Source organism: Burkholderia sp. Bp9012 (assembly GCF_003853825.1).
GTDB classification, from domain to species: Bacteria; Pseudomonadota; Gammaproteobacteria; order Burkholderiales; family Burkholderiaceae; genus Burkholderia; species Burkholderia diffusa.
On record NZ_QTQA01000003.1, the window covers coordinates 115344 to 230686 of the forward strand.

Here is a 115343-nt window from a genome sequence, read left to right on the forward strand (position 1 = left end):
GTGGTTCATGAACTACACGCCGTACGGGCGGATCCTGCGCGCCGGCAGCCGCGATCCGGAAATGGTCGGGCTGCTCGGCATCAACCTGCCGCGCGTGCTGACCGGCGCCTTCGCGCTCGGCGCACTGCTCGCGGGCGCCGCCGGCGTGCTCGCCGCGCCGCTCGTCACGGTCACGCCGGGGATGGCGACGACCGCCGTGATGCCCGCATTCGTGATCGTGACGATCGGCGGGCTCGGCTCGTTCGCCGGCGCCGTGGTCGCGGGCCTGCTGGTCGGCATCGTGACCGCGCTGGCCGTCCAGTTCTTTCCGGAGGGCTCGTCAGTCGCCATGTACGTGCTGATGGCACTCGTCCTTCTCGTCCGCCCTCGCGGGCTGTTTGGTGAACGCTGGGAGCGCTTCGAGTGAAACCCGACTATCTGACCCGCCACCCTGTCGCGGTGCTGACCACCGCACTCGTCCTCGTGTCGCTCGCGCTCACCGCGACCGGCACGCCGCTCGAGCGCGCGACCCAGATCGCGATCTACACGCTCTACGGAATGGGCGTGAACCTGCTGGTCGCGTACACGGGCCTCGTGCCGTTCGGCGCATCGGTGTTCTTCGGCACGGCCACGTACCTGGTCGCCGTGTCGCTGCTGCGCGTGCTCGGCAACGAGCTGCTCGCGCTCGCGGCCAGCGTGCTCGTGACGACCGTGCTGGCCGCGCTGATCGGCGCGATCGTGTTGCGCCGGCGCGGGCTGTACTTCTCTTTGCTCACCCTCGCCTGTTCGCAGATCGCATTCGAGATCGCGTTCAAGTGGACGGATGTGACCGGCGGCGAAAACGGCCTGCAGAACGTGCCGCGCCCGACTTTCCCGACGACCGTCGGCTTCCACGTGTTCGCGTGCGTGACGGTGATCGCCATCGCGTATCTGCTGTGGCGCCTCGTGCACGCGCCGTTCGGGCGGGCGCTGCAGGCGTTGCGCGACAACGAGCAACGCGCGGCGAGTCTCGGCTACGACACGTATCGGCTCAAGCTGCGTGCGTTCGTGATCTCGGCCGCCGTGATCGGCTACGCAGGCGGCCTGCTGTGCCTGATGCTGCAAGGCGCATACGCGAACAACCTGAGCTGGGAGCACGCGGGCGACAGCCTGTTGATGACTGTGCTCGGCGGCGTCCACCAGTTTCTCGGGCCGCTGTGGGGCGCGATCGCGTTCATCCTGCTCGAGGACAAGCTCAGCAGCCTGACCGAGCACTGGTGGCTGATCTTCGCGCCGATCATGATCGCGTTCGCGTTCTTCTCGCCCGAGGGCATCCACGGCATCGTGCAGCGGTTGCTGCGACGCCCGCGCTGGACCCTCGTGCGCGACACGATTCCCGCGCGTCCCGACACGATCGCGCCGTATCGCGCCGGCGGCATCGACACCGATTCCGACAAGCCCGTGCTGAGCGTGCGCGGGCTGTCGAAACATTTCGGCTCGCTCGTGACCGCCGAACAGATCGACCTCGACGTCCATCCGCGCCGGCTGCACAGCTTCATCGGCCCGAACGGCGCGGGCAAGACCACGTTCTTCAACATGCTGACGGGCGTGCTGTCGCCGACGGCCGGCACGATCACGTTCGACGGCCGGGACGTGACGAAGCTCGCGATGTTCCGCCGCGTGCGGCTCGGCATGAGCCGCTCGTTCCAGATCCTCAGCGTGTTCCGCAACCTCACCGTGTTCGAGAACGTGCGCGTGGCCGTACAGGCCGCGCAGCACGATCGCCTCGGCATGTGGCGCGACGCGCACACGCTCGGCGAACAGAATGCGCTGACCTGGTCGCTGCTCGCGGCGGTCGGGCTGGACGATCGCGCGGCGCACGGCTGCGAAAGCCTGTCGCATGGCGAGCAGCGCCTGCTCGAAATCGCGCTGTCGCTCGCGACCCGCGCGCGCCTGCTGCTGCTCGACGAACCGCTCGCGGGGCTTGCCGAGGCCGATCGCGTGCGCGTGGCGGCGATCATCCGCGAGCTGGCCAACCATCATGCGGTGCTGCTGATCGAGCACGACATCGATCGCGTGCTGACGATCTCCGATCGCGTCAGCGTGCTCCATCGCGGCCGGCTGATCGCGGACGGCTCGCCCGCCGAAGTCGCGCGCCATCCCGAGGTGGTCGAAGCCTATCTCGGCCACGCGAAGGGCGAGCGGCCGGTCGATGCGCGGCTGGCCGCACGACGCGGCGCGCAGCACGAAGAAGCCGCGCCGGCGCGACGCCCGCTGCTGCGCCTCGAAGGCGTGAAGGCCGGTTACACCGGCAACACGATCCTCGACGGCATCGATCTCACGCTCCACGAAGGCGAAGTCATCGCGATCCTCGGCCGCAACGGCGTTGGCAAGACGACGACGTTGCGCGCCGCGACCGGCGTCGCCGAAGTCACGGCCGGGCGCATCGTGTTCGACGGCCACGACATCACCGGGCGCCCCGCGCACGAGATCAATCGCCTCGGGCTCGCGATGGTGCCCGAAGGCCGCCGGCTGTTCCCCAACCTCACGGTTGCCGAGAACCTGCGGCTCGCCGCGCGCAAGGGCGGCGCGAGCGTCGACGAAATGTTCACGCTGTTCCCGCGCCTCGCGGCGCGCAAGGATGCGCGTGCCGAACACCTGTCCGGCGGCGAACGGCAGATGGTGGCGATCGCCCGCGCGCTGATGGCGCCGGCGAAGGCCATCCTGCTCGACGAGCCGTTCGAAGGGCTCGCGCCCGCCGTCGTGCAGGAAGTGCTCGACGCGGTCGTCAAGCTACGCGAGCGCGCGAGCGTCGTGATCGTCGAGCACCAGGCCGACATGGTGCTGCCGATCGCCGATCGCGCATACGTGCTCGTCAACGGTCACGTCGCGCACGAAAGCAGCGCGGTCGCGCTCGAACAGGACCCCGCCACCCAGGCGAAATTGCTCGGCATCGTACACAACGAAGCCGGTTCCACCCAGGAGATGAAAACAGCATGATTGCCCCCGTGACCCCGACCACCCCGGTTTCGCTCGACGAAGGCCTGAGCGGTGCGACCCGTGTCCACTTCATCGTCGGCGATCCGATCGCGCAGGTCCGTTCGCCCAAGGGCGTGACGGCCGCGCTGCGCGAGGCCGGACTCGACGCGCTGGTCGTCCCCGCGCACGTCGCGCCGGACGATCTCGCGGCGTTCTTCGCGGGCATCACGCCGATGCGCAACGTCGACGGCGTGATCATCACGGTGCCGCACAAGTTCAGCGCCGCCGGGTTCTGCACGAGCCTGTCCGACGAAGCCGCATTCCTCGGCGCGGCCAATACGCTGCGCCGCACCGCCGACGGTGGCTGGCACGGCGGCATGTTCGACGGCACCGGCTTCGTCGCCGCGCTCGGCGACGCAGGCTGCGACCTGCGCGGCAAGCGCGCGCTGCTGGTCGGCGCGGGCGGCGCAGGCTCGGCGATCGGCCATGCGCTGGTGATGGCGGGCGTCGCGTCGCTCGACGTGCGCGACAACGATGCCGCCCGCACCGCGTCGCTGGTCGACCGGCTGGCGACGCTGCAACGCGGCACGGTGCGCGTCGCCGCCGCGGACGTGGCGCCCGAATCGTTCGACGTGATCGTCAATGCGTCGCCGATGGGCATGCGGGCGGACGATCCGCCGCCCGTCGACGTATCGCGCGTGCCGGCCACCACCTTCGTCGGCGACGTCGTCACGAAGCCGCCGCTCACGCCGTTCATCGAAGCGGCGCGTGCCCGCGGCTGCCGAACCGTCACGGGCACGCAGATGTTCTCGCGGGTCTGTGACCGGATGGTCGCGTTCCTGATCGATACCGCCGCCTGAGCGCGTGCGGGCGGGGCGCGAGCGCCGTGCGCGGCGCGCCCCGCCGAATCCCGTTCGGCACCACGGGCAGCGGCCACATCATCGACGCGACCGCCACGCTCGGCGACGGCTTCAACTCGGCGCCGTCGTCCACGCGCAGCCAGTTCGCGGCCGGCGTCGGCATCGTGCACCGCTTCTGAACGTCGCCGCACGCAGCTTCGCCTATTTTTTGGAATCACGTTCCACTTTGTTATCTACTGGAATACTATTCCACAATTATCGGAGCATCTTCCGCCGCGCGTCGAATCCGGGCGCGCGACGGAACGACATGAAGGAGACGTGGACATGGGTGCGGTGCAACAGGACTGGGACGAGGAAGTGGACCTGCTGGTATTCGGCGCGGGGGCGGCGGGCATGACCGCCGCGCTCGTCGCGCATCACGAAGGGCTTGCGGTCCTCGTCTGCGAAAAAACAGCCGTGGTGGGCGGCATCACGTCCACGTCGGGCGGCACGACGTGGGTGCCGGGCACCCGCCTGAGCGTCGACGCGGGCGTGCCCGACAGCGTCGACGATGCGCGCCGCTTCCTGCAGTCGGTGGTCGGCGCACGCGGCGGCGACGACGCACGCGAAGCCTTCCTGCAGAGCGGCCCCGATGCGATCGACGAGCTCGCGCGCATCAGCGAAGTCAAGTTCGTGGCCGCCGCCGCGCATCCCGATTACGTGAACGGCCCCGGCGCGGCCTATGGCGGGCGGGCGCTCGTGCCCGCGCCGTTCGATGCGCGCGTGCTCGGCCGCGCATTCGCGCGCGTGCGCCCGCCTCGCAAGGAGTTCATGGGGCTCGGCGGGATGATGGTCGCGCGCGCCGACCTCAATGCGCTGCTCGCGCCGTTCGCATCGGCCGCGAACTTCAAACGCACGGTCGCGGTCGTCGGCCGCTATGCGATGGACCGCCTGCGTTTTCCGCGCGGCACGCAGCTCGTAATGGGCAACGCGCTCGCCGCGCGGCTCTATTACAGCCTGCTCAAGCGCCAGGTCGAGATTCGCTTCGACACGCCACTACTCGAACTGGTACGCGACGACGGCCGCGTCACCGGCGCCATCGTCACGACGCCGGACGGCGGCCGCAGGCGAATCGGCGCGCGGCGCGGCGTGGTGCTCGCGACCGGCGGCATCACGCGCCATCCGTCGCTGCGCCAGCAGTTCTTCCCCGCCGCGGCCCGGCCGCTGTCGCTGTCGCCGGCGACGCACACCGGCGACGGCGTCGACCGCGCGCAGCGCGTCGATGCGCGGGTCGAAAACGGCGGCGACAGCCCGGGGCTGTGGATGCCGTGCTCGATTCGCCGTGCCCCGGGCGGCGACGGCGACAGCGTCTGGCCGCACATCATTCTCGATCGCGCGAAACCCGGCCTCATCGCGGTCAACAGCCGCGGCGAGCGCTTCGTCAACGAGTCGGACTCGTATCACGACTTTGTGATGGGCATGCTGCGCGACAGCGGCAATGGGCCCAGCGTGCCGGCCCATCTGATCGTCGATGCGGCGTTCATCCGGACCTATGGCCTCGGCCTGCTGATGCCGGCGCGCAGCGCGGCGCGCATCGCGGCGTTCGAGCGTGCCGGCTATCTGGTCAAGGGCGCGACGCTGGCCGAGCTGGCAGCGAAATTGCAGGTGGATGCGAACGGCTTGGCGCGTACCGTCGCGACCTACAACCGCGACGCCGCCAACGGCGAGGATCCGGCGTTCCAGCGCGGCAGCAGCCCGATGAGCCGCTTCAATGGCGACCCGGCGCAACAGCCGAACCCGTGCATTCGCCCGATCGGCGCCGGGCCCTACTATGCCGTGACCGTATGGCCCGCCGACCTCGCGTGCAGCGCGGGGCTGAGCGGCACGGCGAACGGCGAGGTGGTCGACGTCGACGGGCGCGTGATTCCCGGCCTGTTCGCGTGCGGCAACGATCTCGCGTCGATCTTCCGCGGCACCTATCCGGGCCCCGGCACGACGCTCGGCCCGGCCATCGTATTCGGCTGGCGCATCGCGAAATTCGTCGCGCGACGCGACGCGGGGTCGACGGGCACATCGGCCGCGACCACCGCGCATCGCTCGACCTGCGACAGCGCCCACGGCTGACGAACGCGCCGGCACGGCACAGGCAAGCCGAGCCGGCTCAACCCATCGAGGAGGAATCGTTCATGCAATGTATCGTCAACCGCCACGCGTTGAACATGCCGAAACTGGGGCTCGGCACGTGGCCCATGCTCGGCGACGACTGCACGCGCGCGGTCGCGCTCGCGCTGGAGTCGGGTTATCGGCACCTCGATACCGCGGCCGCATACGAGAACGAAGCGGCGGTCGGCGAGGCCATCGCGGCGTCGAACGTCCCGCGCGAGCAGATTCACGTGACCAGCAAAGTGTGGTGGGACCAGTTGAGCCCCGAACGCATGCGGAAATCGCTCGACAACACGTTGCGCGCGCTGCGCTCCGACTACGTGGACCTGTTCCTGATCCACTGGCCGGCGCCCGACTGGAATCTTGCCGAGACGATCGACACGCTCGTGTCGTTCAAGGAGCAAGGACGCGCCCGGGCGATCGGCGTCGCGAACTTTCCGCTTCCGCTGTTGCGCGATGTCGTTGAAAACCGGCAGGCACCGCTGGCCGCGATACAGGTCGAGTACCACGTGCTGCTGGGTCAGGCGCGGCTGCTGCAATTCGCGCGCGAGCACGACATGGCGCTGATCGCGTACAGCCCGCTCGCGCGCAACCGCGTGTCGGAGATTCCGGAGCTGCAGCGGATCGCCGACAAGCATCGCGTGCTGCCGACCCAGGTCGCGCTGAAATGGCTGCTTGACCAGCCGAACGTGGCCGCCGTGCCGAAGGCGGCCGGACAACGCAATCAGCTCGCCAACCTGGCATCGCTCGACGTGGACCTGGACGACGCCGATCGTGCGCTGATCGGCGGCCTGCCGAAGAACCAGCGCCTCGTCAGCCCGGCTTTCGCGCCGCAGTGGGACCCGTCTGAATGAAGAACCGGGGTGGGGCATTGCGCACGCCCCGAGGTCCGGCGCTCAATGGATTCAGCAACCGGAGTGCGACTCCGTTTCCGAGATTACAGAGTCGCGCCCGTTGATAGGACAGATGCTTTTATCAGGTGAATGGCCAACAAACGGTATGCCGAACCTCCCGTTCTGCTGGCGACTCGAGAGTGATACGGTGAACGCCGAATGGCTGCACCGCGTGCGCTGCCTGCATTCGCAAAGGCACGCCGCTCCCGCGCTGTCCAAGCACCAGCCGCGCGACTTCCGCTGCCCACGCTCGCTCTATTCGAGCGAGATCATGTCAACGCGCCGCTCCCGCCCCCCCTCCAGACCACGCGCTTCCCGCGTGATCGCCGCCGCAGCGCTCCCCGATCCCGACTAGCGCCAGTTGCGAAATCCGACAACACACTTTCAACCATCCAGACAACAATCGAAGAAAAAAAGGGCGAGCAAAATCCGCGGCTCGCCCTTAAAATGCACCGCTTAGTTAATTTCTACAGCTAACCAGGCTGCACGATCAGGATCTGCGAAGCCCGCATCCGCGCATGCATGCAACGCGGCGCCGCCTCCATATGATCGAACAGGGCCACCCGCTGCGCCCTCTTCCTGCCTTCGATGCAGCCCAGGCGCAACCGGATAGAAGACACTCATGTCCAAGCAATCAACTGCAGGGCCGATTCATGCTTCGGCCCGAATCGGCCTGATCGCCGCGGGATTGGTCTCGCTGCTTCTCGGGCTCTATTTCATCATCGGCGGCGGCATGCTCGTCGCACGCGGCGGTAGCTGGTATTACCTGCTGGCAGGGCTCGCGCTGTGCGCGACCGGCGTCCAGCTCGCCCGCCGTCGCTCCAGCGCGGTCGCGATCTACCTCGTCATGCTGATCGCCACGGCGCTGTGGGCCGTCTGGGAAGTCGGCTTCGCGTTCTGGCCACTCAACGCGCGGATCTTCATGTTCTCGATGATCGGCATGCTGCTCGTGACGGTCTGGCCGCTGCTGCGCCGTGCCGAAGGCAAGGCGCCCGCACGAGGCGCGGCATGGGGCATCGCCGCCGTGCTGCTCGCCTGCAACGGGGTGTTCGTCTACGGGATGTTCGTGCCGCACGGCACGTTCGGCACCGAGACGCCCGCGCCGGCGGCGGGCATCGCAGGCACCGAGGACTGGACGGCCTACGGTCACTCGGCCGGCGGCGACCGCTTCGCGGGCTACACGCAGATCAACCGCGACACGGTGAAGAACCTGCAGGTTGCATGGACGTTCCACACCGGCGACACGCCGCTCAGCCCGGACGGCGGCGGCTCGGAAGACCAGGAAACGCCGCTGCAGGTCGGCAAGACGCTGTTCCTGTGCTCGCCGCACAACACGGTGATCGCCGTGGACGCCGCAACCGGCACCGAAAAATGGCGCCATGCGTTTCCGACCAAGACGACGGTCTGGGTGCGCTGCCGCGGCCTCGCCTACTTCGACGCGGACAAGCCGCTCGTGCAGCCGACCGTCGCCGGTTCGACGCCGGTCCTGCCGATCGCCGCGTCCGGCGATCCGGCCGTGTGCCGCCGCCGCATCTTCATGAACACGATCGATGCGAAGCTCGTCGCACTCGATGCCGACACCGGCAAGCTCTGCGACGCATTCGGCGATCACGGCATCGTCGACATGAAGGCCGGCCTCGGTAACGCGAAGAGCCCGCTGTACGAACTCACGTCGGCGCCGACGGTCGCTGGCACAACGGTGGTCACGGGTGGCCGCGTGGCCGACAACGTGTCGCTCGACATGCCCGGCGGCGTGATCCGCGGCTTCGACGTGATGACCGGCAAGATGAAGTGGGCGTTCGATCCGGGCAATCCGGACGATCACGCGGAGCCGGCACCGGGCAAGATCTTCACGCGCTCGACGCCGAACGTGTGGGCGCCGATGACCTATGACGCGACGTCGAACACGATCTACATGCCGGTGGGCAATGCGGCGATCGACCTGTGGGGCGTGAAGCGCACCGCGCTCGACGAGAAGTACGGTGCATCCATCCTCGCGCTCGACGCGACGACGGGCGCGGAAAAGTGGCACTTCCAGACCGTTCACCACGACCTGTGGGACTACGACGTGCCGATGCAGCCGACGCTGATCGACTTCCCGATGGAAGATGGCAAGCGCGTGCCGGCGCTGATCGTCGGCACCAAGATGGGCCAGCTGTTCGTGCTCGATCGCGCGACCGGCAAGCCGCTGACGAAGGTCGTCGAACATCCGGTCAAGACCGCGTCGATTGCGAACGAGCCGTATTCGAAGACGCAACCGCTGTCCGTCGGCATGCCTCAGATCGGCGCGGACGTGCTCAAGGATTCGGACATGTGGGGCGTCACGCCGATCGACCAGTTGATGTGCCGCGTGATCTTCCGCGGTATGCGCTACGACGGCCTTTTCACTGCACCGGACACCGATCGTTCGCTCAGCTTCCCGGGTTCGCTCGGCGGCATGAACTGGGGCGGCCTCTCGTATGATCCGAACGCGGACATGATCTACGTGAACGACATGCGCCTCGGCCTCTGGGTCCATCTGGAAAAGGAAAAGAACCGCAGCGGTACATCCAATGGCAACGAATCGGTGAACGCAGGCATGGGTGCGGTGCCGCTCGGCGGCACGCCATACTCGGTGCTGAAGGACCGCTTCTTCTCGCCGCTCGGCATCCCGTGCCAGAAGCCGCCGTTCGGCAGCCTCACCGCGGTCGACCTGAAAACACGTAGCATCGCATGGCAAGTCCCGCTCGGCACCGTGAAGGACACGCGCCTCTACGGCGTGCCGATGCACATGCCGTCGCCGATCGGCATGCCCACCATCGGCGGCTCGCTCACGACGGGCGGCGGCCTCGTGTTCTTCGCCGCGACGCAGGACTACTACCTGCGCGCGTTCGACAGCTCGACGGGCAAGGAAGTGTGGAAGGCGCGTTTGCCGGTGGGAAGCCAGGGCACGCCGATGAGCTATACCCTCAACGGCAAGCAGTACATCGTCATCTCGGCAGGCGGTGCGCGCCAGTCGCCCGATCGAGGCGACTACGTGGTTGCCTACGCATTGCCGGACAACAAGTAAGCGCCTGATTCGACCGGATTGCGTGCGGCATGGTGCGGCAACCCTCGCCGCACCACGCCGCACGCGACGCGTCGCCCCACTGCCGAGGCTGCCCGCCTCCCTTGCCCATGAGTCATTCCCTTCCCGCTTCCCGCCCCCGACGTCACGATGCCGCGTCGGAAAACGGCCGAGCGCGCCGGCCGGCGGCCGGCACACGTGTCGCGCTCCGCATTGGTGTCGCAGCGGCGGCCATTGCCGCACACGCATCCGTGGTCCATGCACAAAGCAGCGTGACGCTGTACGGTGCGATCGACACGAGCATCGAAATCACGAATCCGGGCTCCGGCTACGTCGCGCGGATGGATTCCGGTGCGTATCGCGGCTCGCGCATCGGCGTGCGCGGCGCCGAGGATATCGGCAACGGCGTAAAGATCCTGTTCGATCTCGAGAACGGCTTCGGCTCGACGGACGGCAGTCAGGCCGTCGCCGGCACGTTGTTCAACCGCCAGGCCTGGATCGGCGTGAGTTCGCGCTACGGCACCGTGCGGATCGGCCGCCAGTATTCGCCGATCTACATCCCGTTCAAGGGGCAGCTCGATGCGTTCGGTGCTGGCACGATCGCGTCGGGCCTCGACAATCTGTCGAAAATCACGCCGTACGAAAGCAACGCGATCACGTACCTTTCACCCGAGGTCCATGGCTTCTCGACCACGATCATGGCGTCGTTGCGCGCGCCAACCGACGGCGACGGCAATGGACTGGCAGGCCACATCGAGACGTTCTCGTGGCATGACGGCCCGCTCCGCATTTCATATGCGCACCAGCAAACCCACGGCAGCGGCGCATTGCGCGCCAACCTCGGCGGCGCCTCCTATGCATTCGGCCCGGTGACCGGCTTCCTGTCGTATTTCAATGGCGACGGCGGAACGCCCCACTACCACAACGACGGCGTGTCGGCCTCCGCGCGCTATGCGGTGAGCGCGCGTTTTCGCACGTCGCTGGGGTACACGTGGCTGCGTGACCGGTCGGGCGGCGACAACGACGCCGACCAGTTCAGCGCCGCGTGCGAATACGATCTGTCGAAGCGCGTCCTGCTCTATGCAAGCGCGGCCTGGCTGCATAACCGTGGCCAGGCCGCGTTCACGCTGAAAGGCGTGAACGTGATCGGCCTCACGCCGTCGTGGCCGGGGGCGTCGGTGCGCGGAATCCAGTTCGGGATGATCGACCGTTTCTAGAAGCCACCGCCAGTTGCCGCAAGCAAGGCGAGCAACTGATTCGCTGCCTGCAGCGCCTGCACGGACGTGAATCCCGCTAGACGCGTTCCCGGGTTCCCGGGTTCCCAAACGGATGCTGCGCGCGATCGCCTCGAGCGTGGCGATCGTATCGACCGACTCCGCTTCGGTGCTGCCGTTCCACTGCTCCCGGCCGGGCCGGACGGCGCGCACGAAGCGCTCGGTTTCCGCGAGAAGGCCGCTGTCGCCTGGCAGCACGATGGTTTCCCGCGGCGTCGTGGACGGAACGCCGCGGCGCAGATGAATCTCGGGCGGCCCGGCTTGCGGCGGGCTGTTGAGGAAGGTCGTCTCGAGGATGCCGTCGGTTCCCGTGATCCGCCGTGACGGGGAAACGCCGTGTTGAAGCTGCATGCGATCTGGCCCAGCACGCCGTTCGGCAACGCGAGGCAGGCAGTCACGGTGAGATCGACCTTCGTATCTGATCAGCGCGCAGCGGCACTGACGCACGTCGGCCTTTCGCTGGCCACCATACGGACGATGTTCACCGCATAACTGCCCGCGTCCAGCAGTGCGCCGCCGCTGCGCTCGGGATCGAGCGGACCTGATGCAACGTTTCGGCGCAAGCCAGCGGCATACCTGCGCGTTGTTGCAGCTGTCCCGCACGGTCTACCGTTACGAGTCGGTCGCGCGGGATCAAAGCGCACTGGAAATGCGCATCAAGGAGATCACGGAAGTGCGGGTGCATTACGGTGCGCCCCGCGTGTACGTGATGCTTCGCCGGGAAGGCTGGCGAGATAACCATAAACGCGTCGAACACGTGTATCGGGAACTGTGACTTTCGTTGCGCCACAAACGACCTCGACGGAACAAGTCTGCCCGGCGCAGGCAGCCAAAGCAGTCAGTGAGCGCAATCAAGGAAATCCGGAGTACGGACTTCGTCGCCGATGCGCTGTTTGATGGTCCACGCTTGCGCACGCTCACGATCGTCGACAACTACACGCGGGAATGCCTGGCGATTGAAGTCGACAGCTCGTTGCGTGGCGAGCACGTTGTCGCCGCGCTGACTCGGCTTGCGCAACATCGTCCGCTTCCACGCTATATCAAGGCAGACAATGGCAGCGAATTCATTTCGAAGGCGCTCGACAAATGGGCGTATGAGAACGGCGTGGAGATTGACTTCTCGCGCCCTGGCAAGCCGACCGACAACGCAAAGAATGAATCCTTCAACGGACGCTTTCGGGAGGAATGCCTCAATGCACATTGGTTCTTGTCGCTTGAAGACGCCAGACGCAAAATCGAGGTCTGGCGCGAGTACTATAACGAGGCGCGCCCTCACTCTGCGCTGCAGTGGATGACACCGGCGGAATTCGCCCGCCAGTGCACCGATCGGGCCGGTTCGGCCCGCTCCGAAGAGCCGGAATTTTCCAGCTAAGACTGGGACGGAAATTAGGCCAGCCTCAATCCACGACGAATCATGAATTATGGCTCGAAGATGTCTACGAAAGGCTGGCCGGTCCACTCCCAGGCTCACGCAGTAGGTGGCGCCGGCTTCTCGCGAACCGGTCGCACGCCCACACCACGCCTAGCACGGCGATCATGCTCATTACCGCCGTGAAGTAATTGCCCACTAGATCGAATTCGAGCACCGTCATCCCGCCTCCTTGTGCCGGTCGGCCCTAGCTGTCTCGACATCAAGAAAGCAGGAAGTTGATCGGATAATGTCCGTAGTTGAACTGCGGCACGTCGCGCGCGCCAAAATGCAACGCGCGAATCCGCGCGAGTAATGCTTCTTCGAGCTCCGGATCCCCGAAGCTGCTCGATACGAGTTGGCAGTGCGTAACCGAGCCATCGGGTGCGATGCTCAGACTCACGACCACCTTTCCGGCCGTGATTCCCGGATGCCGGCGCAAGGCGGCGTTAAACAGCGATGACATCATGCTTTTGTCGCGATCGAACACCCACTGGACCTCCTTCAGCGAGCGTTGCGCCACCGAGCTCTCCGTGTTCGCGCCAGCGCCGCCCCCCGCCTCCCGCCCGTTGCCTGCCTGATTGAGGTTACCGCCGACCAGTGCGGCGCGATGCGTCCCGAGATCAACGCCGTGGCCGCGGCTAGTCAAGTCTCGTCCGGCGCCAACCCCGCCGCTGCCGACGGCAGCACTGCGCGAAACGCTGCCTCCGCGGCCTGCATCGCCTCCGGTATCGCGCGGCGCGGCGACAAGGGCGCGGTCGCTCGTTATCAGTCCGGGCGAGGCGGCGCCGAACGCGGCGAGTTGCGCATGCAGCGACGCGAGCGCGGCCTCGCCGGCACTGCCCCGGGGCGCTGCGCGTCGAGCGGCCGCATGTCGGCTCGTTGCCTTCTCGAGCGGCGCAGAACGTACCTGGTGCGGATTGTCGACACGCGGCGGCACGAACGACTCCGTTATCGGCGTCCGGTGCACGGATGGCGGGATCAGTCGCACATACTGGCGCACCGGCGGCGCGGGCGGCACGTTCGGCGACGAAAGTCGATACAATCCTGCGACCAGACCGAATGCGACAATCGGCACGGCGATTTCCGCGCAGATGCGCCGGAACCGGCGCGTATCCTCTCGCTGCAGTTGATCGCCGTGAATAATGCTGTCGCCGAAGGTGATGACGGTATGCATCGTTTTCTCCTCAATGCTCATGCAGCAGCGCGAGACTCACGTGATCAAATCCGGTTCCGCTCACACAGCTCGCGATGACCTTGCGCAGCAACGCAAACGGCACGCGCTTGTCCGCGATGACGTCGATGTCGCCGCCGGAAGATGGAGGCGATGTAGTCGCATGCGCGGTGCTCACTGCGGCCTGCAACCTGCCGAGCACGGCGCCGCGATCGGCGAGCGCGGCATCGACGCTTTCGACAATCTCGGGGCCCACCCGAATGTCGCCCGTGCTGACAGTCACCTGAAGCGCAATCCGCGGCGCCTGCGAAGACGCCGAAACGGGCAACGACACGCGGTCCGCCGTTACGTTCGTCGCGACCCCGGCGGCCGTCATCAACAGAAAGAACACGAGTGTCGTCAGAATGTCGATCAGCGATACAAGGTTCAGTGACATCGCACCGGAGCACCCGGCTCGACGCCGGTTCGCGCGTGCGCGCAACGTTTGTCCGAATGACATCAGCGGGCCTCCTTCCCGCCCGGCGCGTCGCCGAGCGCGATATCCGTAAACAGCGCGGCGCTTCCGTCCCGGCGCACGCCGCGCACGACGTCGAGCACAGGCACCAGATCGCCATACGCGATGCCCGGCGCGGACAGCACGGTCGCACCGGTATGCCGGGGCGCATCGCGCTTGATCACCGTGAGCCATGCGTCGAGACCTGCGAGGTCGTATGCATTTCCACGCTTCGCGAATATGCGTGCAGGCCGTGCGCCGAGCGTCGCACGTACCGCAGTCGCATCGACCACGATTGTCAGCGGCGGGTCGGCGTTCGGCAGTGGCGGGGAGCCGTTGCCCGGCAGGTCGACATCGAAGCTTGTGATATCGAGCGTCTGCAGCAACAGGAAGAACACGAGGACGATCATCACGTCGATCAGCGATACGACGTTCAGTTCCCCGGATGTGCGACGGCGCGCATCGCGCAACGCGGCCCGGTTCGACAGCGCTCGCATGATCAGGCCCGTCCCGCGACGTCGTTGACGAACTTGACTGCCGCCACCTCGACGCGATCGCTGATCTCGTCGGTAAGCGACTGCAACCACGAATGAATCAGCATCATCGGAATCGCGACGACGAGGCCGAACGCCGTGCAGTTCATCGCTTGCGAAACAGCGGCCGACAACTGCCCCTGGCGATCGGCGGGCGACAGGTCGCCGATTGCCGAGAAACCGTGAATCATCCCGACGATCGTGCCGAGCAAACCGAGAAGCGTCGCGACGTTGGCGAACGTCGCGAGATAATGGGTTCGGCGTGACAGCGCCGGCATCATTTCGAGGAGGCTCTCGTCTACCGCCGCTTCCGTGCGCTCGCGCGACGCTCCGTTGTCGACCTGTATCAAGCCGTGGCCAACGATGCGGCCGATCGCGGTCTTTGATCGCTCGGAGAATTCGCGCGCTTCGTCGATGCGGCCTTCGCGGATCAGCGGCAACAGATAGAGCCATAACGAGCGGTTTTCGGCACGCGCACGTGTCAGATACCAGACGCGCTCGGCAGTGATCGACAGTCCGAGCGCGCCAACGATCAGGATCGGGTACATGAAGATGCCGCCGTTCTGAAACGAGCGTGCGATGAATTCGAACAGAGCCATGGTCATTCCTCTCGTGTGGGTGGGGCGAAAATTGATCTGTTTGGCAAACGCGGCCAATCTGGCTCAGCCGAGCGGAATCAGGCGGTAGAAGACCAGCCCGGATTTGTCATCGAGCGGATACGGCACCGCCAGATAGCGCGCACCGTCCTGATCTGAAGGAAGCGCACCCGAAGCCTTCGGGAGCGCCGTTACGGCGGCCGTCGTCGCCGATATTTCGTGCGCGGCGGCCGTTGCCCAGCCGAGCGCCAGCCCGCTGCGGCCGATCGTCACGATCTGCGCGCGGCCGTTTGCGAGGCGCGGCTCCTCCACGGACGACGCGAGCCGGCCACGCAATCGTTCGAAGCCGTTGCGGGCCGTCAGGCCAGCGATGGAAGTCGCAATCGCGGCGCATGTGATCCAGCCGATGCGGTCGGACATACCCGATATGAAATTCGAAAGGTCCATGGCAATCTCCTTGGGCGAGTGATCGGCAACTGCTAAGGATTCCCTTCGTTAGTTGTCGCCTGGGTCGTTCCCGGCAATCCGGCGCTGCCTGAGTTCATTGCGTCGGGTGTCCAGAACAATCAATGCGCGCAGCGCGGCTGCGTCGATCGGCCTGAGCGGCGCGTCGTACAGCCTCGGAGCGCGGTCGACGTCTCCGTCGGGGATCGTCTTCCACGGCGTCAGGATCAGTCCGACGGACGACGCATCGTCAGCGCCGAGCACGTTCGTGCCGGCGGTTCCCGCGTTACGGCTCTCGTCCGGCACCGCCCCACCACTCCCGCGTTCCCGCGTGGCATCGAACTTCGGCCCCGCGCGCATCGCGCGAACCGCGTCGGCTTGCTCGGCAGTCCCGGCTGCGATGGCGGGCACCGCCATCATTCCGGCCGTCGCGATCGTCAGCGCGATTGCTACGCCGGGCCACTTCCTGTCGGGCATCCCGTTCGCATTCCGCTTCGTCGTATCGTTCATTTCGCCTCCGCCGCGTACATTGGACCGGGTTGCGTGTCGCGCACCTGATGCAGCCACGCGAACACAATTGCCCGATCAGGTCTCAAGGTCAGATACGCGCGATATGCGTCTTCTGCTTGTGCGGGATCGTGCAGGTCGACGTCGCACAGAATCCCGAGATCCAGCCGTGCGGGCGCGTAATCAGGATGTGCGGCGATCGCGCGGTGATACGCCAGCAGCGCATCCTTCGGCCGCCCGGCGGCGCGATACAGGCTGCCGAGCCACGTCCATGCGATCGCGTTGGACGGGCTGGCCACCGTCGCGCGTTCGAAAGCGCGAATCGCATCGTCCCGCCTTCCCTGCCGTGCGGCGACAATCCCCTGGTTCGTCGCGACGCCGGACGATTGCGGATACGAGGCAGATAACGCGTCGAATGTTTCGCGCGCCTCGTCGTCGTTGCCCGCCCGCATCGCTCGCAGGCCTGCGGCGAAGCGCTCGCGTGCCGGCGAGTCGGGCCCGGCAGCGGCGATCGCGTCACTCCCGCTCGCCTGGATCGGCGCAGGCGTTGCCGTTCCAGGCGCGACCATCGGGGCACGCACGTCGTGTGCGGAGTCATTCGTGCTCGGCATCGGAAGCCGGCCGCGTGCCGGGTCGGCCTCGCTTGCCTGAGCTGCAGCGGCCAGCGCGGTTTCGCTGCAGGCAATACCCGACCACGCCAGCGCGCCCGCGACTGCCGCCGCGCTAGCGCCAATCCGTATCGTTCGCATCACGTTCATCGTTCTTCCCGTAAGTGTCCGGATCCATTGCTGCAAGCTGCCGTGCGCTGGCCCGGATTGAATCGTCCCAGGAACCGTCACGTGCCCGGGACAGATTGGCTTCGAATGCAGCCCGGGCCTTTGTGTAGAACGGCTGCGCCTCTTTCCCGAGCGTCGAACGCCACGCATCGAGAGCGATTGCAGAGAGTCGGCGCGGCGGCGCGATCTGCTCGATCGCGACCGCAAACGCCAGATATGCGGCGCCGGCCTCCAGCGTTGCGGTGGTGGTCGTATCCTCGAAACCGTACGCCACACACGCGTCGAAGTGCTTCAGTGCCGCCTCGAGCGCCGCCTTCCGCCGCGGCAGGACCGCATCGAGCGGCAGTCGCAGCACGATCCGGCTTGCGCGCGCCGCATCGAGGCGGGCCAGTTCGAGCGTTGCCTTGGCCGCTTCGAAATGGGTGTGGCGATCGGCACGTGGACCTGCAGACGCATCGGCCTGGATGATCGATTCAAGCCACCGCCGCTGTCCCGACGCATCGTTCGCATCGGCAGAGAGCGCCGCAAGCCGTTCCCTTGCGTCGATCGAACGCGTGAGGTTCGAATCGTTCTGCGCGAGATACGCGGTGTACGCCGCAACGGTCGCGATCCGATCACCGGCCTTGTCTTGGCTGCGCGCGACAAACCAGCCGGCCTCCGCTCGCACGTCCGCCGCTTCGCTTCGTCGGGCGGCGATCCGGGCGTAGGGGCCGATCGCCGCGCGGTACTGGTGATCGTTGAAGTACGCGTCCGCGAGCAGCTTGTCTGTATCAGCCGTGAGTCGGCTCGAAGCATACCGCTCGCGAAACGATCCAAGCACGCGCACGACCGACGGCCAGTCCTTTAGTGCCGCGTATGCATGCGCGGCGTCGTAGTTGGCCTGCGCCACGATGCCTGCGCCAGGCGCGACAATGCCGACCTGCTCGAAGCGCGCGGCCGCCGCCTTCAGGTCACCGCCGGCCCGTGCGGTCTCGCCCTGGCGATAGACCGACAGCGCGAGCTGCTCGACGATCGCCGGCCGCCCTTCAGCGGGCGCGCCGGAGAGCAGCGACGCATACGCGCTCTGCGCAGCCAGATAGTCGTGCCGCGCAAACTGCGCATCCGCGACGACCGCCCAGGCCTGGGCGCGAAGCGACGCATCCAGCGACCCCGTGCGCGGATCGGTCAGTGGCATCGCCAGTTCAATCGCGCGCGTATCTTCGCCCAGGCCGTGCAGATCCTGGGCGGCACGCACGAGCACCGCATCGCGTTGCGGATGCCGCGGAAACCGCAACGCCAGCGCAACGCTCGCGGCGACCGATTTCAGTAGTGCGTCACGATGCGCGTCGCCGGTCGCACGATCCGCGAGCACGCGATCGGTCTGCACCTCGGCGAGCGCCGCCCCACTGGCGATGTCGTCCACCGGATAGTCGTATGCGACGCGGTGATAGCGTACGGCTGCGTCCTCGGGCTTGCCACCGTCGAGCAACGCGTCGGCAAGCGACAGTTCGATCGTGTGCTTGTTCGGGTCGTCGGGAAAGTCGGCCAGCAGCTTCTCGTACATCGCCGCCGCCACCGCGAACGCGGCGTCGCGTTCCGCCCTGCGATCGGCCGGGATCGCCTGCACGCTCGCGTGCCGATAATGCGCGAGTTCGACCAGTTGGTCATGCACGTCGGCGAGTACCTCCGGCGAAGGGGGGTTGCCTTTCCAGTAAGTCGCGCCAGGCTCGAAGAGCATGACGAACCGGGCCTTCGCATCCGCCGCCTGATGGGTAAATCCGCCGCGCGCGAGCGCCGCAATCTGCTGCTTCCCGAAGCGAGGCGCGAGCGGATGATCCGGATGCGACGCGACGAACGCCGCATCGATCGCGGCCGCGTCGCCATAGCGTTGCCGGTCGAGCAGACGCTGCGACACGCTTGCATATAGCAGTGCGTCGAAACGCGGCCGATATCTCGCTGCGTCGAAATATGTGCCGACCGGATCACTGCCGCCGAGCGCGATGAACGACAAATCGGCCAGCCGTAGCGCATCCGAGGCCATTTCGGTATGCGACGACTCGACGCCATTCAACGCGGTCAACGGATCGGCGACGTCGCCGGGCGGCAGGGCCTTGTCAAGAATCGACAGTGCAAGTGGGAGCGCATCACGATACTTGCCGAGCTGATAATCGGACCACGCCAGCATGTACTCGGCGGGTAGCACATAGGTCTTGCCGCCCTCGACGAGCGCAACCGGATACAGTTTCGCCGCGTCGGCATAGCGCGACTGCGAATAGCGGATCTGGGCCGCACGAAACGCCGAATCGGCGATCAGCGACGAACGCGGGTACGTAGTGACGAGTGTCGTCAGCGCCGCCGCACATGCGTCGTCGTCGCCGAGCAGCTGATACATATGCGCAAGCCGGTACAGCGTGGTGTCGTTTTCGGGATCACCCGGCAATGACACCAGCAGCGCGCGGTATACCTCCGCCGCCTTGCCGATTTCGTCGTGCGCGAGATCAAGCCGACGGGCGGCCAGCTGCACGTGCAGCGCGGCTATCCGGTTCATCACGTCGTAACGTGTCGCGCGATCAGTTTTCAGTTTAAGAAGCGCATCGTAGTTGTCGATCGAACTGCGTTCGTCGGTCGAAAGCGCAGCCGAGCGGTTCATTTGCAGAATCGTCGGCGTCCGGACGACGAGCCATCCGTTGCGCGCCAGGCCGTTGTTTTCGACGATCGAGCCGATCGTTGCCGGAGGATTGGCGGCTGCATTCACGGTCGTGGCGAACACGGCGATCGGCGCAAGCACGGCCGCCGCCGTCTGCGAGATCTTCATCGTGACCCTCCGCGTTCCGGTTGATATTCACGCGCGAGCGCATAACGAGCTTCGGCCAGATAGATTTGCGTGCTGTCGTCGAGTGCGCGGATCTGCGCGGAGAGCGCGTTCTCCAGCCGTGTGCGAGCACCGACATCGCCCGACTGCAGCGCCACGACCGCGAGCATCGTCGACGGATCGTCGAGTACGTCGCGCCAGTAGAACGCGTCGGGTGGCACGCCGTCTTCACGCAGCCACCATTTCGCTTCCGGCAGCGGGGCAAACCACGGATCGCCGCCGACATCGCCGCGCGCGGCGCAGGCGACAATTCGATCGATACTGCCGTCCGTCTCGCTACGTTTCAATGCGGCATCGATACGCTCCAGCATTGCGATCGTGCGGACCCGATAGTCAAGCGCATCATCGGACGCGCCGATGTGATCCAGTACATACGGAATCGCGACCATGCCCTCCTGCACCGCTGGGTCCACCGGGTTGCGGCCGATCAGTTCCTGCCACGGAATCAGCGAATGCCTCAATGCAACCAGTCGCGGCCCGGTCGCGACGCTGCGAAACGTGTCGAAGAGGCCGAGCCTTTTCGCGACGATCGCCGCAGCCTGCCGGCGCCTCTTCGGGTCGCTGACAGCCGGGAAGACGTAACTCCATCCGATGCCGAGCAACGCGGCATTCGTCGCCGCGCCGGGCGTAGTGACACGGGCAAATGCGTTGCGGGCTTCGCCCAGATTCAGGGTGGCCAGTTCACGATAGCCTCGGCGGATCAGCAGCCGGTCGCGCAGCGCACGCCCGATCGGATCGTCCCCGCCAGGGAGCGCGACATCGTGTCCGGCCGGCGACGCGCCCGATGCAGGCACTGCGTTGGCGGCCTGCACGGTTTCGTCGAATATCTGTTCCGACAGCCCGTCTCCCGTTTCCGTGCCTGCCGGGATGTTCGTCGTCGCGGGAGCCGCAGACGGCAAGGCGCGGGCGTCCGGATCCGTTGCAGCGCGTGCCGCATCGGAATCGAACCAGAATACCGCCAGCGCCTGAACAGCAATACCGACGGCAACCGCCGCGCGAATCTTCCAGCGGATTGATGAAATCGGCCGGTCTCCGAGCGAACTGCCACCCGTGTGTGCCCGCGTGGTCATGCGAACTCTCCCGCTCCGGCCGCGCCGCGATCGAGCAGGTACCCCGGCGCTACATGCGACAGCGTCGCACCGACCAGCATTGCACGCGGATTCGCATGCAGCTTGTCCATCAGAGGCCACCTGCAGCCGGCGGGCTCGTTGCATACGGACGGTCCACCCGATTCACAGCGCCCGTGCGTACAGACGCCATTCAGGAAATCGGACGTGGGCACGGTCGGTACCGGAATCACGGTGCCGCATCGCGAGCCTGCGGGTAAATCGGGTTTTGATGCAGAGACGCACAAATGTGTGGCCTGGTCAGACGTCGCGATGCGCGCGGTCCATTTCCAAATATTCGGTATGCCCAGCCCTATGGCATTCGAGCCCGTCGCCGACCCGATATGCGACGCGACCGCCACGAATCCGAGCATCGCGCCGGCCCTGCCGATGATTCTCCCGATTTTGCTCATCACATCCCCGTCGCATCGAAAAGGAATATCCGTGCATTGCTTCGTTTCTGCTAAAGCCTTGCGCCCGCAAGCAAATATGCAATCGTCGTGCCAGTTCATGAATACGCGTAACTGACCACGGCGGCATTGAAAATGCGTGGGTGAATCGACGAAATAGATCATGAACTTCATCAATTTCCCCCGTCGCTGCGCGATATTCGGCGCAGATTCTAAAAATCACTAAATTCACCTGGAATTGCAACGCACATCCTTTGTGCGAGTACCGGTTGTTCGCCACCGCAACAGGTATTTAATGCACCACTTTGATGGCGGAAGTTGGAAAAAGCGGCTCGCGTCGATCGTTGCTGCCGATCTCGGCGAGCCAAATCACTTCGCGTGGTAAAACTTCGTCACAGATCGAGCACCAGGGTCCCGGTAATCGAACGCGAACAGCACGGTGTGAACTGATCGTTCGCCGCACGCTCTCGGTTCGTGAAATAGCAGTCGCGATGGTCCGGAATGCCGTCGAGAACGCGTGTCACACAAGTCCCGCAGACCCCCTCTTCGCACGACGTCGGAATATGCACGCCGTTGTCAGCCAGAACATGCGTGACCGGAACGCCGGCCGGCACCGTGAACACCTCACCGGTGCTGGCAAGCTGCACGAGAAACGAGCCGTCTTTCGACGTATCGACCGGCAGCGCGGAGAAATATTCCGAATGCACTCGGGTGGCGTCCCAGCCGAGCTTCATCGCGGTGTCACGCACCAGCGCAATGAATCCGCTTGGGCCGCACACGTATACGTGTGTATCGTGCTGCGGGCGGCCAAGCACCGATACGATGTCGATGCGCTGGGTCGGCTCGCCGTCGTCGAAGTGATAGTGCACACTGCTCGCAAACGGCGACGCCGCGATCCGATCGACGAACGCCGCCCGCTCTTTCGAGCGGGCACAATAGTGCAGCTCGAAATCCGCATTGATCTGCGCAAGGCGTTCGGCCATGCACAGTATTGGCGTGACGCCGATCCCGCCAGCGAACAGGATCGACCGATTCGCCGGCTCAAGCGGAAAGTGGTTGCGCGGCTCGCTGATCGGAATCAAGTCGCCGATCGAAACGTCGTCGTGCAGTGTCGACGATCCGCCGCGCGACGCCGGATCGCGCAACACGCCGATCACGTAGCGGTGCCGCTCGTGCGGCGCATTGCACAACGAATACTGCCGTGTGATTCCCGGCGTGACGTGCACGTCGATATGGGAGCCGGCGGAGAACGGCGGCAATGGCTTGCCGTCGGCCTCCTCCAGTTCGATGCTCAGGATGTCGCACGCCTCCCGAGTCTTTCCGACTACTCTCGCGAGTATGTGATTCATGACTTCGCTCTCCTTCTGTCAACCATTGCGCTCTCGCACAGGCAGTCGCTTGCGATTGCTCCGCCAGACGATCCAGATACCGCTGACCGCCAGCACCACCGCACCGGCGCCCACCAGATCGATCACGTATTCGCCCGCATGACCGAAGACGCGGCCGCTATGCAAGTCGATCAGGATCTGTTCGAGCGGCACGCTCGGGCGTGCAAAGGCCGCGACCTGATTCCTCTGCATCGCATCCAGCGCACCGGGTTCCGACCAGACCGTTCCCGGTCCCGCGTAGGGCTTCCACGAAAGCCCGGCGTCGGCGCTCGAATACGTGCTGTCGCCGCCGATCACCACGCCTTGGCCATCGGCCGTCGTCCCGATTCGGCGGATCGCCTGCATCGGCAGCGAACTGCCCGACAACTGGTCGACCAGCTTGCCGCCGGTCGTCGCAATCGTCAGTTGCGATGCGCTCGCGATATAGAACAGCCGTTCATCTCCGCGGCCTGCGACCACGAAGCCGACCGGGCGGCCGGACGTGACGTCCAGTGCCGCGCCGTCGATCACGAGCCTGCCGTCGGCTACCGCGAGCCAGTGCCCGGCGGCGCGATAGCCCTGTGACGCCGGTTCCGGATGAAGCCCGTAGAGCGACATCAGCCACGGCCAGTCGATTCGCTTCGCATCGAATCCCCACGACGGGCTTTGGTTCAGCATGATTCCGCTGATACCGAGCCAGATCATGAAAACGGCCGCGCCGATCCCGATGCGCCGGTGCCACTCGCGCAACAGCATCGACAGGTTCTTCTGCGGGCGCCGAAACAGCACTTTGTTGCCGCCCGTCGCACGCCAAGGCAACTTGACCCGAAGCGTGGCCCAGGTACCGCTCAGTGAGGTCTTTCTCATATCGGTGTCGTCCGGTCGATCGCTGCGGCTGGGTCCGTTATTGGGCAACGGAATCGAGCGTCAACGCTGCGCGTGCGAGCCGCGTCATCATCTGCACCGACAACGTGGCACCAGAAATCCCGTCGATCTGCCGGTCGAGTTGCGAGCCTGCCAGCTTCGCGCCGACGAACTGCTTCGTGAATGTCGGCTCCGCGACCTGATCGCCTCGCGATTCGCGGTAGATCAGCACGCGGGCCGCCTGGATCGCGCCGTTTCGCACGATGAATCCTGTCGTGGTCGGCACATATCCCTCCTTGCCGATGTCCTCGAGAACCCACGCGCTCGTCGCGCCCGATTTCCAGTAGCGCAGACGCTGTTGCGGATATTGCTTGCCGAACGTCTGCACCAGCTTTCCCTGCACGTCGGCAGACAGCTCCAGCGCCTTCGGTGCCGGCGGCGCGGAACCGAACGCCTCCGCGAGAAACGCGTTGGTCGTTTCCTTGACGTCGTCGATGGCATACGAAAGCGTGGGTAACATTCCCGCCATCAGGATCGCCGCGGCGATTCTTCTCATCGGAAAGCGCGAACGTCGACGATCTGAACGACGGCTGGACTCGACTGGGCTTTGCATGATCTACGTCTCCTTACAAGTAAAACAACGGACAAAATCAACGCGTGACAATCACGCGCTCGAACGGCGCAAGCGCAGCGATAAGCTGATTGCAGGTGTGATAGGCGATGTCGTTGCGTTCGCAGGCGTTATATGCCGCCTCGACGACTGCGTTGAACTTCGTCAGATTGATGCCCAGATCCGAGTGCGCCGCACTCATGCTCGCGCCCGAGTACTTGACCGGGCCACCGATGACCATTTGCTCTAGTTCGGTGTTCAGCGCGATCTGACGCGGCACATTGCCGGATTGCTTGAATACGAAATTGATGCGGTTGTCGAGCATGATGTAGTGGAACAGCGACTCGACCCAGTTGTGCACGCCGGGCTCACCGCCGAACTCCTTCAGTGTGTCGGCCGGTATGCCGGGGTATGTCTGCGTCTTGCCGACCTGTGCGGAAGCTGCATTGCTGATCGTGATGGCGGACACGGCGAGCGCGGTCGCGGCAAGCGCTTTTCTGAATGTCATGATGACCTCTCGTAGGGAAGGATGAGCGTCGGGCAGGCAGCCGTTGCGGCGTGCGTCCGATACGCGAAATGCGGCGACAATCAGAAACTCGCCTGGACCGATGCGTAGAAACCGTTCTGGTGCGGGGTCAGCGTGATCTGACCGAGCATCGCGTACGCAAGCGTGATCGATAGGTTCTTGTTGGGGAAGAACGCGACGAACACATCCTTCCAGTCGCTTTCGCTCTGCGTCAGCGTGGTACCGAGACTGCCACCGAGCAGGTTGGTGAGGCCGGTCAGGTTCAGCCCGGCAAGGTTGACGCTCTGGCCGGTCAGGTTATTGCCGTGCTTCTGGTATTCGGCACCGATCGCCGTACCCTTGTTCAACAGATAGGCAACCGACACTTCCGGCCGGATCGTCTTCTTGTCTCCGTTCGGTCCGCCAAAGCCGACGAGGCCTGTCTGATTCGCGGCCGAGTAGCGCAGTGTCACGTTCACGAGCGTCGACAGCGGGAAAAATATCTTCGTCATCGCGAGGTACGCTTCCCAGTCGCTCGCCTTGGCCGCGCCCAGCGTCTTGATCAGCGTCGGGTTGTTGTTGCGCTTGTAGAACGCGCCCAGCGCGACCTGCGGAATCAGGTTGTCGGAGTCGTAGATCGCTTCGCCGAACAGCCGCACCTTCATGCCGAACACGTTCATTCCGATCGTCGTGTTCCACGGCTTGATGCCCGTGTTGAGGCCGAGTACCCCGTCGGTCACAAGGCCGACCGTATCGAATGTGCTGCCGGTCGGCAGCGAATCGTTCGCGTACGACAGCTCCACACGATCCCACAAGCCGACGGCCGCGCCGACCGAGTGCAAGGTGTAGTTCGGCAGGTTTACATACGTGTAGTGAACGTCACCGTTGATTCCGTCACGGGTCTCGTAGCCGGTAATCGTTGCCCACGGGGTGATGCCGCCGCCGCCGGCGCCGTCCACCATGCTGACACCGCCGGTCGCCAGCACCTTGCCCGTATTGAAATCGAACCAGCCTGCGTGCGCGATCTCGCACGACAACAGGCCGGCGGCAACGATCAGACCATGTACGACAGTTAGAACGCGTGGTGTGGACTTCTTCATTGTGGTTGCCTCTCGCAGTGTGGAAACGGATATCCATTCGTTTGATTGCCGAATGTCTTCTTGCAATCATCATGCCAAGTGTCATGTTCAATACCACTTTGACACCTTAAATAACCTTCCAGCCCTTTGCAGCAGTACGTCCACCTTGAATTCAATGTGTCAAATCCGATGCCACTTTCATAAATATCGATCTGGAAGCGCATTACGAAAGGCCCGTCACACTCACCTCAAAGTGGTGCGGTACATGCCTCTTTTGTGGTGAATGTTTTCCGACATGCACATTTAGTGTGCCTCGTTACCTGCGCGATCAGGGCACTCCCATCGATGCATCGAAACGGAATTTCGACCGGTGAATTCGCGCGCATCGGGCGTCTTCAGATAGATGCATACGCAACTTCAATGATCGGGCATGGCAATTGCATGGAGGTGTGCGGGGTTCTGACGCACAGCGTCGCCTGTTTCATTACAAACAGGCCGCAACGAACTGGATTGCGGCCGACTGCAACCGCCCCCTGGCCAGAGCGGTACACGTGTCAATACATAGAACGGGAGAACATCAACGATGAATACGCCTGGCTCGCCTGATGAGAATCCGCCATGCGAACGACGATTCGGTCGCACGCGGTGGCCTGCTGCCGCGCCCGGCATGCCCGCCGCCCCCGCATCGTCGACGATGCACGCGCGGAGCGTCCGGCTTACTGGTCACCTGGATTGGGACATGGGAAAAACACAACGCATAATTGCCGGCGCGATTGCGATGCTCGGCTGCATCGCCGGTAACGCGAATGCTCAGGCAGTGACTGGCGCGATTCCGTCGACGCCTTTCGATAGCCGACCTTACGTGTCGTTCTGGGGTTCTTACGACGTCTCCGATCACCTGCGCAACACCGGGCACGGTTATGGTGGCGGGCTCGCAGTAGGCAAGCCTTTCAACAGCGGCATCGAAGTCGAGATCCTCGGCAGCTTTCTGCATTTCGGCAGCAAGGGTGCGACGCCTGGCACCGGAGGCCTGCTCGGCGCGCTGGGCCTGGGCGGCAATCCGGGGACGCCGGCCGGCTCCGCGCAGAACATTGCCGTCGCGGGTGTCGGCGCGAACCTCTATTTCGTCGGCGACGACGCGACGTCGCTGCATGGCTTCTACGCGCACGGCGACATGACTTACGGCAAGGTCGCAGCATTCGATCTCGGCGCCGGGTACTCGATTCCGCTAGCATCGATCGGGCCACTATCCGACCTGAGCCTGCGCTTCGAGGCGCTGTATCACAAGCAAGGTCACTACGACGAGCCGGTCTTCAACGTCGGTCTACGCATACCGATCGGCAAGCGCCCCGAGGCACCGCTCCCGCCCCCGCCGCCTCCGCCGCCCCCTGCGCCGGAAGTCGACGTGACGCCCGTGCCTGCCCCGCCTCCGCCGTGCCAGGCGATCGCGGACGGCCATGGCATGACGCTTGACGGATGCAAGCGTGGTGACGTGATCGTGCTGCGCGGAGTGAACTTCGATTACGACAAGGCGACGTTGACGGTCAATGCGAAAGCGCTGCTGGATCAGGTCGCCAGCGCGCTGCACAAGCGTCCCGACATCATGGCCGAGATCGACGGACATACCGACGGCATCGGCTCGGTGCCATACAACCAGCGACTCTCCGAGCGCCGTGCCCAATCCGTGAAGACCTACCTCGTTTCGCATGGAATCGCAGCGCATCGGTTGAACACGCGCGGCTTCGGCAAGTCGAGGCCGATCGCCGACAACGCCACACCGGAAGGTCGCGAACTGAACCGCCGTGTCGAGCTGAAGGTGATCGATTCGAATGGCGAGAAGGTAATCGTAAGACCGCCGATGGGTGCGATGCCGGACGGGGGCGTCACGCCGCCGCTACTCGGCACGCCTGCGGCAGCCGCCGCACCGGCCAGCGCCGGCGTCGCGATCTCGGGCTACGCGTTCGGGCCAACCGAATTGACGATATCGAAGGGCGGTACGGTTACGTGGACGAACAACGACAATCCCGCGCACACCATCAGTTTTTCAGACGGCGATAGCGGTGCGATCCGCCATGGCTCCACCTATTCGCGCACGTTCGACAAGTCCGGCACCTACGAGTATCACTGCTCGATCCACCCCGGGATGACCGGAAAGATCGTCGTCCAGTAAGCCGCTGCAGGGCCACTTTGGCCCTGCCATTTCCGTCTACGGAGGTTCCAGATGCAAAACCTTTGGCATTCACTGAAGAGCGGCAACTGGCGTGCGCTGCTCGCATGTTTCCTGTATTTCGACACCGGCTTCACGGTCTGGGTGATCTACGGCCCGCTCGCGCCATTCATCGGCAAGTCGCTGCTCATGACACCCGCCGAGCAGGGATTCCTGGTTGCGGTGCCGGTGTTGTCGGCCGCGATTCTGCGCGTTGCGTTCGGCAACCTCTATCAGGCGATCGACGGCCGCCGTATCGCGCTCGCCGGCATCATACTATCCTCGCTGCCGGCGCTGATCCTGCCGCTCACCATGACGCCGTCGTATACCACATTGTTGTTGCTCGGCGTGTTCCTCGGTGTCGGCGGTGCAAGCTTCGCCATCGCGCTGCCGATGGCAGGCGCAAACTACCCGCCCCGGATGCAGGGCCTCGTGCTCGGGCTTGCCGCAGCCGGCAATATCGGCGCGGTGCTCGACGGCTTTCTGTTCCCCGGGCTCGCTCAGTCGTTCGGCTGGCGCAACGCAATGTTTGCCGCCGTACCGCTGCTTGCGGTCGCCGCAATCGCGATTCTCTTCTGGGCCGTCGATCCGGCGCCGAAGCAGGATCGCGCCAGGCCGGCGATGATAGGCTTCGTCGCAACAATTGCCGGCCTCCTCGCGCTCGTCTATGCGGTCCATGCCGGAGCATTCGGCACCGGGCGCGCCGGCGTGCTGCTGGTACCGGCACTGGGCGCAATGCTCGCGGTGTTGCTGTTGCCGCGCTCGCACCGTGCGGTGCTCGGCGAACGCGATACCTGGGTCGTAATGCTCGTCTACAGCATCACGTTCGGCGGCTATGTCGGAATGTCATCGTACGTGAGCACGTTGCTGACGACCGCATACGGCACGAGCAAGATCACCGCCGGCATGCTGATGGCGCTGTTCGCATTGGTTGGCGCACTGCTTCGGCCGTTCGGAGGCGGCCTCGCCGATCGCGTCAGCGGCGTGCGTGCGCTGACCGCGCTGCTCGCGATCATCTCACTATGCGACCTCACGTTCTGGTTTGCGCAGCCGGGCTATGGCACGACGATCGGGCTGATGATCGTGTTGTACGCATCGTTCGGTCTTGGCAACGGCGCCACGTTTCAGCTGGTTCCGCACCGCTGGAAGGGCCGCACAGGCCTGATGTCCGGCGTAGTCGGCGCGGCGGGCGGGATTGGGGGATTCTATTTGCCGGTGATCATGGGAATCGCGAAGGAATCCACTGGCACGTATCAGGCTGGGTTCGGGATCTTCGGTGCAATCGCCGCATTCGCGCTCGTCCTTGTCATCGTGCTGCGTCGTCAATGGCTCGGCTGGTCGATGCCGTCACCTCTGCCGATCAAGAGTTGACGGCCGGCCATTCGCGACCTTGCGCCACTCTGTCGAGCGGCAATGTGCCGCGCTCCGCATCCATATCGAATGCGGAGCGTGGCCGTTTCGGCAATGTGGTCGCCAATCAGACGACATCGATCGTGATGCCGTCGGCAAACACCAGTCGGCGCGCCAGTTCGCGCGTAACGACGACCTTGCCGTCGTCCAGCACGGCCATCACCTGGTCGAAGCCGAGCCGTGCGGCCAGCGAATGCCAGCCATTCGCGCCGGCCACGTAGAGCGCAGCGCCCTCCGCGTCCGCGCGCGTCGCGTCTCGATCCACGACTGTCAGCGAGCGGAGCCCACGCACGGGTCGGCCGATCAGCGGATCGAGCACGTGTGCATATCGTTCGCCCTGGTATTCAAAGAAGCGTTGATCGTCGCCGTGCGTGACGACCGCTTCGCTCTCGACGTCCAGCGCGGCAAGCAGTTGTTGCTGGCCGGCGTGGCCGCGCGGATCGCGGATGCCGACACGCCAGCGACGTTCGCCGCGCCGGCCGCGCACCGCGAGGTTGCCGCCGGCATCGATCATCGTGTGGCGGAAGCCGCGCGTCGAAAGAAGATCGAGACAGTGGTCGACAATGAATCCCTTTCCGATGCCGCCGAAATCCCACGCAACGCCCGGCGCCGGCCCATAGTTGCCACCACCGTCGTAATGCGGTGCATCCGCGATCGCCTGCAGGAGTCGACCGATTTCGTCCCGAGCCGGCGGCTGGCTACCGGGCGCGTCAACGTCGTGAAACCCCCAGAGACGCACCAATTCACCGATTCGCGGCTCGTAACGACCATCGGTGGACTGACGATGACGCCAGGCAAGCGCGAACAGCTCAAGCATGTCGTGTGGAATCGTGATCGCTCGTCCCGCGGCAAGCTCGCGGTTCAGTGCAGCGAGGCGACCGTCGCCCCATGCCCAGAAATCCCTACCGAAGGCCAACATCGCGGTGCGGACATCGTCGACCGCGCTTCTCGCGATCGGTACGTCGCGATCGTCACCGACGACCGTCACGCCGATTTGCGTGCCCATCGCGGGAAACCGGATATTGGCCAGTACTGCAACTGCATCGTCGTCATTCACTCATTGGCTCCTGTCGCACATATCGTGCAACTTAGGAGCATTTTTCATACCACTTTATGCGGCGACGAGCGGGATACCGAGCAGGCGGCCGAGCTTCGGTTTTTTCGACAGTACGTCCGACAACGTGTAGTTGTCGAGCGTGGCGAGAAAGTTGTCCAGTGCTTCGCGCAACGCGCCTTTCAGGATGCAGGCGGAATCGATCCGGCAAAGCGGATTGGTGCGATCAAGGCATTCGACGAGAAAAAAATCCGGCTCTGTCGCTCTGACCACTTCGCCGATCGTGATCTTCTCCGCCTTGCGCAGCAAACGGACACCGCCGCCGCTGCCGCGCACCGTCTCGATGAAGCCTTCTGCTGCAAGTGCTTGCGCCACCTTCACCAGATGATGCTTGGAGATGCCGTAAGAATCGGCGATGTCCTTGATCTTGCAGAGCTCGTCGCTACTGGTTCCAAGGTAAACCAGCAAACGCAGCGCATAGTCGGCGTGCACGGTCAGTCGCATGGGGTCCTCGCATTGAATAGACCTGGTCGATATTACTTTGAAGCCTTGAGACAAGCACACTTACAGTGCATTTCAGCCACCTTCGCACTTTAAGAGGTATTTAATGCACTACTTTATAGAGGGCAGAATAATAATTCTACATCCATACATTCCCGTATGCATGTGAAATTCCCGGCCTCGATCAGATACGGCGCGGCTCCCAACCGGGAGTGCGTGCGGACGCGCCCGACTCGGCTTTCGTTGGCATATGTCTTGCGGATAGTGATGGCCTTCCGAAGGCGAGTCTGACAAGCGAAAAGCCCGTCCCCGATTGTGCGGGCAGACCGCTCGCGAAGTTGCGCGACCAACCACCGAAGTGCGCAAGTCACTTGGAGTCCATCGTGAATCAAAGTACATATCGATCGCTTTACCACCGGACCCGTGCCGGCCTCCACACAACCGCGCTGCTGACGAGCCTCCTGCTTGCGGGCTGCGGCTCAGACGGCACATCGTCGCCATCTTCAACTCCATCGAGCGGCACCGCATCGGTCGTCGGATCAACTGTTGGCGGCGTCGTGTCGACGGCCGGCAATGTCGTCAGCGGCCTCGGTTCGAGCGTCTCGTCGTTGACCGTTCCCGGCGTACCGTCCGGCGTCACCAATGGCGCCGGACAGACCGTGTCCGGCGTCGGTGCCGTGGTGAGCGCGACCGGCAGTACGTTGTCCAACGGCTTGTCGTCATCGAAGCCGGTCAGCACAACAGTCGCCGGGCTCGGGCCAGTCGTCACGGATTTATCGAAGCCGATCGGCGGCGTTGCAACCGTGGTTGGCTCGCTCGGTAGCGGCCAACTCGCACCGCTTGCGGTCGTCACGACACCCGTCGCCGGCGTGGTGACGACCGTCGGCAGTATCGTCAGCACCGCCGGTGGTGTTGCATCGCCGCTGCTTGCTTCCGGACCGATCCAGACGATCACCTCGACGGTCGACACGACGCTCGCCCCAGTGCTGTCGCTCGGTGGCGTCGGCGGGACGAGCGGCCTGCTCAGCCCAGTTACGTCCGTCCTGGGCGGCCCCGGCACGAGCCTGCTGAGCCCTGTCACCTCGATCCTCGGCGGCTCCGGCTCGGGCTTGCTGAATCCTGTTACCTCTGTCCTCGGAGGTTCCGGCACGAGCCTGCTGAGCCCCGTTACCTCGATCATCGGCGGCTCCGGCACCGGTTCGCCGCTCGGCCCCGTTACTTCGCTGCTGGGCGGCTCGGGATCGCTGCTCGCACCAGTCACGTCATTGCTTGGCGGTCTTGCGTCGGCCACCAGATAAGCGTGAGTTGCGCCGGTCCGGCAGGCAGGCGGCGGCCGATGATGCGCGTCGGGCGCGACACGACGGTTGCCGATCCGGACCGCGCAACGAAACCAGGCTCGTCGACGTAACGATCACGAATTGGCATCTCGGGTCGCATCAACGCATCATCTTTCTGTCGATTCGGATGACTGTTGACGCATGCCGCGGGAGACGGCGCCACGTCTACAGATCCAGCACCAGAAGATCGGTCACGGCGCGAGAGCAGCAAGGTGTGAAGAGTGCGTTCATCGCCCTCTCGCGTGACGTCAAATAGAAGTCGCGATGTTCAACTGTCCCCTCGAGTATCTTCGTCGTGCAGGTGCCGCAAACTCCATCGCCGCACGATGTTGGAATTCTGACGTCGTGCCGCGCCAGAGCCGCGCAGACCGACAGGTCAGCCGGCACCCGGTACACGTGACCGGTGCTTGCGATCTTCACGTCGAATTCGCGGTTGCGCAACCGTTCGGTATTGTCCTGCGAGAAATGCTCCGGGTGGACGTGCGATACGTTCCAGCCCGCGGCGGCCGCGGCCTGCACGACATGTGCGGTAAAATGCGCGGGGCCGCACGCATACGCGTGCTTGTCGCCGTCGGGCATTCCGAGTGCCGATGTGGCGTCGAACCAGGGCCCGTCGCCATCATTGCCGAAATACGTCCGAACCGACTGCGCGTAAGCAGCCGCGCGAAGGAACGGCAGAAACGGGGCATGCCGCACAGAGCGTGCGCAATAATGAATCTCGAAGCTCGTGTCGCGGCGAGCAAGTGTCGCGACCATACTCAGCACGGGTGCAATGCCAATCCCGTACGCAAACAGTAACGTCCGCTTCGCATCGACGAGCCGCACCGTGTTCAGCGGCTCGCTGATCAGGATAGTGTCGCCGACCTCGGTCTGCTCGCACAACGTGGCGGACCCGCCGCGCGAGGTGCGCGCGCGCTGCACAGCAATCATGTAACGATCCCCGTCGCCGGGCGCGTTGCACAACGAGTACGCTCGCGCAAGGCCGGGACGAATCGTTATGTTGATGTGTGCACCCGCATCGAATGTGGGCAGCGCGAATGCGTTGGTCGCTTCGAGTTCGAGCCGGACGACATCGTCCGTCTCGCGCGTCTTTGCGGCGACTCTGACAGGAATCGTTCGCATACGATGATTTCGTTGAAGAGTGCATGCTTCCGTTACGCCCCAGCCCGGAAACCGCCAGAGCGCCGCCCCTTTTTTACGTCAGCGACCGATCTGGCATCGCGCAGGATCACGATACGCTCGATCGATCGATACTTGGCTGCGTTCATTGTCGAGGTCCCCTCGCCTTTCGAATGCCTCCTCCTTCACACCATAAACGACCAAATAGCTGAGGCCAATCGAGAGCGAAAAAAAGCAGCGCTCCCTGACCTGCCCCGGTTTTAATCCGGACTGCAGTTAGAGTCCGAGGTTAAAAAACTGCTGCTTTGCATCGCGCGCCTGTGCGAACTGGATGCCCCCAGAAATTTGGCGGGTGAAACTTAGTTCCAGAGACTTGAGGGCACGCATCGTCGGATAAATGAAAGCCTCGTCGGGTGCCGGCATGACGCTTGCGCCCGCCCTCAGTATCTTTCTCCATGCGCGGCCGGCGCCGATAATGCGTACGGCAGCGGCCGACGACACCGCACCGAGGCAAGGAGGCTCCCCGCATGACGACGCTGTTCAAGCCGGGCGACCACGTCCGCTGGAATTCCGAAGCCGGTTACGTGACCGGCACGATCATCGCGATCCACACGCAGGATTTCGACTACAAGGGCCATCGCCACCGTGCGTCGCCCGACGATCCGCAATACGAGATCAAGAGCGATCGTACCGACCACATCGCCGCGCATCGCGGGCGCGTGCTCGAACGCATTGCCGACAAGGACGACACGTGACGCTCCCGTTCTACACGATCGGCCATTCGAACCGCACGCTCGACGCGTTCGTCGGGATGCTCGACGCGGTCGATATCGCGCTGCTGGCCGATATCCGGAAGATGACGCGTTCGCGCACCAATCCGCAGTTCAACGAAGCAACGCTCCCCGCCGCACTGGCCGCGGTCGACATCACGTACGAGCACATCGCGGCACTCGGCGGACTACGCGGCAAGTCGCGCGGCGTGCCCGACGAGGTCAACGGCTTCTGGACGAACCGCAGCTTCCATCGCTACGCCGACTACGCGCTGTCGCTCGAGTTTCGAACGGGCCTCGACCGGCTGATCGCGCAAGGGCACCGGCAGCGCTGCGCGATCATGTGTTCGGAAGCCGTGTGGTGGCGCTGTCATCGGCGCATCGTGTCCGATTACCTGATTGCGCGCGGCGAAACGGTGCTGCACATCATGGGCCCGAATCGCGTGGAGCCCGCGCGCCTCACGGCCGGCGCGGCGATCCGGGACGACGGGACGATCGTCTATCCGGACGTCGAAGGCGACGCGCCAGCAGACGAAGCTGGCGCGCGGCCGACCGCGTGACGCGTCACCGATCGTGCGCGTGATGCCGTGACGGCATGAAAGCGTGAAGGTGCGCAGACCCGATGCAACGCCCACGTCGATCGACCGTGCCCGCTGCGCACCCGATACGCTGCACGCTCACCCCGCTTTGCGCCGCCGCGATCCTGCATTACCATCGTGCGTCCACCGCGCGTACGCGCGCGCCCCGCCACCTCTGCACTCCCGCACCGATGCTCGCCCTCATCATCATCGCCGGCCTGTGGGCCGGCCTGCAGAACGCCCTCGCGGGCGGCGGCTCGTTCGTCACGCTGCCCGCGCTGATCGTGTCGGGGATGTCGCCGCTCGCGGCGAACATCACGTCGACGGTCGCGCTGTTCCCCGGCCAGGTCACGACGGGCTGGGCGAGCCGGAACATGGTGCGCGGCGCGGGCAAGCTGTCGTTTCGCGCGCTGTTCGCGATCAGCGTGGTCGGCGGCGCGCTCGGCGGCCTGCTGCTGCTGAAAACCCCGTCGTCGATCTTCTCGCACCTCGTGCCGTGGCTCGTGCTGTTCGCGACGGTCGTGTTCGCGTGGGGCAGCTTCTTCCGCAGGCCCGGCGCCGGCACGCAGCATCTCGGCCCCGTCACCGCCGCGATCTCGCAATTCCTGATCGCGATCTACGGCGGCTACTTCGGCGGCGGCATCGGGTTCCTGATGATGGCCGCGCTGACGATGGCCGGCCTGTCGCCGCGTCACGCGATGTCGACGAAGAATGCGCTCGCTGGCGTGATGAACGCGTCGGCGGTCGTGCTGTTCGTGACCTCGCCGCACCTGCACTGGCGCGAGGCCATCGCGCTCGGCGGCGGCGCGATCGTCGGCGGCCTGCTCGGTGCGTGGGCGCTGCACCGCGTGAACGAGCGCGTGCTGCGGATCGCGATCGTCTGCATCGGCGCCGCGCTGACCGTCGGGCTGTTCGTCAAACCGATCTGACGCACACGCGCCGAGCGCGCGGATGGCACGCACGCCGTCGGTCGCGACGGATTCGCAATCAATGGGCAAGCGGCCGTGCGCCGAGCGCTGGCGGAGTCACGCGCCCGCCTCGATGTCGCGGGCGCTTGCGACGACTTGCGCGCCGAGCGCTTCGATCCTTGCAGGCGGGTGCGTTCAGCCGAACGGCCGCACGCCGATCAGCGGGCCGTGCAGGAACAGCGCGAAGACGGCCCATACGACGAGCCCGGCGACGATCGTCACGGCATCGCCCGACAGCCTGCCCGCCGGATAGCGGACGCCGTCGAGGCGATCGCGGGCGCGCCACACGACGAAATCGACCAGCGACCACACGAAGAATGCGCCGAACAGCACGACCGCGTGCAGCGTGCCGTTCGCGAGCAGGTGCGCGATCGCCCACACCATCACGCCGGCCACCATCGGATGGCCGACGAGCGTCTTGATGCGGTTGCGCGGCACGTAGGACGCGGCGATCAGCACGAACGCGATCGCGGTCAGCATGCCGGTGAGATGGCGAATGCCGACGGGCGACACCCACAGCAGCGTCCCGCCCTGGCGCGCAATCCCGTAACCCCAGACGATCAGCACGAAGCCGACGATCGACACGATCGCATAGGGGCCCTTCCAGCGTTTCTCGCCGATCCGCTCGATGGTCGCGGATCGCCAGCCGTCCGCGACGATCCGAATCGAATGCACACCGAGGAAGATCGCTAAACCGAGAATCAGGACGAGCATCGGCTATCTCCGTCTGGAACGATGAGTTGGGAATCATTCGCGCGGCTTTCGATGCGCCGTTCGCGAGGCCGGCAGCGAGACCGGCTCGGGTTGCGCCGGGCATGGACGCAATCGCGCCGATCATAAACGCCGGGGCCGCCGTTGTGAAGCAGCCGGAACATGCGGTGCGTCAAACCCGGCGCTTGCGTGCACACGCGGTGGATCGAAAGCAAGGAAAGGAAATGCGCCGCCGTACGCTCGGCGCTAGGTGCGCTTGCGTGTCGCTTCCGGTGTCGGCGCCGGCTTCGACTTCGGCCGTGCCTTGCGCTTCGGCGCCCCGGCCAGCAGCGCCGCGCGATACGCGCCGCGACACCAGTCGAACAGCGCGCCCGTGTCCTCGAGCACGTCGGCCGGCGTTTCGTAATAGCCCTCGAGTGCAACGGTGCGCGTGGGACGCTCATACGAGAACGGCCCCATCCCCGCCGCGACGAACGCGGGACGGTTCACGTCGTCGACGCGCAGGAACAGCGACCCGCGCGACATGAAGCCGAACATCACGCCGTCGAGCCGCATCGCGGCACCGCTGAAGAACCGCACGACCTGTACGTTGCCGAGCGGCGCGAGCCGACACGCGATCTCCTCGCCGTGCGCCTTCTCCGATTGCCAGCTCATGCGAGCCCCGTGCAGCGCTGCGTCCACACGTCGAGTTCCGCGTCGTCGAAGCCCACGGCCGCCGCGCTCTCGCGGATCTGCCGCCACGTCGCACGATCGACCGGAATGCCGTCCGCGCCGCGCGCGGCGCGGCTCGCCTCCTCCGGCTCGCCGGGCATCCGCACCGGCGCGTCGCCCGCCCGCGGCGACGCCTTCGCCCATTCGACGAACGCATCGGCTTCGCGCTCCGCATCGGCCGCGTCGAACGCGTTCGGATCGATCAGCACCGACAGCATCCCGTTGACGATCGCGCTCGTCTTCTGCAGCGTGCCGCCGTAGGTCGTATGCCCGCCGACCAGCGCGCCGCCGAAGATCTCGCACATCGCCGCCAGCGCATAACCCTTGTGCAGTCCGAACGGCAGTAGCGAGCCGAACGGCTGCTCGTGCATGACTGCCGGATCGTCGGTCGGCCGGCCGCGATGATCGATCAGCGACCCGGCCGGCACGCGCTTGCGCTGGTTGTATGCCACCCGCGTCTTGCCATACGCGATCGCGCTCGTCGCGAAATCGAGCAGCAGCGGCGGCCGGCCCGCGCGCGGATACGCGGCGCAGAACGGATTCGTGCCGAAACGCGGATCGGTGCCGTGCAGCGGCGCGACGAGCAGGTCGCCCGGCACGTTGACGAAATGGAACGACACGAGCCCCGAGCGCGCGCACTGCTCGGCCCAGTGCCCGATGCGGCCGAGGTGATGGACGTCGCGCAGCCCGATCGCGCAGATGCCCATGCGTCGCGCGCGATCGATCCCTTCGACCATCGCCTCGAACGCGATCACCTGGCCGAAGCCGCGCCCGCCGTCGATCGTCAGCACCGCGCCGCCGTCGCGAACGATCGACGCGTGCCCGTTCAATTGCAGCTGCCCTTCCCGCCACGACGCCACGTAGTTCTGGATCATCCCGATCCCGTGCGAATCGTGCCCCGCCAGATTCGCGCCGACCAGGTGATCGGCAACGAGCCGCGCCTCGCGCTCGCTGCTGCCGGCCCGCTCCCAGAGTGCCGCGACGAATGCATGCAGCGGTTCGGCGCGCATGCTCAGCGGGTCGGTATCGGAAGTCGGCAGCGCGGTCATCGGCAAGGCTCCGTGAGGTCGGGGTGAATCCGGTCGAATCCGTTCGGGTCGGGCAGCGCGAACGCTCAGCGCGCGGACGCGATCACGTCCGCCACCGCCGCGGTCAGCTTCTTCGCGTACGGCACGTGCAGGAACTCGTTCGGGCCGTGCGCATTCGATTTCGGCCCGAGCACGCCGCACACCATGAACTGCGCGGACGGGAAGCCGGCCTGCAGCACGTTCATCAGCGGGATCGTGCCGCCGAGACCCATGTACGCGCAGTCCGCGCCGAAGTGGCGACGCGACGCGGCGTCGAGCGACGACGCGAGCCACGGCGCGAGATCCGGCGCGCTCCAGCCGGTCGCGGCGCCCGCGTCCGGCTTGAACGTGACCTTCGCGTTGTACGGCGGATCGAGTTCGAGCAGTTCCTTCAGCTGCTGCACGGCCTGTGCGGCGTCGACGAGCGGCGGCAGGCGCAGCGACAGCTTGAACGCGGTGCGCGGACGCAGCACGTTGCCCGCGTCGGCGAGCGCCGGCAGACCGGCCGCGCCTGTCACGGACAGCGACGGACGCCACGTCGAATTCAGCAGCGCCTCGCGCGGATCGGTCGTGGTCGGCAGCACCGGCTTGCCGTCCGCGCCGCATGCCCACGGCAGCCCCTTCCACACGGCGTCGCCGAGGATCGCGGCGGCCGTGTCGGCTTCGCGCACGCGGCTGTCGGGAATCTCGCAATGGAACACGCCCGGCAGGAGGTTGCCGTTCTTCGCATCTTCCAGGCGCTCGAACAGCTGGCGCATCACGCGGAAGCTCGACGGCGCGATGCCGCCGAAGACGCCGGAGTGCACGCCTTCCTCGAGCACCTCGACCTGCAGGTCGCCGGACACCAGCCCGCGCAGCGACGTCGTGAGCCACATCTGGTCGTAGTTGCCCGCGCCCGAATCGAGGCACACGACGAGCGACACCTGGCCGAGCCGGTCGCGCAGCGCGTCGACGTACGGCAGCAGGTCGTAGCTGCCCGACTCCTCGCAGGTCTCGATCAGGCCGACGCAGCGCGGCCGTTCGACGCCCTGCTCGTCGAGCGCGCCGAGCGCCGCGAGGCTCGCGTAGATCGCATAGCCGTCGTCCGCGCCGCCGCGGCCGTACAGCTTGCCGTTCTCGTACTTCGGTGTCCACGGGCCGAGGTCCGCGCGCCAGCCGTCGAATTCGGGCTGCTTGTCGAGGTGGCCGTACAGCAGGATCGTGTCGGTGCTGCCCGAGCGCGTCGCAGGCGTTTCGAAGAAGATCACCGGCGTGCGGCCGGGCAAGCGCACGATCTCGAGCTTCAGGCCTTTCACCGGCTGGCGTTCGGCCCACTGCGCGGCATCGGTGACGACCCGCTCGAGATACCCGCGCTTCGCCCAGTCGGGGTCGAACGCGGGGCTCTTCGCCGGGATCGCGATGTAGTCGGTCAGTGCGTGGAGAATTTCATCGTTCCACTTGCGCTCGACGAAGGTAACGAGCTTGTCATGGTCGAGGACGGGGGTAGTGTCGACGGAGGTCATGGTGGGGTGCCTGGATAGGGCTGACGAAAAACCGGATGATACGCCGATGCCCCCGCCCCAGGGGTGCTTTCCGTGGTCGTATTCAGGTGCCCGTTCGGGCCCGTTTCCCGCAGCGCCTGGCGCGCCCGCTCAAACGGCCTGCGGGAAGGCGGCATCGTCATCGGAATCACCGTTCGGTAAAAACAATCACGGGCGCCGGCGAGCGCATTTCGAGCGCTCGATAATAACCGACCAATTCAATCAGGACTTTCCGAGTCATTCAGCCCATAAATTGAATTAACCAGTTCGGCAAAAAACCAATAATCCGTTCGATTTTCACGATACCTCGCCCGCGAACATGACCGGGGCCGGCTCAAGCCCGCCGCGCGGGGCCATGCGCCCCCATCGTGTCGCACCATGACATTTCATCTTCATCAATGATGAGAATCAATATTCAAGATACTAAATTACATCGTTTACTCTTACTCGAATTCAATTAAGAGATAAGATGCTGTCGTTCAATAAAACGACGGACCATTCCGGAATCGTCGACGGGCGCCGGGCCGCGCCACCTCAACCGCATCACGATCATTCAAGGAGCCTCGCATGTCCGATGCCAGCTCGTCCCCCTCCCGCTCCACCGTCGCGCCAGCCGCGACCGCCACGCCGAAAATCGGCGTCATCCCCGCCACGCTGATGGTTGCCGGCAACATGATGGGCTCCGGCGTCTTCATGCTGCCCGCGAACCTCGCCGCCACCGGCGGCATCGCGATCTTCGGCTGGCTGATCACCGTCGTCGGCGCCGTGTCGCTCGCGCTGGTGTTCGCGAAGCTCGCGGCAATCGACCCGGCCGCCGGCGGCCCGTATGCGTATGCGCGCAAGTCGTTCGGCCCGTACATCGGCTACCAGACCAATCTGATCTACTGGCTCGCGAACGTGCTCGGCAACGTCGGCCTGGCGGTCGCCGGCCTCGGCTATCTCACGCACTTCTTCCCGATGCTGCGCGACCCGCTGGTATTCGCGCTCGCGCAGATCTTCGTGATCTGGCTGTTCACCTACGCGAACATTCTCGGACCGAACGTGGTCGGCCGCGTGCAGTCGGTCACGACGATCTTCGCGCTCGTGCCGATCCTCGGGATGGCCGTGTTCGGCTGGTTCTGGTTCAGCAAGGACGTGTACTTCGCCGGCTGGAACGTGTCGGGTGCGAGCAGCTTCGGCGCGATCGGCGCGACCTTGAACTTCACGCTGTGGGCGTTCATCGGCGTCGAGAGCGCGTCGGTGTCGGCCGGTGTCGTCGAAAACCCGTCGCGCAACGTGCCGATCGCGACCGTCGGCGGCGTCGTGCTCGCGGCCGTCTGCTACGTGCTCAGCTCGACCGTGATCATGGGGATGATCCCGAACAAGGCACTGCTCGCGTCGAGCGCGCCGTTCGCGGATGCCGCGCGCCTCGCGCTCGGCGACACCGCCGCGAACGCGGTCGCGATCTGCGCGGCGCTCGGCTGCCTCGGCTCGCTCGCGGGCTGGACGCTGCTGGTCGGCCAGACCGCGAAGGCCGCGGCCGACGACGGCCTGTTCGCCGGCGTGTTCGCCCGCGTCAACTCGAAGAACGTGCCGTCGGCCGGCCTTGCGATCGTCGCGGTCATCATGTCGGTGCAGGTGCTCGCGACGATGTCGCCGAGCGCGAGCGAGCAGTTCGGCAAGATCGCGTCGATCGCCGTGATCATGACGCTCCTGCCATACATCTACTCGTGCATCGCGATCAAGGTGCTCGGCTACGGCAAGATGCCGTCGCACCAGTTCACCTTCTACACGATCGTCGGCCTGATCGGCGCCGTCTACGCGCTGTGGGCGATGGTCGGCTCCGACGGCCAGCAGACGCGCTGGTCGCTGATCTTCGTGATCGCGACGATCGTGTTCTACGAGCTGTCGATCAACCGTCAGCGCGAAATCGAGGAAACCCATATCCATCCGGGCGGCCGCTCGCCGCGCTGGGTGCGCTACCTCGCGCTCGGCATCACCATCGCCGCGCTCGTCGCGACCTTCTGGATCTCCGTGGGCCGACACACGGCCGACATCCTTCACGCACGCTCGCCGGCCGCGGGCGTCCAGGCAACCCAGCAAACGGGGGAATGACCCATGACCGCTTCCTTGACCCAACCGGCGTTCCGTCGCCTCGGCATGAAGGCGCTGCTCGTGCAGCACGACATCGACGAACGCACCGCCACCGGACGCGCGGCCACCGCGCTCGTCGAAGAATTGCGCACGCGGCTCGTCGACGTCGTGATCGCGACCTCCGCCGACGACGCGCGCGCGGTGGTCGACGCCGATCCGGCGATCCAGTGCCTGCTGCTCAACTGGGAGCTCGGCAACGATCCCGCCCATGCGCCCGCCCAGGCCGTGCTCGACGCGATGCGCGCGCGCAATGCGACGGTGCCGGTGTTCCTGCTCGCGAGCCGCGCGAGCGCAGCCGCGATTCCCGTCGACGCGATGCGCAAGGCCGACGACTTCATCTGGATGCTGGAGGACACCACCGCGTTCATCGGCGGGCGGATCGTCGCCGCGATCGAACGCTACCGCGAAACCGTGCTGCCGCCGATGTTCCGCGCGCTCGCGCAGTTCTCGCGCGTGTACGAATACTCGTGGCACACGCCGGGCCATACCGGCGGCACCGCGTTCCTGAAATCGCCGGTCGGCCGCGCGTACTTCGAATTCTTCGGCGAGGCGCTGTTCCGCTCGGACCTGTCGATCTCGGTCGGCGAACTCGGCTCGCTGCTCGACCACTCCGGTCCGATCGGCGAAAGCGAACGCTACGCGGCGCGCGTGTTCGGCGCGCACCGCACGTATCACGTGACGAACGGCTCGTCGATGTCGAACCGCGTGATCCTGATGGCGAGCGTCACGCGCAACCAGGTCGCGCTGTGCGACCGCAACTGCCACAAGTCGGCCGAGCACGCGATGACGATGTCCGGCGCGATTCCGACCTACCTGATCCCGTCACGCAACCATTACGGGATCATCGGGCCGATCATGCCGGAACGGCTCACGGCCGCCGCCGTGCGCCTCGCGATCGACGCGAACCCGCTGGTGCGCGGGCGCGACGGCATCGATCCGACGCCCGTGCATGCACTGATCACGAACTCGACGTACGACGGCCTCTGCTACAACGTCGCGCGCGTCGAGGAACTGCTCGGCCAGAGCGTCGACCGATTGCATTTCGATGAAGCGTGGTACGGCTACGCGCGCTTCAACCCGATCTACCGCGATCGTCACGCGATGCACGGCGATCCGTCGCAGCACGACGCGAGCAAGCCGACCGTGTTCGCGACGCAGTCGACGCACAAGCTGCTCGCGGCGCTGTCGCAGGCGTCGTTCATCCACGTCCGCGACGGCCGCAATCCGATCGAGCATGCACGCTTCAACGAGGCATACATGATGCATGCGTCGACGTCGCCGAACTACGCGATCATCGCGTCGAACGACGTGAGCGCCGCGATGATGGACGGCCCCGGCGGCGAGGCGCTGACGACCGACGCGATCCGCGAGGCCGTGTCGTTCCGCCGGATGCTCGCGCGGCTGCATGCGGAATGCGAGGAGAGCGACGACTGGTTCTTCAACGGCTGGCAGCCGGACACCGTGGTCGATCGCAAGACGGGCCGGCGCGTGCCGTTCCATGAAGCGGACGAAACGCTGCTCGCCACCGATCCGTCGTGCTGGGTGCTGCATCCGGGCGAGACGTGGCACGGCTTCGGCGAGATCGAGGACGACTACTGCATGCTCGATCCGATCAAGGTGTCGATCGTCACGCCGGGCGTCGCGCCGCACGGCGGGCTGATGCCGGTCGGCATTCCGGCGTCGGTCGTCACCGCGTATCTGGACCGGCACGGGATCGTCGTCGAGAAGACGACCGACTTCACGATCCTGTTCCTGTTCTCGATCGGCGTGACGAAGGGCAAGTGGGGCACGCTCGTCAACACGCTGCTCGACTTCAAGCGCGACTACGACGCGAACGCGCCGCTCGAACAGGCGCTGCCGGAACTCGTCGCGCGCTATCCGGACCGCTACGGCAAGCTCGGCCTGCGCGATCTGTGCGACCTGATGTTCAGCGCGATGAGCGACCTGAAGACGACCGAGATGATGTCGCGCGGCTTCTCGACGCTGCCGCAGCCCGACTTCAGCCCGGCCGAGGCGTTCGAGCATCTCGTGCACAACGACATCGAGATGCTGGGGCTGTCCGAGATGGAAGGCCGCACCGTCGCGACAGGCGTCGTGCCCTATCCGCCCGGCATTCCGCTGCTGATGCCCGGCGAGAACGCGGGGCCCGCCGACGGCCCGCTGCTCGGCTACCTGAAGGCGCTCGAGCAATACGACCTGCGCTTCCCCGGCTTCACGCACGACACGCATGGCGTCGAAGTCGAGGACGGCGTGTACCGGATCGCGTGCATCAAGAAAACCGCGCGCGACACCAACACGCGCTGAGCATGCGCGCCGCGACGCCGCGCCGGCAGAACGCGGCCGGCGTCGCGACGCGTGACGACTCGCCGGTCATGCCGGCAAGCGACCGACCCACTCGGCGAGCTGCGCTTCGCCTTCTTCGTCGAGCTTGCCCTTCAGTTCGCCGTACCACGGCGCGATCGCATCGGCCGGCTGCGTGGCCTTCAGGATGTCGAGACTGTTCTCGAGGAACGACGAAAAGAACGGAATGCCGCGCATGTAGAGGAAGGTCGAATCGGTGATGCGCACGTGGCCGTACACGTCGCGCACCCACGCGAGATGCGGCAACGCCTCGCGCAGGTGGCCGCTTTGCATCAGCGCGGAAATGAAGTTCACGCGCGCGGCGACGTCGGACTGCTCGTGCGTGTCGTGATTGATCTCGGCGGCCTTTTGCATCCACGCCTCGCCGCGCTCCACTTCGCCGCACATCACCGACGTCGTCGCGAGCTGCACCGCGTTGTGCGCGCTCGGCTCGCGGTCGAACAGCGCAAGCCAGTACGGAAACGCTTCCGGATAACGCTCCATCGCCGAGTACGACAGCGCGCACAGGCGCGCCGCATCGGCCAGTCGCTCCGCGTGCGGCGCGGCGGCCGCGATCGCGGCGTCGTGCCGGCCGGCCTGGAATGCCTTCAGCGCGGGCGCGAGCTCGGGCGCGATGTCGGGGCCGTTCTGATCGTCCGCGCCTTCGGATGCGTCGGATGCGTCGGGTGCGTCGTTCGCGGACGGCGCGGGCGTCGCCGCTTCATCACGCGGTTTCTTTCCGAACAGCTTTCCCAGCAGGCCCATGGCGATTGTCCTTGTCGTTGTGATGGATGAATGGCGGCTGGTTGCAGCGGCGCAGGAAGCGCGGCGCGCGTGAACCGGATCGCCGCACGGCGACCGCCATCTTACGCGCGCTCGAAGTCAGCAGGAAGTGAACGGCGGCAGGGCGCTGATGTGGCGAAGCAAGGCGCGACGCTCACGCGTCCGTGGGCCTCACGCCGCGATCCATTCCGCGCCGGTACGCGGCAGGGCTCGTCGCCGCGACGCGCCGGAAGTGCCGGCGCAACGACTCCTCGGAACCGAACCCCGCGCGCGCGGCAATCTGCGCGAGCGACATCCCGGGATGCGCTTCGAGCATGTCCTTCGCGACGTTCACGCGCTCGCGGATCAGCCACGCGAGCGGCGACATCCCCGTCGCGTCCGCGAACTGCCGCTGCAGCGTGCGCGTGCTCATCGCCGCCTGCGCGGCCAGCGACGCGAGCGTGTGCGGCTCGGCCGCATGCGCGCGCATCCAGTCGATCAGCTTCGCGAGCCGGTCGCTGCCGCCCGGTGCGACCGGTCGCGGCACGAACTGCGCCTGGCCGCCGTCGCGATGCGGCGGCAGCACGAGGCGCTGCGCGACCCGGTTCGCAATCGCGCCGCCGTGGTCGCGGCGCACGAGATGCAGCAGCATGTCGAGCCCCGCCGCCGAGCCGGCCGACGTGACGATCTGCCCTTCGTCGACGTACAGCGCGTCGGGATTCACGCGCAGCGCCGGATAGCGCGCCTGCAGGCGGTCGGCGTAGCGCCAGTGCGTCGTGACGGTGAGCCCGTCGAGCACGCCAGCCGCCGCAAGCACGAACACGCCCGAGCAGATCGAACAGAGCCGCGCGCCGCGGCGATGCGCGGCACGCAGCTTCTTCAGCAGCGGCTCCGGCGGCGGTTCGTCCGGATCGCGCCAGCCGGGAATCACGATGGTGTCCGCGCGATCGAGCATCGCGAGCCGGTACGGCGCAGCGACCGTGATGCCGCCCGCCGCGCGCACGGGACCGGGCTCGCTCGCGCAGACGGCGAAGCGATACCAGTCGACGCCGAGTTCCGGGCGTTCGAGCGCGAACAGTTCGACCACGCAGCCGAATTCGAAGGTGCAGAGGCGATCGTAGGCGAGCGCGACGACGAGATGATTGTGCATGGCGCGATGTTACCGGAACTTGTCGATCGCGCCACTGCCGCGATGGCCGCCGAACCGCGATACTGCCCTTCATCCCGGCGCATTCCGCGCCGTCTTTCAGGAGCGCGTTTCATGTCTTACGTCACCGACGTCCCCGCCGCCGACAGCGCCGCCGCCCTCGCGCACTTCGAAGCCTCGCTGCGCTTCGAGACCGATTGCTGGGACGTGCACGACGCGTTTGCGTCCGGCTCGCCCGATTTCGTACTGCTCGACGTCCGGGGGCCGGAACAGTTTGCCGCCGGCCACGTGCCCGGCGCGCGCAACCTGCCGCACCGCAAGATCGTCGCCGGCAAGCTCGCCGACCACCCGGCCGACACGCTGTTCGTCGTCTACTGCGCCGGCCCGCACTGCAACGGTGCCGCACGCGCGGCGATCCGGCTCGCGCGCCTCGGCCGCCCGGTGAAGCTGATGATCGGCGGGGTCACCGGCTGGCTCGACGAAGGTTTCGCGTTGTGCAACGAAGTCCAACCGGAGGACGTCGCCGCGCGCTGATCGTCATTAAAAACGCAACAATCAATTGCCGGCACACGAACGGAAAAAGCGCGACAATCGGCCACATTGCAGTTCTCGGATGGAGCAGCAACATGGAACACGCAGTCCTGATTCAGATGGCCGGCTCGGTCGCGGCGATCGCGCTCTATTTTCTTCCGGCCATCGTCGCCGACCGGCGCGGCCGGCACGACAGGCTGACGATCGCAATGTTCAACGCCCTGTTCGCGTGGACGGGCATCGGCTGGCTGATGACGCTCTACTGGGCATGCCAGCCGAACCCGCAAACCGATGTCGCGCAAGCCATCCTCGCGAAGCGCCGCGGCATCAGCATGCGGACTTTCTCGACCGGCCTCGTCGAACGCGTGCAGCGCCGCGTCGCCGCCCAGGAGCAATGGGCCGAGAAGCAAGGTTGCCGCTAGGCAGTCCCGCTGTTCCCTTTACTTTGCCTTACCTCGCCGTGCCGAACTTCGGCATCCTGACGTTGGTCGAGGCCCGGTAGTCCCACACCAGCCTCTCGCGCGGCGCCTCACCGCCCGCGCGCAGCCACGCCCCGAACGCTCCCGCCGTCACCGCCCGCGCGATCCGCTCGCCCGGGCAGCCGTGCGGCCCCGTGCCGAACCCGAAGTTCGGCCCCGGCGCGCGGCCCGGCAGCAATCGGTCCGGCTCGCGGTGCACGGCCGGATCGCGGTTCGCCGCCGCGAGCACGACCAGGATGGCCGCACCGGCATCGACGGTCACGCCTTCGATCGTCGTGCGCGACGCGACGAAGCGGCGCGTGTTCTGCACCGGCGAATCGAATCGGCCGACCTCGGCGACGAATGCCTCGAGCATCGCGGCATCCGGCAGCGTGCGTTCGGCATCGGTTGCGTCCCACGCGACCAGCACATTGCCGAGCCACGCGGCCGTCGCCTCGCACGTCTGCGACAGCAACCCGACGAGATTCGCGACGAGCGCGCCGCTCGCGTGCCAACCCGCGGCACCGGCCGCCCGCTGAATCGCCGCGACCCATGAGCCGTCCTGCGCGCGCGTGCGCGCGACACGCTCCGTCATCCGGTCGAGCAGTTGCCGCGCGGCCTCGCTCGCGCGGGCCAGTGCCGCATCGTCCGACAGCGGTGACAGCGCGGCGACGAAGTCGACGACCAGCGCGGCGATTTCGTCGAGCTGCGTGTCGTCGAAGCCGAGCAGATCGGCGACCGCGCAAACGGGCACCGTCAGGCACCACGCGTTCAGTGCATCGGCGTCGTGCGGCATGCGCAACCGGCTGCCGGCGAGTTGCGCGGCCCGCTCGCGCAACGCGTCGACGTCGATCGGCGCGAACGCCGCGCGCAGCGCCTGCTTCGGCACGTCGTGCCGCAATGCGCCGTCGTTCATGCGCACCAGTTCGCCGAACAGCGCGCCCGCCGTCGTCCCACGCAATGCGGGCGGTACCGGCGCGTCGAGCGGCCTGACGCGGCACGCCGGGTGACCGAGCACGGCCGTCACGCTCGCCGCCCGGCTCGCGACCCACAGGCCGAGCGAGGCGTCGAACGCGAGCGGCGGCCCGTCGACGAGCGTCGAGTAGTAAGGGTAGGGATCGCGGTGCGTGACCGCGGCAATCGGATTGGTCGGGTTCATGCGTGCAGTATCGGCGCGCCGGGCCACCGCATGTTTCAGGTTGACGTGAAATGTCGCGGATGTCGCGCTCATGCCCATGCCGGCACCGCGGAGTGCTGCGACGCAGCAACCCACGGGCGGCAAGCGACGCGGCGCTGTGACGGACGTGGCGTCAGGCTGCCGACCGGTAGCGGTGCGCCTGCATGCGCAGGCGGACGCGCCCAGCGGAAATCGCACGCGGTTCGGGCACCACCGTTTCGTGATGAAACATTTCCTGCCGGAAGCGGCCGCCGTCGTCGAACCACTGGCAGATCAGCCAGTCGGCATCGTCGAACACGACCGGCCCGGCATAGGTGACGGTCATGCGCGGCCCACCGGTTTTCAGCGTCACGACATCGCCGACGCGAAAGCCGTTGCTGTGATTTTCTCGGATTTTCATCGCTCTCTCGATTTTTTATATATTCATTTTCCGGCGGCCCGCTGACAGGTCATTCGGATACGCGGCAGATTACCAATCCAATAAATAACCGGCAACTCCCGAATACCCGAAAACATCGACCTGAAAATCGCAACACTACGCGGCACCGATTCGCGTGGCGGGCTTCTGGCACCATAATCGGCGCGGCTTGCGCGCCGATTATGGTCAAACAACCGGAGTGCAGAGAATAAACGATGAATTTCGCGCCGTCATCGAACTTCAAATCGGCGGTGGTTTCGATTGATTACTGTCAATCGGTTTCCGGCTGGAAACGTTCCCACGTTTTATCGGCGCTCATTGTTCGAACCGCACGGGCGAATTGTCCGGCGCCGAAAACCAGCGATTGAGGTCGCGTCCCGGCACCGCCGCCTGCGTAAACGTGAATGTGCCGTCGCGCGCCATTTCCGTTGCAGCGCGCAGGAACGCGCCGAATGCGGCCCGCGCCAGCGCGCCGCCGACGCTGACGCGCTTCACGCCGAGCGCCGCGAGCGCCTCGCGGCTCAGCAACCCGCCCTGCAGCCCCATCACGACGTTGACCGGCGCGCCGACCGCGCGCGTGACCGCCGCGATCTCGTCGGGATCGGTCACGCCGGGTGCGTAGAGCACGTCGGCGCCCGCGTCGCGGTATGCGACCAGCCGCGCGATCGTGTCGGCAAGGTCGGAGCGGCCGTGCAGGTAGTTTTCACAGCGCGCGGTCAGCGTGAATGGAAACCGCAGCGAGCGCGCCGCGTCGACCGCCGCCGCGATGCGCTCGACCGCCTCGTGGTGCGGGTAGATCGGCGCATCGGCACGGCCGGTCGCATCCTCGATCGAGCCGCCCACCGCGCCGGCGTCGGCCGCCAGGCGAATCGTCTCGGCGACCGTGTCAGGCGCGTCGCCGAAGCCGTTCTCGAGATCGGCGCTGACCGGCAGGCCGCCCGCGGCGACGATCTCGGCGATGTGGTCGAGCATTTCGTCGCGATCGATCGCGTTGTCGGGCCGCCCTCTCGAAAAGGCGAAGCCGGCGCTCGTGGTGGCAAGCGCTTCGAAGCCGGCCATCGCGAGCAGCCGGGCGGAACCGGCATCCCACGGGTTCGGGATGATGAAGGCGCCGGGCCGCGTGTGCAGCGCGCGGAAGGTTTCGGCTTGGCGAAACTGCACGTTGGAATCGGACATCGAAGTCTCCTCGGAATGGAGACGTCAGCATACGCGCGCGCGGTACCGCGACGGTTCAGGGCGCGCTGAAATATCGATGTGGATGCCGGGGCCTCGCGCGCGGCGCGGTGTGCCGCCGGTCACGCCGCCGCGCGGGGACCGAGCGTCTTCGTCAGGAAAATGCGCGCATGCCCGGTCGGGTAATCCGGCAGCTCGCCGAAACGGACATAGCCGCGCTTTTCGTAGAACGGCTGCGCCTGAAAGTCGAACGTGTCGAGCCACGCGCCGTGACAGCCGCGTGCGACGGCTTCCGCCTCGGCGAGATCCATGATGCGCGAGCCGGCCCCCTGGCCGCGCGCCGCCTCGGGCACGACGAGCAGGTCGACATGCAGCCAGCCGAACGCCGTGCTGCCCCACAGGCCGCCCACGACCGTGCCGTCGGCGTCGGTCACGCGCACGGCCAGCGGCCGGAAATCGATCGGGCCGGCCTGGCTTTCGTTGAACCGGACGAGCGGCGCCGCGATCTGCTTGCGGACGTTCGCGTCGCCGGCGTCGGTCACGTCGTAGGTGAGCGTCATCGGTTACGTCGAATCAGGAAGAAAACGGGAGATGGCAAGACGGCCGGACCCGCGCGCGGCTACACCACGTAGGCGCCCTTCGCATGCAGTTCCGCTTCCGTGCGCTCGAGCGCCGTGATCGCATCGCTGCCTTCCAGCGCCAGCAACTGCGCGACCAGTGCCTCGGCCATCGCATGCGCGGCGACCAGCGACGGAAAGAACGACGGGCTGTCGTGCGTGAAGATCAGCTGCGCGTCCGCATGCAGCGCGATCGGCGACACCGCGCTGTCGGTGATCGCGACGATCTTGCTGCCCTGCGCCTTCGCCGCCTGCGCGACACGCGTCGCTTCCGCGGAATACGGCGCGAAACTGATGATCACCGTCACGCTCTGCTTCGCGATCGTGCGCAGCTCCATCTCGAGCGAGCCGGCGACGCCGTTGAGCAACGACACGGTCGGCCGGAACAGCCGGTAGCCGTACACGAATCCGAACGCGACCGGATAGCACGACCGGAACCCCGCGACGTGCACGTGCGACGCCTTGCGGATCAGCTTCGCGGCGTCGGCGAGCGCGTGCTCGTTCTGGGCGGAGGTGGCGGCGAGATTGTGCTGCTGCGCGGCAAGCAGGTCGTGCGCGAGCGACGCCTTCGCGTCGGGCCGCACGAGCGAACGCGCTCGCTGCGTGAGCGGCTCGGGACGCGTGCGCACGCGCGCGACGCACAGGTCGCGCAGCTCGTTCCAGCCGGGGAAACCGAATTGCTGCGCGAGCCGCACGAGCGACGCGGGTTGAACCTGCGCGCGCTGCGCGACCTTGCGCATCGACGAGGTGGCAACCTCGTCGGGATGATCGAGCAGAAATGCAGCGCCCGCCTGGAATTGCGGGCTCAGTTCGGAAAATTGCGCCCGGATCCGGGACGCGAGTTCATCGAAATTGGCAGCCATCTTGGTGAGAACGGGAACCGGTCGTCCATGGTATCACCGGCCCCGTGTGCACCGGTGCACCGGTCAGCGCAGCACTTCGACGTGATCGGCGTCGACCTTCACCTTGCCCGACCACTTGCGCTCGAACTCGCCGGTCAGCTTCACTTCGCTCTTGTCGCTGACGGGCTGGCCGGCCGCCCACAGCTTTTTGTCGATCTCGACGCGGATCGTGCCGGTTGCATCGGCGAACTCGTAGTCCTCGCCGCCGGTATGCTTGACGATGCGCCCCTGGAGTTGCACGTGCTGGTCGTCCTTGCCGTTCGCGAGCAGTTCCTTCACGGTCGTCGTGGTCAGCGTGGACGGCCCCGTGTATTCCGCGTAGACGGCGGCGGGCAGCACGGCAAGCGCGACCGCCAGGATTCTCGTCAGGTGTTTCATGATCTCGTTCCTCCAGTTATTCGAGTACGTCGCGCTCCCGTTGAACGCGACGGCCCGAGATTACGGAGCGTAAGATTAAGCAAACCTGAAGGTCGTCCCCCGCGGCATGCCGTCGCGGCGTTTCGGTGCGCGAACGCACGGAAGCGCCCGTGTTTAAGCTCGGCCTAAGGCACCTGCGCTTATCATGGGAACCCCGGGCGCCACGCCCGCCAACAGACACGAATCCATGCGCGTACTGCTCGTCGAGGACGATCCGCTGATCGGCAGCGGGCTCGAACAGGGCCTCAAACAGGAAGGCTTCGCGGTCGACTGGGTCAAGGACGGCGACGCCGCGACGCTCGCGCTGCGCTCGACCGGCTACGGCCTGCTGCTGCTCGACCTCGGGCTGCCGAACCGCGACGGCCTGTCGGTGCTCGCGTCGCTGCGCCGCCGCGACGAAACCCTGCCCGCGATCATCATCACCGCGCGCGACGGCGTGCCGGACCGCATCGCAGGCCTCGACAGCGGCGCCGACGACTACCTCGTCAAGCCGTTCGTGCTCGAGGAACTGCTCGCGCGCATTCGCGCGGTCAACCGCCGCCACGCGGGGCGCGCGCAGACGACGCTCGCGATCGGCCCGCTGCGCCTCGATCCCGTCAAGCACCTGGTGTGGCTCAACGACGACGAAGTGACGCTGTCGCCGAAGGAATTCGTGCTGCTGCAAGAACTGATGCGCGACCCCGGCGCGGTGATCTCGCGCGAACAGTTCGAGGAACGGCTGTACAGCTGGGGCGAGGAAATCGAGAGCAACGCGGTGCAGGTGCACATCCACAACCTGCGCAAGAAACTCGGCCACGACATGATCCGCACGGTGCGCGGCGTCGGCTACCGGATCGGTGACGGCGCATGACGCGTCTGCAACACGCGATCGCGCGCTGGCGCAGCGCATCGCTGCGGCGGCGCCTGTTGATGTGGCTGCTGCCGGCCGCGTGCGTGATCGGGCTGGTCGCGAGTGCGGGCACCTACTGGGGCGCGCTGCGCGAGCTCGACGATCTCCTCGACGACCAGATGCGCAGCATGTCGAAGCAGATCGTCGTCGGCCCGGACGGCGAACTGTCGTTCCGCAATCACGGCGACGGCAAGCACGAATTCGAGGCCAGCGATCCCGACGCGGTGCTGCTGCAGGTCTGGCGCAACGGCACGCTGGTTTACTCGACCGATCGCAAGTCCGAGCTGCCGCCGCCCGCGCAGACGGGCATCGGGAGCGTCGACGTCGATGGCCAGCCGTGGCGCACCTACGTGACCGAACGCGGCGGCACGACGATCCGGCTCGCGCAGGCGCGCCATGCGCGCTGGGAAGCGATCGCGGGCATCGCGGTGCACCTGCTGTGGCCGGTGTTCTCGATGCTGCCCGTACTCGCGATCGGGCTGTGGTTCGGCATCGGCGCGGGGCTTCGGCCGCTGCGCACGATCGCATCCGGCCTTAAGCGCAGGAATGCGAACAATCTCGAACCCGTCGACGTCGCGTCGATGCCGAACGAGGTCCGCCCGCTCGCCGAAGCGATCAACGACCTGCTCGCGCGGCTCGACCGCTCGTTCACGCTGCAGCGGCACTTCATCGCCGATGCCGCGCACGAGTTGCGCACGCCGATCATGGGGCTGTCGATCCAGTCGCAATTGCTGCGGCGCGCGTCGACGGCCGACGAGCGCGAGCAGATCCTCGCGCAGATCCAGGCCGGCACGACACGCCTCGGCCACCTCGCCGAGCAGTTGCTGACACTCGCGCGCCTCGAACCGGACGCGCAGGCGTCCGCCGCGGCATCCGCGAGCGTCGATCTCGCCGCGCTGTGCCGCTCGGTGGTCGCCGACCGCACGCGCGTCGCGGATGCGCACCGGATCGACCTCGGCGCGATCGTGGCGTCGCCGGTGATGGCCACGGGCAACATGGACACGTTGCGCGTGCTGCTGAACAACCTCGTCGACAACGCGATCCGCTATGCGGGCGACGGCGCGCGCGTCGACGTGTCCGCGCGCCTCGACGGCGCGACGCCCGTGCTCGAAGTCGCCGACGACGGCCCCGGCATTCCGGAAGCCGAGCGCAAGGACGTATGGGAGCGCTTCTATCGCGGCGAAGGCGCGCAGGCTGCCACGTCGTCGGGCAGCGGGCTCGGCCTGTCGATCGTCAAGCGGATCGCCGAACAGCATCGCGCGACGGTCGCGCTCGGCACGACGCAAGGCGGGCGCGGGCTGACCGTGACGGTGCGTTTTCCCGTGCCGGCCTGACGCTCGCCCGACGGGCGGCTTTTCCACAGATTGTGTTGGCAAGCTTGTGGACAACCGGCCGCTAACGACGACAAGCGATTGATCCGAAAGGGTTTGTCGGTCGTGCGCAGCGAATGCGCCAGACCGCGCCGCACACGCTCACGTCCGGACGCGACATCGCGTACCGATCCCCTCTCCTGCCACGCCCGCCCGGCCGTGGCGATCCACGACAAGATTGACAACCAGTTACCCATTACGTAAATTGGTTGTCAATTTATCGCACATCCCGACCATGACGAAACCCGCCAAGCTGACTGCCGTCGCGCTGTCCGTCTTCCGCCTGAACGGCCTGTTGATCGAATGGGGCAATACCTTTGCCGCACCGCACGGCCTGACCAGCGCGCGCTGGCAGGTGCTGGGCGCCATCTCGATGGCGCCGGAAGCCCCGAACGTCCCGCAGATCGCCGACGCCATGGGCATCACGCGGCAGGCCGTCCTGAAACAGATCAACGTGCTCGTGGAAGAAGGGCTGGTGCAACCGCTGCCGAACCCGACGCACAAGCGCTCTCCGTTGTACGCGCTGACCCCGCGCGGTGCCGCCGCCTACCAGGCGGTGGTCGGGCAATGGCAGCAGCATGTCCGCGACATCGCCGGTCAATTCAGTTCGGCCGATCTCGATGCGGCGATTCGCGTGCTGTCGACGATGTCCGGCGCTCATGCGCCGAACGGGCAGGCATGATCGCGCCATCGACCCAATTACTTGCAGGAGTGCTCCATGCCTCGTTTCAAACCGATGGACCCGGCCTTTCCGATCCAGCAACAGCTCGGCATCGACGCGCAACCCGTCGTCCTCGTCAACGTCTTCACGCTGGATCCGGCCGACGAAGCGGATTTCCTGGCCGTGTGGAAGGACGACGCCGAGTTCATGAAACGGCAGCCCGGATTCATTTCGACCCAGCTTCATCGCGCACTCGGCGACAGTCCGACTTACTTCAACTACGCGATCTGGGAATCGACCGACGCGTTTCGCGCGGCCTTCACGCATCCGGCGTTCGTCGCGAAACTGTCGGCTTATCCGTCGTCCGCCGTCGCGAGCCCGCACCTGTTCCAGAAAGTCGCCGTGGCAGGCGTGTGTACCGCGTGAGCCGATGCGCGAGCCGGCACGACGCACGGTTTGCACGCGGTGCCGCGCCACGCGATCGCCACGCGGACTTCTCCACAGAAAATGTTGGCAAGCTTGTGGATATCCTGCGCACCGCGACGCTAAGCCCTTGATCCGACGGACTTTGGCACGCGTGATGCAGACGCGGCGCGCACCGCGCCCGTCACACGCGCCGGTTCGCCGCACTTCGCATCACGATGCCACGTCGATGCGCGTTCGATACACGGCGCGATCGCCGCGCCACTTACCCACAGAAAATGTTGGCAAGCTTGTGGATATCCTGCGCATGCATCGCCTAACCCGTTGATCGGCCAATGATTCATGCGCCGCGCCACCGTTGCGGCAGCGCGCGGTCCGCTCACGCGCGCAATCGGACGATCCGGCGCAACGGCGCGCCCTGCACGCGGCTTGACGTGCGTGCATGCGACGCGTCAGGATCACACGAGCCGCACGCGGCCGCGCATCTCGAGACTGCGCGCGGCGTGCGGGCCGTTCGGCCCGCATCGTACAACGACACATCATCCGAGGAAGGCCATGGAACACTTCACCGCAGGGCAGTTGATCGTCTCGCTCGTGCTCGTCGCGATCGTCGTCTATCCGTATGTCCGGATCGTTCGGCGTACCGGGCATTCAGGCTGGTGGATCCTGACGATGTTCGTCCCGGTCCTGAACTTCATCATGTTGTGGGTTTTCGCATTCGCGCGCTGGCCCTCGGTCGACGATCGGCATGGCTGAACATCAAGCGGGCTTGTCCACAGATTGTGTTGGCAAGCATGTGGATAGCCTGCGCATACCGCGATCAAGCGCTTGATCCGAAAGACTTTGTCCCCGTCGCTTCGAATGGGGCACGCGGCGGGCACCGTGCCGTTCGCGCATCGTCGTGCGATGCGACGGACCGCATGTCGCGCGCGCCACACCGCTTGTCCACAGATTGTGTTGGCAAGCGTGTGGATAGCCTGCGCATACCACGCACAAGCGCTTGATCCGAAAGGTTTTGTCCGTGCCGCTTCAAACCGTGCAGGCAGGCCTGCGGCACGCGAGCGCCGTGCCCGCTGCGCGACGAACGAGACCGCTCGCGGGCTTGTCCACAATTTTTGTTGGCAAGGATGTGGATATCCTGAGCATGCGTGACCTAAGTCGTTGATCGCACAACGTTTCGACGTGCCGGTCACGCCGGCGGCACGGCGCGCCTCCATCGCTTCGTCCAGCCATCGATGAACGCACGCCGCGCCGCCCGCTCAGGCGAACGTCGCGAGCGCGATGCGCGCGGCGGCCGCGATCACGTCGTCCTTCGCCTTCGCATCGGCACGCGCCTGCGTGTAGTACACGACGAGCACGATCGGCGCGCGCGACGGCGGCCAGATCACGCCCGCATCGTTCGTCGTCCCGTAGTCGCCGGTGCCGGTCTTGTCGGCCACCTGCCACCCGGCCGGCACGCCCGCGCGAATCCGCTTGTCGCCGACCTTGTTGCCGCGCAGCCACGCGACGAGCTGCGCACGCTGCGCGGGCGGCAGCGCGTCGCCGAGCGTAAGCACGCGCATGCTCGCGGCCATCGCGTCGGGCGTCGTCATGTCGCGCAGGTCGCCCGGCAACGCGGTATTCAGTTCGGTCTCCCAGCGATCGAGCCGGAACGTGTCGTCGCCGATCGAGCGTGCATACGCGGTCACCGCCGCCGGCCCGCCGATCAGCTTCATCGCCAGGTTCGCGGCCGAGTTGTCGCTGTACTGGATCGCCGCCTCGCACAACTCGGCGACAGTCATCCCGGTGCCGACGTGCTTGCCCGACACCGGCGAGTAGTTCACGAGATCGGACTGCGCGATCGTCACGCGCTGCTGCAGCAGCCCCGGGTGCTCGACGCTCTGCGCGAGCACCGCCGCGCTCAACATCGCCTTGAACGTGCTGCAGAACGGGAAGCGTTCGTCCGCGCGATGCCGCGCGTGCCGGCCGCTCGCGGTGTCGATCGCGCACACGCCGAGACGGCCGCCCGCGGCGCGCTCGAGCGCGGCAAACGACGTCGCGGACGAAACGTCCCGCCCCGCGGCCGGCGGTGACGCGCACGCGGCGACGGTCAGGACGAGCGGCGCCGTCGCGGCGGCCAGCAACAGGGTTCGACGTTGCGATGAGTAGGTCATGTCGTGTCTCTCGTGGTGGAGTGGATGCGGAACGGCCGGCCGGCGAGACAGCACTATCGTGACTTTACGGTTGCCAGACAAGCAACGATAATTGAGCGCTGACACAAGAAATTCTTATGACTAAGCTCCGCCCTCATCTTCCGCTCAATGCGTTGCGCGCATTCGAATCGTCGGCGCGCCACCTGAACTTCACGCGTGCCGGCCTCGAGCTGAGCGTGACCCAGGCTGCCGTGAGCCAGCAGGTGCGCTCGCTCGAGGAGCGGCTCGGCTGCGCGCTGTTCACGCGGCTGCCGCGCGGCCTCGGGCTCACCGACGAAGGGCGCGCGCTGCTGCCGGTGCTCAGCGACGCATTCAGCCGGATCGAGACCGTGCTCAAGCAATTCGAGGGCGGACGCTTCCACGAGGTGCTGACGCTCGGCGCGGTCGGCACCTTTGCCATAGGCTGGCTAATGCCACGGCTGAAGCGCTTCGGCGACACGCACCCGTTCGTCGAGCTGCGGCTGCGGACCAACAACAACGTCGTCGACCTCGCGGCCGAGGGCCTCGATTTCGCGATCCGCTTCGGGGAAGGCAACTGGCCGGCGACGCGCAACGAGCGGCTGCTTGACGCACCGCTCACCGCGCTGTGCGCGCCGGAGATCGCGCGGCGCCTCGCACGGCCGACGGATCTCGCGAACGAAACGCTGCTGCGCTCGTACCGCACCGACGAATGGCTCGGCTGGTTCGACGCCGCGCAGCTCGAACCCTGGCCAGTGAACGGGCCGGTGTTCGATTCGTCGCGACTGATGGTCGAGGCCGCGATGCAGGGCGCGGGCATCGCGCTCGCGCCGGCCTGCATGTTCGCGCGCGAACTGCAGCTCGGCCAGCTCGCGCGGCCGCTCGACATCGACGTGCGCACCGGCGGCTACTGGCTCACGTCGCTGAAGTCGAAGCCGCTCACGCCGGCCATGACGCTGTTTCGCGACTGGATCGTTGCGGAAGCGGCCGACGCGGCGCCGGTCGAATGATGAGGCCCTGCTTGTCCACAGATTTTGTTGGCAAGGATGTGGATATCCTGGGTACCCGGGGCCTAACCCGTTGATCGCGCACGAATTACCGCGCCGATGCACGCATCGGGCAGCCCGTGCCATCTGGAGCTTGAACGCAACGGCCGCCGCGCGGCGGATCCTCAACCATCAGGAAGCAATCACGTCAGACTTATCCACAGATTTTGTTGGCAAGCCTGTGGATATTCCACCAATGTGACGCGTAACATCCTGATACAAAAGGGGATTCAGTAGATCGGCCCAGACAGGTCAATGACGCGGCATCGTTTGCGACCTCGCGGCGCGCGCCCTGCGCGCCGGCACGGGGGCCGGACGGTTCTCCACAGATTGTGTTGGCAAGCTTGTGGATATCCTGCGCACCGGCCGGCTAACTCATTGAGCGCACGGGGTTTTGTGCGCGCCGCGCAAGATTGTGCAGCACCGGCGCAGGCCGTGCGGCCGACGCCGGCGCTGCCGGTTCATCAATGCCGGTCGAGCCCGCTGCGCAATTCGCTCGCCTTGTCGCGCAGCGCCTCGTATCCGGAGCGCGCATGTTCGGGCAGGTCGGGATCGCCGATCAGCGCGCCGAGCGTTTCGATCAGGCTGAACAGGATGCCCTTCGCCGCGCCAGCCGCGATGCTCTGCGACTCGATCGACTTGTGCAGGTGGTCGACCGCCGCTTCCAGATTCTCGAGCTTCTGCTCGCCGTCGTCGGGCCGTTTATCGGTCGTCATCGTAGGTGCCTCCGCCATCGTTCAAGGGTCATGTCACGATTCTATGCCGCTGCGCGCGGACGTGGCGCGACATCGCGCAACGTCCGTGCAGGCTGCCGCATCACTACAGCACCGCGACCACCTTCACCCGCCCCGGCTGCGCGGCCGCCGCGAAGACCTGGCCGTCGACGCGCCGGAACGTCAGCGATACGGTCTCGTCGCCGACCCGCAGTTCGTCGATGCGCAGCCAGTCGACGCCTTCGGGCAGCGTCGGGCGTTCGACACGCACTTCGTGGCGCGCCGCGTCGACGCTCACGCCGAGACAGGCCTGCAGCATCATGAACGGCGCACCGGCCGCCCACGCTTGCGGCAGGCACGCGACCGGATACGCCGTCGGCGGCTCGCCGCGCCGGCGCGGGAACCCGCAGAACAGCTCCGGCAGCCGCATCTCGAAGCTGACCGCGGCTTCGAACAGCGCGCGCAGCAGGTTCACCGCGGCCGTCTTGTCGCCGTAGCGCGCGAGCCCGCGCGCGATCAGCGCATTGTCGTGCGGCCACACCGAACCGTTGTGATAGGCCATCGGATTGAAGCGCGGCTGGCCGGCCGCGAGCGTGCGAATGCCCCAACCCGTCTGGAACAGCGTCGAGCCGAGCACGCTGGCGACCGCCGCGCCGCGCCCGGCGTCGGGCAGTCCGAACGCGAGCAGATGGCCTGCGTTTGACGCCAGCACGCGGCACAAGTCACCGTGACCGTCGAGCGCGATCCCGTAGAACTCGGACTCCGGCATCCAGAACAGTGCCTCGACCTGGTCGCGCAGCGTCTTCGCGCGCAACGCATAACGTGTCGCGTCAGCCGCGTGTCCGCGCCGGTGCGAGCACATCGACATCGCATCGAGCGCCGCGCACGCATACGCCTGAACTTCGACGAGCGCGATCGGGCCGTCGGGGAAGCGGCCGTCCGCGTGGAACACCGAATCGTGGCTATCCTTCCAGCCCTGGTTCGCGAGGCCGCGCTCCGACGTGCGCTGGTAATCGAGCAGCCCGTACGGATTGCGGTCGCACTTGTCGATCACCCACTGCGCGGCGCGCTCGAGCGCGGGCCACAGCTCGTCGATCAGCGCATCGTCGCCCGTGTGTTCGACGTACGCCCCCGCGAGCACGATGAACAGCGGGGTCGTATCGACGCCGCCGTAATACAGCGCGAACGGCACCTCGCCCGTCGCAGCCATCTCGCTGCGGCGGAATTCGTGCATGATCTTGCCGGGCTCCGCATCGCGGAACGCGGACGTCTCGCGCGCCTGGTGCTCCGCGAGAAAGCGCAGCACGCCGCGCGCGAGCGACGGCTGCAGCCACAGCATCTGCAGCGACGTGATCACCGCGTCGCGGCCGAACGGCGTCGAGAACCATGGAATGCCCGCATACGGATACGGCCCGGTGTCGAGCTGCGTCGTGAGCAGCCCGAGATCGGCGAGCGACCGGTCGAGCCATGCGTCGAACAGCGGATTGCTGGTGTTCACGCGCGCCATCGCCTCGCGCCGCGAACGCATCTCGCGATGCACGCCGACGAGCGCGGTGCGCAGCGCGACGCGGCCGCATCCCGGGCCTTCCCCGTCGCGCGCGGGGCCGAGCGTCGCGTCGACGGTCAGGTAGATCGACACGCACGCCTGCGCGGCGATCGTCAGCGTGTAATCGGCGCGATCGACCGAGAGCGCGTCGGGTGCCGGCGAGAAATGCACGGTCACGTTGCGCTCGACCTTGTCGAGGCCGTCGTAACGCAGCCGCACCGCACCGGCGTCGACGCGCGGCGCGGCCACCGTGCCGCGCTTCGGACGCTGCGTGCCGCGCACTTCGAACATGTCCTTGAAATCCGCCGCGAACGACAGCGACAGCGGCACCTCGGCCTCGCTCGCGCCGTAGTTCGTCAACGTCAGCGCTTCGTGCAGCACGTCGCCCGCGAGCACGCGCATCCGTTCGATGTGGATCACGCCCTCGGGCGTCTCGCGGCCGCCGAGCGGCGGCAGCGGGCGGTTCGTCAGGTGTGCGGTAAACGACGCGTTGTCCGCGCTCGTCGCGCCCGACAGCAGCGACGGCGCACGGCCGCCGAAGGTCAAACGCCATGTCGACAGCACGCGCATGTCGTCGACGAACAGGCCGTCGTCATGGCCGCCGATGTCGCCGAGCGCATCGCTGACCACGAATGCGTCGCCGGATTTCAATACGTACTGGTTGTTGCGTGCGAGTGCCTGCGGATCGGCTTCGGGCGCAATGAACGCGGGGCCCGTCGCCTGGGTCGGGGGAACCGGCGCGACTTGCGGCGCCTGCGTCGTGGTGGCTTCGGCGTGATTCGGCATCGATGCTCCTGTGTCGAGGCGCAACGCGCGGTGCGCGTCGCGTGTTTCGCACAGGATAGGCCAGAACCGGGGGGGCGCGCAGCGACGAAAAAGACGCGGCCCCCGCGGCGTTGCCGTCGCCGCACCGGGCCGCGCACAGGCACATCAGGCGACGGTCAGAACTTCCACAGGATGTTGCCGAGCACCGCGTTGTCACGCACGCCGCTGCCGTACTGGCCGCTGAACGTGAGGCCGAGCGTCAGGCGCTTCGTGATGGTCGCGTCGATGCCCGCTTCGAGCACCGCGCTGTCGCGAGCAATCGGCACGCCCGATACCTGGAACGACGTACCGCCGTTCGCGAAGGTGAACGCCGACGACGGCTGCACGTTGCCGAACGCGTGCCGCCAGCCGACCGTCCCGCGCGCGGTGAACGTGCCGAACTGCGACGCGGCACGCACGCCGAGCGTCGAGAAACCGACGTGGGTCGTCTGGCCGCCGGCCCGCAGCGCGGCCGCACCGCCGCTTTCCGTATAGCCGTCGGTATGCAGGTTCACGTAGGCAAGACCCGCGAACGGTTCGAGCGCGACCGGCCCGACCGGCAGCGCGTAGCCGACTTCGCCGAACACCTGCGCGGAATTCGCGTTGTAGCCGGCCGAATCGTGGTCGGAGAAGCCCGCGAAGCCCGGATAGCGGTCGCTGTTGATCCGATACCACGTGTACGACGCGCCGCCGCGCACGCCGAGCGCACCGTACTGCGCGCCGCCGTACAGCGACAGGTAGTAGCTGTTGACCGACGCCGACGAACTCAGGTCGTTGTCGAGCGAGCTGTGCGTGACGCCGGCGGCCAGGCCGGCACGCCACTTGTCGTTGAGCGCCATGTCGGCACCGGCGATGAAGCCCGTCATGCTGCGGTTGATCGCCGACGTGTTGCCGTCGCCCGCGAGCCTGCTGCGGCCGCCGAATGCCTGCCCCCAGACAACCGGCTGATAAGGCGTGCCGCCATGGCAGCCGGCCCGCGAGCCGATCCGGCGTTCCGGCGGCAACGTCGGGTCGGTGACACCGGCCGTGTTGTCGCCGCACAGCGCGGCGCCGCCCGACGACAGCGCCGCGAGCGGCCCCGATCCGGGCGCGAGGCCCTGGCGCACGCGATCGGTCACGGCATCGCGCACGTAGCGGCTGTCGAGCAGCAGCATGCTCTTCAGGCTCGCCTGCAGTTCGCCGTCGAGCATCCCGTACGCCCGGCGCGCGGTGGCCGCATCGGTCGTCAGCACCGTGTCGTAAAGCGGGTTGCCCGCGCCGAGCGCACCGATCGCGGTCGCGACCGCGCGCTGGTTCGGCGTCGTCGCGACATCGGTCAGCGACGTGCCGTTCGCGACCAGTTGCAGGTACACGTGGTCCGGATCGTAGCTGAGCGTCGGCATCAGGAACGCGTAGTTCGAATTCACCTGACTGAACGTGCCCTGCACGCCCGACGACGCGCTGAGGATCGTGTACTTCGTGGTCGGCTGATAGCTGGCCTGGTTCGCGAGCACCTGCACGGTGCCGCCGTTCAGCGTGGCCGTGCCGCTCGCCGCGACGCTGCCCGCCTGCTGCGGCGTGACCGCGACCTGCAGCGTCGAGCCCGGCTGGAACGTGACGTTGCCGGCGACGTTCAGCGCCGCGCCCGGCTGCGACACGGCCGCGAACGCGCCGCTCTGCACGACGAGGCCGCCGACCGTGCCGGTGCCCGTCAGCGTCGCGCCGTTCTGCACGGTCACGGTCGACTGGCCGAGCGAACCGTCGACGGCGAGCGTGCCCGCGGCGACGGTGGTGGGGCCGCTCAGCGTACTGGTGCCAGTCAGCGTCAGTTGTCCGCTGCCGGCCTGGGTCAGCGAGCCGGTGCCGGACAGCACGCTCGCGAGCGTCACGTTGGCGGACTGGTTGAAGATCAGCGCGCCGTTGTCGACGACGTTGCCGACCACGCTGCCCGACGAGCCGCCGTTGCCGAGCTGAAGCGTGCCACCCGCCGCGATCGTCGTGCCGCCCGTGTACGTGTTGCTGCCGGTCAGTGTCTGAATGCCGGTGCCCGCGACCGTCAGGCCGCCGGTGCCGCCGATCACCCCGCCGAACGCGCCGCTGGCGGTTCCGCCCAACGTCAGCGCGTTGCCGCCGAGACTCACGTTGCTGCCGGCCACGCCCGACAGCGCACCGAGCGTTTGCGCACCCGACGCGCCGCTCAGGTCGAGCGTCGCGCCGGTGCCGGCGAGGTTCACCGTGCCGGCCGCCGCCAGGCTGCCGCCCGCCCCGAGCGCCAGCGTGCCCGCGTTGATCGTCGTGCCACCGGTGTACGTGTTCGCGCCCGTCAGCGTCGTGGTCGCCGCGCCGTCCTTCACGAGCGCACCCGTGCCGGAGATCGCGCCGCTCAATCCGAGCGCATTGCTGCCGCCGAGCGTCAGCGTCGCGCTCGTGCCGAGAGCGACCGCATTCGTCATCGACAGGTTTGCGTTCGTATCGAGCGTGGCCGCACCGCCGACGTTCAGCGCGCCGGTACCGAGTGCCGATGCGTTGCCGAGCACCAGGCCGCCACTGTTGAGGCTCGTGCCGCCCGAATAGGTGCTCGCGCCGTTCAGCGTCTGCGTGCCGGTGCCCGCCAGCGTCAGGCTGCCGGTCCCGCCGATCGCACCGCTGAACGTGCCGCTGCCCGTCCCGCCCAGCGTCAGCGCGTTGGCGCCGAGATTCACGTTCGTGCCGCTCACGCCCGACAGCGCGCCGAGCGTTTGCGCACCCGACGCACTGCTCAGATCGAGCGTCGCGCCCGCGTTCGCGAGATTCATCGCGCCGGTCGCCGCCAGGCTGCCGCCCGCACCGATCGCCAGCGTGCCCGCATTGATCGTCGTGCCGCCCGTGTACGTGTTCGCGCCCGTCAGCGTCGTGGTCGCCGCGCCGTTCTTCACGAGCGCGCCCGTGCCGGAGATCGCGCCGCTCAATCCGAGCGCGTTGCTGCCGCCGAGCGTCAGCGTTGCGCCCGCGCCGAGATCGACTGCGTTGGTGACCGACAGGTTCGCGTTCGTATCGAGCGTGGCCGCACCGCCGACGTTCAGCGCGCCGGTGCCGAGTGCCGCGGCGTTGCCGAGCACCAGGCTGCCACTGTTGAGGTTCGTGCCGCCCGAATAGGTGCTTGCGCCGTTCAGCGTCTGCGTGCCGGTGCCGGCCAGCGTCAGGCTGCCGGTGCCGCCGATCGCACCGCTGAACGTGCCGCCGGCCGTCCCGCCCAGCGTCAGCGTATTGGCGCCGAGATTCACGTTCGTGCCCGCCACACCGTCCAGCGCGCCGATCGACTGCGGCACCGTCGCAGCGCTCAGGTCGAGCGCCGCGCCCGCGTTCGCGAGATTCATCGCGCCGGTCGCCGCCAGGCTGCCGCCCGCGCCGATCGCCAGTGTGCCGGCGTTGATCGTCGTGCCGCCTGTATACGTGTTCGCGCCCGTCAGCGTCGTGGTCGCCGCGCCGGCCTTCACGAGCGCACCCGTGCCGGAGATCACGCCGCCCAGCACGAGTGCGTTGCTGCCGCCCAGTGTGAGCGCCGTGCTCGCGCCGAGATCGATCGCGTTGCCGATCGACAGGTTCGTGATCGCATCGAGCGTCGCCGCGCCGCCGACGGTCAGCGTGCCGGAACCGAGGGCCGCGGCATTGCCGAGCGCGAGGACGCCGGCGTTCAGCGTCGTGCCGCCCGTGTAGTTGTTCGCGGCGTTCAGCGTCAGCGTCGCCGCGCCGTTCTTCACGAGCCCGCCGCCGCCTGAGATCGTGCCGCCGAGCCCGAGATCGGTGCTGCCGACCAGTGTCAGCGTCGTGCCGGTGGCAACGTTGATGCCGTTCGCGAGCGACACGTTGGCGGTCGCATCGAGCGTCGACGAGCCGTTGACGTTCACCGCGCCCAAGCCCAACGCCGTGTTGCTGCCGACGGCCAGGTTGCCGCCGTTCAGGTTCGTGCCGCCGGTGTAGACGTTCGTGCCGGTCAGCGATTGCGTTCCGGGGCCCGACAGCGTCACGCTGCCCGCGCCGCCGATCGTGCCCGCGTAGGTCGCATTGATGGTGCCGTTGAGCGTCAGCGAAGTGCTGCCCAGGTTCACGTTCGTGCCGGCCGCTCCCGCCAGCGCGCCGATCGTCCGTGCGCCCGACGCGCCGCTCAGGTCGAACGTCGCGCCCGCGCCGGTCAGGTTCACCGTGCCGGTCGCCGCGAGGCTGCCGCCCGTACCGAGCGCGAGCGTGCCGGCGTTGATCGTCGTGTCGCCCGTGTACGTGTTCGTGCCGTTCAGCGTCAGCGTCGCCGCGCCGTCCTTCACGAGGCTGCCGGCGCCGGCGATCGCGCCGGACAGCGCAAGCGCGTTGCTGCCACCGACCGTCAGCGTCGTGCCGGTGGCGAGATTGACCGCGTTGCCGAGCGTCACGTTCGTGCTCGCGTCGAGCGACGCCGCCGCATTGACGTTCAGCGCGCCCGCGCCGAGCGCCGTGTTGCTGCCGACCACCAGGCCGCCGCCGTTCAGGTTCGTGCCCCCCGTATACGTGCTCGCACCCGACATCGTCAGCGTGCCGCCGTCGTTCTTCGTCAGTGTGCCGCTACCCGTCACCGTGCCCGATAGCGTGAGCCCGGTCGCACCCTGCACCGTCAGCCCGCCCGCGCCGAGATCCACGTTGTTGGCGACGTTCAGCCCGGCCGTGCCCGCCTGCAGCGTGCCGCCAGTGGCCGTGACGGTGCCCGTGCCGAGCGACGCGTTGTCGTTGATGATTGCGACGCCGCCCGCGAGCGTCGCGTCCTGCGCGGTCGACGCGCCGTTGATGGTCCAGTTGCCGCTCGTGACGTCTAGATGATTGAAGTTGATGTAATTGTTGACCGCGATCGTGCCGTTCGCCGTAGCGCCCTGCTGCAGCATCAGCGTGTTGTTGCCGCCCACGCCGCCGTCGACGACGCCGGTCGCCGCGACGCCGAGCGTGAAGGGGCCGACCGTGATGTTGAACGCGCCGCCCGTGCCGCCCGCCGTATTGACCGACGAGCCGGTGACCGCGGTGAACGTGTTCGTGCTGTTGGCGCCCATCGACACGCCGCCGTTGATCGTGCCGGAGTTGACGAACGTGTTGCCGAGCCCGGGCGTGCCGCTCGAGCCGAGCGACACGCGCCCGGTGATCGTTCCGCTGTTCGACATGTTGACCTGGCCGCCACCGTAAGCGGCAACCACGGGCGCGTCCGCGCCGGACAGCGTCGCACCGGCCAGCGGCGTGGAGCCGATCACGCCGGTGTTCGTGATGCTGGAGACGCCGCCCGTGCCGTTCTGGACCGACAGCGCCATGCCCGTCACGCCGCTGATCGCGACGCCGGTCGAGCCCATCATCGTGCCGTTGTTGGTGACGGTCGTGGTGCTCGCCGACGCATTGCCGACCACCGTGCCACTCGACAGCACGCCGAGCCCCGAGCCGAGCACCGAAGGATCGATCGTGCCGTTGTTGGTCAGCGTGACGCCGCTGCCGGTCAGCGACATCGCGGTGCCGCCGACGCCCAGCAGCACGCCGACGCTCGCGCCGGGATTGACTGTGACGTTCAGGTTGTTGGCGCTGTTTGCATAGCTCGGCGCCAGCGGGTTCGCGACGCCCGAGCAGGTCACCGTGGTGCCTGCCGTGCTGCAGGTCGCGTACGCGGGAACGATGCCCGCGCCGGACAATGCCAGAAAAACCCCCGTCGGCAACAGGAATCTCGGAAACGGCTCCCCGCTCTTCTTCGAATGCGCAATGTTCATGCTTCCCCTCGTCATCGGCATGGACGCTGAATCGGACCGGCGACAGCGGAAAATCCGGGACGCAAGCGTGCCCTCCGGCGGTCGCGGAACGACGTCGGTTTATTCGTGGATGAATTATTGGTTAATCGATTCTCGTTTGAGGATGCAAAACTAACCGGATGCCATGATCGTGACCCTTGTTTTTTATGCAGCGACTTTCTGGTTGATTTGATTACCGCCCCTGCTTTTGTCAGACAAGGCTATATCAAAAAAACATGGTTTTCCAGTCGATGTTTCGTTATCTGAGAAGGGTCAATAGAATGCGTATTTTTTACTTGATGAAATGCGCAAAGTGACGGGTTTCCACGGAGCTCCCGGTCACTCCGTCAAATCCGGCGCGAAGCTGCCGACGGAGCTCGATCCCTGAAAATGCCGATACCTCATAGACGGCTGATTTTCGCGGTGCAATATAAGTGGCGGCTGCGGCAGTCGGTTCGATAATCCGGATCCATTTCATTTTCCAAATTGAAATCGCCGATTTTCAACATGCTTCCCGGCGGTTTCGGATCCGGCCCATGCAAAGGCGGCATTTGGAAATGAAAATGAAAGCCGCAAAATCGACCGAATCCCGGCCGGCACGCCGTGTTATGAAAACAGGCTCATCAGATAAAGCATCGGCCGGAACGACATGGGCCGTGCATCGGGATCGAGCCACAGGCGCAGCGCATAGATCGCGTATGCGGGCACTTCCCGCCAGCTCGAATAGATATCCCGCCACTGGAAGCTGTGCGGATACGCAGCGAAAATGTTCGCGGGCGCGATGCCGACCCGCTCGAACGCGAGGCGCGCCCGCGCGAGGTGGTAATACTGGCTGACGATCAGCACGCGCGACATCCGGTGCGCCTGCATGTACGCGCGCGTGTGCTGCGCGGTCGCGAGCGTGTTGTCGCCCTGGTCGTCGACGGCGATCCGGTCGGCCGGCACGCCGCGCGCGACCAGATAGTCGCGCATCGCGGTCGCCTCGTTCAGCCCGGGGCCGTCGATCGCGCCGCTGACGAGGAACGCCGGGCACTGCCCGGTGCGATAACAGCGCACGCCGACATCGAGCCGCGCCGCGAGCACCGGTTTCGGCGCACCGCCGTCGTCGAGCGCATTGCCGAAGATCACCGCGACGTCGGCCGGCTCGCTCGGCATCCGCATCCCGGTTCCGACGAGCACAACGGCCGCGACAATCCACAAACACGCGAACGCGGCCAGGACACGGCCGATCCGGGCCGCACGGCCCCGCTTGAAACGCTGGTTCAAAGGTATCGGACTCCTGGAGAAGCGTGCCGCCGGTTCGCACGGCACACGGCCCGGCATGCTGCCACGGCGCGCTCGCGCCTGTCCAGGTAACGAGGTCGACACGACGTGCCGAGCGTGTCCGGAGAACCCGGACGACGTTCGGCAAGCGGGAGATTCTGGGTTCGAAAGGCCGGCAAGGAACGCCAATGCGCCGGCCCGGCCGGCGTCAATCCACCGGACACGTCGCGAGCCGCCCCTTCGCCTCCCCCGCGCCGCGCACCGCGCAGGTGGCCGGCTCGTCGGCGATCCGTGCGGTCAGTCCGGTCTTGTCGCGCAGCAGGCGTTCGAGGTCGGCGAGCAGCGCGCCGCCGCCCGTGAGCACCACGCCGCGATGCGCGATGTCGGTCAGGAGTTCGGCCGGCGCATTTTCCAGTACCGACTTCACCGCGCCGATCACCTGCTTGAGCGGTGCGGCCAGTGCGTCCGCCACGTCGTGGTTGGACAACTCGATCGACCGCGGCAGGCCGTCCGCGACCCCGCGCCCGATCGCGCGCGTCGACGTGCGCGGCACCGCGCTGGTTGCCGAGCCGATCGTATTCTTCACGCGCTCGGCGGTCTGCTCGCCGAGCAGCACGCCGTACAGGTTGCGCACGTGGTTGACGATCGCCGCGTCGAACTGGTTGCCGCCCACGCGGATCGCCTCGCGGTAGACGATGCCGCCGAGCGCGATCACGGCAACTTCGGTCGTCCCGCCACCGATATCGATCACCATCGAGCCGACCGGCTCGGTCACCGGCAGGCCCGCGCCGAGCCCGGCGGCGAGCGCTTCCTCGATCAGTTCGACGTCCGATACACCGGCCGCGAACGCGGCCTCGCGGATCGCGCGGCGCTCGACCGCCGTCGCGTCCGACGGCACGCACAGCGTGACCTCGACGCGGCGGCCGAAACGCGAACGCGTGCGCGACATGTCGATGAAGCGGCGGATCATCTGCTCGGCGGCGTGCGCATCGGCGATCACGCCGTGCCGCATGGGCCGCACGGCCTCCAGATGCCCCGGCTCACGGCCGAGCAGCGCCTTCGCGCGCTCGCCGACCGCTTCGAGCGTCGGTCGCGCGTCCGTCGCACCACCCTTGCGAAAGCAGACGACCGACGGCTGGTTCAGCACCACGCCGCGCTCGTGCGTATAAATCCGCGTACTCGCCGTTCCAGGGTCGATCGCAACGGGTTGCGCAAACAACTTTCCGAACAGCGGTGTCGACATATCAAGCCTTTTTTTGAACAAACCGGCCGAAACGGCCAGGCCGCGTCTCCGCGGCGCGCTTTTACCGCCCCATCATGGACTTAGCGGCAAATCGTTCCGGTACTTTAGACAATTCCGATGATTTTTTCGCGACGAGATTGCCGAATGTGTGTTTCGGCAGGTCCGCGGCTACGCATCGGCCTCTCGCGTCGCGCTTGTAAAACACGGTAATCTCTCGGTCTTGCCTGCTCCCGGCAGGCGTCCGACGCCCGATCACGCCAGGTATTCCTCCATGACAGCGACCGCTTTTCCCCGCTGGCTCGGGGTGCGCCAACTGGGCGCAACGCTCGTTGCGCTCTGGTGCTGCACCGTTGCCGCGCAGCCCTTGCCGGCAGCCGACACCGCCCCCCGCACCGCGACGGCGGCCACTTCCGCCGCGCCGGCCGTCCCCGTCACGACGGCCGCGGCCCCCGCCGCCAAGCCCGCGCCGACCTGCAACGCCGACGGCGGTCCGGCCGGCCGGCCGGCGATCGGCCTCGTGCTGTCCGGCGGCGGCGCCCGCGGGTACGCCCACCTGGGCGTGCTGAAAGTGCTCGAGGAGAACCGCATTCCGATCGATTGCATCGCCGGCACCAGCATGGGCGCCGTGGTCGGCGGCCTGTATGCGAGCGGAATGGCCGCCGACGAGATGCAGAAGCAGCTGTCGGAGGTGAACCTGGCCGACATCGCGTTCGACGTGACCGACCGCGCGGACCTGCCGCAAAGCAGCCGCGAGGACGAGCGACTGTACATCAACAGCCTTACACTGGGCTTCGGCAAGAAAGGCGTGAAGGCGCCGGTCGGCCTCGTGCAGGGCAACCGGCTGCAGGCGCTGCTCGCGAACTGGACGGCCGCCGTGCCGACCAATCAGCCGTTCGACCAGTTGCCGATCCCGTATCGCGCGGTCGCAACCGATCTGCAGACGGGCCAGATGGTCGTGCTGGACCGCGGCTCGCTGCCGCTCGCGATCCGCGCGAGCATGGCGATGCCCGGCCTGTTCGCGCCGGCCGAGATCAACGGCCGCGCGCTCGTCGACGGCGGCCTCGTCAGCAACCTGCCCGTCGACACCGCGCGGCAGATGGGTGCGAAGGTCGTGATCGCCGTCGACATCGGCTCGCCGCTGCGCCCGCTCGACGCGCTCGCGTCGCCGGCCGACGTGATGCAGCAGATGGTCGGCATCCTGATCCGCCAGAACGTGACGTTGCAGCGCAAGCAACTCGCCGCGCAGGACGTGCTGCTCACGCCCGACCTCGGCGCGCTCGCGTTCACCGATTTCCAGAACGCGAAGCAGGCGATCGCCGCCGGCGCGGCCGCCGCGACCGCGGCGCTCCCGCGGCTCAGGCACTTCGCGCTCACGCCGGAACAGTACGCGGCCTACCGGTCCGCGCATGCGCAGCCGCTGCCGCCGCCGATCCGCATCACGCGGGTCGAGATCAAGACGACCGGCGGCGTGCCGAAGCGCGTCGTCAGCGACGCGCTGCACGTGAAACCGGGCGACACCTACGATCCGGCGACCGTCAGCCAGGACCTGCTCGGGCTGACGACCGGCGGCAATTTCGAGAGCGTGACGCAGCAGATCGTGAGCCACGGCGACGAGAACGTGCTCGAGATCGATGCGCGGGAGAAATACTGGGGGCCGAATTTCCTGTTGTTCGGCGTCGGGATGTCGAGCAGCTCGACCGACGAGGGCGGCTTCCGCCTGCACATCGGCTACCGGCGGCCGTGGCTCACCGAATCGGGCCTCGAGTTCCGCGCGGACACGACGATCGGCAGCGATCTGCAGTCGGCGCGCGTCGAATTGCGCCAGCCGTTGCCGGCCGCATACGGCTTGTACATTTCGCCCTACGCGGAATATCAGCGTCGCTACGTGAACCTGTACGACAACAGCGGCGAGGTGAAGCTGAATCAATACTTGATGCAGACGGCGCGCACCGGGCTCGACTTCGGCCTGCCGATCGCCCGGCTCGGCGACTTCCGGATGGGTATCGGCTACGCGACCGGGCACGGCTCGCCGAACTACAACCTGCCGTTCCCGTTCGATGACGGCAGCTCGACGCTGATATGGCCGAGCTTCACGTCGCAGGCGCTGACCGCGCGGGCGCGGCTCGTCATCGATCAGCTCGACGATCCGATGTTCCCGCGCCGCGGCTACTACGGCGAATTCCGTGTCGAACGGTCGCTGTGGTCGCACAACAGCCAGTCCGCGGAGGACCTCGCCGATACGTCGAACACGCCTTACACCGAGCTCTACGGCAAGGCGATGATCGCGCAGCAGTTCGGCCGGCACAGCGTCAGTGCAACGATCGAGGGCGGCAAGAGCATCGGCGGCACCAACCTGATCAACGCGTTCAACTTCACGCTCGGCGGGTTCCAGCATCTGGCCGCGTATGCGGCCGACCAGCTGACCGGCAATGAACTCGCGTACGGTAACGTGACGTACATGAACCAGCTGATGACGTTCAACGCGTCCCCGATCAAGGCGCTGTCGGTCGGCGCCAGCGCGGAAGTCGGCAATGTGTGGACGAGCGGCGTGAAGGTCGGCGGCGGCACGCTCAAGCAGAGCTACACGTTCTTCACGAGCCTGTCGACCGCATTCGGTCCGCTGTACATGGGTGTCGCGCTCGCGCCGGGCGGCCGGCGCAACATCTACCTGCAGCTCGGCCGCACGTACTGACGGCGCTCAGATCGGCCAGCTGATCTCGAAGCGCGCGCCGCCGAGTTCGACCGGATCCACCACCGCGATCCGGCCGTTGTGCGCGTGGAGGACCTGCCGCGTGATCGCGAGGCCGAGCCCGTAGCCGCCGGTGCGGCGGTCGAGGCGCACGAACGCGTCGAAGATCCGCTCGCGCTCGCTCTCCGGCACGCCCGGGCCGTCGTCCTCGACGAAGATCGCGATGTTGCCGTGCTCGAGCGCGATCCCGACGACGATCCGCGACGCCGCATATTTGCTCGCGTTGCGCAGCAGGTTGCGCATCGCGTAAGACATCAGCCGCCGGTCCATCTTCACGCGCAGGTCCGACGCGATCGCGATGCGCGACTCGATCGCACGCTCCGGATACAGCAGCTGCGCGTCGCTGACCTGGTGCTCGAACCACGCGACCGGCGCGGTCAGTTCGAGGTTCGACTGCAGCGAGCTGTATTCGAGCCGCGCATACGTGAGGCTCATGTCGATCAGCTCCTCGAGCTCGGTCACGTCCTGCGCGATGCTCTCCAGCGCACCGTGGTATTCGGCGGCGGAGCCCGGTTCGCGCAGCATCTCGAGCGCGAAGCGCACGCGCGCGAGCGGCGTGCGCAGCTCGTGCGAGATCCCGTTCGTCAGGTCGCGCTGCGCCGCGATCAGCCGCTCCATGCGCATCGCGAGCGCATTCAGCGTGCGCGCGAGCGGGCCGATGATCACGCTGTGCGACTCCCGCGCGCGCGTGTTGAAGCGGCCGCCGGTGAAGTCGATCGCGCGCTCGCGCACCATCACGAGATCCGACCAGACCGGCCGCATCCACCGATATGCGGCGAGCGCGGGCGCTGCGAACACGAACGCCAGCACGATCCAGATATCGCCCGGCAGCGCGTCGAACGCGTGCCACACGACTTCCGGCGACAGCACGACGCACAACGCGAGCGCCGGCACGAGCGCGGTCAGCAGCACGAGGCCGAGCAGATGCAGGTAGGTCCGCACGTACAGGCGCGACCAGCTCGGAATGCGGTCGGCGCGCGTGTCGGTCCACGCGCGGCGGAAATGCAGCCAGCGCCATCTGACATAGCGCGGCGCCGAAAGCGGCGCTGCATCGGGGTGCGAACGGGTGCGTCGGATCATCGCGGCTTCCGGCTATCGTGCGATGCGGGGATGCGGCGGCCGACGGCGTCGTGCCGGGCCGGCGTCATTCCCACGCATGCTTGCTGAACTGGTAACCCTTGCTGCGGATCGTCTTGATCCGCTGCGGGTTGCCCGCATCGTCATGCAGCTTGCGGCGCAGCTTCGAGATGCGCCCGTCGATCGTGCGGTCGAGACCGTCGAACTCGACGCCGCGCAGCTGCAGCATCAGGTCGTCACGGCTGACGACTTCTCCCGCATGGCACACCAGCACCCACAGCAGGTCGAACTCGGCCGACGTGAGGTCCGGCGAGCCGCCGCCCGGCAGCACGACCGAACGGTCGGTGCGGTCGATCGAGAACTGGCCGAACGTGTAGCGCTCCGGCTGCGGCGCGGCACCCTCGGCCGCGCGCGCGGGGACGCGGCGCAGTTGCGCCTTGATCCGCGCGAGCAGGATGCGCGGCTCGACCGGCTTGTGCACGTAGTCGTCGGCGCCGAATTCGAGGCCGAGCAGTTCGTCGAACGGCTCGTCGCGCGCCGTCACCATGATGATCACGCCGTCGTACTCCTTGCGCGCCTCGCGGCAGATCTCGAAGCCGTCCTTGCCCGGCAGGTTCACGTCGAGAATGACGAGATCCGGGCGCGTGGACAGGATCGCCGGGACGGCGGCGTCACCGTGCAGCACAGTGTCGACTTCATAGTCGTTCTTGCGCAGGTAGCCGGCGATCAGTGTGGACAGGCGGGTGTCGTCTTCGACGAGCAGGATGCGAAAAGACATGGGCAACGGTCGGATCGTACGGGGAAACCGCGGCGGCGGCAGGCCTGCGCCGGCTGCCGGCCATCGGTCGAAACGTACCGCATGATACTGCGCCCACCGATTGCCCGTTTGAAGATCTGGAGAATAAGGGTGCGATGGTCGCCGCGCTTGACGAATCGGCGCCGAAACGGTTCCATACGGGCTCTCCGAAAACCGGGCCGCGCGCCCGCCCTGCCTCACACACGATGAATTACCAGTCGATCCTCGAACGCATCCATGCCGAACTCGCCCCCTGGATCGGCCAGGGACGTGTCGCCGACTACATTCCCGAGCTCGCTAAAGTGCCCGCCGACAAGTTCGGGATGGCCGTCGTGACGCTGGACGGAAACGTTTACACCGTCGGCGACGCGCAGGAGCGCTTCTCGATCCAGAGCATCTCGAAGCTGTTCGCTTGCACGCTCGCGTTCCAGCTGCTGGGCGATGCGCTGTGGGAGCGGGTCGGCCGCGAGCCGTCCGGCACCGCGTTCAATTCGCTCGTTCAGCTCGAAAGCGAGCGCGGCAAGCCGCGCAACCCGTTCATCAACGCCGGCGCGCTGGTCGTCACCGACGTGCTGTGCCGCCGCTTCGTCAAGGCCGAGACGGCGCTCGTCGAGTTCGTGCGGCGGCTGAACGGCGCGACCGACCTCGACTACGATTCGCGCGTCGCGCTGTCGGAACTGCAACACGCGGAACGCAACCGCGCGATGGCGCATTTCATGGCGAGCTTCGGGAACATGCAGATGCCGCCCGACACGGTGGTGGACGCGTATTGCCGCCAGTGTGCGATCACGATGAACTGCGTCGAGCTTGCGCAAGCGGCGCTGTTTCTCGCGAACGGCGGCGTCGCGCCCGTCACTGGCGAGCGGGTCGTCGATGCGAGTTCGGCGAAGCGGTTGTCGGCGCTGATGTTGACCTGTGGCACCTATGACGCGGCGGGCGACTTCGTTTATCGCGTCGGCTTGCCTGCCAAGAGCGGTGTCGGCGGCGGGATCGTCGCGGTGCTGCCGGGTGACATGGCCGTGTGCGTATGGGCGCCGGGGCTCGATGCGAACGGGAACTCGCTGGCGGGGACGCTGGCGCTGGAGTGGTTGACGACTTATACGGGAAGGTCGATTTTTTGAGGGGGCGAGGTTGGGCGCGCGTCATTTGGCACAACGGCGGCAGGTGAATATCGGCACACTCGAGCATTGAAATCGGGCGAATGAGCCGAAATCGAACGCTTCGCGGTGATCGCCGCGAACGACCGAAGGGAAAATACGTCCGGCCCGACATTAATTCAACGACCTGCCAGCAAAGTTGGTGAGCAGCGGAAGCGTCATTTGATGCGCCATAGCAACGGCCTGAGAAATGCGGTATTCACCCCAAACGCCTTGAAACCAGGTAGTTTCCGTTTGATTGCCGTTAGCATGGTTACTGAGCACCGCTAGCATCAATAAAGAACGCCAACAATAGGGACGCATCCCGCCCGCTTGAAAAACCGATTTCAGCTTTGGTTATGCGTGCGCCGGGAATGCGTACGCGCATGCGTCCGGTCCCGGCTCGAAGCGCTCATTGCTGGATGCCCCAGCGGCGCACCGTCACGCGTTCGAGCGTATCGAACACGAGGTGCTCGACGAGCAGCCCGATCACGATGACGGCCGCGAGGCCCGCGAACACGCGGTCGGTATACAGCTCGTTGCGGTTCTGGAAGATGTACCAGCCGAGCCCGCCCTGCCCCGCGCTCGCGCCGAACACGAGCTCCGCGGCGATCAGCGTGCGCCACGCGAAGGCCCAGCCGACCCGCAGCCCCGACAGGATCGACGGCAGCGCGGCCGGCACGAGGATCAACGCGATTTGTCGCAAGCCCGTGAGGCCGTAGTTGCGCCCGGCCATCTTCAGCGTGGCCGGCACGCCGGCGAAACCCGTATACATGCTGAGCGCGAGCGGCCACAGCACCGCGTGCACCAGCACGAACAGCAGGCTGCCGGTGCCGAGCCCGAACCACAGCAACGCGATCGGCAGCAACGCGATCGACGGCAGCGGGTTGAACATCGATGTGAGCATCGCGAGCACGTCGCGGCCGATGCGCGTCGACACCGCCACCGACGTCAGCACGAACGCGAACAGCACCCCGAGCGCATAGCCGCGCAACAGCACCGACATCGAGATGCCGGTCTTCACGAGCAGTTCGCCCGACGCGATGCCCTGCACGAACGCGGCCAGCGTCGCGCCGAAGGTCGGCACCAGCAGGTCATTCGCGACGATGCGCGCGATGATTTCCCATGCGGCGATCAGCACGAGCGCGATGACGGCGCGGCGAAACCCGCTCGCGCCGACGATGCGGCGCATCAGCGGCACGGGTGCCGCGCGTTCGGCGTCGGGCGGCGTGTCGAGCGCATGGACGTATTCCGCGCGAACGGGCGGCAGCGGCGGCAGAGCCGGATCGATCGTGCTCATGATGCGATTGCCTCCGTGGCCGGTGCTGCGCGGGTGACGTTCGCTTCGTCGGTATCGAACAGGAGATGATGAATGCGCGCGACGCTGTCGCGGAAGTCGCCGCTGCCGACGCTGTCGAGCGAATAGTCGTGGCTGTTGAGCTCCGCGCGCACGCGGCCAGGATGCGGCGACAGCAGCAGGATCCGGTTGCCGATGACGAGCGCCTCCTCGATCGAATGCGTGACGAACAGCAACGTGAAGCGGAGCTCGTCCCACAGGCGCAGCAGTTCTTCCTGCATCTTGCGACGCGTGAGCGCGTCGAGCGCGGCGAAAGGTTCGTCCATCAGCAGCACGCGCGGCTGCATCGCCAGCGCACGCGCGATCGCGACGCGCTGTTTCATGCCGCCCGACAGCGTATGTGGGTACGTATCGGCGAAGCCGGCGAGCCCGACCTTGTCGAGATAGTGCAGCGCGCGCTCGCATGCTTCGGCACGCGACAGCTTCGCGGCCGCACGCAACGGAAACGCGACGTTCTCGACCACCGTCTTCCACGGCGGCAATTGGTCGAACTCCTGGAATACGACGATGCGATCCGGGCCGGGCCCGTGCAAGGGCCGGCCGTCGAGCGCGATCGAACCCGACACCGGCTCGATGAAGCCGGCGATTGCCTTCAGCAACGTCGACTTGCCGCACCCGGACGGGCCGAGCAGCACGAAGCGGTCGCTGCCGTACACGTCGAAGCTGACTTGATGGGTCGCGCGGATGATTCGCGCGCCGCTCCGGTATTCGAGGCTCACGCGATCGATCGCCAGCAGGCGCTCGCTGGGTGCGCCGGCCGGTGCGGGGTGCGGCGCGGTTCGGCTCACCGTGCGCGCTGCGTCGGTAGGAGGAGGTACGGCCGGCGCAGCGGCACCGCGCGCCGCATACGGCGGCAATACGATTCGGGGAGAAGTGGCGTTCACGATCGAAACTCTTGCGGGTAAAGCATCAACATACGGCGGCGCGGCGCGTGACCCAACCAACGATTGCACATATCGAAACCGCACCGACGCATAAGCGTCGATCGCGACGCGGGAACGCCACCGCCGTTCGACTGCAGTTCAACTGCCGCCGGCAGTCGCCGGATCGTCGACGAAGTAGTCGCGCCACGACTTCGGCTCGTTGCGAATCGCACCAATGCGGTACATGAACTGCGCGAGCTTCAGCGTGTTCTGCGGCGCCGTCTTGAACTGCACCTGCGGATTGCGCAGGATTTTCAGCAGCAACGCGCGATCGATCTTCGATCCGTTCACGCGGATATAGGTGTCGGCCGCACGCTCGGGATCGGCCGCGATCTGGCGCGCGGCGTCGGCGAGCGCCGCGACGAATGCGCGATACGTCTTCGGGTTGTCGTCGCGGAATTTCCCGGTCGCGTACAGCACCGTCGCGGAACTCGGGCCACCGAGCACGTCGTACGAATTCAGCACGATGTGCGCGTTCGGATTGCCCGCGAGTTCCTGATCCTGAAACGGCGGATTGCCGAAGTGGCCGGTAATCACGTTGCTGTTCGCGAGGATCGCGGCCGTTGCGTCAGGATGCGGAATCGCCTGCGTGAGCGGATCGAGCCTGTCGAACTGCTTGTCGCCCCATTGCTTCGCGGCCGCGTATTGCAGCACGCGCGACTGCACCGACACGCCGACGGCCGGCACCGCGATGCGGTCCTTCGTGCTCAGGTCGGCGATCGTCTTCACGTTCGGGTTGCTGCTGACGAGGTAGTACGGAAAATTGCCGAGCGATGCGACGCCCTTCACGTTTTGTCGGCCGCGCGTGCGGTCCCATACGGTCAGCAACGGCCCGATGCCCCCGCCGGCGATATCGACCGCGCCCGACAGCAGCGCGTCGTTCACGGCCGCCCCGCCCGACAGCCGCACCCAGTCGACCTTGATGTCGACGCCGGTCTTGCGCCCTTCCTTCTCGATCAGCTGCTGGTCGCGCGCGACGTTCAGCATCAGGTAGACGACGCCGAACTGCTCGGCGATGCGGATGTGGCCTTCCGCATGCGCGGCTTGCGGCGTGCCCGCGGCGGCGAATGCCAGCGCGGCGGTGAGCGTGGCGGCCAGCGCGCGGCGCGCGGACAGCGTCGTACGGCACAGGGCCGCAGAAAGCGGAAACGACATCGGAACTCCAGTGAGAATGAGGCGGCAGAGAGGGCGCGACGCTCAGAACGGCGCGTCGCCCTCGATCGTCGTGCGATACAGCTTGCGGCGCAGATGGTCTGGCGTGCCGGCCGCGAGATGCATCAGCGAGCGGTTGTCCCAGAATACGAGGTCGTGGTCGCGCCAGTGATGGCGATACAGATGCTCGGCACGCACGCTGTGCGCGAACAGTTCGTCGAGCAGCGCGCGGCTTTCGTCGTCGGGCAAGTCGACGATGCGCGTCGTGAAATGCTCGCTGACGAACAGAGCCTTGCGGCCCGTCTCCGGATGCGTGCGCACGACGGGATGCACGACCGCGTCGACCTGCGCGATCTGCTCGGCCGACAGGTTCGGGCGCCACGGGCTGCGGGCCTGCAGCTCCGCATAGCGCGCGAGATACGTGTGCTCGGCGCGCCGCCCTTCGACCGCACGGCGCAGGTGCGCGGGCAGCGTGTCCCATGCGAGATGCATGTTCGCGAATAGCGTGTCGCCGCCTTCGGCAGGCAGCTCCTGCGCATGCAGCAGCGAGCCAAGGCTCGGCTTTTCCTTGTACGACAGGTCGGAGTGCCAGAAATGGCCGGCGTCGCCGAGGCCGATCGGCTTGCCGTGCTCGACGATGTTCGACACGATCAGCACTTCCGGATGCGCGGCGAGCGCGAACTGGTGGAGCACGTGGATCTGCAGTGGGCCGAAGCGGCGGCTGAACGCGATGTGTTCGTCCGGCGTGATGCACTGGTCGCGAAACACCAGCACGTGATGATCGAGATGCGCGTGGTGGATGCGTGCGAAACCGGCCGCGTCGAGCGGTTGCGACAGGTCTAGCCCGACGACTTCGGCGCCGAGCGGCGCATCGAACGGAACGATGTCGAAGCACTGCGCGCGCGCCTCGAGCGGCAACGCGGGTCGATGGCCGGCGGACGTCGATGCGGCAGCGCGGATGGCGGGAGTCGTCACGGTACAGCCCCTGATTCGATGAAAATTCGAATCTACGAGCGCGTGCCGGACTGCGTCAACGAAGCGATTCGGGTACGTTTATCTGCTGCAGCGATAAAGATCGCTGCTCGGGCGGCGGGCGCGCAGGACGGGCCGTCCGCCACTCGCCGGCCGCCCATTACCCGCGACTCGGGCGCCGCCACCGCGCTAAGGCTGCCCCCCGCCGCCCGACGCGCCATAGATCTGTCCCGGCCCGTCACTCGCGCGCGACGACGCCAGCTCGACGTAGATCGACGTGATCGATCTTCACGCGTCGTACCGGCGGGCGCGGCACGGTCGCAACCGGACCAGCACGTGATGGTTCATGTCACGCAAAGTCATACCGTATCGACCGGCGCGTCAGCGTCAGTCGGATGCGGATTGCCGGAACGACGCACCATGCGCGGTGTCCGGCAGGCGGTCGCGGCCGGTCAGCCGCGAGCGGAAGGTGCCGGCCGGCGCCGTCGCCCGGTACAGTCCGCGCTTTTTCAGTTCCGGCACGATCAGTTCGGCGAAATCGTCGAGCGTGCCGGGGCTGATCAGCGGATTGAGCATGTAGCCGCTGGTCGTCGACTGCCGCGCATGCTCGGCGATCTGGTCGGCGACTTCATCGGGCGGGCCGACGAGAATCAGGTCGGTGCCGCGCGTGACGCTCGCGAACTTGCGCCGCACGTCGCCGGCAGTAAGCGGCTTGCCGCTGCCATCGGGCCGCACGACGTAGGACGTGAGCCCTTCCGTCTGCGTCGTCAGCGGCTCGTCGTCCGCATAGCGGTCGATGTCGATCCCGGTGTCGCCCGCATAGCTGACGAGTTGCGCGTGCTGGTGATAGTGCTGCTGCAGCGTGTGGTATTTCTCCTTCGCGTCGCTCGACGAGCGCGCGGTCACGATCCGCAACACGGTCAACGACTTCACGTCGTCCGCCGCACGGCCGCGCTCCGTCGCGAGACGGCGAATCTCGTCGAGGCCGGCACGAATCTCGTGCGGATTCGCCTTCGCGACGAACACCACCTCCGCGTGCTTCGCCGCGAATTCACGCCCGCGGCCCGACCAGCCGGCCTGGATCAGCACGGGCGAGCGCTGCGGCGACGGCGCGCAGACGTGCGGCCCCTGCACGCGATAGTGCGTGCCTTCGTGCGCAATCGGCCGCACGCGGTCGCCGCGCGCATAGCGCGGCGCGTGCTTGTCGGCGACGACCGCGTCGTCCGCCCAGCTCCCTTCCCACAACTTGTACACGACGTCGAGAAATTCCTCGGCGCGCGCGTAGCGTTCGTCATGGCCGATCATCCGGTCGAGCCCGAAGTTGCGCGCCGCACTCGTCAGGTAGGACGTCACGATGTTCCAGCCGATCCGGCCGTCGCTCAGATGATCGAGCGTGCTGAAGCGGCGCGCGAGCGCGAACGGATGCTCGTAGGTCGTGCTGGCGGTCACGCCGAACGCGAGCCGCTCAGTCTGCGCGACGAGCGCCGGAATCAGCATCATCGGATCGTTCGCGGGCGACTCGACCGCCCATCGCAGTGCCGCGTCGGCCGACCCGCCATAAACGTCGTACAGGCCGAGCACGTCGGCGAAGAAAAGCATGTCGAGGTCGGCCTGCTCGGCCGTGCGCGCGAGGTTCGACCAGAACGCGAGCGTGTTCGCGCGCAGTCGCTCATCGGCGGGATGGGTCCAGAGGCTGGGCGCACCGCCGCAGCCGACACTGGCTTGTTCATACAGGGAAAACAACAACGGGCGAGGATCGGACATCGTGGAATTCGTTACCAGGGCAGGAATCAGTTGGGTGCCGCCCACGCGCCCGACGCTGCGCCGCGGCGCCGGACACGCATGTGAGCGTCGGGCGCGCGCGTCAGATAGCGATTGACGCGTTTCTCGAGTCGGGCAGCGGGAATGGTCAGCAGCGCGACCAGCATCACATAGACGACAGCCGCGCCGACCAGCGGTTCGTACACGCGCAACGTCTCGAAGCGCAGCGTATTGGCCGTCCCCATCACGTCGAACACGGTAACGGTCGACGCGAGGACGGTCGATTTCAGCAGCAGGATCGCCTCGCCGGTGAGCGCGGGCAGTGCAATCCGCCATGCGCGCGGGCCGACGATCCGGCGCAGCACCTGCACGCGCGTCATCCCGTATGCGTGCCCGGCTTCGATCTCGCCGGCAGGCACGCCGGCGATCGCGCCGCGCAGGATCGTCGCGACGTACGCGCTCTCATTCACGCTCAACGCGACGATCGCGTACCAGAACGCGTCGCGCAGCAGCGGCGACGCCCAGCTGTCGCGCATCCATTCGCGCGGGACGATCTGCCCGAATCCGTAATACAGCAGATAGAGCTGGACGAGCAGCGGCGTGCCGCGAATCAGCATGAGCCAGCCGCGCGCGGACCAGCGCAGCGGCGCGCGGCGTGCACCGGCGGCGAGCGCGAGCGGCACGCCCAGCAGCACGCTGGCAGCGCCCGACAAAAGCGTCAGCTCGAGCGTCGTCGGCACCGCGGCGAGCAGCTTCGGCATCACCGTGTCGAGCAGAAATGGCAGCGAGAAGATCATGCGGTTGCACGCCTCGTGCCACGGTTCGCGTGGCGCTCGAGCGCCGCGAAGAGGCCCGTCGAGGCGATGCTCAGCAACAGGAACAGCGCGGCCGTGACGAGATAGAAGAATACGTAGTGGCGCGTCGCGCCGGCCGCGAGCTGGCTCGCCTTCAGCAGATCCGTGAACGAGCCGAGCACGCTGATGAACGACGCATCCTTGGTCGCGTTCAGCCACACGTTGCCCGTGCCCGGCAACGCGAGCCGCGCGGCGGCCGGAAGCCGGATGCGCGTGAGCGTCTGCCACGGCGTCATCCCGTACGCGTGCGCGGCTTCGATCTGCCCGGGCGGCACGTTGACGAGCGCCGCGCGGAAGATGTCGGTCAGATACGCACCCTGGATGAAACCGAGCGACAGCGCCGCGACGAGGAACGGCGGGAACGCGAAGCCGTCGGGCACCAGGCCGCCGCGGTGCAGCGCGACCTCGACGGCAGGCGCGAGCGCATAGAACGCGAGCAGCAGGCACAGCAGCTCGGGCAGCGCGCGCACGAGCATCGTGTAGAGCCGCGCGAGCCATGCGAGCGGCGCGTGCCGCGACAGCTTGCCGAGCGCGCCGGCGATGCCGAGCAGCGCACCGGTGCAGAACGACGCTGCCGCGACGCCGAACGTCAGCGCGAATGCGCCGACGAACACGCGGCCATAGCCGCCGTCGCCGAATGCGAGCAACGCGAGCAGCGAATCGTCCGCGGCCATCGAGTCAGCGGCCCTTCTCGATCGTGCCCTTCAGGTTCGGATAGCGGGCGGTGATCGCATCCCACGTGCCGTCCTGCTGCAGTTGCGCGATCGCGGTCGACAGCTTGCCGCGCAGCGCATCGCCTTGACGCACGCCAGCACCGATGCCGAGGCCCAGCACCGGATTGTCCGCGCAGGTCGCCTTGACTTCGAAGTCCTTGCCGTCGCGCGACGCGAGGAATGCCGTGAACAGCCCCTTGCCTTCCTGCACGTAGTCGACCCGGCCGGACACCAGATCCGCGAGCGCGTTGTCGAACTTGTCGAAGGCCTTGATCTGCGCCTCCGGCTTGAAGCGGGAATCGAGGAACGCCGAGAAGTTCGTGCCGGCCTCGACGCCGATCACGCGGCCCTTGAAGCTCGCGGGCACCGCGCAATCGACGCGGCGCCGGTCGCTTTTCGCGCCGACGAACACCGTCGGCGACTCGTAATATGCACGGCTGAAATCGATCGCCTTCTGCCGTTCGCCCGTAATCGTCATCGACGACCAGATCACGTCGATCTTGCGGTTCTGCAACGCCGGAATCAGGCCGTCCCACGCAATGTCGGTGAGCTCGCAGCGCACGTTCAGTTTGCCGCACGCGGCATCGAGCAGGTCGATTTCCCAGCCCTTCCATTTGCCGCTCGCGTCCTTCGAAAAGAACGGCGGATACGACTCGGCGTCGATGCCGACGCGCAACGTCGGCTGGGCTGCGTGGGAAACCGGCGCAAGGCCGAGCACGAACAGCGCGGCCGCGGCACGGCGAATCCTGGAACGCATCAAACGATTCATGTGGCGAATTTCTGAAATAACGTCGGAACGACCGGCGTCGCAGCCGGCAGGAGGCGAGACTGTAATGCCTGCCGAAGCGTGTACCAAATGGTTATTTTTTCGATGGATATCTGGTTGCGCGATATGGCGGAACGGCGCCCCGTCGAATGTAAAGCACGATGCATCGTTCGCGCGCTCGCCCACTCACGCCTGCGCGGTTTCGCGCTGCAACGCAGGCAACTCGAGATTCGCGCGGAAATCGCCGCCCACATAGTCGGTATCGATCAGATCACGACGGCGCGGCTCGGGCAGCAACCCGTTGAGCAGCAGGTCTTCCTGGTCCGGCTGGCCGAGCCCGTGCAGCGACAGCACGTCGACGAGTCCTGCGCGATAGCACGTTTCGATCGCATCGCCGAGCTGCTCCGGCGTGCCGGCGACGGACCAGTGGCCGGTCTCCTGCGCACGGATGATCAGCTCGAGCAGCGTCAGCCTCTGGCGTGCGTAGCCGACGAAGATCGCCACGCGTCCGCGCCGGCGGTGCGCGCTATCGATCGCCGTCAGCAGCGATTACGGCAACGGCCGGTCGAGCGGCAGCTCGCGCAGGTCGACGCCGCCGCCGAGCATGTCGGCGAGCTTCAGTCTGCCCTGTTCGTCGTCGATGCGCTCATGCTTGTCACGCAACCGTCGCGCGACGTCGGCATCGGATTCGCCGATCACCGAATGGAACGAGTTCATCACGAACGGCAGCCGGTCGCCGCGGCCGAGTGCGACGGCCCGCCGAGATTGAACGCGGCGCCAAGCGCGGCGTGCTGCGGCGAGGCCGGCTCGGCACTGCCAAAATGGGAAAACCAAATCAGGACGGGAATTAGCAGGCGTCTGAACGAACTGTCCGATCGATTGACTGCGCAGGGCCGTCGCCGCGATCCACGACGGACGGCGCGCTTCAAGCGACAAATCGGGCTTCGACACCGCTTCGCACCACCAGGTCGAAGCGCTCCGGCCGAATATGAAACACGGTGGCTTCACATGTGCGGCCGTCGGGCAGACGAGATGTGCGCCGCAACACCAGGAGCGGCGCCTGCTTGCCGGCCTTTAGCCGGGCGGCAATATCGTCCGGCGCGGCCACGGCCGTCACCGACATGTCGGCGTCGGCAATACGCCAGCCGAGCAGTTGCTCCAGCAGCTCGTAAGTCGGCAGGCTGTCGGCCTGCGCATAAGCCGCGTCACTTGCTTCGGGCAGCAGGCAGGTCTGCGCGAGCGCGATGGGTTCCTCGTCGACCCAGTGCAGGCGTTCGAGATAGATGCAGCGCGTGACGTCGGCGGCGAATGCCTGGCGCAAGCCCGGCGGCACGTCGCACTCCTCCATCCGCAGCAATTCCATGCGTGCGCGTGCGCCCTGCCCGGCGATCGAATCGTAAAGCCCGCGCAGCACGTCGAGCCGATGCCGCAACCGCCGTTTCGCGGCGAACGTGCCCTTGCCCTGCTTGCGCTCGACAATGCGCGCGTCGGTCAGGCGATCGAGCGCGAGCCGGACCGTCACGCGGCTCACCTGAAAGCGCTCGCTCAGCTGCGCCTCGGACGGCAGCTTGCCGGTCGGTTCGTACACCCCTGCTCGATCTCCTCGCGCAGCGTCGTCGCGATCTGCTCGTAAAGCGACGTTGCGTCGTCACGCACCAGCGTCATCGATTGTTCCTCTCCGTGCTCGGCTCGCGTTATGCGCGATTCCCGATATCGATATGAAAAGCAATTGGATCGTCCAACTTGTATTAATACGTATTATCACATCTAGACAGACGGTCGGGGCTGCCGTTTCAGGGCTCGACGCACGGGGAGCATAGCAGTGACTGAAAACGCAATCGGCACGCCGCCACTGGGCGGCGCGCAGACAAGCCTACCATCACGGGCGGAACCGGCGGCGGTTCCACACGCCGATCCGCACGCGGCAGGCCGATCGCGAAGCGTGCGGTGGCGTGCCGCGCTCGGCTTCGCCGCCGCGTGGCTCGCGTTCTTCGCGATCGCATGGTGGCTGCCCGCGCCCGCGCATCTGTCCGTCGAAGGCAAGGCGACACTCGCGGTCGTCGCGTGGATCGCGATCGTATGGATCACCGATGCGATTCCCGTCGGCGTGAGCGGCATCCTGCTGCCAATGCTGCTCGTGCTGTCGCATGCGAGCCCGTCGTTTCCGAAGGCGGCCAGCGGCTTCGCCGCGCCCGTCGTGTTCCTGTGCCTCGCCGCATTCCTGTTCTCCGCGATCATGCAGGCGTGCGGGCTCGACCGCCGCATCGCCCTGTTGCTGCTCGACCGCCTGAAGGTGCGAACCGCCAACGGCGTGATCTGGGCGATGTTCGCGGTGAACTGCGTGATGGCGCTCGTCGTGCCGGCCGCGAATGCACGGGCCGCCACACTGCTGCCCGTCACGAACGGGATCGTCCGGCTATTCGGCGAGTCGCCGCGCGAGCGGGCCGCGCGCAAGGCGATCGTGATCCAGACGCTCGTGTACGGCGCGATGATCAGCGGCATGTGCATCCTGACGGCCCACCTGCCGAACATGGTCGTGTCCGGCCTGCTCGAGAAGCAGCTCGCCATCAAGATCTCGTATCTGACGTGGCTGAAGCTGCAGTGGCCGTACCTCGGGATGTTCGCGATCACGCAGGCCTGGGTGCAGTTCTACTTCCGCTCGCGCGCCATCGCGATTCCCGGCGGCCCCGGCGCAATCGCCGCAATGCGCCGGGCGCAGCCGCGCGCCGCTCGCAACGACTGGGCCGTGCTCGTGCTGTTCGCGGCCGTCGCCTTGTCGTGGGCGACCGAGCCTCTGCATCATCTGCCGTCGGAAATCGTCGCGCTGATCGCGCTGGCGTTGCTGTTCGCGCCCGGTGTGCTGCGCTTCGGCTGGGCCGAGGTCGAGCAGCGCACGATCTGGGGCACGCTGTTCCTGCTGGCCGGCGCGCTGTCACTGTCGTCGGCGATCAGTACGTCGGGGCTCGCGAACTGGGCCGCCGATCACATCTATGTCGCCGCGCGCGGTCGCGGCTGGTGGTTGGCGATCGCGATCGTGATGCTCGGCACGCATGTGATCCGCATCGGCATGCTGTCCAACGTCGCGGCCGTCACGATGATCGCGCCGATCGCGCTCGCACTGGCGCCGCGTCTCGGGCTGCATCCGGTCGCTTTCACGATGCTCGTCAGCGACACCGACAGCTTCGCTTACCTGCTGCCCACGCAGATTACCGCCGGCGTCATCGCGTACAGCAGCGGTGCATTCTCGACCGCCGACTACGCGAAGGTCGGCGTGGTGTCGGTGCTGATCGCGATCGTGTACGGCCTCTGCGTGATCGCGCCGTGGTACGCGTACATGGGCATCCCCGTCTGGGATCCGAGTGCGCCGTGGCCGTTCGCACATTGAAATGCGCTGCCTTCCGTCGACATTTCTCAAATTCCCCATGAACGAAACCAACGCCCCCGTCGATACCGTTGATGCCCGCGCTGCTGCGCTGCGCGAACGCCTGGGTCCGCACGTCGCACCCGAAGGCCTGTATGAACGCCACAAACGCCTGCCGTTCGCCGGACGCGTGCGCTGCAACGTCGCACGGCTCGAAGCCGGCGAATGGAGCGAGATCGTGCTCGATTACGAAGTCGGCTCATCCGGCATCGCCGATGGCGGCTGGCTCAAGGCCACGTTCAAGTTCTATTCGGATTGGGCGCTGTTCCAGACGAGCGATCCGACCGCGGCCAACTACATCAGCGCCGAATACCATGCCGCCCCGCTCGCACCAGGCCAGAGTCCGGCCACCGTCCAGGCGCTGAATGTGCGCTTCGACCAGAAGGGGCATGAACGGCCATTCCAGAAGGCCGTGATCGTCGACATCGTCGACGGATACGTCAATGCGGGCGACCGGATCGTGATCCGTCTCGGCGATCGCCGTCGAGGCCCTGGCACGCGCGTGCAGACCTTCGCGGAGGACAACTTCCGGTTCCGGCTCTACGTCGATCCGCTCGGCACGTCGCGCTTCGTCGCGGTGCCGGGCGACGTATCGATCGACATTCGCGCCGGCGCGCCGTCCGACCTACTGCTGAGCGGCCCGCGCTTCGTGCATCCCGGCACGCGCGCACCGTTCAGGCTGTCGCTGCAGGACCGCTGGGGCAATGCGTGCCGCGATGTTGGCGGCATTGCGCGTGTCGTCGCTTGCGACGGACGCGGAGAGGCCGTCTATCGGCGCGAACATGTGCTGCCCGATGCCGGGTTTGCGAGCTGCGCGCTCGACGATCTACCGGTCGACGCGGGCACGCTGCGGATCGTAGCCGACCTGCCCGCGCGGCCCGACGTGCGCATCGCGGAAGCATGGCTGACGGTCGACGCGTCGCTGCCCGCGCCGCGCGCGCTGTATGCGGACCTGCACGTCCATGCCCACGATACGGTCGGCACCAACAGTCCCGAGTACAACGCACGCTATGCGCGCGACATCGGAGGTATTGACGTGCTCGGCTACACGGCGAACGATTTCCAGATCACCGACGAGAACTGGCAACTTGGCGTCGACGCGGTCGAGCGCTTCAACGAGCCGGGCCGATTCGTCGTCTATCCGGTGCAGGAATGGTGCGGCAGCTCGACCGCGGGCGGCGACCACAACGTTGTTTTCCTCGGCGACACGCGGCCGGATTTTCCATACAACGCGCGCGGCGAACACAATCGCACGCTCGTCTGGAACGAAGACATGAAGGGCAATGCGGTGGAACTCGGCCGTTGGCCCGTCGAGGAGCTGTGGGACGCGTATGCGGACGCTGCCGCCCAACACCTGGTGATGCCGCACGTGGGCGGCCGCCGCTACATCCCGGACTGGCACCATCCGGAGCTCGAGCGGCTCGTCGAGATCGCATCGTCATGGGGGCATTTCGGCTGGCTGTACCAGGACGTGATCGCGCGCGGCTATCAGCTTGGCGTCGCGGCCAGCGGCGACGAACATCGCGGCCGGCCGGGCGGTGGCGCGCCCGGCGTGCAGGTGTTCGGCGTGCACGGCGGACTGACGGGCGTGCTCGCGCCCGTGCTCGATCGCAAGCACGTCGGCGAAGCGCTGCGTGCCCGCCGCACGTGGGCAACCACCGGCGAGCACAGTGCGCTGCTCGTGCGTTGCGGCGATCACTGGCAAGGCGATGCGTTTGCGCATCGCGGGCCGGCGCGGCTCGACTACCGGCTGCTCGGCCAGTCGGGCTGGGAATATGTGGCCGCGTACGATCACGAAGGGCTGCTGTGGGAACGCAACCTGCATGCGGAACTCGGCTACGCGGATCGCCTGATCCGCGTGCGCTGGGGCGGCGCCCGCATCCGGGACCGCTATCGCTGGGCCGCGTGGCGCGGCCGGATCCGCATCGTCAACGGTACGATCCATCGTTTCGGGTCGAACGGGTTCGAGCACGTGGAGGAGTCGGCATGGCGAACCGGCGCAACCGATGTCGAATTCCGCAGCGACACTTATGGCGACGCGGACAGCATCGAGCTCGACATCGGCAATCTCGCCGCCGCGACGATCGTGGTCGAAGGCACGATCGACAGCTTCGCGAAGGTCGGCGATCCGCTACAACGCAATCCATTCGTCCATGCGCCTGAATTCCGTTTCGAGATCAGCGGTGCGGAACTGCTCGCGCGTGGTACGGCGACGCATGCGCTTGGCGGCACGGAGCTGTTCGTCGCGATCGAGCGGCTGACCGACCAGCCACTGCCGGTCGATCTCTCCGGCAGCATCGAGGTGACGCCCGGCAATGCGGAGTTCGGCAACCGCCCTGTCTATTTCTTTGGGCGGCAGCGCAACGATAGCAAGGTGTGGTCGTCGGCGCAGTTCATCACGTTCGGCTAGGCATTCTCACGTCCCGCGGCTTCCCGAGTCCGGTCTTGACGGATATTCCGGCGATTCATGCAGTGAAAACCAACGGGACATGCCGCGCCGTCCGATTCGTCGCTCAAGCGGAACCGCATGTCAAACCTGGTTCGGAGGGGACGCGGATCGCGCGCCCCCTTCCGCCGATGACTTCGATGCGCTCGAACCGGCTTCCCGGAAATCAGGTTCGCTCCGGGAGACTGTGCGGCACCACCCGGTACCTAGATTTTTGCGGTGAACGTCAGTCCAACAGTCCGAGGATCGCCGTACAGCACGGGATACGCTCCATACGACGGCAGCAGCTCGAGTTTCTTGTAGACCTTGTTGGTCAGGTTCGTCACGTAGCCCGTCACGATGTACTTCTGGTTCGGCGTCGTATAGGACACGTGCGCGTTCAGCACCGTGTAGCCACCCTGCCAGAGCTGCGGCATCGTCTGCCGCGTCGCGCTGAAGTACTCGCGGCTGCGGTAATTCACGTCGCCGCCGGCCGTCAGCGTGCCGACCGATACCGGCGCGCGATAGTCGAAGCCCGCGTTGATCGTCGTATGCGGCGAACGCGCGAACGAATTGCCGACGGCGGTCGGTACATAGCGGAACTCCGTGTAGCGCGTGTTCAGCATCCCGAGGTTCGCGAACAGGTACAGACTGTTGACCGGCTGCGCCTTCAGCTCCAGCTCGAAGCCGTCCGCGCGCCCCTGGCCCGCATTCGACAGCGTCGACACCGGCGGGCCGCCGAACGGGTTCGGCGCCAGCGCGAACACCTGGATGTCGCGATAGTCGTAGTGGAACACGCTCGCGTTGACGATCAGCCGCTTGTCGAACCACTCGCTCTTGATGCCGACTTCGTAGTCGGTCAGGTACTCCGGCGACACGGTCGACACCGTGCTCTGCGTATACGCGTTGCCGTTGTAGCCGCCCGAACGGAAGCCGCGCGCATAGCGGAAATATGCGCGCACGTTGCTGCTGAGCGCATATTCGGGCGTGAGGTCCCAGGTCGGCGCCCGCCACGTGTTCGTCTGGTTCTGCCGCGCGCTGACCGCCAGCGGCGACGACACCGACGACGGATCCCACCAGCTGCCCGGATTGCTGAACGTCACGTTGCCGGCGTTCTGAAGCCCGGTCAGGTTGATGTTCTTGCGCTCGATCGTATAACGCAGCCCGCCCGTCACGTTGAAGCGGTCGGTGAACCGGTACTTCACGCTGCCGAAGATCGCCGCGCTTTGGGTGTGCTGCGTGAGGTCGGTCAAGTGGTAGAACGCGGGCGACGGCGCGCCAGGCAGGCCGCCGCCGGCACCCTGCTCGGCCAGTTGCTCGGTGAACAGGTGCGTACCGACGAGCCAGCTGAGCCGGTCGTTCTGCGGCGATTCGAGCCGGAATTCCTGGGAGAACTGGCGGCTCGACAAGCGATCGTGCGAGCGCGCGGCGTCGAACGCCGAATAGTCCTCGTCGTCCTGGTACCAGCGGTGCAGCCCTTCGAACGCGGTGATCGACGTCAGCGTCACCGCCGGGTTGATGCGCCAGTGCGCGGTGAGCGACGTGCCCCAGGTCGAGATGTGATCGTTCGACGGCGCATTGAGCGACACCGTGTACGGATCGCTCGACCCGACGAAGCCGAACTGGTTCGCGCCGCCCGGCCCCGCGCCCTGCGCGTGCCACGCATTGCCGCCGCCCGTGTAGTTGCGGCCGTGGATGTTGAACAGGAAGTCCGTGTCCGAGGTCGGCACGGCCAGCACCTGGAAGCGCACCGCATTGTCGTGGAAGCCGCCGAAGCGCCCTTGCTGCACGGTGTTCGTGTAGAAGCTGTCGGCGTTCTCGTGATACACCGACACGCGCGCGGCCAGCACGTCGTTCTTGCCGATCGGCCCGCCGATCGCGGCTTCCGCGAGCCGGCTGTTGTACTGGCCGATTCCGATCTTGCCGTAACCGCTCACGTCGAAGGTCGGCTTCTGCGACGTGATGCTGAGCGCACCGCCGACGGTATTCTTGCCCCACAGCGTGCCCTGCGGGCCGCGCAGCACTTCGATGCGATCGAGGTCGAAAAGCGGGAAGCCCTGCCCGAACACACTGTTGATGTAGACATCGTCGAAATACACGCCGATCGGGCTCAGCGACAAGTCCGACGGATCGTTGCTGCCGACGCCGCGCAGGAACCAGCGCGGCCGCTCGCGACCTTCGGTCGACTGGCCGGTGAAGTTCGGCACGTATTTCGTGACGTCGTTCACCACGCGCAACTCGTTGTTCCTGATCGTGTCGCCGCTCAGCGCGCTCACCGCGACCGGTACGTCCTGGATGCTCTCCTTGCGCCGGCGCGCGGTCACCGTCACCGTGCCGAGATTCGTTTCGCGTGCGGCCGCGCCGCGGGTGGCGCGGGCTGCCGTCGGTGCCGCCGCAGCTGCATCGTCCGCGCCCTGTTGCGCCGGCTTCGCGTCCGGTGCCGCCGCCACCGCGCCATCTTCCGCCCATGCGGGCAACGATACGGCCCCGCCCGTCAGCAGTCCCCCCAGCGCGGTGACGATTAGTTTTTTCCTGAACATCGATGAGTCATCCTGTTTGATCGGTTGAACGCACGTGCGTGCACGACGCACGGGTGACCTGTTGCAATTCGGATGCCAGCATCGAGAGGCCCGTCGGACGGGGCTTCCGGCATGGGTGTGGTGCAGGTGTTGCTGCATGCGCATCTGTGACGGGAAGCAAACTGCTTGTCACGCAACACTGCGCGGAGTCCGCAACACCCGATCAGATGGTCGTCAGTACAGCTATTCAGTCACCGGATGCGATGCCTCGCACCGCCCCGTTGCGACGCGCAACGCGAACGCAACCAGCACGACGACGGGCAGCCAGCACAGAAACATGCCCGGCAACCCGACGACCGGCACGAGCGCGCTGCCGGCCAGCGGGCCGCAGAACGCGCCCGTCATCGACGCGAGGTTGTAGAGGCTCGACACCTGGCTCTTGTCGGCCGGGTGACGGCCGAGACGCTGCATGTTGACGAGATGCAGCAGCGACGACCCGGCGCACAGCGCGGCGAGTCCCGCACCGACGATCCATGCGTCATGCGCAAGACCCAGCGCGAGCAACCCGGCCACGCCACCGGCAAGACTGAGCGCGTGGCAACGGCGCGCCGTCATCCGCTGCGCGACATGCCCGAGCCCGAACAGCGCGATCACCGCGACAACGCCCTGCAGCGTCAGCAGCGCGACGGCTGTCGTCTGCGACAGCCCGAGCGACTGGATCGCCAGCACCACCGTATACGCGCCGGCGAGCGAACGTGTCGCGCTGTTTACGGCTTCCAGCATGAGCTGCTCGCGCACGTCGTGACTCCATGCGAGCGCCAGCAATACGCGCAGGCCACAGGGTTCAGGTTGCTCACCGCGTGCCGCAGGCTCCGCGCCGCAGAGCAGCGTCCGGCTGAACAGCGCCATGCCCGCGAAGCTCGCCGATGCCGCGCAGAACGTCGCGACCGCGCCATGCGCGCCGATCAGCCAGCTCGCGAGCCACGGCCCGACCATGCCGGTACCGACCGACATCGCCGCGCGGTACCAACCGGCGCGCGCGAGTCCGATCTGCGCGAGACGCGCGAGGAACACGCCGCTGATCGACACGATCCGGAACGGGATGCACAGCCCGATCAACACTTGCGTGAGCGCGATCAGCGGCCATGCGCCGGTAAACGGCACGACGAGATTGAGCAGCATCGGGCCCATGCTCGCGACGAAGTACACGCGCCGCGCGCCGTAGCGCGCGACGAGCAGCCCGGCCGGCAGCGTCATCAACGCGATGCCGAGCGGCTCCATCGCCGCGATGATGCCGAGCCGCGCGCTGTCGACGCCGAGCGCGAGCGCGTACAGCGTCGTCGCGAGCTGCGCCATGCTGATCGTCGTGCCGCTCGCGAGCGCCAGCAGCATGAAGCCGCCGGTGAAACGCTCGCGCCGCCATGCATCGGCGACGCGTGCCGGCGCGCTCACCGCGCAGCGTCGCGAGACAGCGTCGCGATGCCGTCGAGCGCGCGCCGGTCGACCCACGCACGCACGTCGAAGTCGGCCGGCAGGAATCGCCATTCGACGAGGAAGCGCTTGAAATCGTCGAGCGCGGCAATCGATGCGTCGTCGAGATCCGTGCGCAGCCGCCGATGCACATCCGCGCCGTACGCGAGCCGCAGCCAGTCGTGGCCCGATCCCGTCTCGCGGCCGAGATAGCCGAGCACTTCCTGCTCGTGCTCGCGCGCCCAGCTTTCGACATCGGTCACGCGCGCGAGGAAGCGGCTGACGATGTCGGGATGGCGTTCGAGCGTCGACGCATTGACGGTCAGCGGCCGCGGCGACCCGTTGTTGATGCGGATCTGCGGATCGGGATGAAAGCCGATGTCGACGACCGGCTGCGCGCCGATCAGGTGCGCGGTTTCGAGCCCGAGCGAACCCTTCACGTAGATCGCGTCGACCTCGCCGCGCACGAGCGCAGCCGCTTCGGCCGCATAGAGCCGGCGGCTCGACAGGCTCGCGGGATGGCTGAATGCCGCGTCGCGCGTCGCCGGTATCGACACCGGTGCGCGCAGGGTCGACGCGGGCACGTCGATCCATTCGACGTCGGCGGGGCCGAGCCCGTCGAGCGACAGCGCGCTGACGAAGCCGCGCAGCGCGGCCGCACGGAAGATGTCGATGCGCTCGCCATCGCGGCGCGGCAGGCCGATGCGGCGCCCGCGCAGGTCCTTCGGCCGCTTCAGGCCGCTTTCCGGCAGCGCGACGATCGCCTGCGCCTCGTCGACCCAGGTCAGGGCGACCACGCGCGTATCGGCGCCGGCCGCGCGCGCCCACAGCGCGGGAATGCTGCCGCCCTGCCGGAATGCGTTGTCGAGCGAATGATCGATGTGCGCGTGATGCAGCGCCGCGTGCTGGCTCTCCTGCAGCGCGCGCACGGTGATGCCGTCGCCGGCGAATTCGCTGTCGAGCCAGCCGAGATGCGCGGCGATGCCGAGCGGCGTCGGCACCGGACAGCGTGTGTACCAGATCGACTGGACGTTACGGGAAGCCGTGATGCTCATGGATGCGTTCGTAAAGGAAGTCGTGAACCGCGCGTCAGCCGCGCGGCGCGGTGAGCACCGACAGCCGCGTGATGCCCGCATGCTCGATCGCGGCCATCAGCTTCGCGACCGTGCCGTACGGCACATGTTCGTCGGCCTGCAGGTCGAGCGCGACATCGGGCCGGCCGGCCTTCAGCGCAGCCAGCTCGGCCGGCACCGCAGCCAGTGCGACCGCACGCTTGTCGAGATACACGACGCCCTTGTCGTCGACGCTCACGGTCACGTTCGGCTTGCGATCGGCCGGCGCCGTGGCGACGGTGTTCGGCAGATTCACGTGCACCGCGTTGTTGAGCAGCGGCGCCGTGACGATGAATGCGACGAGCAGCACGAGCATCACGTCGACGAGCGGCGTGATGTTGATTTCGCTGAGCACGTCGTCGTTGTCGGAGGAAGAAGAGAAAGCCATTACGCGAACGCCTCCTGACGGGTGTCGTCGGCACGACGTGCCGGTGCGGGCGCGGCGGCTGCGGCCGGCACGCGGAAGCCGGCTTTCTGCGCGAGCGTGACGAAATCGGTGGCGAACGCATCGAGATCGGCCGACGCGGCCTTCACGCGACGCACGAAGAAGTTGTACGCGAGCACGGCCGGCACGGCGACCGCGATGCCGATCCCGGTTGCGACGAGCGCCTCGCCGATCGGCCCGGCCACGACGTCGATGCTGGCCGACGCGCTGTGCGTGATCGCGGTCAGCGCGTGGATGATGCCGAACACGGTGCCGAACAGGCCGACGAACGGCGCGGTACTGCCGATCGACGCGAGCACCGCCAGCCCCGCCTCCTCGCGCCGGCGCGCGTTGTGGATCTGCTGCCGGAGATGACGTTCGAGCAGGTCGTGGCGGCTCCAGCTGTGTTCGAGATCGTGCGCGCTACTCTCGTCGGCGCGCCGCAGCGCGTCGAAGCCCGTCGCGGCGAGTTCGCCCACCGGGCTGTTCGCGGCGTCGAGCGCGGCGGCCTCGTGAAAGCTGTTGGCCGCCCAGAACGCGCTGACGTAACGCCGGTTGCGCGCGCTCGCCCGCAGGCTCTGGATCGCCTTCACGACGATCAGCGTCCACGTGACGACGGAGAAGAGGACGAGCAGCCAGAGCGCGCCCTGGACGATGAAGGTGGTCGGGATACCATTCATGATGTGAGTTCCTTGAAGAATGTGGCGGGCCACCCGGCGGGTCAGCCCAGCTTGAAATCGATCGGCACGTTGACCCAGCCGTCGACTGCTTCGTCGCCGCGCTTCGCGGGCACGAACGTCCAGCGCTTCACCGCGGCCACCGCCGCGTTGTCGAGCATGCGGCGGCCGCTGCTCGTGCGGACCTCGACGGAATCCGGCGTGCCGTTCGCGAGCACGCGCACGCGCAGCACGACGCGCCCTTCCCAGCCCTGGTCCTGCGCGAACGCCGGATAGTCGGGCGCCGGGTTGCGCAGGTAGGCCGCGTCGCCGATCGGTGCGGTTTCGCGCACGGGTGCGGCTTGCGCGGCCGGTGCGGCTGGCGCCGCGATGGCCGGTGCCGCCGTCGCGGGGGCCGCCTCGCGCGTTGTTTGCGGCGCGGCGGTCAGTGCAGGCGCCGCATGCGCGACGGCCGCACGCGGCTTCGGCGGGGTCGGCACCTGCTTCAGCGGCTTCGGCGGCACCACCGGTGGCAGCTGATGCACGGCCTGCGGCAACGGTTCGGGCGGCCGCGTCAGTTCGACCGTCATCGGCAGCGGCCGCGGCGGCTGCACCGGCGGCGCGGCAGGTGCGCGCGCGGCCAGCAGCGCGACACCCGCATGCAGTGCCGTGACGGCGAGCGCAATCCCACCCGTGACGCGCCACGCGCCCGGCTTCGCCGTTCGCGCATCCGGCCGTGCCGAAGGCGAAGCGGACGGCGGACGCACCACCGCAGCCTCCCTGCCCGTACCCGCGCGCGGCGCAGTACGCGCCGCGTGTCGGCGTGCCGGTGGCAAGCCGTATTCGATCGTCAGACCTGTCATGCTCGACTCCTTGCAATGACGCGCCGCGGCGCGCTACGCGACCCACGCATGCCGTTGCCGATCGATGCGCGTGAACGGCGCCGGGTCGATCCAGGCGCGCGCATCGAAATCCTGTTCGAGAAAGCCCCACTCGACCAGGAAGTCCTTGAACGCGACCAGCCCGTCGATGGACGTCTGCGCGAGCCCCGTCTCCAGATGGCGGTGCACATCGGCACCGTACGCATAGCGCACCCACTCGTCGGATGCGCGCGTCTCGCGGCCGATATAGGCGACCGTCTCCGCCGGATGGCGCGCGGCCCAGTCGCCCGCCCCCACCACCACCGACAGGAAGCGGCTCACGAGATCGGGACGCGCGTCGATCAGCGCACGATCGACGGTCAGCGTGCGCGGCGTGCCGTTGCCGATCCGCACGAGCGGATCGGGGTGCGCGCCGAGATCGATGACGACCTGCGCGTCGATCAGATGCACGGTTTCGAGCCCTTCGACACCTTTCACGAACACCGCGTCGACCTCGCCGCGCACGAGCGCCGCGACCTCGAGCCCGTACTCGTGCGGGCCGCGCGTGAACGAAGCGGGCCCGGTGCGACGTTCGCGTTCGTCCGGCAGGTCGACCCATTCGGCGTCGCCGTGCCCGAGCCCTTCCAGTTCGAGCGCACTCAGGAAGCCTTTCAGCGCGGCCGCCCGCCAGAAGTCGATGCTGATCGGATGGCGCGGCAGCCCGAGCCGCCGGCCGCGCAGATCGCGCACAGAGCGGATGCCGCGATCGGGCAGCGTGACGATCGCCTGGAATTCGTTGGTCCACGACAGGCCGATCACGCGCGTATCGGCGCCGCGTGCCCGCGCCCACAGCGCGGGAATGTTGCCGCCCTGCCGGAACGAGTGCGGCAGGCTGTGATCGAAATGCGATTCGCGCTTGCCGGCGTCGGCCGTCTCCTGCAGCGAATGCAGCGCGATGCCGTCAGGCCCGAACTCCTCGTCGAACCAGCCGCGGTGCACGGCGATGCCGAGCGCGGTCGGCACCGGGCAGCGCGTGTACCAGAGTGCGTCGCAGGCCGTGACCTGCGCAGCGAGTGTCGTCATGGTGAATATCCTTGTCGATGTCGTTGGATGGCGCGGGAATGCCGTCGCGTTCATGCGCCGGCCACGCGCAGCGCCGCCTGCGTACCGCGCGCGTTCAGCGCGCCGTCGACGAGCGGCAGCACTTCCTCGCCCACGCGATACGCCTCCTCGAGATGCGGGTTGCTCGCGAGAATGAACGTCGAGACGCCGATGTCGACGTATTCCGCGAGCCGCTCGGCCACCTGCTCGTGGCTGCCGACGATCACGCAACCGGGGCCGCCGCGGATCTGCGACATCCCGGCCCAAAGGTTCGGGCCGACGATCAGGTCGTCGAAGTGCTGCGTGTTGCCCTGGTGCAGCGCGAACTGGCGTTTCGCGCCGACCGACTCCGACGATTCGCCGCGCCCGCCGAAGCCGTTGCGGGTCACGTCGCCCACCGTCGCGAACATCTGCCGCAACTCGGCCCACGCCTGCGCCTCGGTCTCGCGCGCCAGGATGTCGATGCGCATGCCGAAGCGCAGGTCACGCTCGGCGTTCTGCCGATCGAGCGCGCGACGCGCCGCATCGATCACCTCCTTCTGTTTTGCGAGCGGCTCGCCCCAGCTCAGATGCACGTCGCCGTGCTTCGCTGCGACCGCGAGCGCAGCGTCGCTCGCGCCTGCCAGGTAGATGCGCGGCGGCTTCTGGCCGCTCAGCGGCGGCAGCAGGCCACCGGCTTCGACGCGGTAGAAGCGGCCGTCGAACGTGAACGGCTCGCCGGCCGCGACGCCCTTCACGACATCGAGGAATTCGTCGGTGCGCGCATAGCGGCTGTCGTGATCGATGAAGTCGCCGTATGCACGCTGGTCGGGGCCGCCGCCGCCCGTGACGACATTCCACTCGACGCGGCCGCGGCTGATCCGCTGCAGGCTCGCGGCCATCTGCGCCGCGTAGACCGGATGCACGAAATGCGGCTGCAGCGCGATCAGGAGCCGCAGCCGGCGCGTCTCGCGCGCCAGCGCGGCCGCCACGACCCATGGCTCCTCGGTGAAGCGAAAGATTGGAATCAGTGCGCCGTGGAAGCCGGCGATATCGGCCGCGCGCGCGACCTGCGACAGATAGTCGATGTAGCCGAAATCGTCATCGTCGACTTTGGGCGCGACACGCGATGCGCGCTGGCGGTTCCATTCGCCGCGCGTATGCAGGTCGTGTGCGCGCCGGCCGTCGCCATGCATCGGCAGGCGCCACAGAAATTCAACAGCCATCGGAGTTCTCCTGGTCGGGCCATTCGGATTGCGTGCGGCATCGGCGTGCCGCGCGTGTGCTGCGCTGTAAAGCACGCGGTGTGCCAACGCGCGCTCAAGAGCACGTGCGTGGCCACCGGCGAACCTGCGCAGTGCCTTGCACACCGGCCATCAGCGGCAATTGGATCGCACCCGCTCGCGATTGCCCAGGCCGTCACGACGCGCACGTATCGCACTGCTGCACCGACCACACCGCTGCTGCGCGCGCAACAGTGGCCGACGCGACTGTTGCTGGCGCAACAGGCCATGCATCGGCGCAAGCACCGCGCCTCCCGCGCGATGCCCGCGTCGCGTGCGGCCGCGTCGCTTCCGTTCACTGGCCCGGAACTTGCAACGTTGACCGGCCCGCGCGTGCGACACCGACACCGTGCGCAACCGCGCTTCAACCATGCTCAAGCAGAGAGGGAATCTCACCCATGACAGACAGGCCCGATTCGTCATCGGACAAGCAGCAGACGTTCTGGTACGCCCGATCGCCCGTGCCGACCCCGCTCGGCATCGCCGTGCATCTCGGCTGGCTCAACGGCGAGACGTCGGCCGACGGCGTCGCGATCCGCTCGCCGCGCGGCGCCACACGGCACGACGTGTCGTCGATCAGCGATCAAACGCTCGCGCAGTCGTTTCGCCAGGGCGGCAGCATCCCCGCGATGTGGGCACGCTCGAACGGCGCGAATACGCGCGTGATCGGGCTGTCGTGGGTCGACGAATCGCAGTTGATCCTCGCGCGGCCCGAGTCGGGCATCCGCTCCGTGAAGGCGTTGCGCGGGCGCCGCATCGCGATCCCGAGCCGCCCCGACGACCGCATCGACATCTTTCGTGCGTCGGCACTGCGCGGCTTCGTCAATGCGCTGAGCCTCGACGGGCTGGCCATACGCGACGTCGAACTCGTCGACGTGCGCGCCCGCACGCTGCAGGCCGTCGGACCGGCACACGCGGCGGACCTGTTCGCGTCACCGCACGGCTTTTCGAGCCGCGCGCTGTACGCGGCCGAAGCCGGCGCGCTGCTGCGCGGCGAGGTCGACGCGATCTACGTGAAGGGCTCGACCGGCCTCGAGATCGCACAGCTGATCGGCGCGCACGTCGTGATCGACATCGGCTTTCATCCGGAGCGCGCGATCCGCAACAACAACGGCACGCCCCGCCCACTGACCGTCAACGCGGACGTGCTCGCGAATCATCCGGACATCGTCGCCGGTTTCCTGAAGCTCGTGGTCGCAGCCGGCGACTGGGCCGGCACGCATCCCGACGAGACCGCGCATTACGTTGCCGGCGAAACCGCGTCGTCGATCGACTGGGTCCGCGCCGCGTACGGCAACCAGCTGCACCGGCATCTCGGGGTCAACCTCGACGACGAATCAGTCGCCGCGCTCGACGACTTCAAGACCTTTCTGCACGACCACGGCTTTCTGGAAGCCGACTTCGACGTCGCCGACTGGATCGACCCGCGCCCCCTCGCCGACGTGCTGCGGCCATCGCTGCAGAAGCGTGCGTGAGTCCCCTTTTCCGCCTACCGTTCCGGACCATCATGAAACACACGCTCTCCCTCGCGTCGCTGCGCCGCCCGCTGCGCGCATTGTTCGCCGCGCTGCCGTTCGCCGCGGCATCGCTCGCCGCACCGGCCGCGCATGCGGACGATGCGCCCAAGGTCGTGCGGATCGCCGTCGTCGCCTATTCGAGCGGCGGCAAGACGCAATACGCGGGTGCGTCGGCACTGATCGACGCCGACAAGTCGCTCGAGAAGGCGCTCGCCGCGCGGCACGTGAAGCTGCAATGGGTGCCTGTATCGACCGCGGCGGTCGGCACGCTCGTGAACGAGGCATTCACGAACGGCAGCATCGATTTCGCCGGCTACGGCGACCTGCCGTCGGTCGTCGTCAACGCATCGGGCACCCGCACGCGCCTGATCGTCCCGGGCGGTGTCGGCAGCAACACGTATCTCGTCGTGCCGGCCGGCTCGACCGCGAAGTCGATCGTCGATCTGAAAGGCAAGCGCATCGCGCTCAATCGCGGCCGGCCGTGGGAAGTCACGTTCAGCAAGCTGCTCGCCCAGAACGGGCTGAAGCTGTCCGACTTCAAGATCTACAACCTCGACCCGCAGGCCGGTGCGGCAGCCGTCGCGGCCGGCCGCGTCGATGGCTTCTTCACGCTGTCCGACGCGTATTCGCTCGTCGACAAGAACGTCGGCAAGATCATCTGGTCGACCAAGACCGCGCCCGACGACTGGAAGATGCGCGCGGAACTGTGGGCGTCCGACGATTTCGTGCGGCGCTACCCCGACGTCACGCAGCTCGTCGCGACGGCCTACGTGCGCGCCGCGCACTGGATCTCGCAGCCGCAGAACCGCGACGCGTACGTGAAGATCCTGAGCGCGTCCGGCCAGCCGGAAAGCGTCGTGCGCCGCGAATACGCGGATGAGGCGACACCCTGGAAGGAGCAATGGACGCCGCTCTTCACGCCCGCGCTGACCGGCCACTACCGCGACGTCGTCGCGTACAGCCGCCAGGCCGGCCTGACGTCCACGCCGGTCGACGTCAACACGCTGCTCGCGCCGACGTTCGTGTCGACCGCGCTCAAGCAGCTCGGGCTCGACGGCTACTGGCGCACCGACGCGGCGCGCGTCGCGAGCCGCTGATGCCGACGCATGCCCTCGCGTCGAACGGCGCACGCGCGCTCCGCCTGCCCGGACTCGCTCGGCTCGGCGGAATCGCGCTGTGGTGGGCCACGCCCGTCGCGTTCGTCGCGCTATGGTGGCTCGCGAGCGCGCAGCGCTGGTTCCCGCCGCAGCTCGTCGTGCCGCCGGATCGGCTCGCGGCAACGCTGCGCACGCTACTCGACACCGGCGAACTGCGCGACAACCTGCTGATCACGCTGCATCGCCTCGCGCTCGGCTTTGCGATCGGTGCGACCAGCGGTGCCGCGTTCGGCATCCTGCTCGCGCGCAGCCGGCTGTTCGCCGATTACCTGCGGCCGACGTTCGACCTGCTGCGGCAGGTGCCGACGCTCACGCTGATTCCGCTGCTGATCCTGCTGATCGGCGTCGACGAACCGCTGAAGCTCGTCGTCGTCGCCAAGGCCGTATTTTTTCCGGTCGCGCTGGCCGCGTACACGGGCGTGCACGACGCGCCGCGCGATCTCGTCGAGATGGCGCGCCACTACGGGCTGGGCCGCTTCGCCCTGCTGCGCGACGTGCTGCTGCCGGCCGCGTTGCCGCCACTGCTGACTGGCGTGCGGATCGCGCTCGCGCGCGCCTGGCTCGCGCTCGTCGCGGTCGAGCTGCTCAGCGCCGACAGCGGGATCGGCCAGATGATGGAACTGGCGCGGCAGATGCTGCGCCTCGACGTCGTGCTGATCGACGTCGCGGTGATCGGGCTGATCGGCTTCGCGATCGACCGGTCGATCGCGCTCGTGCAACGCTACGCATTGCGCTGGCAGACGCCCGCGCGCTGAACGAACAGGTTTCCGAATGACCCTCGCCAAGCCCCCCTTCTCGTTCGCCGCGATGCGCCGCCGTGCGCGTGGCCTCGTCGTGCCGGCCGTGCTGGTCGCCGCATGGCAATACGCGTCGTCCGGCGACGCGGCCCATCAATACGCGTTCGTGCCGTTGCAGCAGGTTGGCGCCGCGCTCGTCGAACTCGCACGCAGCGGCGAACTCGCAACCGATCTCGGCGCGAGCCTGCGCCGCACGACGCTCGGCCTGGCGGCCGGCATCGTGTTCGGGCTCGTGTTCGGCGCGGCGATGGCGCGCTCGACGCTCGCGCGCAAGCTCGGCGAGCCGGCGTTCCAGGCGCTGCGCTACGTGCCGCTGCTGGGGCTGATTCCGCTGCTGAGCTTGTGGGCTGGCACCGGAGAATTCGCGAAGGTGTTCATCATCGCACTCGCCGCGTTCTACCCGATGACCACCGCCAGCTTCGACGGGCTGCGCCGCGTCGATCCGCGCTATGTCGAACTCGCGCAGTCGTATCGCCTGACGCGCGCCGGCCTGTGGCGCGACGTGCTGATCCCGGGCGCGCTGCCCGACCTGTTCGCGGGCGTGCTGCAGGCCGTGCCGTTTGCGTGGATCACGGCAACCAGCAGCGAGCTGCTGTTCAACGCGGGTGCGGGCGTCGGCGGCCTGATGCAGAACGCGCAGGCCGGCGCGCGCGCCGACGTGTTGCTGGTCTGCGTGCTGGGCGTGACGGCGCTCGCCGTCGGCATGAGTGCGCTATGCGAGCGGATCGCACAGCGCGCGCTGCGCTGGCGCGATCACGCCTGACGGCGCAGCCGCGCGTCGGCGTCGCCCGCGTCGCGCGGCTTCAGGATGCCGAGCTGCGCGAGCCGCGCGCGCACGATGTTGCGCGACTGGTCGAGCAGGCGCGACATGCGCAGCTGGTTGTGGTCGCTGTAGTCGAACACGCTGCGGTAGACGGTGTCCTCGATGTGCTGCCACAGCGCCGGCGTGCCGAGATCCAGCAGCTCGATCACCGCGTGGCGCAGCGCATCGGTGGCCTCGGCCACGTCGCGCGCACGGCGCGGCGGTGCCGCCGCCGTGATGCGCGGGTCGCCGGCATCGGGCGCGAGTGACAGCGCGGAAAACTGCAGGTCGCTCACGTCGATCACGCCGCCCGCGCAGATCAGCACCGCGTGGTGGATCACGTTCTCGAGTTCGCGGATGTTGCCGGGCCATGCATGCGCATGCAACCGGGCGCGCGCGGCGTCCGTCAGCGTCGGCGCGGCCACGCGCAGCCGCTTCGCATAGGTGTCGATGAAGTGCTCGATCAGTGGCGCGATGTCGCCGGGCCGCTCGCGCAGCGGCAACAGGCTCAGCTTGACGACGTTGAGCCGGTAGTACAGATCCTCGCGGAAATTGCCCGCGCGCACCGCGGCTTCGAGATTCACGTTGGTCGCCGCGACGAGCCGCACGTCGATCTTCACGGTCTTGCGCGAGCCGACCGGCGTCACTTCGCGCTCCTGCAGCACGCGCAGCAGCTTCACCTGCGCGGATAGCGGCAGATCGCCCACCTCGTCGAGAAACAGCGTGCCGCGATTCGCCGATTCGAACCAGCCGGGCTGGCTGTTGATCGCGCCGGTAAACGCACCGCGCTCGTGGCCGAACAGTTCGCTCTCGATCAGCGTCTCGGAGAACGCGCCGCAGTTGACCGCGACGAACGGGCCGTCATGGCGCTCGCTCAGCGAATGCACGAGGCGCGCGATCAGCTCCTTGCCGGTGCCGCTCTCGCCGGTGACGAGCACGGTCGCGTCGCTTGGCGCGACCAGCTGGATGCGCTCGAGCAGCACCCGCGATTTGGGATCGTCGAACGTAAGCGCCTTCGCACGAATCGTGATCGCATGCGAAGTCGGGTCCGGCAAGCTGAAGATGGCCATGGCACGACCGGCGGGTTGAACGGGGAAGATTCGACGATAGCAAGGCGCGCGCCGGCCACGAACCAATTCATCGAGCTATCGGTATGACGGCGGCCGGATTGCGCCGGCCGCCGCGCGGCGTCACGCGAGCCCGGTCATCTTCCATTGCTGCTCGAGCGCGCCCGGGCCGAATTCGAGCGAGCCGCCGAGCGGTTCCGCGAGCGCCTGGAAATACGCGGCTTCCTCGAGGATCAGGATGTACTTCGACACATCAAGGATCGATTTTCCCCAGAACGTTGCGCCGCCATTCGCCTCGATGATCGCCGGTACCTCGCGGTCACGGCGGATCGTGTCGACGATGAAGCGCGGCTCGCCGGGACGGCGATCGACATACACCGGAATCTCGCGGGCGCGTGTGTAGCGCGCGGCCGGCGCATAGCGGATCGGTAGCGGGCGATGCGCGCTCGCCCAGGCGCCGAGGTACGGGCCGTGCACGTGGATCACGACGCCGACTTCCGGCACCTCGCGGAACACGTCCGCATAGCGCGGCCCGTTGCCGCCCGCGCGCGCGTCGCCGTGCAGCACGTCGCCGTCGAACGTCACGACGACCGGCTGGATCTCCCGCGACGAGGCCCACGGGCTCGGCGCCGACAGCGCGACAATGAGTTCCGTGCCCGGCACGCGCTGGAACGCCTGGAACGTGTTGGTCGCGGACAGCGTGCGCGTGTCCTTCAGCACGCGTTCGGCCTGCGTGAATTCGCGCGTGGCGCGCTCGACGAATGCCACGAGTTCGCCGCTGTCGATGGTTGAGGTGACGGACATGAGGACGGTTTCCTTGATCGGGTGAACGGATGGGCTCGCATCGCGATGTCGTAACGCCGCGACACACGGCCACCGGATCAGCAGCAATCGTGCCAGCCAGGCATGCATGTGTCGAAGGCCCGCGCCACGGTGCGCGTGCGCCACGCACGATGCGCGCCGTCAGAACCACGCGTGCGCCTCTGTTGCGGGAGCAACAGCCTGCCGGCCCGGATTGCTGCCCGACACGCAGCCGCTGAAAGCGTGCGCGGCACGCCGTACGACACGGCGGCCCGTCTTGCCACGCGCCACGCGCCCAACGGCTGCGCTGGTTCGAAACTTGCGTTGTGGTCGGCCCGCGCCGCGCAACGTGCAGCGCGTCCGATCCGAACTCTCCGACCTCCATCCGACCATGACGCTCCTCCCCCTGCGCGGATACGCCGCGCGCACGCTGCTGGCTTCGGCGCTCGCCGTCTCGTCCCTCCTCTCACATGCGGCTTCGCCGGGCCGCGTTCCTGCACCCGATCCATTGCAGGGCGACGGTCGCGTGTCCGCGTTCTACACGTGGGACCGCGACATTCCGGCGACGCCCGGCGTGCTGCTGCGCACCGAGCCGCTTCCAGCGACGCTCGGGCTCGCGAGCGCCGGGCGCCAGCTGCGCATCCTCTATGCATCGACCGACGGCGTCGGCGGCCGCACGCCGATCGCCGTGTCGGGTGCGCTGTTCGTGCCGCGCGGCACGCCGCCGGCGGGCGGCTGGCCGATCGTCGCGTGGGCGCACGGCACGTTCGGGATGGCCGACATCTGCGCGCCTTCGTGGTACGGCCGCTCGTATCGCGACGTGCGCTACCTGAACGCATGGCTTCAACAAGGGTTCGCGGTCGTCGCGACCGACTATCAGGGGCTCGGCACGCCCGGCCCGAATCCGCAGCTCAACAACCGCTCGAACAGCTACACGCTGCTCGACAGCGTGCGCGCGGTGCTCGGCGGGGTGCCGGGCCTCGCGAACCAGGTCGTGCTCGTCGGCCAGTCGCAGGGCGGCTCGGCCGTGTTCGCGGCGGCCGGCTACGCGAGCGCCTACGCGCCCGAACTCGCGATCCGCGCGACCGTTGCCACCGGCACGATCTACAACGCGTCTCCCGCCACGCTCGCGTCGCTGCCGAAGTTCGAGAGCGCGTACCGGCGCGATCCCGATCGCGTCGATCCGACGCTCGCGTACCAGTTCTACTCGGTGCTGTCCGCGCAGCAGATCGATCCGTCGCTGCGCGCGGACGAGGTGCTGACCGACCAGGCATTGCCGATTCTCGAACAGTCGCGCATCAGTTGCCTCGCATCGCTCGAGGACGACGCCGCGCTCGCGCACCTCACGCACGCGAACACCGTGAAGCCCGGCGGCGATGCACGGCTGAAGGCGTGGTGGGACGAATACCTGACGTACCCGACGCTGAAGATCGCCACGCCCGTCTTCATCGGTGCGGGCGCGGACGACGGGCTCGCGCCGCTCGAACTCGCGCTCGCGAAGGACGCGTGCGCGGCGGGCACGACGGTCGAGGCGCACCTGTATGCGGGCCGCGAACACAACGGCACCGTGAACGCGTCGCTCGCCGATTCGATTCCGTTCGTGAAGCGCGTGCTCGCAGGCGAGACGATCCGCCCGATCTGCACGCCCTCCGCGCAGCAAGCCGTGTCGCAATAGCCGGCGCCACACGCTTTGCACGACGGCGCGAATGCATTTCCGAATCCGTTATTGGATCGCGGCGCCGTGCATTTTTATACTCGTCAGCACTCTCTTCTAAAGAGTGCCAGCCAATCTTGACAGAACAGCACAGGACGAACCAATGAGCCTACGCCCCTTGCACGACCGCGTGATCGTGAAGCGACTCGACCAGGAAACCACCACCGCATCGGGCATCGTGATCCCCGATAGCGCCGCGGAAAAGCCCGACCAGGGTGAAGTGATCGCCGTCGGCCCCGGCCGCAAGGATGCGGACGGCCAGCGCATCGTGCCCGACCTGCAGGTCGGCGAGCGCGTGCTGTTCGGCAAGTACGCGGGCCAGGCCGTCAAGGTGGACGGCAACGAGTTTCTCGTACTGCGCGAAGAAGACATCGTCGCCGTCGTCAATCAATAACGGAGCGCAATCATGGCAGCGAAGGAAATCATTTTCAGCGACGTCGCACGGGCCAAGCTGACGGAAGGCGTAAACATTCTCGCGAACGCGGTGAAGGTCACGCTCGGGCCGAAAGGCCGCAACGTCGTGCTCGAACGCAGCTTCGGCGCCCCTGTCGTCACGAAGGACGGCGTGTCGGTCGCGAAGGAAATCGAACTCGCGGACAAGCTGCAGAACATCGGCGCGCAGCTCGTGAAGGAAGTCGCGTCTCGCACCAGCGACGCGGCCGGCGACGGCACCACGACGGCCACCGTCCTCGCGCAGGCGATCGTCCGCGAAGGCCAGAAATACGTCGCGGCCGGGCTCAACCCACTCGACCTGAAGCGCGGCATCGACAAGGCCGTCTCGGCGGCCGTCGACGAGCTGAAGAAGATCAGCCGGCCGACCACCACGAGCAAGGAAATCGCGCAGGTCGCGACGATCTCCGCGAACGGCGAGGAATCGATCGGCCAGCGCATCGCCGAGGCGATCGACCGCGTCGGCAAGGAAGGCGTGATCACCGTCGAGGACGGCAAGTCGCTTGCCGACGAACTCGACGTCGTCGAAGGGCTGCAGTTCGATCGCGGCTACCTGTCGCCGTATTTCATCAACAACGCCGACAAGCAGATCGCCGAGATCGAGAACCCGTACATCCTGCTGCACGACAAGAAGATCTCGAACATCCGCGACCTGCTGCCGGTGCTCGAACAGGTCGCAAAGTCGGGCCGGCCGCTGCTGATCATCGCGGAAGATGTCGAAGGCGAAGCGCTCGCGACGCTGGTCGTGAACAACATCCGCGGAATCCTGAAGACGGTCGCCGTGAAGGCGCCGGGCTTCGGCGATCGCCGCAAGGCGCTGCTCGAGGACATCGCGATCCTCACCGGCGGGCAGGTGATTGCCGAGGAAACGGGCCTCACGCTCGAGAAGGCGACGCTCGCCGAACTCGGCCAGGCAAAGCGCATCGAGGTCGGCAAGGAAAACACGACCGTGATCGACGGCGCGGGCGATGCGAAGAACATCGAAGCGCGCGTGAAGCAGATCCGCGTGCAGATCGAGGAAGCAACCTCCGACTACGACCGTGAAAAGCTGCAGGAACGCGTGGCCAAGCTCGCGGGCGGTGTCGCGGTGATCAAGGTCGGCGGCGCCACCGAGATCGAAGTGAAGGAGAAGAAGGACCGCGTCGACGACGCGCTGCACGCGACGCGCGCGGCCGTCGAGGAAGGCATCGTGCCGGGCGGCGGTGTCGCGCTGATCCGCGTGCGGCAGGCGATCCGCGAGTTGCAGGGCGTGAATGCAGACCAGAACGCGGGCATCAAGATCGTGCTGCGTGCACTCGAGGAACCGCTGCGCCAGATCGTCACGAACGCGGGCGAGGAAGCGAGCGTCGTCGTCGCGAAGGTGGCCGAAGGCTCGGGCAACTTCGGGTACAACGCGCAGACCGGCGAATACGGCGACCTCGTCGAATCGGGCGTGCTCGATCCGACCAAGGTCACACGCACCGCGCTGCAGAACGCGGCGTCGGTCGCGGGGCTGTTGTTGACGACCGATGCGACCGTGTTCGAAGCGCCGAAGGACGCGGCGCCGGCGGCGGCTCCCGGCGGCCCGGGTGCGGGTGGGCCCGGCTTCGACTTCTGACCGGCGCGCGCGCATTGCCCGTTCGGCGGCAGTGCGCGGCGCAACGCTCCGGTTTCATGCGCAACGCGTGGCGACCCAGTTCGCCACGCGTTGTTTTTCATCTCCGCCAGATCCGCAATCCCAATCCAGAAAGCGCACCAACGTTCAATCCCCGTCGTGCCCGATCGAATGGTGGGCCGGCCTGACGGCGAAAGCCGGCGCCACGCGAAGGAAGTGCCGCCTTCGTCGTTGCCGGCGCGTCTCGTCTGCCACCGCCTATCCGTCGACCCGGCAGGACAGCCTGCCGCGGTGGTTCTTCGCCGGCTGGCTGAGCGATGCGGACATCGCCGCGATCCGCTTCGGCGACGAAGGCCAGGAACGGACGCTGATGCAGGTCGACGCGCACTGCGCCTTCCGCACGCGATCGAGCATTTGCAGGCGCGCGTGACCGAATATCTGCGCCTTTGACGGCGCACGACCCGCCCGGCGATTCACCTGTGCCGATCGCATGTCGTCCATCGACGCATGCGGACAACGTGCATCGCGTTCAGCCGTCCTCCACGAACCCAACAAAAAGCCGCCTGCGACACGTCACGAATGACACCCGCAAGCGGCTCGACCTTCAGATCCGGACACCGTCAACGGCGCGTCGACAGCCTCCGCACGACACGCACCAACGCATCGACCTCGTCGCACGTGTTGTAGAACGCGAGCGACGGCCGCACCGTGGCCTCGAGCCCGAAGCGCCGCAGGATCGGCTGCGCGCAGTGATGCCCGGAGCGCACCGCGATGCCCTCCTCGTTCAGCGCCTGCCCGACCTCCTCGGTTTCATAGCCCTTCAGCACGAACGACAGCACGCTCGCCTTGTCGCGCGCGGTGCCCACGAGCCGCACGCCCGGTACCGGCGCGAGCACGCTCGTCGCGTACGCGAGCAGGTCGTGCTCGTAGCGCGCGATGTTCTCGATGCCGACGCGGCTCACGTAATCGAGCGCCGCGCCGAGCCCCACCGCATCCGCGATGTTGCCGGTGCCGGCCTCGAAGCGGTTCGGCGGCGGCTGGAACACCGTGCGCTCGAACGTCACGTCCGCGATCATGTTGCCGCCGCCCTGCCACGGCGGCATGTCGTCGAGGATCGCGCGCTTGCCGTACACGACGCCGATCCCGGTCGGCCCGTAGATCTTGTGCCCGGAAAACACGAAGAAATCCGCATCGAGCGCCTGCACGTCCACGCGCATGTGCGAGATCGACTGCGCGCCGTCGACGAGCGCCTTCGCGCCCGCGCGATGCGCGAGCTCGACGATTTCCTTCACGGGCACGACCGTGCCGAGTGCGTTCGACACCTGCGTGACGGCCACGATCTTCGTGCGGTCGTTGAGCAGCTTCCGGTATTCGTCGAGCAGCACCTGCCCCGAATCGTCGACCGGAATCACGCGCAGCTTCGCGCCTTTCTGCGCGGCGAGCTGCTGCCACGGCACGATGTTCGCGTGATGCTCGAGATGCGACACGACGATCTCGTCGCCTTCGCCGACATGCTGCACGCCCCACGTCTTCGCGATCAGGTTGATCGCCTCGGTCGTGCCGCGCACGAACACGATCTCGTCCGGCGACGATGCACCGATGAAGCGGCGCACGGTCTCCCGCGCATGCTCGTACGCATCGGTCGCGCGGCCCGCGAGCGCATGCGCGGCGCGGTGGATGTTCGAGTTCTCGTGCGCGTAGAAATACGCAAGGCGATCGATCACGGCCTGCGGCTTGTGCGTCGTCGCCGCGTTGTCGAACCATACGAGCGGCTTGCCGTTCACGCGCTCCTGCAGGATCGGGAAGTCGCGGCGAATCGCGTTGACGTCGAACGGCGGGTGCGCCCCGCGATGCAACTGGTTCGACGGTTCAATGGCATGCGCATCGTCGATGAAATAACGCGGGACGTCCGCGCCCGATGCGCGCGAGACCGGCAGGTCGAGCTGCACGGCGAGCAGTTCGCGCAATTCGTCGTCGCCCGGCAGCCCGAACGCTTCTGGCGAAGCCAGCCCATTCGACGGCACGACGATGTCCTCGGGCGTCGCCTGCCAGCCTTGCCGCACGCCGTCGGTGAAGTAGTACGGCGATGCGGCCTTCGCGCTTTCCTCCGCCGCGACCGCGTTCGCCTGCGGCACGCCGTGCGCCGCGCCGCCGACGCGCGGCTCCAGCGCCGGCGCGATCGACACGGCGTTGTCGGGCAGCCCGTTCTGTGCGGCCGCATGCGGCGTGAGCGCCGGCACGCGATTGCCGAGCGACAGCACGTGCGTCGGAGCGGACGGCGCGAGATTCGCACCCGGTGCCTTGCCTTGCGGCAGCGCGAAGCCCGGCACGCCGGTGCCCGTGCCGCCCGGCCCGGCGAGCGGCGAGCCGGCCGGCGCGGGATTGCTCACCGACGCGAGAATCGGCGCTGCGGCCGGCAACGCCGACGGTACGCCGCCGACCGCGCCACTGCCGGCCGACAGGCCCGGCGCGGGCGCCTGCCCGGGCGGCGTCGCGAAGAACTCGGACGCGAGCCGTGCGAGCGCCGCCGGGTCCGGCAAACCGGCAGGCAGCGGCGCGTGCGGCCGCGCCGGAGCGTCGCCGCCGATCGCGCCGGGATTAACGGTAGGTGTCGGGATAGTCATGGTACTTGGCGATTTCGACGTCATCGAGGACAGCCAGCGCATCCGGCGAGTGGACCGCGAGCGAGCAGTACAGCGAAATCAGGTACGACGCGATCGCCTGGTCGTTGATCCCCATGAAGCGAACCGACAGGCCCGGCCCCTGCTCGCCCGCGACGCCCGGCTGGTAGAGCCCGACGACGCCCTGGCGCTTGTCGCCGACGCGCAGCAGCAGGATCTTCGTCTTGCCGTCCGCGACGGGCACCTTGTCCGACGGGATCAGCGGAATGCCGCGCCATGTGAGGAACTGCGAGCCGAACAGGCTGACCGTCGGCGGCGGCACGCCGCGCCGCGTGCATTCGCGGCCGAACGCGGCAATCGCGAGCGGATGCGCGAGGAAGAACGCCGGCTCCTTCCACACCTTCGTCAGCAGTTCGTCGAGATCGTCGGGCGTCGGCGCGCCGGTCAGGGGGAAGATCCGCTGTTCGTCGGTCACGTTCGCGAGCAGCCCGTAGTCCGGGTTGTTGATCAGCTGGCTTTCCTGCAGCTCCTTGATCGTCTCGATCGTCAGGCGCAGCTGTTCCTTGATCTGGTCATGAGGGCTGCTGTAGAGATCGGAGATCCGCGTATGCACGTCGAGCACCGTGCTCACCGCGTTGAGGAAATATTCGCGCGGCTGTTCCTCGTACGGCACGAAGGTTCGCGGCAGCACGCGCTCGTCCTCGAGCTGCGTGCACGCGGCGCGCACGGCCTCCGGGTTCTTCACCTGGTTCAGCCGATAGATGCCGGCCTCGACCGGCACCCACTGCAGCAGGTGCGTCAGCCAGCGCGGCGTAATCGTGGAAAGCTGCGGGACGGTCTTGGTAGCGTTCGCTAGTTGGCGGGCGGCGTGATCGCTCAGCGCGGCCGTGCCGCTTGCAACGGTCGACATGTGTGGCTCCGGATTCTTAAGATGAAAAACGGGATTGCTTATGACGCGGGATGATTATCGGAAGCACGCACCTGCCGGCTCAACATGCTATAGCCGTCATATGGCACCACCGAACGGGAAAAGCAGCGCGATGCGTCAGGCGGCGTACACGCCGCGCAGCAGCGTCGCGATCGACACGTCGAACGCGCGCGCGATCTTGTCGGCGGTGACGATCGACGCGATCGCCTCGCCGCGCTCGATCTCGCCGACGTACGAGCGGTTCAGCCCCGCGTGTTCCGCGAGCTGCTCCTGCGACCACGTGCGGGATTCGCGCAGCTTGCGCACATTGGCGCCGAAGTGCTGGATCAGGTCGCTCATGGCGTCACCTGCGCGGCCGGCCGAGCCGGTTCGGTCCGCGCGGGCGGGCCGGCGTTCGCCTCGCTGCGCAGCACGGCCTGCGTGACGTTCGCGCCGGCCGGCACGTCCTGCGTCAGCCACACGTTGCCGCCGATCACAGCGCCGCGGCCGATCGTCACGCGGCCGAGGATCGTTGCGCCCGCATAGATCACGACGTCGTCCTCGACGATCGGATGGCGCGCGAGCCCCTTCTCCAGATGCCCTGCCGCGTCGCGCGGGAAGCGCTTCGCGCCGAGCGTGACGGCCTGGTACACGCGCACGCGCTCGCCGATGATCGCGGTTTCGCCGATCACGACGCCCGTTCCGTGGTCGATGAAGAAGCCGCCGCCCACGCGCGCGCCCGGATGAATGTCGATACCGGTTTCGGCGTGCGCCTGCTCGGCAATGATGCGCGCGAGCAGCGGCAGCCCGAGCCGGTACAGCTCGTGCGCGAGCCGGTGGTGAATCATCGCGAGGATGCCGGGATAGCACAGCAGCACTTCGTCGACGCTGCCGGCCGCCGGATCGCCGTGAAATGCGGCCAGCACGTCACTGTCGAGCAGCCGGCGAATATCCGGCAAGCGTGCGGCGAACGCCTGCACGGCCGCGGACGCGGCCTCGTCGATTTGCGCGTCGGCATTGCGTTGCCGCGCCGCGTAGCGCAACTCCAGCGTCACCTGCGCGAGCAACGCGTTCAGCGCCGCGTCGAGTGCATGGGCCACATAGAAGTTCTCGCTCTCCTGTCGCAGGTCGGGCGGCCCGAGCCGCATCGGGAACAGCACGCCCTTCAGCGCTCCGATGATCTGTGCGAGCGCTTCGCGCGCGGGCAGGTCGCGCCCGCCCGGTTCGAGCGAGCGCCGCTGTTTCTCGCGCCACGCGCGGCGCACGGTCTGGAGCGACTGAACGATGTCGTCGATTTCGAATGCGGCCATGCTGACTTCTCCCCGTAACGGCCGTGATTCAGTCCTGCGTCCACGGCAGGCCGCGATGGCGCCAGCCGTTGCGGTCGCCGCGATGCTGCTGTTCGTCGAGGTCGCCCTCGAACCCTTCGAGCACGTTGAACACCTGCGTGAAGCCCGCTTTGGTGGCAGCCTCGGCCGCTTGCGCGGACCGGTTGCCGCTGCGGCAGAGCAGCAGCACCACCGCGTCCTTGCCTGTCTTCGCTTCCAGCTCGCGCACGAAGCGCGGGTTGCGCGTCAGGCTCGTGCCGGTCGCCCATGGCACGTGCAGCGACTCCGGCACGTGACCGACGAATTTCCGTTCCTCCGCGGTCCGCACGTCGACCAGCAACGCATGGCCAGCGGAAAACAGCGCCCATGCGGCGTCGGGCGCCACGCCCCCCGCGTACGGCGTGCCCGCCGCTGCCGCGACCGCGCGGGCGTCGTCGAGCGCCTGCCGGGCGGCCGTTCGTTCTTCCAATGCAAACGTCATCACGCTTCCTTGTTCTCGCAGATTCGTATGATCAAAAAACAACCGGGAATGCGGCCGGTGCAGCTTGCTTGCTGTCTATAGCCGTCAGCACCACTATGCGAGCGCGAACAGGGAAGCAGAACCAATAAAAATTCATTTCCTAAGCAGCGGCGTGCGTAATGCAATCGCGAAGGTGTCAGCGCCGATGTAGAAATGCCCCTAGACCGCCGCCGCTGGCCTGACCAACCTCGGAGAGAAAAGGGCGGTTTTTTGCCGGCGACGATGGCATCGATCTACGCCACTCGCCCGAAGAGATTGCATGTCAGGTCATATTGAACCGAGTTCCGGCACGCTTGCATCGGAATGATTGACGACGTATAACGAGCGATCGATTTTCTGAGACACCGAAATGACTCATGGGAGAGCATCAGTCATGCAACCGGAACACGCTTCAGATCTCGCAACGACTCGCCACGCAAACGCGGAAGGCCGCACGCACACACCGATTCCGCCGATCGTGCCGGCAAAAACCGCACTGGTCGTGATGCACTACCAGACCGACATTCTCGGTCTCTTTCCATCGGTCGCCCCTACCCTGCTCGCCAACACGCGCGAGCTGTGCGATGCAGCCCGGGCGGGCGGCGTCCACGTGTGTTTCGCCAATCTCCGTTTCACCCCGGGCTATCCGGAAGTCAGTCCACGCAACAAGAACGGGCAAGGGATCAAGCAGCTCGGCCTCTTCGTCGACGACGGCCCATGCCCGGAACTCGGACGGCTGGACAACGAGCCGCTGACCGTCGCGCATCGCGCGAGCGTGTTCTTCCGCACCGACCTGCAGTCACGGCTCGTCGCGCAAGGCATCGACACG

Annotated in this window: 101 protein-coding genes and 2 pseudogenes (2 of these 103 cut by a window edge); 38 read left to right on the forward strand and 65 right to left on the reverse strand. The window is 67.0% G+C overall.

Going from position 1 to position 115343, the window contains the following annotated elements:
• The 9 genes and pseudogenes from DIE11_RS04710 to DIE11_RS04745 all read left to right on the forward strand — a co-directional run.
• Positions 1–406, forward strand: the final stretch of a protein-coding gene (locus DIE11_RS04710) for a branched-chain amino acid ABC transporter permease (protein WP_124621851.1). 464 nt of this gene lie to the left of the window's left edge; 406 of the gene's 870 nt are visible here — the last part of the coding sequence; the start codon falls outside the window, past its left edge; the stop codon is at positions 404–406.
• On the forward strand, positions 403–2958 hold the full coding sequence (locus DIE11_RS04715; RefSeq protein WP_124621853.1) for a branched-chain amino acid ABC transporter ATP-binding protein/permease: 2556 nt from the start codon (positions 403–405) through the stop codon (positions 2956–2958). Before DIE11_RS04710 ends, DIE11_RS04715 begins: the two co-directional genes overlap by 4 nt.
• Complete coding sequence (locus tag DIE11_RS04720) at positions 2955–3797, forward strand: shikimate dehydrogenase (RefSeq protein ID WP_124621856.1); 843 nt, start codon at positions 2955–2957, stop codon at positions 3795–3797. Before DIE11_RS04715 ends, DIE11_RS04720 begins: the two co-directional genes overlap by 4 nt.
• A 26-nt stretch (positions 3798–3823) precedes the next feature.
• Entirely contained in the window at positions 3824–3976 is a 153-nt protein-coding gene (locus tag DIE11_RS36200; RefSeq protein WP_185633729.1) for a hypothetical protein, read from the forward strand.
• Positions 3977–4121: 145 nt separating this feature from the next.
• Positions 4122–5900, forward strand: a complete 1779-nt coding sequence (locus DIE11_RS04725) for an FAD-binding protein (RefSeq protein WP_124621858.1) — start codon at positions 4122–4124, stop codon at positions 5898–5900.
• Positions 5901–5962: 62 nt separating this feature from the next.
• Positions 5963–6793, forward strand: coding sequence for an aldo/keto reductase (locus DIE11_RS04730; RefSeq protein WP_124621860.1), 831 nt, complete (start codon positions 5963–5965; stop codon positions 6791–6793).
• Positions 6794–7454: 661 nt separating this feature from the next.
• Positions 7455–9881, forward strand: a complete 2427-nt coding sequence (locus DIE11_RS04735) for a membrane-bound PQQ-dependent dehydrogenase, glucose/quinate/shikimate family (protein ID WP_059685886.1) — start codon at positions 7455–7457, stop codon at positions 9879–9881.
• Between the two features lie 107 nt (positions 9882–9988).
• Entirely contained in the window at positions 9989–11095 is a 1107-nt protein-coding gene (locus DIE11_RS04740) for a porin (RefSeq protein ID WP_124621862.1), read from the forward strand.
• Between the two features lie 595 nt (positions 11096–11690).
• A pseudogene (locus DIE11_RS04745) lies at positions 11691–12524 on the forward strand (IS3 family transposase); the annotation flags it as partial.
• Between the two features lie 259 nt (positions 12525–12783).
• Here the strand turns inward: DIE11_RS04745 and DIE11_RS04750 are convergent.
• The 15 genes from DIE11_RS04750 to DIE11_RS04815 form a co-directional block, all read right to left on the reverse strand.
• Positions 12784–13737, reverse strand: coding sequence for a TonB family protein (locus tag DIE11_RS04750; RefSeq protein ID WP_185633717.1), 954 nt, complete (start codon positions 13735–13737; stop codon positions 12784–12786).
• A gap of 10 nt (positions 13738–13747) precedes the next feature.
• Positions 13748–14215, reverse strand: coding sequence for a biopolymer transporter ExbD (locus DIE11_RS04755; RefSeq protein ID WP_185633718.1), 468 nt, complete (start codon positions 14213–14215; stop codon positions 13748–13750).
• A 17-nt stretch (positions 14216–14232) separates the two neighbouring features.
• The gene (locus DIE11_RS04760; RefSeq protein WP_124621868.1) at positions 14233–14724 is read right to left on the reverse strand and encodes a biopolymer transporter ExbD; all 492 of its coding nucleotides are present in this window, start codon (positions 14722–14724) and stop codon (positions 14233–14235) included.
• Positions 14725–14726: 2 nt separating this feature from the next.
• Positions 14727–15359, reverse strand: coding sequence for a MotA/TolQ/ExbB proton channel family protein (locus DIE11_RS04765; RefSeq protein ID WP_124621870.1), 633 nt, complete (start codon positions 15357–15359; stop codon positions 14727–14729).
• A gap of 63 nt (positions 15360–15422) precedes the next feature.
• The gene (locus tag DIE11_RS04770; RefSeq protein WP_124621872.1) at positions 15423–15803 is read right to left on the reverse strand and encodes a hypothetical protein; all 381 of its coding nucleotides are present in this window, start codon (positions 15801–15803) and stop codon (positions 15423–15425) included.
• Positions 15804–15851: 48 nt separating this feature from the next.
• The gene (locus tag DIE11_RS04775; RefSeq protein WP_185633719.1) at positions 15852–16220 is read right to left on the reverse strand and encodes a hypothetical protein; all 369 of its coding nucleotides are present in this window, start codon (positions 16218–16220) and stop codon (positions 15852–15854) included.
• 86 nt (positions 16221–16306) lie between these two features.
• Positions 16307–16918 (reverse strand): tetratricopeptide repeat protein, encoded by a 612-nt coding sequence (locus DIE11_RS36205; RefSeq protein WP_185633720.1) that lies wholly within the window; start codon positions 16916–16918, stop codon positions 16307–16309.
• Positions 16919–17030: 112 nt separating this feature from the next.
• On the reverse strand, positions 17031–19877 hold the full coding sequence (locus tag DIE11_RS36210; RefSeq protein WP_185633721.1) for a tetratricopeptide repeat protein: 2847 nt from the start codon (positions 19875–19877) through the stop codon (positions 17031–17033).
• A complete protein-coding gene (locus DIE11_RS04785) occupies positions 19874–21004 on the reverse strand; it encodes a hypothetical protein (RefSeq protein WP_124621878.1) in 1131 nt (376 codons plus the stop codon). The genes DIE11_RS36210 and DIE11_RS04785 overlap by 4 nt, the downstream gene beginning before the upstream one ends.
• Entirely contained in the window at positions 21001–21624 is a 624-nt protein-coding gene (locus DIE11_RS04790; RefSeq protein WP_124621880.1) for a hypothetical protein, read from the reverse strand. Before DIE11_RS04790 ends, DIE11_RS04785 begins: the two co-directional genes overlap by 4 nt.
• Positions 21625–21842: 218 nt before the next feature.
• Entirely contained in the window at positions 21843–22799 is a 957-nt protein-coding gene (locus DIE11_RS04795; protein ID WP_124621882.1) for a PDR/VanB family oxidoreductase, read from the reverse strand.
• Positions 22800–22817: 18 nt separating this feature from the next.
• Positions 22818–23684: a PepSY domain-containing protein gene (locus tag DIE11_RS04800; protein WP_124621884.1), complete on the reverse strand. Its 867-nt coding sequence runs from the start codon at positions 23682–23684 to the stop codon at positions 22818–22820.
• 37 nt (positions 23685–23721) lie between these two features.
• On the reverse strand, positions 23722–24237 hold the full coding sequence (locus DIE11_RS04805; protein WP_185633722.1) for an FMN-binding protein: 516 nt from the start codon (positions 24235–24237) through the stop codon (positions 23722–23724).
• A gap of 94 nt (positions 24238–24331) precedes the next feature.
• Positions 24332–24799, reverse strand: a complete 468-nt coding sequence (locus tag DIE11_RS04810; RefSeq protein ID WP_124621887.1) for a group 1 truncated hemoglobin — start codon at positions 24797–24799, stop codon at positions 24332–24334.
• An 80-nt stretch (positions 24800–24879) separates the two neighbouring features.
• On the reverse strand, positions 24880–25896 hold the full coding sequence (locus DIE11_RS04815; RefSeq protein WP_124621889.1) for a DUF3034 family protein: 1017 nt from the start codon (positions 25894–25896) through the stop codon (positions 24880–24882).
• A 718-nt stretch (positions 25897–26614) separates the two neighbouring features.
• Here DIE11_RS04815 and DIE11_RS04820 point away from each other — a divergent pair.
• The gene (locus DIE11_RS04820) at positions 26615–28045 is read left to right on the forward strand and encodes an OmpA family protein (protein ID WP_185633723.1); all 1431 of its coding nucleotides are present in this window, start codon (positions 26615–26617) and stop codon (positions 28043–28045) included.
• Positions 28046–28096: 51 nt separating this feature from the next.
• Entirely contained in the window at positions 28097–29452 is a 1356-nt protein-coding gene (locus DIE11_RS04825) for an MFS transporter (protein WP_124621893.1), read from the forward strand.
• Positions 29453–29558: 106 nt separating this feature from the next.
• Here the strand turns inward: DIE11_RS04825 and DIE11_RS04830 are convergent, their stop codons facing one another.
• A complete protein-coding gene (locus DIE11_RS04830) occupies positions 29559–30548 on the reverse strand; it encodes an FAD:protein FMN transferase (protein WP_221622447.1) in 990 nt (329 codons plus the stop codon).
• A gap of 54 nt (positions 30549–30602) precedes the next feature.
• Entirely contained in the window at positions 30603–31049 is a 447-nt protein-coding gene (locus tag DIE11_RS04835) for an Rrf2 family transcriptional regulator (RefSeq protein ID WP_124621895.1), read from the reverse strand.
• Between the two features lie 368 nt (positions 31050–31417).
• On the opposite strand from DIE11_RS04835, the gene DIE11_RS04840 reads away from it, so the two are divergent.
• Positions 31418–32344, forward strand: coding sequence for a collagen-like triple helix repeat-containing protein (locus tag DIE11_RS04840; RefSeq protein WP_185633724.1), 927 nt, complete (start codon positions 31418–31420; stop codon positions 32342–32344).
• A gap of 204 nt (positions 32345–32548) precedes the next feature.
• On the opposite strand, the gene DIE11_RS04845 is transcribed toward DIE11_RS04840, so the two are convergent.
• Positions 32549–33505 (reverse strand): PDR/VanB family oxidoreductase, encoded by a 957-nt coding sequence (locus DIE11_RS04845; protein WP_124621899.1) that lies wholly within the window; start codon positions 33503–33505, stop codon positions 32549–32551.
• Between the two features lie 524 nt (positions 33506–34029).
• Between DIE11_RS04845 and DIE11_RS04850 the strand changes: the two genes are divergently transcribed.
• The 3 genes from DIE11_RS04850 to DIE11_RS04860 all read left to right on the forward strand — a co-directional run bounded on the left by DIE11_RS04850 (position 34030) and on the right by DIE11_RS04860 (position 35779).
• The gene (locus tag DIE11_RS04850; protein ID WP_059600140.1) at positions 34030–34257 is read left to right on the forward strand and encodes a DUF2945 domain-containing protein; all 228 of its coding nucleotides are present in this window, start codon (positions 34030–34032) and stop codon (positions 34255–34257) included.
• Positions 34254–34832 (forward strand): DUF488 family protein, encoded by a 579-nt coding sequence (locus tag DIE11_RS04855; protein ID WP_124621901.1) that lies wholly within the window; start codon positions 34254–34256, stop codon positions 34830–34832. Before DIE11_RS04850 ends, DIE11_RS04855 begins: the two co-directional genes overlap by 4 nt.
• 209 nt (positions 34833–35041) lie before the next feature.
• Entirely contained in the window at positions 35042–35779 is a 738-nt protein-coding gene (locus tag DIE11_RS04860; protein ID WP_124621903.1) for a sulfite exporter TauE/SafE family protein, read from the forward strand.
• Between the two features lie 174 nt (positions 35780–35953).
• Here DIE11_RS04860 and DIE11_RS04865 read toward each other — a convergent pair whose 3' ends face one another.
• The 4 genes from DIE11_RS04865 to DIE11_RS04880 all read right to left on the reverse strand — a co-directional run bounded on the left by DIE11_RS04865 (position 35954) and on the right by DIE11_RS04880 (position 39809).
• On the reverse strand, positions 35954–36532 hold the full coding sequence (locus DIE11_RS04865) for an NnrU family protein (protein ID WP_124621905.1): 579 nt from the start codon (positions 36530–36532) through the stop codon (positions 35954–35956).
• 243 nt (positions 36533–36775) lie between these two features.
• On the reverse strand, positions 36776–37183 hold the full coding sequence (locus DIE11_RS04870) for a TfoX/Sxy family protein (RefSeq protein WP_124621907.1): 408 nt from the start codon (positions 37181–37183) through the stop codon (positions 36776–36778).
• Positions 37180–38289: a malate/lactate/ureidoglycolate dehydrogenase gene (locus DIE11_RS04875; protein ID WP_124621909.1), complete on the reverse strand. Its 1110-nt coding sequence runs from the start codon at positions 38287–38289 to the stop codon at positions 37180–37182. The genes DIE11_RS04870 and DIE11_RS04875 overlap by 4 nt, the downstream gene beginning before the upstream one ends.
• A 65-nt stretch (positions 38290–38354) precedes the next feature.
• Complete coding sequence (locus tag DIE11_RS04880) at positions 38355–39809, reverse strand: M20 family metallopeptidase (RefSeq protein WP_059600144.1); 1455 nt, start codon at positions 39807–39809, stop codon at positions 38355–38357.
• Between the two features lie 585 nt (positions 39810–40394).
• Between DIE11_RS04880 and adiC the strand changes: the two genes are divergently transcribed.
• A complete protein-coding gene (adiC, locus tag DIE11_RS04885; protein WP_124621911.1) occupies positions 40395–41921 on the forward strand; it encodes an arginine/agmatine antiporter in 1527 nt (508 codons plus the stop codon).
• Positions 41922–41924: 3 nt separating this feature from the next.
• Positions 41925–44264 carry an Orn/Lys/Arg decarboxylase N-terminal domain-containing protein gene (locus DIE11_RS04890; protein ID WP_124621913.1) on the forward strand — a complete coding sequence of 780 codons (2340 nt, stop codon included), beginning with the start codon at positions 41925–41927 and terminating at the stop codon, positions 44262–44264.
• A gap of 66 nt (positions 44265–44330) precedes the next feature.
• Here DIE11_RS04890 and DIE11_RS04895 read toward each other — a convergent pair whose 3' ends face one another.
• Positions 44331–45065 carry a hypothetical protein gene (locus DIE11_RS04895; RefSeq protein WP_124621915.1) on the reverse strand — a complete coding sequence of 245 codons (735 nt, stop codon included), beginning with the start codon at positions 45063–45065 and terminating at the stop codon, positions 44331–44333.
• A 172-nt stretch (positions 45066–45237) separates the two neighbouring features.
• A complete protein-coding gene (gene ftrA, locus DIE11_RS04900) occupies positions 45238–46212 on the reverse strand; it encodes a transcriptional regulator FtrA (protein WP_124621917.1) in 975 nt (324 codons plus the stop codon).
• Positions 46213–46323: 111 nt separating this feature from the next.
• Here ftrA and DIE11_RS04905 point away from each other — a divergent pair, with 111 nt between their 5' ends.
• Together DIE11_RS04905 and DIE11_RS04910 are read left to right on the forward strand one after the other, a co-directional pair.
• Positions 46324–46743, forward strand: coding sequence for a rhodanese-like domain-containing protein (locus DIE11_RS04905; RefSeq protein WP_124621919.1), 420 nt, complete (start codon positions 46324–46326; stop codon positions 46741–46743).
• Between the two features lie 92 nt (positions 46744–46835).
• Positions 46836–47162 carry a superinfection immunity protein gene (locus DIE11_RS04910; RefSeq protein WP_059600150.1) on the forward strand — a complete coding sequence of 109 codons (327 nt, stop codon included), beginning with the start codon at positions 46836–46838 and terminating at the stop codon, positions 47160–47162.
• A 28-nt stretch (positions 47163–47190) separates the two neighbouring features.
• On the opposite strand, the gene DIE11_RS04915 is transcribed toward DIE11_RS04910, so the two are convergent.
• The 6 genes from DIE11_RS04915 to DIE11_RS04940 form a co-directional block, all read right to left on the reverse strand.
• The gene (locus tag DIE11_RS04915) at positions 47191–48357 is read right to left on the reverse strand and encodes a cytochrome P450 (protein ID WP_124621921.1); all 1167 of its coding nucleotides are present in this window, start codon (positions 48355–48357) and stop codon (positions 47191–47193) included.
• Between the two features lie 151 nt (positions 48358–48508).
• Positions 48509–48775, reverse strand: coding sequence for a YodC family protein (locus DIE11_RS04920; protein WP_059600151.1), 267 nt, complete (start codon positions 48773–48775; stop codon positions 48509–48511).
• Positions 48776–49108: 333 nt separating this feature from the next.
• Positions 49109–49969, reverse strand: coding sequence for an oxaloacetate decarboxylase (locus DIE11_RS04925; protein WP_124621923.1), 861 nt, complete (start codon positions 49967–49969; stop codon positions 49109–49111).
• 119 nt (positions 49970–50088) lie between these two features.
• Positions 50089–50526: an N-acetyltransferase gene (locus DIE11_RS04930; protein ID WP_124621925.1), complete on the reverse strand. Its 438-nt coding sequence runs from the start codon at positions 50524–50526 to the stop codon at positions 50089–50091.
• A 59-nt stretch (positions 50527–50585) separates the two neighbouring features.
• The gene (locus tag DIE11_RS04935; RefSeq protein ID WP_124621927.1) at positions 50586–51446 is read right to left on the reverse strand and encodes a MurR/RpiR family transcriptional regulator; all 861 of its coding nucleotides are present in this window, start codon (positions 51444–51446) and stop codon (positions 50586–50588) included.
• Between the two features lie 63 nt (positions 51447–51509).
• A complete protein-coding gene (locus tag DIE11_RS04940) occupies positions 51510–51863 on the reverse strand; it encodes a YgiW/YdeI family stress tolerance OB fold protein (RefSeq protein WP_124621929.1) in 354 nt (117 codons plus the stop codon).
• 226 nt (positions 51864–52089) lie between these two features.
• Here DIE11_RS04940 and DIE11_RS04945 point away from each other — a divergent pair, with 226 nt between their 5' ends.
• The 5 genes from DIE11_RS04945 (at position 52090) to DIE11_RS04965 (ending at position 56001) form a co-directional block, all read left to right on the forward strand.
• A complete protein-coding gene (locus DIE11_RS04945) occupies positions 52090–52752 on the forward strand; it encodes a response regulator (RefSeq protein WP_059685844.1) in 663 nt (220 codons plus the stop codon).
• Positions 52749–54125 carry an ATP-binding protein gene (locus tag DIE11_RS04950; protein WP_124621931.1) on the forward strand — a complete coding sequence of 459 codons (1377 nt, stop codon included), beginning with the start codon at positions 52749–52751 and terminating at the stop codon, positions 54123–54125. The genes DIE11_RS04945 and DIE11_RS04950 overlap by 4 nt, the downstream gene beginning before the upstream one ends.
• A 271-nt stretch (positions 54126–54396) precedes the next feature.
• Entirely contained in the window at positions 54397–54843 is a 447-nt protein-coding gene (locus tag DIE11_RS04955; protein ID WP_124622256.1) for a MarR family winged helix-turn-helix transcriptional regulator, read from the forward strand.
• A gap of 36 nt (positions 54844–54879) precedes the next feature.
• Positions 54880–55248 (forward strand): antibiotic biosynthesis monooxygenase, encoded by a 369-nt coding sequence (locus tag DIE11_RS04960; RefSeq protein ID WP_059600158.1) that lies wholly within the window; start codon positions 54880–54882, stop codon positions 55246–55248.
• A 552-nt stretch (positions 55249–55800) separates the two neighbouring features.
• A complete protein-coding gene (locus tag DIE11_RS04965) occupies positions 55801–56001 on the forward strand; it encodes a membrane protein (protein WP_044847905.1) in 201 nt (66 codons plus the stop codon).
• A gap of 503 nt (positions 56002–56504) precedes the next feature.
• Here DIE11_RS04965 and blaPEN-bcc read toward each other — a convergent pair.
• A complete protein-coding gene (gene blaPEN-bcc / locus DIE11_RS04970) occupies positions 56505–57398 on the reverse strand; it encodes a PEN family class A beta-lactamase, Bcc-type (RefSeq protein ID WP_124621934.1) in 894 nt (297 codons plus the stop codon).
• 116 nt (positions 57399–57514) lie between these two features.
• Between blaPEN-bcc and penR the strand changes: the two genes are divergently transcribed.
• Entirely contained in the window at positions 57515–58405 is an 891-nt protein-coding gene (penR, locus tag DIE11_RS04975) for a beta-lactamase transcriptional regulator PenR (RefSeq protein ID WP_124621935.1), read from the forward strand.
• A 500-nt stretch (positions 58406–58905) separates the two neighbouring features.
• Here penR and DIE11_RS04980 read toward each other — a convergent pair whose 3' ends face one another.
• From DIE11_RS04980 to DIE11_RS05000, 5 genes are all read right to left on the reverse strand, one after another.
• The gene (locus DIE11_RS04980) at positions 58906–59157 is read right to left on the reverse strand and encodes a hypothetical protein (RefSeq protein WP_059600328.1); all 252 of its coding nucleotides are present in this window, start codon (positions 59155–59157) and stop codon (positions 58906–58908) included.
• Positions 59158–59260: 103 nt separating this feature from the next.
• Complete coding sequence (locus tag DIE11_RS04985; RefSeq protein WP_124621937.1) at positions 59261–61486, reverse strand: amylo-alpha-1,6-glucosidase; 2226 nt, start codon at positions 61484–61486, stop codon at positions 59261–59263.
• A gap of 155 nt (positions 61487–61641) precedes the next feature.
• The gene (locus tag DIE11_RS04990; RefSeq protein ID WP_124621939.1) at positions 61642–67230 is read right to left on the reverse strand and encodes an autotransporter domain-containing protein; all 5589 of its coding nucleotides are present in this window, start codon (positions 67228–67230) and stop codon (positions 61642–61644) included.
• Positions 67231–67854: 624 nt separating this feature from the next.
• On the reverse strand, positions 67855–68514 hold the full coding sequence (locus tag DIE11_RS04995) for a YdcF family protein (protein ID WP_124621941.1): 660 nt from the start codon (positions 68512–68514) through the stop codon (positions 67855–67857).
• Positions 68515–68719: 205 nt separating this feature from the next.
• On the reverse strand, positions 68720–69754 hold the full coding sequence (locus DIE11_RS05000) for a rod shape-determining protein (RefSeq protein ID WP_124621943.1): 1035 nt from the start codon (positions 69752–69754) through the stop codon (positions 68720–68722).
• A gap of 271 nt (positions 69755–70025) precedes the next feature.
• Here DIE11_RS05000 and DIE11_RS05005 point away from each other — a divergent pair, with 271 nt between their 5' ends.
• Positions 70026–72446, forward strand: coding sequence for a patatin-like phospholipase family protein (locus DIE11_RS05005; protein ID WP_124621945.1), 2421 nt, complete (start codon positions 70026–70028; stop codon positions 72444–72446).
• A gap of 6 nt (positions 72447–72452) precedes the next feature.
• Here the strand turns inward: DIE11_RS05005 and DIE11_RS05010 are convergent, their stop codons facing one another.
• Both DIE11_RS05010 and DIE11_RS05015 read right to left on the reverse strand, forming a co-directional pair.
• Complete coding sequence (locus DIE11_RS05010; RefSeq protein WP_059600167.1) at positions 72453–73583, reverse strand: ATP-binding protein; 1131 nt, start codon at positions 73581–73583, stop codon at positions 72453–72455.
• Positions 73584–73647: 64 nt separating this feature from the next.
• Complete coding sequence (locus tag DIE11_RS05015; protein WP_124621947.1) at positions 73648–74358, reverse strand: response regulator; 711 nt, start codon at positions 74356–74358, stop codon at positions 73648–73650.
• A gap of 224 nt (positions 74359–74582) precedes the next feature.
• On the opposite strand from DIE11_RS05015, the gene DIE11_RS05020 reads away from it, so the two are divergent.
• Complete coding sequence (locus DIE11_RS05020; protein ID WP_124621949.1) at positions 74583–75497, forward strand: glutaminase; 915 nt, start codon at positions 74583–74585, stop codon at positions 75495–75497.
• 427 nt (positions 75498–75924) lie between these two features.
• On the opposite strand, the gene DIE11_RS05025 is transcribed toward DIE11_RS05020, so the two are convergent.
• The 12 genes and pseudogenes from DIE11_RS05025 to DIE11_RS05075 form a co-directional block, all read right to left on the reverse strand.
• Entirely contained in the window at positions 75925–76812 is an 888-nt protein-coding gene (locus tag DIE11_RS05025) for an ABC transporter permease (RefSeq protein WP_124621951.1), read from the reverse strand.
• Complete coding sequence (locus DIE11_RS05030) at positions 76809–77813, reverse strand: ABC transporter ATP-binding protein (RefSeq protein ID WP_124622258.1); 1005 nt, start codon at positions 77811–77813, stop codon at positions 76809–76811. The genes DIE11_RS05025 and DIE11_RS05030 overlap by 4 nt, the downstream gene beginning before the upstream one ends.
• Before the next feature lie 78 nt (positions 77814–77891).
• Positions 77892–78947: an ABC transporter substrate-binding protein gene (locus DIE11_RS05035; RefSeq protein WP_124621953.1), complete on the reverse strand. Its 1056-nt coding sequence runs from the start codon at positions 78945–78947 to the stop codon at positions 77892–77894.
• Between the two features lie 42 nt (positions 78948–78989).
• Complete coding sequence (locus DIE11_RS05040; protein ID WP_124621954.1) at positions 78990–79919, reverse strand: TauD/TfdA family dioxygenase; 930 nt, start codon at positions 79917–79919, stop codon at positions 78990–78992.
• A 186-nt stretch (positions 79920–80105) separates the two neighbouring features.
• Positions 80106–80198 (reverse strand): annotated as a pseudogene (locus DIE11_RS37355) (short-chain dehydrogenase); the annotation flags it as partial.
• A gap of 105 nt (positions 80199–80303) precedes the next feature.
• The gene (locus DIE11_RS05045) at positions 80304–81680 is read right to left on the reverse strand and encodes an NtaA/DmoA family FMN-dependent monooxygenase (RefSeq protein WP_124621956.1); all 1377 of its coding nucleotides are present in this window, start codon (positions 81678–81680) and stop codon (positions 80304–80306) included.
• A 26-nt stretch (positions 81681–81706) separates the two neighbouring features.
• Positions 81707–82474 (reverse strand): ABC transporter permease subunit, encoded by a 768-nt coding sequence (locus tag DIE11_RS05050; protein WP_124621958.1) that lies wholly within the window; start codon positions 82472–82474, stop codon positions 81707–81709.
• Complete coding sequence (locus tag DIE11_RS05055) at positions 82471–83205, reverse strand: ABC transporter permease (RefSeq protein ID WP_124621960.1); 735 nt, start codon at positions 83203–83205, stop codon at positions 82471–82473. The genes DIE11_RS05050 and DIE11_RS05055 overlap by 4 nt, the downstream gene beginning before the upstream one ends.
• 4 nt (positions 83206–83209) lie before the next feature.
• Positions 83210–84013 (reverse strand): transporter substrate-binding domain-containing protein, encoded by an 804-nt coding sequence (locus DIE11_RS05060; protein ID WP_124621962.1) that lies wholly within the window; start codon positions 84011–84013, stop codon positions 83210–83212.
• 183 nt (positions 84014–84196) lie between these two features.
• A complete protein-coding gene (locus tag DIE11_RS36810; protein ID WP_260437086.1) occupies positions 84197–84514 on the reverse strand; it encodes a hypothetical protein in 318 nt (105 codons plus the stop codon).
• Positions 84515–84559: 45 nt separating this feature from the next.
• Positions 84560–84961, reverse strand: coding sequence for a hypothetical protein (locus tag DIE11_RS36815; protein WP_260437087.1), 402 nt, complete (start codon positions 84959–84961; stop codon positions 84560–84562).
• Complete coding sequence (locus tag DIE11_RS05075; RefSeq protein ID WP_260437088.1) at positions 84936–85598, reverse strand: GntR family transcriptional regulator; 663 nt, start codon at positions 85596–85598, stop codon at positions 84936–84938. The genes DIE11_RS36815 and DIE11_RS05075 overlap by 26 nt, the downstream gene beginning before the upstream one ends.
• A 354-nt stretch (positions 85599–85952) precedes the next feature.
• Between DIE11_RS05075 and DIE11_RS05080 the strand changes: the two genes are divergently transcribed.
• Together DIE11_RS05080 and DIE11_RS05085 are read left to right on the forward strand one after the other, a co-directional pair.
• Entirely contained in the window at positions 85953–87395 is a 1443-nt protein-coding gene (locus DIE11_RS05080) for an anion permease (protein ID WP_260437089.1), read from the forward strand.
• 37 nt (positions 87396–87432) lie between these two features.
• Positions 87433–89841, forward strand: coding sequence for a hypothetical protein (locus DIE11_RS05085; RefSeq protein ID WP_124621964.1), 2409 nt, complete (start codon positions 87433–87435; stop codon positions 89839–89841).
• Between the two features lie 242 nt (positions 89842–90083).
• Here DIE11_RS05085 and DIE11_RS05090 read toward each other — a convergent pair whose 3' ends face one another.
• The 8 genes from DIE11_RS05090 to DIE11_RS05125 form a co-directional block, all read right to left on the reverse strand.
• Positions 90084–92396 carry a TonB-dependent receptor gene (locus DIE11_RS05090; RefSeq protein ID WP_124621966.1) on the reverse strand — a complete coding sequence of 771 codons (2313 nt, stop codon included), beginning with the start codon at positions 92394–92396 and terminating at the stop codon, positions 90084–90086.
• A 222-nt stretch (positions 92397–92618) separates the two neighbouring features.
• Entirely contained in the window at positions 92619–93827 is a 1209-nt protein-coding gene (locus tag DIE11_RS05095) for an MFS transporter (RefSeq protein WP_124621967.1), read from the reverse strand.
• Positions 93824–94900 carry an ABC transporter substrate-binding protein gene (locus DIE11_RS05100; protein WP_124621969.1) on the reverse strand — a complete coding sequence of 359 codons (1077 nt, stop codon included), beginning with the start codon at positions 94898–94900 and terminating at the stop codon, positions 93824–93826. Before DIE11_RS05100 ends, DIE11_RS05095 begins: the two co-directional genes overlap by 4 nt.
• A 34-nt stretch (positions 94901–94934) precedes the next feature.
• A complete protein-coding gene (locus DIE11_RS05105) occupies positions 94935–95345 on the reverse strand; it encodes a biopolymer transporter ExbD (protein ID WP_009694203.1) in 411 nt (136 codons plus the stop codon).
• Positions 95345–96061 carry a MotA/TolQ/ExbB proton channel family protein gene (locus DIE11_RS05110; protein ID WP_124621971.1) on the reverse strand — a complete coding sequence of 239 codons (717 nt, stop codon included), beginning with the start codon at positions 96059–96061 and terminating at the stop codon, positions 95345–95347. The genes DIE11_RS05105 and DIE11_RS05110 overlap by 1 nt, the downstream gene beginning before the upstream one ends.
• 41 nt (positions 96062–96102) lie before the next feature.
• Entirely contained in the window at positions 96103–96900 is a 798-nt protein-coding gene (locus tag DIE11_RS05115) for an energy transducer TonB (RefSeq protein WP_124621973.1), read from the reverse strand.
• 33 nt (positions 96901–96933) lie between these two features.
• Complete coding sequence (locus DIE11_RS05120; protein WP_124621975.1) at positions 96934–97980, reverse strand: ABC transporter substrate-binding protein; 1047 nt, start codon at positions 97978–97980, stop codon at positions 96934–96936.
• A gap of 50 nt (positions 97981–98030) precedes the next feature.
• Positions 98031–99203 (reverse strand): LLM class flavin-dependent oxidoreductase, encoded by a 1173-nt coding sequence (locus DIE11_RS05125; protein ID WP_124621977.1) that lies wholly within the window; start codon positions 99201–99203, stop codon positions 98031–98033.
• Positions 99204–99658: 455 nt separating this feature from the next.
• Here DIE11_RS05125 and DIE11_RS05130 point away from each other — a divergent pair, with 455 nt between their 5' ends.
• Genes DIE11_RS05130 through DIE11_RS05145 form a run of 4 tightly spaced genes read left to right on the forward strand, consistent with a single transcriptional unit; the run spans position 99659 to position 103494 of the window.
• The gene (locus DIE11_RS05130; RefSeq protein ID WP_124621979.1) at positions 99659–100735 is read left to right on the forward strand and encodes an ABC transporter substrate-binding protein; all 1077 of its coding nucleotides are present in this window, start codon (positions 99659–99661) and stop codon (positions 100733–100735) included.
• A gap of 32 nt (positions 100736–100767) precedes the next feature.
• Complete coding sequence (locus DIE11_RS05135) at positions 100768–101874, forward strand: PhnD/SsuA/transferrin family substrate-binding protein (RefSeq protein WP_124621981.1); 1107 nt, start codon at positions 100768–100770, stop codon at positions 101872–101874.
• Positions 101874–102689, forward strand: coding sequence for an ABC transporter permease (locus tag DIE11_RS05140; protein WP_124621983.1), 816 nt, complete (start codon positions 101874–101876; stop codon positions 102687–102689). The genes DIE11_RS05135 and DIE11_RS05140 overlap by 1 nt, the downstream gene beginning before the upstream one ends.
• Positions 102690–102705: 16 nt before the next feature.
• Positions 102706–103494: an ABC transporter permease gene (locus DIE11_RS05145; protein WP_124621985.1), complete on the forward strand. Its 789-nt coding sequence runs from the start codon at positions 102706–102708 to the stop codon at positions 103492–103494.
• Here DIE11_RS05145 and DIE11_RS05150 read toward each other — a convergent pair.
• Both DIE11_RS05150 and DIE11_RS05155 read right to left on the reverse strand, forming a co-directional pair.
• Positions 103485–104603 carry a sigma-54-dependent Fis family transcriptional regulator gene (locus DIE11_RS05150; RefSeq protein WP_124621987.1) on the reverse strand — a complete coding sequence of 373 codons (1119 nt, stop codon included), beginning with the start codon at positions 104601–104603 and terminating at the stop codon, positions 103485–103487. The genes DIE11_RS05145 and DIE11_RS05150 overlap by 10 nt on opposite strands.
• 120 nt (positions 104604–104723) lie before the next feature.
• Positions 104724–105404 (reverse strand): class II aldolase/adducin family protein, encoded by a 681-nt coding sequence (locus DIE11_RS05155; protein ID WP_124621989.1) that lies wholly within the window; start codon positions 105402–105404, stop codon positions 104724–104726.
• 388 nt (positions 105405–105792) lie between these two features.
• Here DIE11_RS05155 and DIE11_RS05160 point away from each other — a divergent pair, with 388 nt between their 5' ends.
• From DIE11_RS05160 to DIE11_RS05175, 4 genes are all read left to right on the forward strand, one after another.
• Positions 105793–107076: an alpha/beta fold hydrolase gene (locus tag DIE11_RS05160; protein WP_124621991.1), complete on the forward strand. Its 1284-nt coding sequence runs from the start codon at positions 105793–105795 to the stop codon at positions 107074–107076.
• Between the two features lie 142 nt (positions 107077–107218).
• Positions 107219–107509, forward strand: a complete 291-nt coding sequence (locus tag DIE11_RS05165) for a co-chaperone GroES (protein ID WP_011356207.1) — start codon at positions 107219–107221, stop codon at positions 107507–107509.
• Positions 107510–107521: 12 nt separating this feature from the next.
• Entirely contained in the window at positions 107522–109162 is a 1641-nt protein-coding gene (gene groL / locus DIE11_RS05170) for a chaperonin GroEL (protein ID WP_124621993.1), read from the forward strand.
• A 67-nt stretch (positions 109163–109229) separates the two neighbouring features.
• Positions 109230–109589, forward strand: coding sequence for a hypothetical protein (locus DIE11_RS05175; protein ID WP_124621995.1), 360 nt, complete (start codon positions 109230–109232; stop codon positions 109587–109589).
• A gap of 190 nt (positions 109590–109779) precedes the next feature.
• Here the strand turns inward: DIE11_RS05175 and DIE11_RS05180 are convergent, their stop codons facing one another.
• The 5 genes from DIE11_RS05180 to DIE11_RS05200 all read right to left on the reverse strand — a co-directional run bounded on the left by DIE11_RS05180 (position 109780) and on the right by DIE11_RS05200 (position 114496).
• On the reverse strand, positions 109780–111783 hold the full coding sequence (locus DIE11_RS05180; RefSeq protein WP_124621997.1) for a family 2A encapsulin nanocompartment cargo protein cysteine desulfurase: 2004 nt from the start codon (positions 111781–111783) through the stop codon (positions 109780–109782).
• The gene (locus DIE11_RS05185; protein ID WP_124621999.1) at positions 111758–112690 is read right to left on the reverse strand and encodes a family 2A encapsulin nanocompartment shell protein; all 933 of its coding nucleotides are present in this window, start codon (positions 112688–112690) and stop codon (positions 111758–111760) included. The genes DIE11_RS05180 and DIE11_RS05185 overlap by 26 nt, the downstream gene beginning before the upstream one ends.
• 135 nt (positions 112691–112825) lie before the next feature.
• Positions 112826–113047 (reverse strand): helix-turn-helix domain-containing protein, encoded by a 222-nt coding sequence (locus DIE11_RS05190; RefSeq protein ID WP_124622001.1) that lies wholly within the window; start codon positions 113045–113047, stop codon positions 112826–112828.
• Positions 113044–113997 (reverse strand): serine O-acetyltransferase EpsC, encoded by a 954-nt coding sequence (epsC, locus tag DIE11_RS05195; RefSeq protein WP_059685786.1) that lies wholly within the window; start codon positions 113995–113997, stop codon positions 113044–113046. The genes DIE11_RS05190 and epsC overlap by 4 nt, the downstream gene beginning before the upstream one ends.
• A gap of 28 nt (positions 113998–114025) precedes the next feature.
• Positions 114026–114496, reverse strand: a complete 471-nt coding sequence (locus tag DIE11_RS05200) for a rhodanese-like domain-containing protein (protein ID WP_124622003.1) — start codon at positions 114494–114496, stop codon at positions 114026–114028.
• Positions 114497–114908: 412 nt separating this feature from the next.
• On the opposite strand from DIE11_RS05200, the gene DIE11_RS05205 reads away from it, so the two are divergent.
• Positions 114909–115343 carry the 5' portion of an isochorismatase family cysteine hydrolase gene (locus DIE11_RS05205; protein ID WP_124622005.1) on the forward strand. 201 nt of this gene lie beyond the right edge of the window, so only the first 435 of its 636 coding nucleotides appear in the window; the start codon lies at positions 114909–114911; its stop codon lies off the right edge, out of view.

Bases quoted from the DNA above. Each gene is read 5' to 3' on its own strand.
- DIE11_RS05130 (WP_124621979.1), top strand. From the start codon at position 99,659: ATGACAGACAGGCCCGATTCGTCATCGGACAAGCAGCAGACGTTCTGG.
- DIE11_RS04850 (WP_059600140.1), top strand. From the start codon at position 34,030: ATGACGACGCTGTTCAAGCCGGGCGACCACGTCCGCTGGAATTCCGAA.
- ftrA (WP_124621917.1), bottom strand. From the start codon at position 46,212: ATGCACAATCATCTCGTCGTCGCGCTCGCCTACGATCGCCTCTGCACC.
- DIE11_RS04805 (WP_185633722.1), bottom strand. From the start codon at position 24,237: ATGAGAAGAATCGCCGCGGCGATCCTGATGGCGGGAATGTTACCCACG.
- DIE11_RS04735 (WP_059685886.1), top strand. From the start codon at position 7,455: ATGTCCAAGCAATCAACTGCAGGGCCGATTCATGCTTCGGCCCGAATC.
- DIE11_RS04865 (WP_124621905.1), bottom strand. From the start codon at position 36,532: ATGCTCGTCCTGATTCTCGGTTTAGCGATCTTCCTCGGTGTGCATTCG.
- DIE11_RS36210 (WP_185633721.1), bottom strand. From the start codon at position 19,877: ATGAAGATCTCGCAGACGGCGGCGGCCGTGCTTGCGCCGATCGCCGTG.
- DIE11_RS04945 (WP_059685844.1), top strand. From the start codon at position 52,090: ATGCGCGTACTGCTCGTCGAGGACGATCCGCTGATCGGCAGCGGGCTC.
- DIE11_RS04925 (WP_124621923.1), bottom strand. From the start codon at position 49,969: ATGTCCGATTCCAACGTGCAGTTTCGCCAAGCCGAAACCTTCCGCGCG.
- DIE11_RS04935 (WP_124621927.1), bottom strand. From the start codon at position 51,446: ATGGCTGCCAATTTCGATGAACTCGCGTCCCGGATCCGGGCGCAATTT.
- DIE11_RS05090 (WP_124621966.1), bottom strand. From the start codon at position 92,396: ATGTTCAGGAAAAAACTAATCGTCACCGCGCTGGGGGGACTGCTGACG.
- DIE11_RS05120 (WP_124621975.1), bottom strand. From the start codon at position 97,980: ATGACGACACTCGCTGCGCAGGTCACGGCCTGCGACGCACTCTGGTAC.
- DIE11_RS04955 (WP_124622256.1), top strand. From the start codon at position 54,397: ATGACGAAACCCGCCAAGCTGACTGCCGTCGCGCTGTCCGTCTTCCGC.
- DIE11_RS04750 (WP_185633717.1), bottom strand. From the start codon at position 13,737: ATGCATACCGTCATCACCTTCGGCGACAGCATTATTCACGGCGATCAA.
- DIE11_RS04810 (WP_124621887.1), bottom strand. From the start codon at position 24,799: ATGACATTCAGAAAAGCGCTTGCCGCGACCGCGCTCGCCGTGTCCGCC.
- DIE11_RS05125 (WP_124621977.1), bottom strand. From the start codon at position 99,203: ATGGCTGTTGAATTTCTGTGGCGCCTGCCGATGCATGGCGACGGCCGG.
- DIE11_RS04765 (WP_124621870.1), bottom strand. From the start codon at position 15,359: ATGGCTCTGTTCGAATTCATCGCACGCTCGTTTCAGAACGGCGGCATC.
- DIE11_RS05160 (WP_124621991.1), top strand. From the start codon at position 105,793: ATGACGCTCCTCCCCCTGCGCGGATACGCCGCGCGCACGCTGCTGGCT.
- DIE11_RS05185 (WP_124621999.1), bottom strand. From the start codon at position 112,690: ATGTCGACCGTTGCAAGCGGCACGGCCGCGCTGAGCGATCACGCCGCC.
- DIE11_RS04740 (WP_124621862.1), top strand. From the start codon at position 9,989: ATGAGTCATTCCCTTCCCGCTTCCCGCCCCCGACGTCACGATGCCGCG.
- DIE11_RS05105 (WP_009694203.1), bottom strand. From the start codon at position 95,345: ATGGCTTTCTCTTCTTCCTCCGACAACGACGACGTGCTCAGCGAAATC.
- DIE11_RS05200 (WP_124622003.1), bottom strand. From the start codon at position 114,496: ATGACGTTTGCATTGGAAGAACGAACGGCCGCCCGGCAGGCGCTCGAC.
- DIE11_RS05045 (WP_124621956.1), bottom strand. From the start codon at position 81,680: ATGTCCGATCCTCGCCCGTTGTTGTTTTCCCTGTATGAACAAGCCAGT.
- DIE11_RS05015 (WP_124621947.1), bottom strand. From the start codon at position 74,358: ATGTCTTTTCGCATCCTGCTCGTCGAAGACGACACCCGCCTGTCCACA.
- DIE11_RS05060 (WP_124621962.1), bottom strand. From the start codon at position 84,013: ATGAATCGTTTGATGCGTTCCAGGATTCGCCGTGCCGCGGCCGCGCTG.
- DIE11_RS05165 (WP_011356207.1), top strand. From the start codon at position 107,219: ATGAGCCTACGCCCCTTGCACGACCGCGTGATCGTGAAGCGACTCGAC.
- DIE11_RS05155 (WP_124621989.1), bottom strand. From the start codon at position 105,404: ATGTCCGTCACCTCAACCATCGACAGCGGCGAACTCGTGGCATTCGTC.
- DIE11_RS04990 (WP_124621939.1), bottom strand. From the start codon at position 67,230: ATGAACATTGCGCATTCGAAGAAGAGCGGGGAGCCGTTTCCGAGATTC.
- epsC (WP_059685786.1), bottom strand. From the start codon at position 113,997: ATGGCCGCATTCGAAATCGACGACATCGTTCAGTCGCTCCAGACCGTG.
- DIE11_RS04785 (WP_124621878.1), bottom strand. From the start codon at position 21,004: ATGACCACGCGGGCACACACGGGTGGCAGTTCGCTCGGAGACCGGCCG.
- DIE11_RS04790 (WP_124621880.1), bottom strand. From the start codon at position 21,624: ATGAAGTTCATGATCTATTTCGTCGATTCACCCACGCATTTTCAATGC.
- DIE11_RS36205 (WP_185633720.1), bottom strand. From the start codon at position 16,918: ATGCCGAGCACGAATGACTCCGCACACGACGTGCGTGCCCCGATGGTC.
- blaPEN-bcc (WP_124621934.1), bottom strand. From the start codon at position 57,398: ATGACCTACTCATCGCAACGTCGAACCCTGTTGCTGGCCGCCGCGACG.
- DIE11_RS05100 (WP_124621969.1), bottom strand. From the start codon at position 94,900: ATGAGCATCACGGCTTCCCGTAACGTCCAGTCGATCTGGTACACACGC.
- DIE11_RS04845 (WP_124621899.1), bottom strand. From the start codon at position 33,505: ATGCGAACGATTCCTGTCAGAGTCGCCGCAAAGACGCGCGAGACGGAC.
- DIE11_RS05035 (WP_124621953.1), bottom strand. From the start codon at position 78,947: ATGTCGTTTCCGCTTTCTGCGGCCCTGTGCCGTACGACGCTGTCCGCG.
- DIE11_RS04800 (WP_124621884.1), bottom strand. From the start codon at position 23,684: ATGAGAAAGACCTCACTGAGCGGTACCTGGGCCACGCTTCGGGTCAAG.
- DIE11_RS05020 (WP_124621949.1), top strand. From the start codon at position 74,583: ATGAATTACCAGTCGATCCTCGAACGCATCCATGCCGAACTCGCCCCC.
- DIE11_RS04910 (WP_059600150.1), top strand. From the start codon at position 46,836: ATGGAACACGCAGTCCTGATTCAGATGGCCGGCTCGGTCGCGGCGATC.
- DIE11_RS04875 (WP_124621909.1), bottom strand. From the start codon at position 38,289: ATGACCGCGCTGCCGACTTCCGATACCGACCCGCTGAGCATGCGCGCC.
- DIE11_RS05180 (WP_124621997.1), bottom strand. From the start codon at position 111,783: ATGACTATCCCGACACCTACCGTTAATCCCGGCGCGATCGGCGGCGAC.
- DIE11_RS04870 (WP_124621907.1), bottom strand. From the start codon at position 37,183: ATGAGCTGGCAATCGGAGAAGGCGCACGGCGAGGAGATCGCGTGTCGG.
- DIE11_RS04730 (WP_124621860.1), top strand. From the start codon at position 5,963: ATGCAATGTATCGTCAACCGCCACGCGTTGAACATGCCGAAACTGGGG.
- groL (WP_124621993.1), top strand. From the start codon at position 107,522: ATGGCAGCGAAGGAAATCATTTTCAGCGACGTCGCACGGGCCAAGCTG.
- DIE11_RS04795 (WP_124621882.1), bottom strand. From the start codon at position 22,799: ATGAATCACATACTCGCGAGAGTAGTCGGAAAGACTCGGGAGGCGTGC.
- DIE11_RS05055 (WP_124621960.1), bottom strand. From the start codon at position 83,205: ATGGCCGCGGACGATTCGCTGCTCGCGTTGCTCGCATTCGGCGACGGC.
- DIE11_RS04930 (WP_124621925.1), bottom strand. From the start codon at position 50,526: ATGACGCTCACCTACGACGTGACCGACGCCGGCGACGCGAACGTCCGC.
- DIE11_RS04820 (WP_185633723.1), top strand. From the start codon at position 26,615: ATGGGAAAAACACAACGCATAATTGCCGGCGCGATTGCGATGCTCGGC.
- DIE11_RS04725 (WP_124621858.1), top strand. From the start codon at position 4,122: ATGGGTGCGGTGCAACAGGACTGGGACGAGGAAGTGGACCTGCTGGTA.
- DIE11_RS04890 (WP_124621913.1), top strand. From the start codon at position 41,925: ATGACCGCTTCCTTGACCCAACCGGCGTTCCGTCGCCTCGGCATGAAG.
- DIE11_RS05150 (WP_124621987.1), bottom strand. From the start codon at position 104,603: ATGGCCATCTTCAGCTTGCCGGACCCGACTTCGCATGCGATCACGATT.
- DIE11_RS04880 (WP_059600144.1), bottom strand. From the start codon at position 39,809: ATGACCTCCGTCGACACTACCCCCGTCCTCGACCATGACAAGCTCGTT.
- DIE11_RS05000 (WP_124621943.1), bottom strand. From the start codon at position 69,754: ATGTCGACACCGCTGTTCGGAAAGTTGTTTGCGCAACCCGTTGCGATC.
- DIE11_RS04860 (WP_124621903.1), top strand. From the start codon at position 35,042: ATGCTCGCCCTCATCATCATCGCCGGCCTGTGGGCCGGCCTGCAGAAC.
- DIE11_RS04950 (WP_124621931.1), top strand. From the start codon at position 52,749: ATGACGCGTCTGCAACACGCGATCGCGCGCTGGCGCAGCGCATCGCTG.
- DIE11_RS05110 (WP_124621971.1), bottom strand. From the start codon at position 96,061: ATGAATGGTATCCCGACCACCTTCATCGTCCAGGGCGCGCTCTGGCTG.
- DIE11_RS04965 (WP_044847905.1), top strand. From the start codon at position 55,801: ATGGAACACTTCACCGCAGGGCAGTTGATCGTCTCGCTCGTGCTCGTC.
- DIE11_RS04905 (WP_124621919.1), top strand. From the start codon at position 46,324: ATGTCTTACGTCACCGACGTCCCCGCCGCCGACAGCGCCGCCGCCCTC.
- DIE11_RS04825 (WP_124621893.1), top strand. From the start codon at position 28,097: ATGCAAAACCTTTGGCATTCACTGAAGAGCGGCAACTGGCGTGCGCTG.
- DIE11_RS05010 (WP_059600167.1), bottom strand. From the start codon at position 73,583: ATGATCCGACGCACCCGTTCGCACCCCGATGCAGCGCCGCTTTCGGCG.
- DIE11_RS05190 (WP_124622001.1), bottom strand. From the start codon at position 113,047: ATGAGCGACCTGATCCAGCACTTCGGCGCCAATGTGCGCAAGCTGCGC.
- DIE11_RS04920 (WP_059600151.1), bottom strand. From the start codon at position 48,775: ATGAAAATCCGAGAAAATCACAGCAACGGCTTTCGCGTCGGCGATGTC.
- DIE11_RS04720 (WP_124621856.1), top strand. From the start codon at position 2,955: ATGATTGCCCCCGTGACCCCGACCACCCCGGTTTCGCTCGACGAAGGC.
- DIE11_RS05085 (WP_124621964.1), top strand. From the start codon at position 87,433: ATGAACGAAACCAACGCCCCCGTCGATACCGTTGATGCCCGCGCTGCT.
- DIE11_RS05115 (WP_124621973.1), bottom strand. From the start codon at position 96,900: ATGACAGGTCTGACGATCGAATACGGCTTGCCACCGGCACGCCGACAC.
- DIE11_RS05005 (WP_124621945.1), top strand. From the start codon at position 70,026: ATGACAGCGACCGCTTTTCCCCGCTGGCTCGGGGTGCGCCAACTGGGC.
- DIE11_RS04960 (WP_059600158.1), top strand. From the start codon at position 54,880: ATGCCTCGTTTCAAACCGATGGACCCGGCCTTTCCGATCCAGCAACAG.
- DIE11_RS05135 (WP_124621981.1), top strand. From the start codon at position 100,768: ATGAAACACACGCTCTCCCTCGCGTCGCTGCGCCGCCCGCTGCGCGCA.
- DIE11_RS04775 (WP_185633719.1), bottom strand. From the start codon at position 16,220: ATGATGGCGGTGCCCGCCATCGCAGCCGGGACTGCCGAGCAAGCCGAC.
- adiC (WP_124621911.1), top strand. From the start codon at position 40,395: ATGTCCGATGCCAGCTCGTCCCCCTCCCGCTCCACCGTCGCGCCAGCC.
- DIE11_RS04835 (WP_124621895.1), bottom strand. From the start codon at position 31,049: ATGCGACTGACCGTGCACGCCGACTATGCGCTGCGTTTGCTGGTTTAC.
- DIE11_RS04815 (WP_124621889.1), bottom strand. From the start codon at position 25,896: ATGAAGAAGTCCACACCACGCGTTCTAACTGTCGTACATGGTCTGATC.
- DIE11_RS04895 (WP_124621915.1), bottom strand. From the start codon at position 45,065: ATGGGCCTGCTGGGAAAGCTGTTCGGAAAGAAACCGCGTGATGAAGCG.
- DIE11_RS04985 (WP_124621937.1), bottom strand. From the start codon at position 61,486: ATGCCGAATCACGCCGAAGCCACCACGACGCAGGCGCCGCAAGTCGCG.
- DIE11_RS05145 (WP_124621985.1), top strand. From the start codon at position 102,706: ATGACCCTCGCCAAGCCCCCCTTCTCGTTCGCCGCGATGCGCCGCCGT.
- penR (WP_124621935.1), top strand. From the start codon at position 57,515: ATGACTAAGCTCCGCCCTCATCTTCCGCTCAATGCGTTGCGCGCATTC.
- DIE11_RS05025 (WP_124621951.1), bottom strand. From the start codon at position 76,812: ATGAGCACGATCGATCCGGCTCTGCCGCCGCTGCCGCCCGTTCGCGCG.
- DIE11_RS05050 (WP_124621958.1), bottom strand. From the start codon at position 82,474: ATGATCTTCTCGCTGCCATTTCTGCTCGACACGGTGATGCCGAAGCTG.
- DIE11_RS04980 (WP_059600328.1), bottom strand. From the start codon at position 59,157: ATGACGACCGATAAACGGCCCGACGACGGCGAGCAGAAGCTCGAGAAT.
- DIE11_RS04940 (WP_124621929.1), bottom strand. From the start codon at position 51,863: ATGAAACACCTGACGAGAATCCTGGCGGTCGCGCTTGCCGTGCTGCCC.
- DIE11_RS05140 (WP_124621983.1), top strand. From the start codon at position 101,874: ATGCCGACGCATGCCCTCGCGTCGAACGGCGCACGCGCGCTCCGCCTG.
- DIE11_RS04760 (WP_124621868.1), bottom strand. From the start codon at position 14,724: ATGCGAGCGCTGTCGAACCGGGCCGCGTTGCGCGATGCGCGCCGTCGC.
- DIE11_RS04770 (WP_124621872.1), bottom strand. From the start codon at position 15,803: ATGGACCTTTCGAATTTCATATCGGGTATGTCCGACCGCATCGGCTGG.
- DIE11_RS04915 (WP_124621921.1), bottom strand. From the start codon at position 48,357: ATGAACCCGACCAATCCGATTGCCGCGGTCACGCACCGCGATCCCTAC.